Source organism: Streptomyces sp. NPDC050988, from assembly GCF_044456225.1.
GTDB lineage: Bacteria > Actinomycetota > Actinomycetes > Streptomycetales > Streptomycetaceae > Streptomyces.
Genome location: NZ_JBITFQ010000004.1, coordinates 455,082 through 567,900 on the forward strand (window position 1 = coordinate 455,082; position 112,819 = coordinate 567,900).

The 112,819-nt window shown below is 70.4% G+C and carries 101 protein-coding genes, 2 tRNA genes and 1 riboswitch (1 of these 104 running past the window's edge); of the genes, 57 read left to right on the forward strand and 46 right to left on the reverse strand.

The window, feature by feature from the left end:
• Positions 1-241: 241 nt before the first annotated feature.
• From ACIBEI_RS13295 to ACIBEI_RS13305, 3 genes are all read left to right on the forward strand, one after another.
• Positions 242-703, forward strand: coding sequence for a molybdenum cofactor biosynthesis protein MoaE (locus tag ACIBEI_RS13295; RefSeq protein WP_398888332.1), 462 nt, complete (start codon positions 242-244; stop codon positions 701-703).
• Between the two features lie 146 nt (positions 704-849).
• On the forward strand, positions 850-1,041 hold the full coding sequence (locus tag ACIBEI_RS13300) for a hypothetical protein (RefSeq protein ID WP_055618591.1): 192 nt from the start codon (positions 850-852) through the stop codon (positions 1,039-1,041).
• Between the two features lie 68 nt (positions 1,042-1,109).
• Entirely contained in the window at positions 1,110-2,204 is a 1,095-nt protein-coding gene (locus tag ACIBEI_RS13305) for a PDZ domain-containing protein (protein WP_398888131.1), read from the forward strand.
• 30 nt (positions 2,205-2,234) lie between these two features.
• Here the strand turns inward: ACIBEI_RS13305 and ACIBEI_RS13310 are convergent, their stop codons facing one another.
• On the reverse strand, positions 2,235-2,792 hold the full coding sequence (locus ACIBEI_RS13310) for a PPA1309 family protein (protein WP_398888133.1): 558 nt from the start codon (positions 2,790-2,792) through the stop codon (positions 2,235-2,237).
• A 137-nt stretch (positions 2,793-2,929) separates the two neighbouring features.
• Between ACIBEI_RS13310 and ACIBEI_RS13315 the strand changes: the two genes are divergently transcribed.
• The 4 genes from ACIBEI_RS13315 to ACIBEI_RS13330 all read left to right on the forward strand — a co-directional run bounded on the left by ACIBEI_RS13315 (position 2,930) and on the right by ACIBEI_RS13330 (position 8,535).
• Positions 2,930-5,857: a UPF0182 family protein gene (locus ACIBEI_RS13315; protein WP_398888334.1), complete on the forward strand. Its 2,928-nt coding sequence runs from the start codon at positions 2,930-2,932 to the stop codon at positions 5,855-5,857.
• Positions 5,858-5,898: 41 nt separating this feature from the next.
• Positions 5,899-5,972: transfer RNA gene (locus ACIBEI_RS13320), tRNA-Met, on the forward strand.
• 262 nt (positions 5,973-6,234) lie between these two features.
• Complete coding sequence (locus ACIBEI_RS13325; protein ID WP_398888135.1) at positions 6,235-8,040, forward strand: sel1 repeat family protein; 1,806 nt, start codon at positions 6,235-6,237, stop codon at positions 8,038-8,040.
• Positions 8,041-8,461: 421 nt separating this feature from the next.
• Positions 8,462-8,535: transfer RNA gene (locus ACIBEI_RS13330), tRNA-Met, on the forward strand.
• A 139-nt stretch (positions 8,536-8,674) separates the two neighbouring features.
• On the opposite strand, the gene ACIBEI_RS13335 is transcribed toward ACIBEI_RS13330, so the two are convergent.
• Positions 8,675-9,091 carry a Fur family transcriptional regulator gene (locus tag ACIBEI_RS13335; protein ID WP_143636461.1) on the reverse strand — a complete coding sequence of 139 codons (417 nt, stop codon included), beginning with the start codon at positions 9,089-9,091 and terminating at the stop codon, positions 8,675-8,677.
• 157 nt (positions 9,092-9,248) lie between these two features.
• Between ACIBEI_RS13335 and ACIBEI_RS13340 the strand changes: the two genes are divergently transcribed.
• Positions 9,249-10,721: a catalase gene (locus ACIBEI_RS13340; protein WP_398888336.1), complete on the forward strand. Its 1,473-nt coding sequence runs from the start codon at positions 9,249-9,251 to the stop codon at positions 10,719-10,721.
• A gap of 114 nt (positions 10,722-10,835) precedes the next feature.
• Here the strand turns inward: ACIBEI_RS13340 and ACIBEI_RS13345 are convergent, their stop codons facing one another.
• Together ACIBEI_RS13345 and hisN are read right to left on the reverse strand one after the other, a co-directional pair.
• Positions 10,836-11,228: a cyclic nucleotide-binding/CBS domain-containing protein gene (locus ACIBEI_RS13345; protein WP_055617015.1), complete on the reverse strand. Its 393-nt coding sequence runs from the start codon at positions 11,226-11,228 to the stop codon at positions 10,836-10,838.
• A gap of 164 nt (positions 11,229-11,392) precedes the next feature.
• Positions 11,393-12,193 carry a histidinol-phosphatase gene (hisN, locus tag ACIBEI_RS13350; protein WP_398888138.1) on the reverse strand — a complete coding sequence of 267 codons (801 nt, stop codon included), beginning with the start codon at positions 12,191-12,193 and terminating at the stop codon, positions 11,393-11,395.
• Positions 12,194-12,444: 251 nt separating this feature from the next.
• On the opposite strand from hisN, the gene ACIBEI_RS13355 reads away from it, so the two are divergent.
• Complete coding sequence (locus tag ACIBEI_RS13355; protein WP_398888140.1) at positions 12,445-13,056, forward strand: TetR/AcrR family transcriptional regulator; 612 nt, start codon at positions 12,445-12,447, stop codon at positions 13,054-13,056.
• Between the two features lie 83 nt (positions 13,057-13,139).
• Here ACIBEI_RS13355 and ACIBEI_RS13360 read toward each other — a convergent pair whose 3' ends face one another.
• The 4 genes from ACIBEI_RS13360 to ACIBEI_RS13375 all read right to left on the reverse strand — a co-directional run bounded on the left by ACIBEI_RS13360 (position 13,140) and on the right by ACIBEI_RS13375 (position 16,844).
• Positions 13,140-13,463, reverse strand: a complete 324-nt coding sequence (locus ACIBEI_RS13360; protein ID WP_143636422.1) for a multidrug efflux SMR transporter — start codon at positions 13,461-13,463, stop codon at positions 13,140-13,142.
• 145 nt (positions 13,464-13,608) lie between these two features.
• Complete coding sequence (rsgA, locus tag ACIBEI_RS13365) at positions 13,609-14,619, reverse strand: ribosome small subunit-dependent GTPase A (protein ID WP_398888143.1); 1,011 nt, start codon at positions 14,617-14,619, stop codon at positions 13,609-13,611.
• A 16-nt stretch (positions 14,620-14,635) separates the two neighbouring features.
• Positions 14,636-15,952, reverse strand: a complete 1,317-nt coding sequence (gene aroA / locus ACIBEI_RS13370) for a 3-phosphoshikimate 1-carboxyvinyltransferase (protein ID WP_398888145.1) — start codon at positions 15,950-15,952, stop codon at positions 14,636-14,638.
• A 169-nt stretch (positions 15,953-16,121) separates the two neighbouring features.
• Positions 16,122-16,844 carry a M50 family metallopeptidase gene (locus ACIBEI_RS13375; protein WP_189837531.1) on the reverse strand — a complete coding sequence of 241 codons (723 nt, stop codon included), beginning with the start codon at positions 16,842-16,844 and terminating at the stop codon, positions 16,122-16,124.
• 50 nt (positions 16,845-16,894) lie between these two features.
• On the opposite strand from ACIBEI_RS13375, the gene ACIBEI_RS13380 reads away from it, so the two are divergent.
• The 4 genes from ACIBEI_RS13380 to rsrA all read left to right on the forward strand — a co-directional run bounded on the left by ACIBEI_RS13380 (position 16,895) and on the right by rsrA (position 19,637).
• Positions 16,895-17,710 carry an SOS response-associated peptidase gene (locus ACIBEI_RS13380; protein ID WP_398888147.1) on the forward strand — a complete coding sequence of 272 codons (816 nt, stop codon included), beginning with the start codon at positions 16,895-16,897 and terminating at the stop codon, positions 17,708-17,710.
• 31 nt (positions 17,711-17,741) lie between these two features.
• Entirely contained in the window at positions 17,742-18,386 is a 645-nt protein-coding gene (locus tag ACIBEI_RS13385) for an alpha/beta family hydrolase (protein WP_398888338.1), read from the forward strand.
• 256 nt (positions 18,387-18,642) lie between these two features.
• Positions 18,643-19,323, forward strand: a complete 681-nt coding sequence (gene sigR, locus ACIBEI_RS13390; protein ID WP_055617007.1) for an RNA polymerase sigma factor SigR — start codon at positions 18,643-18,645, stop codon at positions 19,321-19,323.
• Positions 19,320-19,637 (forward strand): mycothiol system anti-sigma-R factor, encoded by a 318-nt coding sequence (rsrA, locus tag ACIBEI_RS13395; RefSeq protein WP_269650356.1) that lies wholly within the window; start codon positions 19,320-19,322, stop codon positions 19,635-19,637. Before sigR ends, rsrA begins: the two co-directional genes overlap by 4 nt.
• Positions 19,638-19,784: 147 nt before the next feature.
• On the opposite strand, the gene ACIBEI_RS13400 is transcribed toward rsrA, so the two are convergent.
• Positions 19,785-20,150, reverse strand: a complete 366-nt coding sequence (locus ACIBEI_RS13400; protein ID WP_398888150.1) for a hypothetical protein — start codon at positions 20,148-20,150, stop codon at positions 19,785-19,787.
• 159 nt (positions 20,151-20,309) lie between these two features.
• Here ACIBEI_RS13400 and ACIBEI_RS13405 point away from each other — a divergent pair, with 159 nt between their 5' ends.
• The 7 genes from ACIBEI_RS13405 (at position 20,310) to def (ending at position 27,498) form a co-directional block, all read left to right on the forward strand.
• Entirely contained in the window at positions 20,310-20,675 is a 366-nt protein-coding gene (locus ACIBEI_RS13405) for a hypothetical protein (RefSeq protein ID WP_398888152.1), read from the forward strand.
• Positions 20,672-21,646 (forward strand): hypothetical protein, encoded by a 975-nt coding sequence (locus tag ACIBEI_RS13410; RefSeq protein WP_398888154.1) that lies wholly within the window; start codon positions 20,672-20,674, stop codon positions 21,644-21,646. The genes ACIBEI_RS13405 and ACIBEI_RS13410 overlap by 4 nt, the downstream gene beginning before the upstream one ends.
• 511 nt (positions 21,647-22,157) lie before the next feature.
• Positions 22,158-22,550, forward strand: a complete 393-nt coding sequence (locus tag ACIBEI_RS13415) for a roadblock/LC7 domain-containing protein (RefSeq protein ID WP_398888156.1) — start codon at positions 22,158-22,160, stop codon at positions 22,548-22,550.
• A gap of 250 nt (positions 22,551-22,800) precedes the next feature.
• Complete coding sequence (locus ACIBEI_RS13420; protein ID WP_398888158.1) at positions 22,801-24,195, forward strand: HD-GYP domain-containing protein; 1,395 nt, start codon at positions 22,801-22,803, stop codon at positions 24,193-24,195.
• Between the two features lie 148 nt (positions 24,196-24,343).
• Positions 24,344-25,597, forward strand: a complete 1,254-nt coding sequence (locus tag ACIBEI_RS13425; protein ID WP_398888160.1) for an HD-GYP domain-containing protein — start codon at positions 24,344-24,346, stop codon at positions 25,595-25,597.
• 117 nt (positions 25,598-25,714) lie between these two features.
• Positions 25,715-26,695 (forward strand): hypothetical protein, encoded by a 981-nt coding sequence (locus ACIBEI_RS13430; protein WP_055617768.1) that lies wholly within the window; start codon positions 25,715-25,717, stop codon positions 26,693-26,695.
• A 149-nt stretch (positions 26,696-26,844) separates the two neighbouring features.
• Entirely contained in the window at positions 26,845-27,498 is a 654-nt protein-coding gene (gene def, locus ACIBEI_RS13435; protein ID WP_055617767.1) for a peptide deformylase, read from the forward strand.
• Between the two features lie 32 nt (positions 27,499-27,530).
• Here the strand turns inward: def and ACIBEI_RS13440 are convergent, their stop codons facing one another.
• Complete coding sequence (locus ACIBEI_RS13440) at positions 27,531-28,502, reverse strand: helix-turn-helix domain-containing protein (RefSeq protein ID WP_398888162.1); 972 nt, start codon at positions 28,500-28,502, stop codon at positions 27,531-27,533.
• Positions 28,503-28,596: 94 nt separating this feature from the next.
• Here ACIBEI_RS13440 and ACIBEI_RS13445 point away from each other — a divergent pair, with 94 nt between their 5' ends.
• The gene (locus ACIBEI_RS13445) at positions 28,597-28,833 is read left to right on the forward strand and encodes a hypothetical protein (protein ID WP_398888164.1); all 237 of its coding nucleotides are present in this window, start codon (positions 28,597-28,599) and stop codon (positions 28,831-28,833) included.
• Here the strand turns inward: ACIBEI_RS13445 and ACIBEI_RS13450 are convergent.
• From ACIBEI_RS13450 to ACIBEI_RS13490, 9 genes are all read right to left on the reverse strand, one after another.
• Positions 28,746-29,789 carry a ribonucleotide-diphosphate reductase subunit beta gene (locus tag ACIBEI_RS13450; protein ID WP_398888166.1) on the reverse strand — a complete coding sequence of 348 codons (1,044 nt, stop codon included), beginning with the start codon at positions 29,787-29,789 and terminating at the stop codon, positions 28,746-28,748. The two genes, ACIBEI_RS13445 and ACIBEI_RS13450, sit on opposite strands and share 88 nt — an antisense overlap.
• The gene (locus ACIBEI_RS13455) at positions 29,789-32,224 is read right to left on the reverse strand and encodes a ribonucleoside-diphosphate reductase subunit alpha (protein WP_398888168.1); all 2,436 of its coding nucleotides are present in this window, start codon (positions 32,222-32,224) and stop codon (positions 29,789-29,791) included. Before ACIBEI_RS13455 ends, ACIBEI_RS13450 begins: the two co-directional genes overlap by 1 nt.
• Before the next feature lie 138 nt (positions 32,225-32,362).
• A riboswitch (cobalamin riboswitch) is annotated at positions 32,363-32,534 on the reverse strand.
• A 32-nt stretch (positions 32,535-32,566) separates the two neighbouring features.
• Positions 32,567-33,085 (reverse strand): GNAT family N-acetyltransferase, encoded by a 519-nt coding sequence (locus tag ACIBEI_RS13460; RefSeq protein ID WP_398888170.1) that lies wholly within the window; start codon positions 33,083-33,085, stop codon positions 32,567-32,569.
• A 79-nt stretch (positions 33,086-33,164) separates the two neighbouring features.
• Positions 33,165-34,154: a nucleoside hydrolase gene (locus tag ACIBEI_RS13465; RefSeq protein WP_398888172.1), complete on the reverse strand. Its 990-nt coding sequence runs from the start codon at positions 34,152-34,154 to the stop codon at positions 33,165-33,167.
• 300 nt (positions 34,155-34,454) lie between these two features.
• Positions 34,455-36,080: a monocarboxylate uptake permease MctP gene (gene mctP / locus ACIBEI_RS13470; protein ID WP_398888174.1), complete on the reverse strand. Its 1,626-nt coding sequence runs from the start codon at positions 36,078-36,080 to the stop codon at positions 34,455-34,457.
• Positions 36,077-36,388, reverse strand: coding sequence for a DUF3311 domain-containing protein (locus tag ACIBEI_RS13475; protein WP_373466181.1), 312 nt, complete (start codon positions 36,386-36,388; stop codon positions 36,077-36,079). The genes mctP and ACIBEI_RS13475 overlap by 4 nt, the downstream gene beginning before the upstream one ends.
• 125 nt (positions 36,389-36,513) lie before the next feature.
• Positions 36,514-36,726 carry a YbdD/YjiX family protein gene (locus tag ACIBEI_RS13480; RefSeq protein WP_398888176.1) on the reverse strand — a complete coding sequence of 71 codons (213 nt, stop codon included), beginning with the start codon at positions 36,724-36,726 and terminating at the stop codon, positions 36,514-36,516.
• Positions 36,698-38,875: a carbon starvation CstA family protein gene (locus ACIBEI_RS13485; protein WP_398888178.1), complete on the reverse strand. Its 2,178-nt coding sequence runs from the start codon at positions 38,873-38,875 to the stop codon at positions 36,698-36,700. Before ACIBEI_RS13485 ends, ACIBEI_RS13480 begins: the two co-directional genes overlap by 29 nt.
• 275 nt (positions 38,876-39,150) lie before the next feature.
• Entirely contained in the window at positions 39,151-39,915 is a 765-nt protein-coding gene (locus tag ACIBEI_RS13490) for a GntR family transcriptional regulator (RefSeq protein ID WP_189837546.1), read from the reverse strand.
• A gap of 430 nt (positions 39,916-40,345) precedes the next feature.
• Between ACIBEI_RS13490 and ACIBEI_RS13495 the strand changes: the two genes are divergently transcribed.
• From ACIBEI_RS13495 to ACIBEI_RS13510, 4 genes are all read left to right on the forward strand, one after another.
• Complete coding sequence (locus ACIBEI_RS13495) at positions 40,346-41,623, forward strand: extracellular solute-binding protein (protein WP_398888181.1); 1,278 nt, start codon at positions 40,346-40,348, stop codon at positions 41,621-41,623.
• 91 nt (positions 41,624-41,714) lie between these two features.
• Positions 41,715-42,707 carry a carbohydrate ABC transporter permease gene (locus tag ACIBEI_RS13500; RefSeq protein WP_398888183.1) on the forward strand — a complete coding sequence of 331 codons (993 nt, stop codon included), beginning with the start codon at positions 41,715-41,717 and terminating at the stop codon, positions 42,705-42,707.
• Positions 42,704-43,534, forward strand: a complete 831-nt coding sequence (locus ACIBEI_RS13505; RefSeq protein ID WP_189837549.1) for a carbohydrate ABC transporter permease — start codon at positions 42,704-42,706, stop codon at positions 43,532-43,534. Before ACIBEI_RS13500 ends, ACIBEI_RS13505 begins: the two co-directional genes overlap by 4 nt.
• Positions 43,535-43,541: 7 nt before the next feature.
• The gene (locus tag ACIBEI_RS13510) at positions 43,542-45,140 is read left to right on the forward strand and encodes a glycoside hydrolase family 3 protein (protein WP_398888185.1); all 1,599 of its coding nucleotides are present in this window, start codon (positions 43,542-43,544) and stop codon (positions 45,138-45,140) included.
• A 151-nt stretch (positions 45,141-45,291) separates the two neighbouring features.
• On the opposite strand, the gene nagB is transcribed toward ACIBEI_RS13510, so the two are convergent.
• Complete coding sequence (gene nagB / locus ACIBEI_RS13515; RefSeq protein WP_398888187.1) at positions 45,292-46,077, reverse strand: glucosamine-6-phosphate deaminase; 786 nt, start codon at positions 46,075-46,077, stop codon at positions 45,292-45,294.
• A 439-nt stretch (positions 46,078-46,516) separates the two neighbouring features.
• Here nagB and ACIBEI_RS13520 point away from each other — a divergent pair, with 439 nt between their 5' ends.
• Positions 46,517-47,614: an SIS domain-containing protein gene (locus ACIBEI_RS13520; protein WP_398888189.1), complete on the forward strand. Its 1,098-nt coding sequence runs from the start codon at positions 46,517-46,519 to the stop codon at positions 47,612-47,614.
• 262 nt (positions 47,615-47,876) lie between these two features.
• Here ACIBEI_RS13520 and ACIBEI_RS13525 read toward each other — a convergent pair whose 3' ends face one another.
• Positions 47,877-48,629 carry an SDR family oxidoreductase gene (locus ACIBEI_RS13525; protein ID WP_398888191.1) on the reverse strand — a complete coding sequence of 251 codons (753 nt, stop codon included), beginning with the start codon at positions 48,627-48,629 and terminating at the stop codon, positions 47,877-47,879.
• 96 nt (positions 48,630-48,725) lie between these two features.
• Here ACIBEI_RS13525 and ACIBEI_RS13530 point away from each other — a divergent pair, with 96 nt between their 5' ends.
• Together ACIBEI_RS13530 and ACIBEI_RS13535 are read left to right on the forward strand one after the other, a co-directional pair.
• The gene (locus tag ACIBEI_RS13530; RefSeq protein WP_398888193.1) at positions 48,726-49,358 is read left to right on the forward strand and encodes a TetR/AcrR family transcriptional regulator; all 633 of its coding nucleotides are present in this window, start codon (positions 48,726-48,728) and stop codon (positions 49,356-49,358) included.
• 409 nt (positions 49,359-49,767) lie between these two features.
• Positions 49,768-51,234: a sensor histidine kinase gene (locus tag ACIBEI_RS13535; protein ID WP_398888340.1), complete on the forward strand. Its 1,467-nt coding sequence runs from the start codon at positions 49,768-49,770 to the stop codon at positions 51,232-51,234.
• 256 nt (positions 51,235-51,490) lie between these two features.
• Here the strand turns inward: ACIBEI_RS13535 and ACIBEI_RS13540 are convergent, their stop codons facing one another.
• Positions 51,491-51,748, reverse strand: coding sequence for a WhiB family transcriptional regulator (locus ACIBEI_RS13540; protein WP_016639615.1), 258 nt, complete (start codon positions 51,746-51,748; stop codon positions 51,491-51,493).
• 318 nt (positions 51,749-52,066) lie between these two features.
• On the reverse strand, positions 52,067-53,035 hold the full coding sequence (locus ACIBEI_RS13545; protein WP_189837554.1) for a diacylglycerol kinase family protein: 969 nt from the start codon (positions 53,033-53,035) through the stop codon (positions 52,067-52,069).
• Positions 53,036-53,170: 135 nt separating this feature from the next.
• Between ACIBEI_RS13545 and ACIBEI_RS13550 the strand changes: the two genes are divergently transcribed.
• Positions 53,171-53,620 carry a hypothetical protein gene (locus tag ACIBEI_RS13550; protein ID WP_398888196.1) on the forward strand — a complete coding sequence of 150 codons (450 nt, stop codon included), beginning with the start codon at positions 53,171-53,173 and terminating at the stop codon, positions 53,618-53,620.
• 251 nt (positions 53,621-53,871) lie between these two features.
• Here ACIBEI_RS13550 and ACIBEI_RS13555 read toward each other — a convergent pair whose 3' ends face one another.
• From ACIBEI_RS13555 to ACIBEI_RS13565, 3 genes are all read right to left on the reverse strand, one after another.
• Positions 53,872-55,023 (reverse strand): RNA polymerase sigma factor SigF, encoded by a 1,152-nt coding sequence (locus tag ACIBEI_RS13555; RefSeq protein WP_398888198.1) that lies wholly within the window; start codon positions 55,021-55,023, stop codon positions 53,872-53,874.
• Positions 55,020-55,433, reverse strand: coding sequence for an anti-sigma regulatory factor (locus ACIBEI_RS13560; protein ID WP_055512819.1), 414 nt, complete (start codon positions 55,431-55,433; stop codon positions 55,020-55,022). The genes ACIBEI_RS13555 and ACIBEI_RS13560 overlap by 4 nt, the downstream gene beginning before the upstream one ends.
• Before the next feature lie 251 nt (positions 55,434-55,684).
• Positions 55,685-55,945 carry a UBP-type zinc finger domain-containing protein gene (locus ACIBEI_RS13565; RefSeq protein WP_200395925.1) on the reverse strand — a complete coding sequence of 87 codons (261 nt, stop codon included), beginning with the start codon at positions 55,943-55,945 and terminating at the stop codon, positions 55,685-55,687.
• Between the two features lie 61 nt (positions 55,946-56,006).
• On the opposite strand from ACIBEI_RS13565, the gene ACIBEI_RS13570 reads away from it, so the two are divergent.
• Positions 56,007-57,602: a Na+/H+ antiporter gene (locus ACIBEI_RS13570; protein WP_398888201.1), complete on the forward strand. Its 1,596-nt coding sequence runs from the start codon at positions 56,007-56,009 to the stop codon at positions 57,600-57,602.
• 37 nt (positions 57,603-57,639) lie between these two features.
• On the opposite strand, the gene ACIBEI_RS13575 is transcribed toward ACIBEI_RS13570, so the two are convergent.
• The 3 genes from ACIBEI_RS13575 to ACIBEI_RS13585 all read right to left on the reverse strand — a co-directional run bounded on the left by ACIBEI_RS13575 (position 57,640) and on the right by ACIBEI_RS13585 (position 59,620).
• The gene (locus ACIBEI_RS13575) at positions 57,640-58,599 is read right to left on the reverse strand and encodes a 1-aminocyclopropane-1-carboxylate deaminase/D-cysteine desulfhydrase (RefSeq protein WP_398888203.1); all 960 of its coding nucleotides are present in this window, start codon (positions 58,597-58,599) and stop codon (positions 57,640-57,642) included.
• 49 nt (positions 58,600-58,648) lie between these two features.
• Complete coding sequence (locus tag ACIBEI_RS13580; protein WP_398888205.1) at positions 58,649-59,239, reverse strand: N-acetylmuramoyl-L-alanine amidase; 591 nt, start codon at positions 59,237-59,239, stop codon at positions 58,649-58,651.
• Between the two features lie 147 nt (positions 59,240-59,386).
• Positions 59,387-59,620, reverse strand: a complete 234-nt coding sequence (locus tag ACIBEI_RS13585; protein WP_189837561.1) for a hypothetical protein — start codon at positions 59,618-59,620, stop codon at positions 59,387-59,389.
• Positions 59,621-59,906: 286 nt separating this feature from the next.
• On the opposite strand from ACIBEI_RS13585, the gene ACIBEI_RS13590 reads away from it, so the two are divergent.
• The 3 genes from ACIBEI_RS13590 (at position 59,907) to ACIBEI_RS13600 (ending at position 64,129) form a co-directional block, all read left to right on the forward strand.
• The gene (locus tag ACIBEI_RS13590) at positions 59,907-61,313 is read left to right on the forward strand and encodes a family 2B encapsulin nanocompartment shell protein (RefSeq protein WP_398888208.1); all 1,407 of its coding nucleotides are present in this window, start codon (positions 59,907-59,909) and stop codon (positions 61,311-61,313) included.
• A 142-nt stretch (positions 61,314-61,455) separates the two neighbouring features.
• The gene (locus ACIBEI_RS13595) at positions 61,456-62,586 is read left to right on the forward strand and encodes a family 2 encapsulin nanocompartment cargo protein polyprenyl transferase (protein ID WP_398888209.1); all 1,131 of its coding nucleotides are present in this window, start codon (positions 61,456-61,458) and stop codon (positions 62,584-62,586) included.
• 904 nt (positions 62,587-63,490) lie between these two features.
• Positions 63,491-64,129, forward strand: coding sequence for a GNAT family N-acetyltransferase (locus tag ACIBEI_RS13600; RefSeq protein ID WP_398888211.1), 639 nt, complete (start codon positions 63,491-63,493; stop codon positions 64,127-64,129).
• Positions 64,130-64,205: 76 nt separating this feature from the next.
• Here the strand turns inward: ACIBEI_RS13600 and ACIBEI_RS13605 are convergent, their stop codons facing one another.
• Positions 64,206-64,802 carry a TetR/AcrR family transcriptional regulator gene (locus tag ACIBEI_RS13605; protein WP_398888213.1) on the reverse strand — a complete coding sequence of 199 codons (597 nt, stop codon included), beginning with the start codon at positions 64,800-64,802 and terminating at the stop codon, positions 64,206-64,208.
• A gap of 119 nt (positions 64,803-64,921) precedes the next feature.
• Between ACIBEI_RS13605 and ACIBEI_RS13610 the strand changes: the two genes are divergently transcribed.
• The 4 genes from ACIBEI_RS13610 (at position 64,922) to ACIBEI_RS13625 (ending at position 67,614) form a co-directional block, all read left to right on the forward strand.
• Entirely contained in the window at positions 64,922-65,506 is a 585-nt protein-coding gene (locus ACIBEI_RS13610; protein ID WP_398888215.1) for a dihydrofolate reductase family protein, read from the forward strand.
• 60 nt (positions 65,507-65,566) lie between these two features.
• Positions 65,567-65,827, forward strand: a complete 261-nt coding sequence (locus ACIBEI_RS13615; RefSeq protein ID WP_398888217.1) for a hypothetical protein — start codon at positions 65,567-65,569, stop codon at positions 65,825-65,827.
• Between the two features lie 126 nt (positions 65,828-65,953).
• Positions 65,954-66,367, forward strand: a complete 414-nt coding sequence (locus ACIBEI_RS13620) for a YciI family protein (protein WP_398888219.1) — start codon at positions 65,954-65,956, stop codon at positions 66,365-66,367.
• Positions 66,364-67,614, forward strand: coding sequence for an RNA polymerase sigma factor (locus tag ACIBEI_RS13625; protein ID WP_398888221.1), 1,251 nt, complete (start codon positions 66,364-66,366; stop codon positions 67,612-67,614). Before ACIBEI_RS13620 ends, ACIBEI_RS13625 begins: the two co-directional genes overlap by 4 nt.
• A gap of 16 nt (positions 67,615-67,630) precedes the next feature.
• Here ACIBEI_RS13625 and ACIBEI_RS13630 read toward each other — a convergent pair whose 3' ends face one another.
• Both ACIBEI_RS13630 and sodN read right to left on the reverse strand, forming a co-directional pair.
• Positions 67,631-68,044, reverse strand: coding sequence for a helix-turn-helix transcriptional regulator (locus ACIBEI_RS13630; RefSeq protein ID WP_266755074.1), 414 nt, complete (start codon positions 68,042-68,044; stop codon positions 67,631-67,633).
• A 153-nt stretch (positions 68,045-68,197) separates the two neighbouring features.
• Positions 68,198-68,593 (reverse strand): superoxide dismutase, Ni, encoded by a 396-nt coding sequence (gene sodN, locus ACIBEI_RS13635; protein WP_007491258.1) that lies wholly within the window; start codon positions 68,591-68,593, stop codon positions 68,198-68,200.
• Positions 68,594-68,738: 145 nt separating this feature from the next.
• Here sodN and sodX point away from each other — a divergent pair, with 145 nt between their 5' ends.
• A complete protein-coding gene (gene sodX / locus ACIBEI_RS13640) occupies positions 68,739-69,173 on the forward strand; it encodes a nickel-type superoxide dismutase maturation protease (protein WP_398888342.1) in 435 nt (144 codons plus the stop codon).
• Here the strand turns inward: sodX and ACIBEI_RS13645 are convergent.
• Positions 69,077-69,706, reverse strand: a complete 630-nt coding sequence (locus tag ACIBEI_RS13645; protein WP_398888224.1) for a CGNR zinc finger domain-containing protein — start codon at positions 69,704-69,706, stop codon at positions 69,077-69,079. The two genes, sodX and ACIBEI_RS13645, sit on opposite strands and share 97 nt — an antisense overlap.
• A 98-nt stretch (positions 69,707-69,804) precedes the next feature.
• Between ACIBEI_RS13645 and ACIBEI_RS13650 the strand changes: the two genes are divergently transcribed.
• The gene (locus tag ACIBEI_RS13650; protein ID WP_398888226.1) at positions 69,805-70,563 is read left to right on the forward strand and encodes a class I SAM-dependent methyltransferase; all 759 of its coding nucleotides are present in this window, start codon (positions 69,805-69,807) and stop codon (positions 70,561-70,563) included.
• A 370-nt stretch (positions 70,564-70,933) separates the two neighbouring features.
• Here the strand turns inward: ACIBEI_RS13650 and ACIBEI_RS13655 are convergent, their stop codons facing one another.
• The 3 genes from ACIBEI_RS13655 to ACIBEI_RS13665 are packed head-to-tail and all read right to left on the reverse strand — an operon-like array spanning position 70,934 to position 73,674.
• Positions 70,934-71,737 (reverse strand): amino acid ABC transporter ATP-binding protein, encoded by an 804-nt coding sequence (locus ACIBEI_RS13655; RefSeq protein WP_398888228.1) that lies wholly within the window; start codon positions 71,735-71,737, stop codon positions 70,934-70,936.
• Entirely contained in the window at positions 71,734-72,678 is a 945-nt protein-coding gene (locus ACIBEI_RS13660) for an amino acid ABC transporter permease (protein ID WP_398888230.1), read from the reverse strand. Before ACIBEI_RS13660 ends, ACIBEI_RS13655 begins: the two co-directional genes overlap by 4 nt.
• Before the next feature lie 33 nt (positions 72,679-72,711).
• Complete coding sequence (locus tag ACIBEI_RS13665; protein WP_398888232.1) at positions 72,712-73,674, reverse strand: ABC transporter substrate-binding protein; 963 nt, start codon at positions 73,672-73,674, stop codon at positions 72,712-72,714.
• 670 nt (positions 73,675-74,344) lie between these two features.
• On the opposite strand from ACIBEI_RS13665, the gene ACIBEI_RS13670 reads away from it, so the two are divergent.
• The 4 genes from ACIBEI_RS13670 (at position 74,345) to ACIBEI_RS13685 (ending at position 77,804) form a co-directional block, all read left to right on the forward strand.
• Entirely contained in the window at positions 74,345-75,568 is a 1,224-nt protein-coding gene (locus tag ACIBEI_RS13670; RefSeq protein ID WP_398888234.1) for an NADP-dependent malic enzyme, read from the forward strand.
• A gap of 368 nt (positions 75,569-75,936) precedes the next feature.
• Complete coding sequence (locus ACIBEI_RS13675; RefSeq protein WP_398888236.1) at positions 75,937-76,902, forward strand: zinc-binding dehydrogenase; 966 nt, start codon at positions 75,937-75,939, stop codon at positions 76,900-76,902.
• A 105-nt stretch (positions 76,903-77,007) separates the two neighbouring features.
• On the forward strand, positions 77,008-77,217 hold the full coding sequence (locus ACIBEI_RS13680) for a helix-turn-helix domain-containing protein (RefSeq protein WP_010984411.1): 210 nt from the start codon (positions 77,008-77,010) through the stop codon (positions 77,215-77,217).
• Entirely contained in the window at positions 77,217-77,804 is a 588-nt protein-coding gene (locus tag ACIBEI_RS13685) for a Clp protease N-terminal domain-containing protein (protein WP_398888238.1), read from the forward strand. Before ACIBEI_RS13680 ends, ACIBEI_RS13685 begins: the two co-directional genes overlap by 1 nt.
• Positions 77,805-78,154: 350 nt before the next feature.
• Here ACIBEI_RS13685 and ACIBEI_RS13690 read toward each other — a convergent pair whose 3' ends face one another.
• Both ACIBEI_RS13690 and ACIBEI_RS13695 read right to left on the reverse strand, forming a co-directional pair.
• Positions 78,155-79,279, reverse strand: a complete 1,125-nt coding sequence (locus ACIBEI_RS13690; RefSeq protein WP_398888240.1) for a helix-turn-helix transcriptional regulator — start codon at positions 79,277-79,279, stop codon at positions 78,155-78,157.
• A 1-nt stretch (position 79,280) separates the two neighbouring features.
• Complete coding sequence (locus ACIBEI_RS13695) at positions 79,281-80,399, reverse strand: hypothetical protein (protein ID WP_398888242.1); 1,119 nt, start codon at positions 80,397-80,399, stop codon at positions 79,281-79,283.
• Positions 80,400-80,551: 152 nt separating this feature from the next.
• On the opposite strand from ACIBEI_RS13695, the gene ACIBEI_RS13700 reads away from it, so the two are divergent.
• Positions 80,552-81,406 (forward strand): hypothetical protein, encoded by an 855-nt coding sequence (locus ACIBEI_RS13700; RefSeq protein WP_398888244.1) that lies wholly within the window; start codon positions 80,552-80,554, stop codon positions 81,404-81,406.
• A gap of 760 nt (positions 81,407-82,166) precedes the next feature.
• Here the strand turns inward: ACIBEI_RS13700 and ACIBEI_RS13705 are convergent.
• Complete coding sequence (locus ACIBEI_RS13705) at positions 82,167-82,349, reverse strand: DUF6104 family protein (protein WP_398888246.1); 183 nt, start codon at positions 82,347-82,349, stop codon at positions 82,167-82,169.
• 214 nt (positions 82,350-82,563) lie between these two features.
• Here ACIBEI_RS13705 and ACIBEI_RS13710 point away from each other — a divergent pair, with 214 nt between their 5' ends.
• From ACIBEI_RS13710 to fxsT, 7 genes are all read left to right on the forward strand, one after another.
• A complete protein-coding gene (locus ACIBEI_RS13710) occupies positions 82,564-82,974 on the forward strand; it encodes a CU044_2847 family protein (protein ID WP_307521506.1) in 411 nt (136 codons plus the stop codon).
• Entirely contained in the window at positions 82,971-85,067 is a 2,097-nt protein-coding gene (locus ACIBEI_RS13715; protein WP_398888248.1) for a trypsin-like peptidase domain-containing protein, read from the forward strand. The genes ACIBEI_RS13710 and ACIBEI_RS13715 overlap by 4 nt, the downstream gene beginning before the upstream one ends.
• Before the next feature lie 157 nt (positions 85,068-85,224).
• Positions 85,225-86,244: an AAA family ATPase gene (locus ACIBEI_RS13720; protein ID WP_398888344.1), complete on the forward strand. Its 1,020-nt coding sequence runs from the start codon at positions 85,225-85,227 to the stop codon at positions 86,242-86,244.
• Between the two features lie 5 nt (positions 86,245-86,249).
• Positions 86,250-89,375 carry an SAV_2336 N-terminal domain-related protein gene (locus tag ACIBEI_RS13725; RefSeq protein WP_398888250.1) on the forward strand — a complete coding sequence of 1,042 codons (3,126 nt, stop codon included), beginning with the start codon at positions 86,250-86,252 and terminating at the stop codon, positions 89,373-89,375.
• A 90-nt stretch (positions 89,376-89,465) separates the two neighbouring features.
• Positions 89,466-89,714 (forward strand): hypothetical protein, encoded by a 249-nt coding sequence (locus ACIBEI_RS13730; protein WP_398888252.1) that lies wholly within the window; start codon positions 89,466-89,468, stop codon positions 89,712-89,714.
• Entirely contained in the window at positions 89,711-91,003 is a 1,293-nt protein-coding gene (locus ACIBEI_RS13735) for an aKG-HExxH-type peptide beta-hydroxylase (RefSeq protein ID WP_398888254.1), read from the forward strand. Before ACIBEI_RS13730 ends, ACIBEI_RS13735 begins: the two co-directional genes overlap by 4 nt.
• A gap of 93 nt (positions 91,004-91,096) precedes the next feature.
• The gene (fxsT, locus tag ACIBEI_RS13740; RefSeq protein WP_398888256.1) at positions 91,097-94,099 is read left to right on the forward strand and encodes an FxSxx-COOH system tetratricopeptide repeat protein; all 3,003 of its coding nucleotides are present in this window, start codon (positions 91,097-91,099) and stop codon (positions 94,097-94,099) included.
• A gap of 120 nt (positions 94,100-94,219) precedes the next feature.
• On the opposite strand, the gene ACIBEI_RS13745 is transcribed toward fxsT, so the two are convergent.
• The 4 genes from ACIBEI_RS13745 to ACIBEI_RS13760 all read right to left on the reverse strand — a co-directional run bounded on the left by ACIBEI_RS13745 (position 94,220) and on the right by ACIBEI_RS13760 (position 101,361).
• Positions 94,220-98,020, reverse strand: coding sequence for a multifunctional oxoglutarate decarboxylase/oxoglutarate dehydrogenase thiamine pyrophosphate-binding subunit/dihydrolipoyllysine-residue succinyltransferase subunit (locus ACIBEI_RS13745; RefSeq protein WP_398888258.1), 3,801 nt, complete (start codon positions 98,018-98,020; stop codon positions 94,220-94,222).
• 296 nt (positions 98,021-98,316) lie between these two features.
• Entirely contained in the window at positions 98,317-99,381 is a 1,065-nt protein-coding gene (locus tag ACIBEI_RS13750; protein ID WP_398888346.1) for an ATP-binding protein, read from the reverse strand.
• A 404-nt stretch (positions 99,382-99,785) separates the two neighbouring features.
• A complete protein-coding gene (locus tag ACIBEI_RS13755) occupies positions 99,786-100,523 on the reverse strand; it encodes a response regulator transcription factor (protein WP_055617694.1) in 738 nt (245 codons plus the stop codon).
• 112 nt (positions 100,524-100,635) lie between these two features.
• Positions 100,636-101,361, reverse strand: coding sequence for a spermidine synthase (locus ACIBEI_RS13760; protein WP_398888261.1), 726 nt, complete (start codon positions 101,359-101,361; stop codon positions 100,636-100,638).
• A gap of 178 nt (positions 101,362-101,539) precedes the next feature.
• Between ACIBEI_RS13760 and ACIBEI_RS13765 the strand changes: the two genes are divergently transcribed.
• A complete protein-coding gene (locus ACIBEI_RS13765; RefSeq protein ID WP_398888263.1) occupies positions 101,540-102,478 on the forward strand; it encodes a rhomboid-like protein in 939 nt (312 codons plus the stop codon).
• Here the strand turns inward: ACIBEI_RS13765 and ACIBEI_RS13770 are convergent.
• The gene (locus ACIBEI_RS13770; RefSeq protein ID WP_398888265.1) at positions 102,436-103,380 is read right to left on the reverse strand and encodes a hypothetical protein; all 945 of its coding nucleotides are present in this window, start codon (positions 103,378-103,380) and stop codon (positions 102,436-102,438) included. The two genes, ACIBEI_RS13765 and ACIBEI_RS13770, sit on opposite strands and share 43 nt — an antisense overlap.
• A 155-nt stretch (positions 103,381-103,535) precedes the next feature.
• Here ACIBEI_RS13770 and lon point away from each other — a divergent pair, with 155 nt between their 5' ends.
• Positions 103,536-105,953 (forward strand): endopeptidase La, encoded by a 2,418-nt coding sequence (gene lon / locus ACIBEI_RS13775; RefSeq protein WP_398888267.1) that lies wholly within the window; start codon positions 103,536-103,538, stop codon positions 105,951-105,953.
• Positions 105,954-106,043: 90 nt separating this feature from the next.
• Here lon and ACIBEI_RS13780 read toward each other — a convergent pair whose 3' ends face one another.
• Positions 106,044-106,853, reverse strand: coding sequence for a lysozyme (locus ACIBEI_RS13780; RefSeq protein WP_398888269.1), 810 nt, complete (start codon positions 106,851-106,853; stop codon positions 106,044-106,046).
• Between the two features lie 299 nt (positions 106,854-107,152).
• Between ACIBEI_RS13780 and ACIBEI_RS13785 the strand changes: the two genes are divergently transcribed.
• Complete coding sequence (locus ACIBEI_RS13785) at positions 107,153-107,659, forward strand: MarR family winged helix-turn-helix transcriptional regulator (protein WP_383949366.1); 507 nt, start codon at positions 107,153-107,155, stop codon at positions 107,657-107,659.
• Positions 107,660-107,999: 340 nt separating this feature from the next.
• Here the strand turns inward: ACIBEI_RS13785 and ACIBEI_RS13790 are convergent, their stop codons facing one another.
• The gene (locus ACIBEI_RS13790; protein ID WP_398888272.1) at positions 108,000-108,785 is read right to left on the reverse strand and encodes a protein phosphatase 2C domain-containing protein; all 786 of its coding nucleotides are present in this window, start codon (positions 108,783-108,785) and stop codon (positions 108,000-108,002) included.
• Positions 108,786-109,141: 356 nt separating this feature from the next.
• Here ACIBEI_RS13790 and ACIBEI_RS13795 point away from each other — a divergent pair, with 356 nt between their 5' ends.
• The 3 genes in view from ACIBEI_RS13795 to ACIBEI_RS13805 are tightly spaced (at most 5 nt apart) and all read left to right on the forward strand, a layout consistent with a single transcriptional unit that may run on beyond the window.
• A complete protein-coding gene (locus tag ACIBEI_RS13795) occupies positions 109,142-112,111 on the forward strand; it encodes a nitrate- and nitrite sensing domain-containing protein (RefSeq protein WP_398888274.1) in 2,970 nt (989 codons plus the stop codon).
• Complete coding sequence (locus tag ACIBEI_RS13800; protein WP_398888276.1) at positions 112,108-112,608, forward strand: roadblock/LC7 domain-containing protein; 501 nt, start codon at positions 112,108-112,110, stop codon at positions 112,606-112,608. Before ACIBEI_RS13795 ends, ACIBEI_RS13800 begins: the two co-directional genes overlap by 4 nt.
• 5 nt (positions 112,609-112,613) lie before the next feature.
• Positions 112,614-112,819: the 5' portion of a DUF742 domain-containing protein gene (locus ACIBEI_RS13805; RefSeq protein ID WP_189838446.1), read on the forward strand. It continues 196 nt past the right edge of the window; 206 of the gene's 402 nt are visible here — the first part of the coding sequence; the start codon lies at positions 112,614-112,616; the stop codon falls past the right edge of the window.

Below are 112,819 nucleotides of genomic sequence, written 5' to 3' on the forward strand. Positions count from 1 at the left end.
CCCGCTTTCGGCGTGCACCCGGCTGTCCCCAACCCGCGGGCGGGGGGGGGGGGGGGGGGGGGGCGCCCGGGGGGGGGGGGGGCATCGGCCTGGACGGCCTCGTCCTCAAGCGCCGGACGGGCTGGTTGTGCCTGGACCGGGCCGAGAGGTGTGCGTCTGTAGGAGGCTCCAATGGGGCACGCGCGTGTGCGGGAGGAAAGCTGTATTCCTTGGGAGTGGCGGGGTGGGGCACGATGGGGGTATGGCACCCATGAATGATCATCCCGGTGAGCAGGCCGCTCAGGAGCCCGTCAAGTTGCTGGCGATTCGGGAGAACGCCCTCTCCTTGGACGAGGTTTTCCGGGCTGTCGGGGACGATGCGTCCGGGGGGACCGCGCTGTTCGTGGGGACTGTGCGGAATCATGACGGGGGAGCCGATGTCGACGCGCTCGGGTACTCGTGCCATCCGAGTGCCGAGGCGGAGATGCGGCGGGTCGCCGAGAAGGTCGTCGCCGAGTATCCGGTGCGGGCGCTCGCCGCGGTGCACCGAATCGGTGACCTTCGGGTGGGTGATCTCGCGGTGGTCGTCGCCGTTTCCTGTCCGCACAGGGGCGAGGCGTTCGAGGCCTGCCGGAAGCTGATCGACGATCTCAAGCACGAGGTTCCGATTTGGAAACACCAGACGTTTTCCGACGGTACGGAGGAATGGGTCGGGGCCTGTTGAGGTCACACTGGTCACCTGAGACGCAGGTGCCACTCCTGTCCGCCGTTCCGGTTGCGTAACCCGACCCCTGCCGTGAGCGTTGAACATGCGGATGGTTAATCTGCTGATCAGTCAGTTGCGGTCGCTCATGGGGTTGGGAGGTCGGCATGGCGGCGCTCGCCTGGTTGCTGATTCCGCTTTTGGCCGCGATCGGCGCCGGACTGTGGGGCAGTTGGGCCGGACGGAACCGAAAGACCCTCGGGGACGGCACCGAGCTCGCGGGCTACACACGCTTCCGCGAGGCCATGGAGAAGTCGGAGAACCCGGAGAAGTCGGAGCAATTGCACACGGACGCCTGACCGGCCCGGATTCCCCGGACGGACGGCCCTGACGGTGCGCTGACAGACCGGTCCCGTACTGTCGTTCCATGCCACGCCGCACCGCGACGATGCTCGCCTCCACCCTGATGCTGATCGCGCTCCTGTGCGCGGGAGTCTTCATCAATGTGCCGTATTCGGAGATGTCACCGGGTCCGACGGTGAACACACTCGGTGAGCACGACGGCGAGCCGGTGCTCCAGATCTCGGGTCGCAAGACCTACGCGACGACCGGGCATCTGAACATGACCACCGTCCGGGTCACCAGCGCCGACTACAAGATGAACCTCGTCGAGGCCGTGTACGGTTGGCTGGCCCACGACAACAAGGTCGTTCCGCACGACACGCTCTATCCGGACGGCAAGACGGAGGAGCAGTCGACGCAGGAGAACGCCGAGGAGTTCAGCCAGTCCCAGGAGAGCGCCAAGGTCGCGGCGCTCAAGGAACTGAAGATCCCGGTGAAGTCCTGGGTGATCGTCTCCACCGTCGTCAAGGACACCCCCGCCGAGGGCAGGCTGCACGCCGGTGACGTCATCAAGGCCGTCGACGGTACGACGGTGAAGGCGCCCGACGACGTCGCGAAGCTGGTCACCAAGCACAAGCCCGGTGAGAAGGTCGTCTTCACGATCGTGCCCGCCAAGGAACAGGCCGCCGCCGAGAAGGAGAACCGGACGGCGACCAAGACCGAGGAGATCACGATCACCACCGCCAAGTCCGACGACACCGGCGAGCAGCGCGCGATCGTCGGCATCTCGGCCGGGACCGACCACACACTGCCGTTCACCATCGACATCAAGCTCGCCGACGTGGGCGGCCCGAGCGCAGGCCTGATGTTCGCCCTCGGCATCGTCGACAAGCTGACGCCGGGCAACCTCACCGGCGGCAAGTTCGTCGCCGGCACCGGCACGATCACCGACGACGGCAAGGTCGGACCGATCGGCGGCATCGAGATGAAGACGGTCGGCGCCCGCGACAAGGGCGCCCAGTACTTCCTGACGCCCAAGGACAACTGCGCGGCCGCCTCCCGTGACGTCCCCGAGGGGCTCACCCTCGTCAAGGTCGACACCATCGACGACGCGATGAGCGCCCTCAACGACATCCGCGGCGGCAAGACGGCCGACCTGCCGAAGTGCACCAAGAGCTAGGGCACTCGCGGCGGGTCGGCCCGCTCTGCGCTACTCCGCGAACGTCGCCGTCAGGGCCTCGGCCAGGCCCGGTACGAGGTCGGATCCGGTGAGCACGTCCGTCGCCGCGTCCTTCTCGCGCAGCCGCAGCGCCGACTCGCGCTTCCCGCCGCGCAGCACCGCGACGGTCATCCGGACCTCCTGGCGCTCCGGATGCTCGGCGACCCACTTCGCCAGCCGCTGCTCGTCGAGGCCGTCCGGTACGGACGCCTCCGCGGACGGCGGGAGCATCAGGCGCTCCACGGACAGGGCGCAGCCGACCACGGCGTCCGGCCAGGCGATGGTGCCGAGGAACTCGTCCAGCGGGCTGCCGGCGGGGAGTTCGTCCTGCTCAATCGGGGTAAGGGTGCCCTCTGGGGCGTCTTCGGTCAGGCCGAGGCGCTCGGCGAGTCCCGGTTCCTGGGAGCGCAGTCGGCCGGTGTCGACCAGGGCGAAGAGACGGGCGGGCTGGTCCCAGCCGAGCCCCGCCACGTACTCGTCGATCTCGAGGACGGCACGGGTGAGGGGCCCGGCCGCCATGGGTGTGCCTGAGGAGGCGGTGTTGGACATGGTCACAATCCTGCCTCGTTCGGCCCCCGAAGCGGGAACCGAGTAAAGCATCAGTAAGTTGCATAGATGTGGCCCGGCGTTTGCGGGGCCCCCAGATACCAACAGCGAACTTCGAGGTGCGCACCTTGGCTTTCCAGATGCCGGACCGCGGCGGAGGCCCGACGGGGCCACGGATCAGAGTGGGCCGACCGTCCCGGCGCGTCCGGACCCTGCTCATGACACTGGGCGTACTGGCCGTGCTGGCCATGGCCTTCGTCATGTTCGCGGGGTTCTGGACGGACTGGCTCTGGTATCGATCGGTCAAGTATTCGTCCGTCTTCACGACCACCCTGTGGACCAAGATCGGCCTGTTCTTCGTCTTCGGACTGCTGATGGCCACGGCTGTCGGCGTGAACATCTGGCTGGCCCACAGGCTGCGGCCGCCACTGAGCGCCATGTCGATGGAGCAACAGAGCCTCGATCGCTACCGCATGGGCGTGGCCCCGTACAAGAAGTGGATTCTTCTCGGGATCACCGCCCTGGTCGGGCTGATCGCGGGCGCCTCCGCGGCGGGCCAGTGGCGTACGTGGCTGCTCTGGGTGAACGGGGTGCCCTTCAACCAGAAGGATCCCCAGTTCCACCTGGACATCGCCTTCTACGCGTTCGACCTGCCCTGGTACCGCTTCCTGCTGGGCTTCGGATTCGCTGCCGCGATCCTTTCGGTGATCGCCGCCGCGCTGACCCACTACCTGTACGGCGGGCTGCGCATCACCAGCCCCGGAGCGCGCGCCACGGCCGCGGCCACCGGGCATCTCTCGGTGCTGCTCGGCCTCTTCGTCGCGCTGAAGGCGGTGGCGTACTGGCTCGACCGGTACGGTCTCGCGGTGAAGTCCAGTGACTTCAAGGCGACGGACAACTGGACGGGCCTCAGGTACGTCGACGCGAACGCGTATCTGCCCGCCAAGACGATCCTGTTCTGCATCGCCGTCATCTGCGCGCTGCTGTTCTTCGCCACCCTGTGGCGGCGCACCTGGCAGCTGCCCGTCATCGGCTTCGGCCTGATGGTGCTCTCGGCGATCCTGATCGGCGGTCTGTACCCGGCGATCGTCCAGAAGTTCCAGGTTCAGCCGAACGAGCAGGCCAAGGAAGCGCCGTACGTCGAGAAGAACATCAAGGCGACGCGCGAGGCCTACGGCATCGACGACGCCAAGGTGACGGACTACTCCGGCAAGGGCGGCACCGAGAACGCCCAGCAGATCCGCAAGGACGCCGACTCGGCGGCCAGCTATCGGCTGATCGACCCGAACGTCGTCTCGCCGGCCTTCCAGCAGCTCCAGCAGGAGCGCAAGTACTACCAGTTCCCCTCCACGCTCGATGTCGACCGGTACACGGACGCCGACGGTAAGGAGCAGGACACCGTCATCGGTCTGCGCGAGCTGAACCTGAACGGCATCCCGAAGAGCAACTGGATCAACGACCACTTCACCTACACCCACGGCTACGGCGCGGTCGCGGCCAGGGGCACGGCGACCGGTTCCGATCCGCCGGGCTCCCCGGACTTCTCCGAGTCGGGGCTGCCGACCACCGGCGACCTCGGCAAGTACGAGCAGCGGATCTACTACGGGGAGAAGACCGAGCAGTACTCCATCGTGGGCGGCCCGCAGAAGGAGCTCGACTACGAGGAGAACGGCGAGAAGACCACCAGTTACAAGGGCAAGAGCGGCGTCAACCTCGCCAACCCGATCAACCGCGCCGCGTACGCGGTCGCGTTCGGCGAGCCGCAGATGTTCTACTCGGGCGCGATCGGCGAGGGTTCCCGGATCCTCTACAACCGCACGCCCAAGGAGCGCGTCGAGGCCGTGGCCCCGTGGCTGACCATCGACGGTGACGCCTATCCGGCGATCGTGGACGGCAAGATCCAGTGGATCGTCGACGCCTACACGACGACCAACGGGTACCCCTACGCCTCCCGTACGACGCTGGGGGACACCACGGCGGACTCGCTGACCGACAATCAGCGGGCGGTGGTGGCGCAGCAGAACCGCGTCAACTACATCCGCAACTCGGTGAAGGCGACCGTCGACGCGTACGACGGCTCGGTCAAGCTCTACCAGTGGGACACCAAGGACCCGGTCCTCAAGACCTGGATGAAGGCGTTCCCCGACACGGTGAAGCCGAAGACCGACATCAGCGATTCGCTGATGGAGCACCTGCGCTACCCGCAGGACCTGTTCAAGGTCCAGCGCGAGCTGCTCACCCGCTACCACGTCACCGACGCCGCCCAGTTCTACAGCGGCAGTGACGCCTGGCAGGTGCCGGACGACCCGACCAACAAGGACAGCAGTGCGGTCCCGCCGTACTACCTGAGCCTGAAGATGCCGGGGCAGAACGCGCAGCAGTTCTCGCTGACCACGACCTTCACGCCCAACGGGCGCCCGAACCTCGGGGCGTTCATGGCGGTGGACGCCGACGCGGCCAGTAAGGACTACGGCACGATAAGGCTGTTGAGAGTGACCTCCACGGTGAGAGGTCCGCAACAGGTGCAGAGTGAGCTCAACAGCAACGCCGACGTCGCCGAGTTCGTCCGCAACCTCAGAGGCACGGACTCCGACATCGAGTACGGAAACCTGCTGACCGTGCCACTCAACGGCGGGTTCCTGTACATCGAGCCGGTGTACGCGCGCGGCGGCACGTCCAACTACCCGCTGCTGAGGAAGGTGGGCGTCGCCTACGGAGACCAGACCGTCTTCAAGGACACCCTCGCCGAAGGGCTGAACACGGTCTTCGGAGTGGACGGCGAGGAGACCACCGAGCCACCACCCAAGGACGGTGAGACCCCGACGCCACCGACGACGGGCGACACCGACCTGGCGAAGGCCATCGCCGACGCCGAGGAGGCCTACAAGGCCGGCGAGGAAGCGCTCAAGAAGGGCGACTGGGACGCGTACGGCAAGGCCCAGGAGGACCTTCAGGACGCGATCCAGCGGGCCTCCGAGGCCGAGCAGAAGGCCAGCTCGGCCAGTGGTGCCAACAGTGACGCCGACAAGGAAACAAGTGGTCAACAGGACGGTGACCAGGGCAGTTGAGCAGTCCCACCCCGCGCCGTGGTACGGTTGCAACACAACGGCGCGGGGTGGAGCAGCTCGGTAGCTCGCTGGGCTCATAACCCAGAGGTCGCAGGTTCAAATCCTGTCCCCGCTACTGAAGTAGAAGGACCCGGATCCTCAAAGGATCCGGGTCCTTCTGCGTGCGCGGACCGAGTGCTGACCGAGTGCTGACCGTGCGGGGATCGCGTGCGTGTGCCCATCGCTCATCAGTGCTGCTGCGGCGAAGGCTGCGCCATCCGCCTGGAGTTGGGGAATCTGTGTTTCACTTGTCTCTCTGTGGGCATGTCGACAAAACGCTGAAGTGACCTCACTGGCTGCGGTATACCAGGTGTACCCAGGTTGCAGGTGGTGCGACGATGGACGTTATGGGGGACAAGGCAACTCTGTTGGAGACAGGGCGGTTTGTGCAGCCTTCCGACCGGGACGAGACCGGCGAGGCTGCGGAGGAGGCGCGCCGACGACTCGCCGCGGAGGCTGGCGACGTCGAGGCGATGAGCGTTCTCGGAGCGATGCTGCTCCGCCGCGGTGATCTCGACGGGGCCGAGCCTCAGCTGCGCGCTGCCACGGCGGCCGGTGACCGGGCCGCCGCCAACAACCTGGGTGTCCTCCTGCACCAGCGCGGATACGCCGAGGAGGCGGCCGGCTGGTGGCGGATCGCCGCCGTCGCCGGATCCGCGGCCGCCGCGCACGCGTTGGGCCGCCACCACCGCGAGCGCGGGGACGAGCCCGCCGCCGAGTACTGGCTGCGCCAGTCCGCCGAGCAGGGCCACGCCCTCGGCGCGTACGCGCTCGCCGACCTGCTGGAGCACCGCGGCGACGCCGGTGCCGGGGACTGGATGCGGGCTGCCGCCGAGCGGGGGCACCGCGAGGCGGCTTACCGGCTCGCGCGGACACTGGACCGCAAATCCGTGCAGGCGGGCGAGGACGAGGGCGACAACGGCGTCGCGGCGACCGTCGCCGCGCAGGCCGAGCAGTGGTACCGGCAGGCGTCCGCGCGCGGTCACCGACGGGCCGCGCTGCACCTCGGAGCGATCCTGGAGAGGCGGGGGGAGCTCAAGGAGGCCGGACGCTGGTATCTGACCTCCGCCAAGGACGGTGAGGCGCGGGCCGCCTGTGCGCTCGGGTTCCTGCTGCGGGACGCGGGGGACACCGAGAGCGCCGCCGTGTGGTGGCTGCGGGCCGCCCAGGACGGCGACGGGAACGCCGCCAACGCGCTGGGCGCGCTGCACGCCGAGCGGGGCGAGACCCAGACCGCCGAGCGGTGGTACCGGGCCGCGATGGACGCGGGCGACGTGAACGGCGCGTACAACCTCGGGCTGCTCTGCGCCGAGCAGGCGCGGACCGCGCAGGCCGAGCAGTGGTACCGGCGCGCGGCGTACGCGGGGCACCGGGAGGCCGCGAACGCGCTGGCCATTCTGCTGCTGCAGGTCGGTGACGCGTCCGGGGCCGAGCCGTGGTTCTCCAAGGCCGCGGAGGCCGGGAGCGTGGACGCCGCCTTCAACCTCGGGATCCTGCACGCCGGGCGGGGGGCGGACAAGACAGCCCTTCGGTGGTACGAGCGGGCCGCTGCCGCCGGGCACTCCGAGGCCGCGCTGCAGGTGGGGATCGCGCGTCTTCGGGACGGGGACGAGGGGGCTGCCGAGCGGCACCTTCGGTGTGCCGCGGGTGGGGGGAGCGCGGAGGCGGCCTATCGGCTGGCCACCGTGCTCGACGCGCGGCGGCCGCCTGCGCCCGCGCACGAGTTGGGGGAGCCGGCTACCGAGAAGAGCGAGTGCGAGGAGTGGTACGAGCGGGCCGCTTCCCAGGGGCATCGGCGGGCCCAGGTGCGGGTGGGGATGCTCGCCTCCGCGCGCGGGGACGTCGTGGATGCGGCTCGGTGGTACCGGGAGGCCGCGGAGGCGGGGTCTCGGAACGGGGCGTTCAATCTTGGGCTGTTGCTTGCCCGGGAGGGGAGTGAGCCGGAGGCTGCGCTGTGGTGGACCCGGGCCGCTGACGCGGGGCATGGGCGGGCGGCGTTGCGGCTTGCTCTCGTCTACGCGCGTCGTGGTGAGTTGGCGGAGGGGCAGCGGTGGGCTGATCGGGCCGTGTCGCTCGGGCCCGAGGAGGTTTCTGAGCGGGCGGCTCGGTTGCGGGATGCGTTGCGGCAGGAGTTGTCGGCGTGACGGGGTGGCGGGGTGAGTTTTTCGCCCCCGCCGCCCCTACCCATTCCCGTCCCTGACTCAGGGGCTCCGCCCCCGAACCCCCGTATCGCGCTGCCGCGCTCGTCCTCAAACGCCGGACGGGCTGAGTGGGTGGGTGGGGGCTGACGGGGGTGGGTGGGTTGATCGTGGGTGGGTGGGAAAATCGGCCTGAACGGCCTCGTCCTCAAACGCCGGACGGGCTGAAGGTGTGTTGGCCCGGGCTGTGAAGGCGGCCCATTCAGGGGCGCGGGGAACTGCGCGCTCAGCCGCACACCACCCGCACCCAGCACCAGGGAAGCGACCCTGCACATCAGCTCCTCCGGCGTTCGAGGAGCGGGGGTCTGAGGGCGCGGGGAACTGATTTGCACTGGTCGGCGGTGGTGACGTACTGTTCAGACATCGCCGCGGGGTGGAGCAGCTCGGTAGCTCGCTGGGCTCATAACCCAGAGGTCGCAGGTTCAAATCCTGTCCCCGCTACTGAAGGCCGAAGGCCCGGAACCAATGGTTCCGGGCCTTCGGTGTGTTCGGCGGTAGGAGGAGCAAGGATAGGGGCGCGGGATGTCGAAAGCCCCGGCCTTCTTGTGGCCGGGGCTTCGAGAGCGTGTGGGGTGGGCCGTCAGGCCGCAGCGCAGTTCGGGCATACGCCTCGGTACGTCACCTCGACGCCCGAGACCGCGAAGCCGAAGCGCTCGGAGTCGGGGAGGTCCGCCAGCGGGTTGCCGCCCGGGTGGACGTCCTTGATCGCGCCGCACTGGGCGCAGACCAGGTGGTGGTGCGGACTGTGCGCGTTCGGGTCGTACCGCTTCGCGCGCTTGTCCGTGGCGACTTCCAGCACCTCGCCGAGCGAGACCAGCTCACCCAGCGTGTTGTAGACGGTCGCCCTGGAGATCTCGGGCAGCTTGGCCACGGCCCTCGCGTGGACCTCGTCGGCCGTCAGATGGACGTGATCGCCGTCGAGGACCTCGGCCACGACGCGCCGCTGCGCGGTCATGCGCCAGCCGCGTCCGCGCAGTCGTTCCAACAGGTCGCTCATACCACCAAGCCTAGCAGCAAGGAGGCCCAGTTTCCGAATAGGTGTGACTTTGGAGCATTGCTTGACTTGGACATTGTCTATTGTAGGATCGAGTTTGGCTTTGACTGAGGGGCGCCGTAGGGGCGGGATCAGCGGAGTCGGCAGGGATCGGCAAGGAATTACGCAGGAGGCGCACGTGACCCAGGGACCGCTCACGACGGAGGCCGGCGCGCCGGTGGCCGACAACCAGAACAGCGAGACCGCGGGCATCGGCGGCCCTGTTCTCGTCCAGGACCAGCTCCTCCTGGAGAAGCTCGCGCACTTCAACCGTGAGCGCATCCCGGAGCGCGTGGTGCACGCCCGTGGCGCCGGCGCCTACGGCACCTTCACGGTCACCGCGGACGTCAGCCGCTACACGCGCGCCCACTTCCTCTCCGAGGTCGGCAAGCAGACCGAGACGTTCCTGCGCTTCTCCACCGTGGCCGGCAACCTCGGTTCGGCCGACGCCGTCCGTGACCCGCGCGGCTGGGCGCTGAAGTTCTACACCGAAGAGGGCAACTACGACCTCGTCGGCAACAACACCCCGGTGTTCTTCATCAAGGACGCCATCAAGTTCCCCGACTTCATCCACACGCAGAAGCGCGACCCGTACACGGGCTCCCAGGAGGCCGACAACGTCTGGGACTTCTGGGGGCTCAGCCCGGAGAGCACCCACCAGGTGACCTGGCTCTTCGGCGACCGCGGCATCCCCGCCTCGTACCGCCACATGAACGGGTACGGCTCGCACACCTACCAGTGGAACAACGAGGCCGGTGAGGTCTTCTGGGTCAAGTACCACTTCAAGACCGACCAGGGGATCAAGAACCTGACGACCGAGGAGGCCGTGAACGTCTCCGGTCTCGACCCCGACTCGCACCAGCGTGATCTGCGTGAGTCGATCGAGCGCGGCGACTTCCCGACCTGGACCGTGCAGGTGCAGATCATGCCGGCGGCCGACGCGGCGACGTACCGCTTCAATCCGTTCGACCTCACCAAGGTGTGGCCGCACGAGGACTACCCGCCGATCGAGATCGGCAGGCTTGAGCTCAACCGCAATCCGGAGAACGTCTTCGCGGAGGTCGAGCAGAGCGTCTTCTCGCCCGCGCACTTCGTGCCGGGCATCGGACCCTCGCCCGACAAGATGCTCCAGGGCCGCCTGTTCGCGTACGGCGACGCCCACCGCTACCGCGTCGGCGTCAACGCCGACCACCTGCCGGTGAACCGTCCGCACGCCACCGAGGCGCGTACGCACTCCCGTGACGGTTTCCTGTACGACGGCCGTCACAAGGGCGCCAAGAACTACGAGCCGAACAGCTTCGGCGGCCCGTTCCAGACCGAGCGGCCGCTGTGGCAGTCGAGCGCGAACTTCACGGCCGGCACCGGCAACCACGAGGCCCCGGTCCACTCCGAGGACGACGACTTCGTGCAGGCGGGCAACCTCTACCGCCTGATGTCCGAGGACGAGAAGGGCCGTCTGGTCGACAACCTCGCGGGCTTCATCGCCAAGGTCTCGCGCGACGACATCGCCGAGCGCGCGATCGACAACTTCCGTCAGGCCGACGGAGACTTCGGCAAGCGGCTGGAAGCCGCGGTCCAGGCCCTGCGCGGCTGACGCCAGCACTGGAACGCTTGTCGTAGAAGAGCGGGCCGGATCTCCCGTACCGGAGATCCGGCCCGTTCGCTTTCAGGATCGGTTACGTGGAGAGCCGTGCTCAGCCGGAGCTGCTCAGGCCGGGGCGTGCTGTCGCAGCGGTGCCCAGCAGCGGATGATGTCGCGGACCGAGACGATGCCGACCGGCTCGCCGCGGTCGAGGACGACGAGGTGGCGGAAACCGCCGTGGGTCATGGCGAGCGACGCCTCCTCCAGCGTCCAGGTCGGGGCGGCGAAGACCACGTCGGTGGTCGTGTGGGCGTGGGCCCGCTCGGCGTCCGGGCTCTGGCCCAGGCCTACGGAGTTGAGGATGTCGCGCTCGGTGAGAATGCCGAGCCCGCCTTCGTCGGGGTCGAGAACCACGGCCGCGCCGACGCGGCGTGCGGACATCAGCGCGGCGGCCTGCCGGAGGGTGTGAGCGGGTCCGATGGTGAGGACCACCGTGCTCATGGCGTCGCGGACGAGCATGGACGGAGCCACCTCCTACGAATCCGTTAGTTAACGGATTCACAAGTTCACAAGTGGGGGGACTCTCAGAGTCGCAGTTAAAGAGACGGTCAACAAGAGGGCGCGTGCAGGCGATATTGGGGGCGCTTTCCGGCCTGTCGGTGCCTCAACTGCCCCCGGGCGCCTCAGTAGCGCTGGTTCAGATAACCCAGCAGCTCGTCGTGGAGGATGCCGTTCGACGCGGCCGCGTTGCCGCTGTGCGGGCCCGGGCGGCCGTCGAGGCCCGTGAAGGAGCCGCCCGCCTCGGTCACGATGATCGCGGTCGCCGCCATGTCCCACAGCGACAGTTCCGGCTCCGCGCAGATGTCGACCGCGCCCTCGGCGACCATCATGTACGGCCAGAAGTCGCCGTACGCGCGCGTGCGCCACACCTCACGGGTCAGGTCGAGGAAGCCGTCGAGCAGGCTGCGCTCCTCCCAGCCCGCCAGGGAGGAGTACGCGAAGGACGCGTCCTTCATGCGCGAGACCTGGGAGACCTTGAGCCGGGACGCGGACGACAGGCTGCGGCCGGTGAACGCGCCGTGGCCCTTCGCCGCCCACCAGCGGCGGTTCAGCGCGGGCGCGGAGACCACGCCGACGACCGGCTGGTAGCCGCCCTCGCTCGCCTCCATGAGCGCGATGAGCGTGGCCCAGACGGGTACGCCGCGTACGTAGTTCTTGGTGCCGTCGATCGGGTCGATCACCCACCGGCGGGGGCCCGTGCCCTCGACGCCGTACTCCTCGCCGAGGATCGCGTCCCGCGGCCGTGCCCGTTGGAGGTGGCCGCGGATCAGCTCCTCGGCGGCCTTGTCGGCCTCGCTCACCGGGGTCATGTCCGGCTTGGTCTCGACCTTGAGGTCGAGCGCCTTGAACCGGTCCATCGTCGCGGCGTCGGCGGCGTCCGCCAGGACATGGGCGAGGCGCAGGTCATCGCGATAGTCGGGCATGAGCGAACCGTATCTTCCGGGTCGCTCCGCGGGGAACCGGGGGAGGCCGGGGGTTGTGTTACAGGTGCGGGTCGGATGCCGCCGGTCGCGCCCCGCTGTGGCCGGTCGCACCCCGCGACGAGCCGCGGTTCGGCACAGCCGCGCGCCCCTTGGCGGCGCTTGGCGCCCCCTGGTCGTGCCGCGAACCCTTGACAGTGCCTCCGTGCGCGTCAACTCTGAAGCGCAGAGCCGATCGCCCCAGGGAGGCGACGATGCCTGCAGCGCGGGAATCCCTACTGGACGCCGCCCACACGGCACTCGGACGCCGTCCGTGGTCCGCCGTGCGGATGGTCGACGTGGCCGCCGCGGCCGGGGTTTCCCGGCAGACCCTCTACAACGAGTTCGGGAGCAAGGAGGGGCTCGCGCGTGCGCTCGTACGGCGGGAGGCCGATGCGTATCTCGCGGGCGTCGAGCGGGCTCTGGCGAGCCATGCGGAGCCTCGGGAGCGGCTGGCCGCGGCCGCGGAGTGGACGGTGTCGGCGGCCCGGGGGAACGCGCTGGTGCGGGCGATGCTCACCGGCTGCTGGGCGGAGAGGCTGCCCTCGCCCACCCTGTCCGCGGTGCCGTCCTCGTCGGCCGTACCCGCTCAGCGGAGGGCCGATGGGCCGTTACCGTCGCCGGGGGACTTCGTGGGGCTGGTACGGGACCGGGCCGTCGCGTCGCTGACCGTGCCCGGAACGTCGAAGTCCGAGGCTTCGGAGTTGGCCCGGGCCTGTGAGCTCGTGGTGCGGCTGGGGGTGTCGTGCGTGCTCGCCCCTGCCGGGGAGGGCGGTACGGCGGGGATGGTCCGGGACGCTCTGACGACTGTGCGGTCCGTGAGTTGACGCGGCTGCGGGTGGGTGGCCACCAACCAGTGGCCGGTGGCCGGTGGCCGGGTGGCCGCGGCCCGCGGCCGGGACCGGTGGTCCTAGTGGGACGAGCCCGACAGTTGCAGGCCGATGACTCCTATGATCACCAGGGAGATCGAGATGATCTTCAGGGCCGAGACCAGGTCGTCCAGGAAGATCATGCCGTAGATGGCGGTACCGGCCGCGCCGATGCCTGTCCAGACCGCGTACGCGGGACCCACGTCGAGTTTCTTGAGGGACAGGGTGAGCAGGCCGAAGCTGCCCAGGGCGAAGATACAGAAGGCCACCGTGGGCCAGAGTCTCGTGAAGCCGTGGGAGAGCTTGAGGCAGACGGCGAAACCCGTCTCCAGGAGCCCCGCAACGACAACCAGCAGCCACGCCATGTGATGCCCTCCCACGCTCCGTGACCGCTTCGTCTCGCTTGCATCCCGCTTGGTGCGATTATGCCTTTACCGTCGCAGCGGGGATGCAAACAACACTGAGGTCAAACGGAGATCAGCCGGGGATCGATCGGAGACCGGGCGGAGATCAGTCCCCCTCACGCCGTTCGCGCGTGGAGAGCAGCCGGCGCAACGAGTAGAGGCGGGCCGGGTCCGCGTGGCCCTCGGCCACCCACGCGTCCAGTGCGCAGTCCGGCTCGTCGTGGCTGCACGCGCGCGGACAGCCCTCGGTGCCGGGCTCCAGGTCGGGGAATGCCTTGATGACCCGGGACGGGTCCACGTGGTGCAGGCCGAACGACCGAACGCCCGGCGTGTCGACGACCCAGCCGTCGTTGTCGGGAAGAGGGATCGCGCGAGCCGACGTCGTGGTGTGCCTGCCTCGGCCGGTCACCGCGTTGACCACGCCCGTCGAGCGCCGCCGCTCCCGTGACACGAGCGCGTTGACCAGCGTCGTCTTGCCGACGCCCGAGTGACCCACGAACGCCGTGATCTTGCCGTCCAGTTGCTTGTGCACGCGGTCCAGCGCCTCACCGCTCTCCAGCTCCTCACGGCTCGTCACGACGTACGGGACGCCCAACGCCCCGTACAGCTCCAGGAGTTCGTCGGGCGGGGCCAGGTCCGACTTCGTCAGGACCAGCAGGGGGTCCAGACCGCCGTCGTACGCCGCCACCAGGCAGCGGTCGATGAGGCGCGGGCGGGGCTCGGGGTCGGCCAGGGCCGTGACGATGGCCAGCTGGTCGGCGTTGGCGACGACCACACGCTCGTACGGATCGTCGTCGTCGGCCGTGCGGCGCAGCACGGAGGTGCGCGGCTCGATGCGGACGATGCGGGCCAGGGTGTCCTTCTCGCCGGACAGGTCGCCGACGATGGCCACCCGGTCGCCGACGACCGCGGCCTTGCGGCCCAGTTCGCGGGCCTTCATCGCCATCACGACCCGGTCGTCCACCAGGCAGGTCAGGCGGCCCCGGTCGACGGTGAGGACCATGCCCTCGACCGCCTCCTCGTGCTTGGGGCGGATGTTCGTACGAGGCCGGTTGCCCTTGCGGTTCGGGCGCTGGCGGATGTCGTCCTCGTCGGTGTGCTTGCCGTAACGGCGCATGATCCCGGTCCGCCCGTCAGTTCCCGAGCATTCCGGTCCACAGATCGGGGAAGTCCGGCAGGGTCTTCGCCGTCGTCGCCACGTTCTCGATCTGTACGCCGTCGACCGCGAGGCCGATGATCGCGCCCGCGGTGGCCATGCGGTGGTCGTCGTACGTGTGGAAGACCCCGCCGTGCAGTGCGCGCGGGCGGATGTGGAGGCCGTCGGCGGTCTCGGTGACGTCGCCGCCCAGTTCGTTGATCTCCTTGGTGAGCGCGGCCAGCCGGTCCGTCTCGTGCAGGCGCAGATGGGCCACGCCGCGCAGGGTGGAGGGGGAGTCCGCGAGGGCCGCGACCGCCGCGATGCCCGGGGTCAGCTCGCCGACCTCGCCCAGGTCCACGTCGATGCCGTGGATCGAGCCCGAGCCGGTGAACTCCAGGCCCCGGTCGGTCAGTTCGCAGGAACCGCCCATCTCGGTGAAGATCTCACGCAGCTTGTCACCGGGCTGGGTGGTGCGCAGCGGCCAGTCCGGGATGACGACCCTGCCGCCGGTGACCAGGGCGGACGCCAGGAACGGCTGGGCGTTCGACAGGTCCGGCTCGACGGTGAGGTCGCGGCCGAGGAGCGCGCCCGGCGTGACCCGCCAGACGTTCGGCTCGCCGCCCGACTCAGGCGTGTCCACCTGGGCACCGATCGAGCGCAGCATGTCGACGGTCATCCGGATGTGCGGCATGGAGGGGAGCCTCGAACCGGTGTGCCGGACCTCCACGCCCTGGTTGAAGCGCGGGCCGGACAGCAGCAGCGCCGAGACGAACTGGGACGACGAGGACGCGTCGATCTCCACCGGGCCGCCCTCCAGCGCCCCGGAGCCGTGCACGGTCAGCGGCAGCGCGCCGCGGCCGTCGTCGTCGATCCGGGCGCCGAGGGCACGCAGCGCGTCGATCACACCGTGCAGGGGGCGCTCGTACGAACGCGGGTCGCCGTCGAATCGGATGGGGCCGTCCGCGAGGGCGGCGACCGGGGGCAGGAAGCGCATCACCGTGCCGGCGTTGCCGACGTCGACCGTCGCCGGGCCGTGCAGGCCCGAGGGGATGACACGCCAGGCCTCGCCGGAGCCGTCCGGGCCGACGCCCTCCTCGATGCCCACGCCCATCGCGCGCAGGGCGCCGGCCATCAGGAGGGTGTCGCGGGAGCGGAGGGGGCGGCGCAGCCAACCGGGCTCCGCCGCGAGGGCGGCGAGGACGAGGGCGCGGTTGGTGACCGACTTGGACCCGGGCACGTGGACCGTCGCGTCGACGGCTCCGCTCGCGTGCGGGGCGGGCCAGAGGGCGGTGTGTGCGGCGTTAACGGGCATGCCCTCACTTTAGTGGCTTGCCACTAACGGAGATCTTGATCGAAAGGGGTGGAACCACTCCGTGGGTGGGGGCGCCTGAGAGCTCGGGGGGCTCGTGTGGCTGGGCGGCTGCGGCATGTGTGTGGCTGGTCACGCAGTTCCCCGCGCCCCTACGGGCACGGGGCGCCGCTCACAACCCCAGCAGCCACCTGCCCCCGCCCATCAGCGAGCACAGGGATACCGCGTGGAACAGGAATAGCCACAGGCCCGCCGGGACGTGGGTCAGGCGGGAGAGCTGGTCGGCGTCGGAGTCGCCGGCTCCGCCGCGGCTGCGCTTCATCTGGAGTTCGAAGGCAGGGCGGACGCCGCCGAGGAGGAGGAACCAGACGACGGCGTAGGCGAAGGCGGCCTGGACCTGGGGGCCGGCCAGCCAGGAGACCACCACGAACGTGCCGCCGGTCAGGAGCACCGTGAGTGCGCCGTACGCGTTGCGGATCATCACCAGCATCGCCACGAGGAGCAGGGTGGCCAGCCACAGCAGGGCGGTGATGTGGCCCGCGGCCAGGAGCGCGGCGCCGCCGAGGCCGAGCAGCGGGGGAGCGGTGTAGCCGGAGGCCGCCGTGAGGATCATGCCGAGGCCGGTCGGCTTGCCGCGGCTGACGGTGAGGCCGCTGGTGTCGGAGTGCAGCCGGATACCGCTGAGGCTGCGACCGGTGAGCAGTGCCACCAGACCGTGGCCGCCCTCGTGCGCGATGGTGATGGCGTTGCGCGAGAGCCGCCAGACGTTGTGCGGGACGATCACGGCCAGTGCCGCGACCATCGTGGCTATGACCACCCAGGTGTCCGGGTCGGGCTGGCTCCCGAAGACCTCGTCCCAGAGGGAGGCCAGCGAGGTGGCGGCGATGCTGTCCATTGTGGGGTTGGGCTCCCTCGGGTCGTATGGAATCTGGCAGTCTGGCACGTATGTGCGGACGGTATGCAGCGAGTCGTGGACCCGAGGATCTCGCAGGAATCTTTGAGATCGAGAAGTGGGAGCCGGAGGAGGCTCTGGCCCCCGACTTCAACGTGGCTCCCACCAAAGAGGTCTACGCGGTCCTGGACCGTCCTCTTAAGGACGCGGAAGACCCGAAGCCGGTTCGACAGCTGCGCACGCTGAAGTGGGGCCTCGTCCCGTCCTGGTCGAAGACCCCCGAGGGCGGTGCCCGGATGATCAACGCCCGGGCCGAGACCGTCCACGAGAAGCCCTCGTACCGGCGGGCCTTCGCCACCCGGCGCTGCATCATCCCCGCCGACGGCTACTACGAGTGGGTGACCGGGACCGGTGAGCGCGAGCTGGAGGTCGAGGGCAAGAAGAAGCGGCCGCGCAAGCAGCCGTACTTCGTGCTCCCCGCCGACGGGTCCGTCTTCGCGATGGCCGGGCTGTACGAGTTCTGGCGGGACAAGACGCTGCCCGACGACCATCCGCGGGCCTGGTGGGTGACGTGCTCCGTCATCACCACGGAGGCCGAGACCTCGCCGCTCGCCGTCGGACCGGAGGAGGGGCCGCGCGCGCTGGCCGACATCCACCCGCGCATGCCGCTCATGCTCACCCCGGACCGCTGGGACTCCTGGCTCGACCCGTCCCGTACGGACGTCGAGGACCTGCGCTCCCTGCTCGCGCCGCCCCCGGAGGGGCTGATGCGGGCCTATCCCGTCTCCACGGCCGTGAGCAACGTCCGCAACAACGGGCCGGAGCTGCTGAAGGAGCTGGAGGGGCCCGAAGAGGGCACACTCTTCTGACGTGACGGATCAGATGGAACAGATGGGTCATATGGGTCACCTGGCGGAGATCGTCGAGACCATCGACACCGACGCGGGTACGGCCCGCGTCACCTGGCACCGGGCGAGGAAGGCGCGGCTGGTGCTGGCCGTCAGCCATGGCGCGGGCGGCGGGATCGAGGCGCGCGATCTGCGGGCGCTCGCCGCCGAGCTGCCCGCGCACGGAGTGAGCGTGGCGCTCGTCGAGCAGCCCTGGCGGGTGGCGGGCAAGAAGCTCGCGCCCGCGCCGAAGACGCTCGATGTGGGATGGCGGGGCATCTGGCCCGTCCTGGTGAAGCCCGGGCTGCCCGTGATCGCGGGCGGACGCAGCGCCGGAGCCCGCGTCGCCTGCCGCACGGCCACCGAACTCGGCGCCCACGCCGTCCTCGCGCTCAGCTTCCCGCTTCACCCGCCGGGCAAGCCTGAGAAGTCCCGGGCCGGTGAACTGCTCGGCTCCGGGGTGCCCACGCTCGTCGTCCAGGGCGGCAACGACCCGTTCGGCAGGCCGGAGGAGTTCCCGGAGGGCTCGTACGAGATGGTCGAGGTGCCGTACGGCGATCATGGTTTCGCCGTGCCGAAGCGTGCGCCGATCGACCAGGACCAGGCCCTGAAGATCGTCACCGACGGCGTACTGAAGTGGACCTCATCACTCGGGTGACCCCCGGGAATGCTGAGCCCCGGGCCACTGTTGTGCGGATCAGACGGCACGACACGTGCTGTGAGAAGTCGCATGAGAGGAAGTCCGCCGCATGGGTTCGACCATCTGCCCGAGCCGTAGCAGCAGCGCTGACCTGGAGTGGTCGGTTCTGCATGCGGCAAAGACCACCCCTATTCGGGCGGCGGCCGGGCCGGATCGTCGTCTATCCTCCGATTCTGGTGGGACCGGTTTCGGTCCTGCCCAGACTCTGGAGGAGGTGGGTCCGGTCACAGGGACCGACGCAGGGACCGAAAACGGCCAGGCGGAGCAGCCCGAGGGCCCGGGCAGCGGCGAGTCGACCGCCGAGCGCAGTGCGCGCTTCGAGCGGGACGCGCTGGAGTTCCTCGACCAGATGTACTCGGCCGCGCTGCGCATGACGCGGAACCCGGCCGACGCCGAGGACCTGGTGCAGGAGACGTACGCGAAGGCGTACGCGTCCTTCCACCAGTTCCGTGAGGGCACCAACCTCAAGGCGTGGCTGTACAGGATCCTCACCAACACCTTCATCAACTCGTACCGCAAGAAGCAGCGCGAGCCCCAGCGGTCCGCCGCCGAGGAGATCGAGGACTGGCAGCTGGCGCGCGCCGAGTCGCACATGTCGACCGGTCTGCGCTCCGCAGAGTCGCAGGCGCTCGACCACCTGCCCGACTCGGACGTCAAGTCCGCGCTGCAGGCGATCCCCGAGGAATTCCGCATCGCCGTCTATCTCGCTGACGTAGAGGGCTTTGCGTACAAGGAGATCGCGGACATCATGGGGACACCCATCGGTACGGTGATGTCCCGGCTGCACCGGGGCCGCCGCCAGCTGCGCGGCATGCTCGAGGACTACGCGAAGGACCGCGGCCTGGTCCCGGCGGGCGCCGGGGAGTCGGACGGAACGAAAGGCTCGGGCTCATGAGCTGCGGAGAGCCGCACGAGACGGACTGCAGTGAAGTACTCGATCATCTCTACGAGTTCCTCGACCGGGAGATGCCGGATGCCGACTGCACCAAGTTCGAGGTGCACTTCGAGGAGTGCTCCCCGTGCCTGGAGAAGTACGGCCTCGAGCAGGCCGTGAAGAAGCTGGTCAAGCGGTGCTGCGGCCATGACGACGTGCCGACCGACCTGCGGGCCAAGGTCATGGGCCGTATCGAGCTGATCCGCTCCGGCGAGACCGTGCCCGAGCACGACGTCACCGTCGCCGACGTCCGCGGCGCGGCCACCGAAGGCTGACAACCGCCCCGGTCCCTGCCTCCGCGTCTCCGCGCTGCCGGTCCTGAGGCCGGCCCGGTCGCCAAGCTGCCCGCGGCCGGACCGGGTTGACCGGTCCGGCCGCGGGCAGTGGTGTCGGACGTCCCAGTCCGGACGTCCCAGTCCGTCTCAGACTTCCAGGCCGTTCTCGATCCGCTTCAGGCTGTGCCGGGCCAGCGCGAGGTTGCTGCGCGACCGGTCGAGCGCGAGGTAGAGGAAGAGCGTGCCGCTGCTGCTGCCGAGCGGGCGGATCAGGTGGTACTGCTTGCCCAGCGTGATCAGGATGTCCTCGATGGTGTCGTCCATGGCCAGCGACGCCAGCGTGCGCATCTTCGAGCGCACCACCTCGGTGTTGCCCGCCGCGGCGAGTTCCAGGTCGAGCGACGGCCCCCCGCCGAGCGTGCCGAGCGACATTCCGCTTTCGTAGTCGACGAGGGCGATGCCGATGGCTCCGTCCACGGACATGGCTTCCTTGAGCGCGGTCTCGATGTTCACGTTGCCCCAATTCCTCAGTGACGCTGACGGTCGTTGCTCGTACAACTACGATCGAACACAAGTTGTTTGTGCGTCACAAACCATCAAATTTGTTACTTGTTGCGTTAGTTGATGTTCAAAGTACTGTGCGACGTTCGGACGTGAAGGGGGAACGGGGAAATGACGACGGCCGTTGAAGCCTCCCTGGCCCGGCTCCTCGACTCCCCCGGGGTCATGGGTGTCGCCCTGGTCGACGCGGTCACGGGCCTCACCTACGGGGTGGCCGGGGACGCCGACGAGGCCGCGGGCGGCGCGGAGTGTGCCGAACTCGCCGCGCTCATCGTCGAACGGCTCGGACAGGCGGGCGCCGAGGGGGAGTTGGAGAGCGTGATCACGACCAGTGCGCGGCGCCACCAGGTGCTGCTCGCGGTGACACGGCCGGCCGGCGACCCCCTGCTGCTGGCGGCCGGTATGGACCGGGAGCGGGCCAACCTGGCGCTCGCCACACGGAGTCTGGGCGACCGCGTCGCAGAGGTGCTCGCATGACGGGAGCCCCGGCGCGCAATCTGCCCGCGCTTCTGCAGGGGCTGTTCGAGGAAGGTTTCACCGGCACCGTGAGGGTCTCCGGTGCCCCGGGCGGAACGATTCATCTGAGGGGCGGTCTGGTCGGCGCGGTCGAGACACCGGGCGCGCCGACCGCCACGTCGGTCCTGCTCACACCGGGCCGCATCGACGACGAGGCCTGGCTGGCCGCGTGTGCGGCGGAGCGTGACATGGACCGGCTGGGCGGGCAGTTGGTGGCCGCGGGCCTGATCGGCGCCGCCGAACTGGAGGTCGTGTGCACCGCGGCCGTGTTCGACGCGGCCTTCGCCATGGCGCTCGGCCCGCCCGGCAGTTGGACGCTGGGCGACCCGGAGCCCACCCTGCTCGCGGTGCCCGGTGTGGAACCGCGGCGGCTGACCGAGGAGACCACGCGGCGGATGGCGCGGTTGTCCGGTCCGTGGGGCGCGCCGGGAGAACTCGCGCGCGTGCGGCCCACACCGGTTCCGGGCCCCGGGCCGGGCCGCCGGCTGCCGCACCGCCATCAGTCCGTGCTGAACACCGTCAACGGGCGCCGTACGGCCCGGGACATCGCCTTCACGCTTGGCCGCGGGCTGTACGCGGTCATGCTCGACCTGACCCGCCTGGAAGCTCTGGAACTCGTCCGGTGGGAGGCGGGCAGGGAACCCGGTGGCAGGCCGAGCACCGCGCCGCGTGTACTGCCCGAACGGCGTTCCGCGACACCGCAGCCGTCGAGGTCGGGCGCCGGGTCAGGGGCAGGGTCGGGGTCGAGGTCCGGATCGGGGTCGGGGTCCGGGTTCGGGTCACAGTCCAAGGCCGAACCACTGCCGAGGCGCAGGCCCGGCGGTGCGTCGAGGGTGGGCGAAGGCCCGGCACGGGAGGGTCCGGCGGGCCAACGGCCCGCGGGGGGAAGCAACGCTTTAGCCGCAGGGAACGACGGGGGGACGGGGGGGTAGTGAGTTCACGCAGGCGTCGGGCAGCGATGCGCCGACGGAGCACGGAGGCCGAAGCGAGGCGGGCCGCGAAGCGGCGGACCCGAGGACCGGACGTGGACGCCCCACGGACGCGGCCCGGCAGCTCTGCCGAATCCGGCACTCCGCCGCAGGTTCCACAGGTTCCACAGGCGCCGCGGGTCCCGGAAGGGGCGCAGGCGCAAGAGGTCCCGCAGGCCCAACAGGCGCCGCCGTCGCGACCGTTACCACCGGTCGGCAGACCGCCGCTGCCCGTGCGGGGCGCGGCCTTGTCGTCCGGGGCCGACGGGGACACCGCCGGTGAATCTCCGGGGGCGCGGCCCTTCGTCCTCCCGATGCTCTCGCCCGAGGACCTGGCCGCCGACCAACCCTCCATCGACATGCTGCGCCGTGTCCGCCGGGGCCTGTCGGGACTGCCGGAATCCGACTGACCCCGTTGGCACGTGCCACTTGGACCGCACCAGGACTGCATATGCCCCTCAGCAAGGAGCTCGTCATGAGTGAACAGCCGCCGCCCAGCAACTCTCTGGCCGAGATCCTGATCTCGCTGCGCGACCGGGTGATGGGGATATCCCAGAGCGTTCTGTCCACGGCGGACGGCCTCCTCGTCGTCCACGACTCGGACTCCGTCCACCCCGAGTCCGTCGCCGCGCTGGCCGCCGCGACGCTCGGCGTGGGGCGGCGGATGGCGGACCAGGCGGGCGTGGGCGCGCTCCGCGAGGTGGTGGCGAGGTGCGGCTCCGGACACGTCATCGTGATGGCGGTCGGCGACCGGGCACTGCTGACCGTCATGGGGGACGACGGCCTCGACATCCCCGCCCTCCAGCGCGAGTCACCGGCGACGGTGGAGCAGCTGAGCCGGGCGCTCGCGGCCGATGTGGCGCACTGATGCGCACTGATGGCTCCGACGAGGCTCTGACGGCGTTCTGAGGGCACCTCTGGCAGGCGCAGCGCCCCGCGCCTTCCCGGCTCACTCGAACGGGCGAATCTGCCTCCTGGGCCGGTCGAATCGTTCCATGCCTTCCCCGAGCCCTGCCCGGCCGCTCTATCGTCCATGTCCCAAGGCCTGTACGGGGCTTGTGCCGGAGCCGCCGCGCCCGGTCGGCCGACAGGGGCCGGGCCACAGGGAAGGGGACGCCATGCGGCCGGTTTCGCCGTGGGCGCGTGTCTACGTCGTCTGCACCGCGCTCGCAGCGGCGTGCTGCGCCCTCCCGCTGCCGGCCACGCACGCCCCATGGGGTGCGGTGCTGCTCTTCGCGGCGCTCTGCGCGGGGTGCGAAGGGCTCGCCGGAAGCCGGTTCGCGGCGGGCCGCACACCCGAGGGCGCGGGGGCGGCCGGGGAACCGGGCGGTTCGCCCAGGTGGCACACGCCCGTGCTCCTCGCCGCGGCCTTTCTGCTGCCGCCTCCGGCCGCGGCGCTCGTGGCCCTGCCGGGGGCGCTGCTGACCCGGGTCGAGCAGCGGCCGCGATGGCTGCGCCGGGTGTGGCGGGCCGGACAGCTCGCACTCGCGGCCTGGGCCGCCTCGTGGGCGCACTGGGCGCTGGACGGGCGGGACGCGGTCCTCTCGTCCCACTTCCCCTACGTCCTCGTCACCGCCGGCGCGGCCGTCGTGGCGTTCTGCCTGGTGCTGACCGTGCTCGACGGCGGGATCCTGGTGCTCGCCGAGCGGGTGCCCCTACGGAGCGCCTGGCGCGGCCTCTTCCTCCGCTCGCTCGCGCCCGTCGCCGTGCACGGGCTCGCCGGGCTGATGATGGCGGTGCTCTGGCACAGTCCGTACGGGCCGGTCTCCGCGCTGCTCGTGCTGCTGCCGATGTACGTGTCGTGGTGGGTGTTCGCCCAGTACCACCGGGAACGCGCCGCCCACCAGGCGACCATCCGGGCGCTCGTGCAGGCCGTCGACATCAAGGACGGGTACACACGCGGGCACAGCGAGCGGGTGGGGCAGGCCTCGATGGTGATCGCGCGCGAACTGGGCATGGACGACGAGCGGGCCGAGGTGCTCAGGTTCGCCGGGATCCTCCACGACGTCGGCAAACTCGGGGTCCCCACACGGCTGTTGCGCAAGGACGGGCCGCTGACGCCCGACGAGCGGAGGGTGATCGAACTGCATCCCGAGTACGGGCACGAGATGGTGCGCGGGATCGGGTTCCTGGGGGAGGCCAGGTCGGCGATCCTGCACCACCACGAGCGGCTGGACGGGAGCGGGTACCCGTACGGGCTCAAGGGGGGCCAGATTCCGGAGTTCGCGCGGGTGGTGGCGGTCGCGGACGCCTTCGACGCGATGACGTCCACCCGGTCGTACCGGCGGGCGCGGCCTGTCGCGGCCGCGCTGGAGGAGTTGGAGCGGTGTGCGGGGGCGCAGTTCGATCCGCGGATGGTGGAGGCGCTGGTGCGGGGGCTTGCCCGGCGGGGGTGGCGTCCCGTGGTCACCGCTGACGAGACGCCGCCGCCCGGCGATTCCTACCCGCCCGCTCCGCCCGTTTCCAGCACGCCACCAGGTCAACGCAAAAGCCTCGACGGAACCAGACCATGAGGGCCCCCGGCCACACCTCGCCCTCACAAGCCACCGACTCCCACGCCCGCCTGCCCGGCAGAGTTCCCTCCGGGGGCTCCGCCCGCCGAGCACCCGCGCCCCACTCCGCCCGCCGAGTCACCGTCCGCACGGCCCGTCGGAGGTCCCCGTGAACCCGTCGCGCCCCCTGTCCGTGCTCCCCCTCGCCCGTGCCACCGCCGCGCTCCTCGCGGTCGTCGCCCTCGTCGCCACCCTCTGGCACGGACTCGACGAACGCGGTGTGGCGCTTGCCTTCGGGGTGCTGATCGCCATTGGGGAGCTGGCCCGGTGGGGCGGGGCGGAGCAACGGGAGTCGGCGCCGCTCGGGGCGGCCGGGGCGCTCGCGTACGCGCTGCTCGGGGAGAACGGGGGGCAGAGCACCCACCACGGGGTGCTGCAGACCGTCGCCGTGGTCGTGGCGGCCTCGCTGGTGGGGTGCGTGCCCCATGTGGCCAAGGGGAACGGGTCCACCGCCGACCACCTCACGCGGCGCGTCCTGACCGTCGCCTTCGCCGCCGTGTGCTTCCAACCCCTCTACAACCAGGGCAGGTTGAGGGAGTGGGCCGAGGACGGACCCACGTACGCGGCCCTCGTCGTCGCGCTGCTCGTCCTGTCCGCGCTGTGGGACGCCGTCCTGGCCGCCGCCATGGCGCACGCACGGACGCGCTGGCCGTTCGGGCCGCTGCTGCGGGACGAGCTGCGGGGCACGCTCGGCATCGGGTCGGCGGTCTGCGCGACCGGTGCCGTGATGGCGCTCGCGGTCGCCGTCGCCGGCCTGTGGGCGCTGCCCGTGTTCTCCCTGCCGCTGCTGCTCACCCAGCTCTCCTTCCGGCGGTACGCGGCCGTACGGACCACCTACCGCCAGACCATCGCCTCCCTCGCCCGGGCCACCGAGATCGCCGGCTGCACCCCGGCGGGGCATGCCAGACGCGTGGCCGCGCTCAGCCGGGCCGTCGGCCGTGAGCTGGGGCTTTCCGAGCCCGACCTGACCGTTCTGGAGTACGCGGCCCTGATGCACGACATCGGTCAGCTGTCCCTCGTCGACCCCGTTCCCGCGGGGGCCACGGCCTGCCTCGACCCCGACGACCAGCGGCGCATCGCCCTGCTCGGCGGCGCCGTGGTGCGCCAGACCGGGGTGGACGCGGAGGTCGCCGTGGTGGTGGAGTGCCAGGCGGATCCGTACCGCGAACAGCCGGTCAGCGCCAGAATCGTGCGGGCGGTCAACGCGTACGAGGAGAAAGCCCGGGAAGCAGGTCCCGGCGGGCCCCTCAACGCGTTGGAGGAGCTGAGGCTCGGCACCGCCCGGGACTATCAGCCCGAGGTGGTGGAGTCGCTGGCCAGGGTGCTGGCGAGGGGCAGTCTTATGCTGCCCCTGGCTGGGTAACCCATGGGTAATGAGCGCCCGTCCGACCGTCCGTGGTTGGATGCGAGGAAGAGGACATCAGGGGGCACAGTCCAGCCCGAGGCTGCACGCTCTTCAACGAACTGGCAGGCGGGAATCGTGAGGATCTTCGGCAAGGGACGGCACCGGCCCTCCGCCTCATGGCGGCAGGCCACCGACCGTGCGTTCACGCTGATCGGCGACGGCCGGTACGAGGACGCGGGGGCGCTGCTGACGCGCGCCGCGGACCTCGAGCCCTGGCTGTCCGAGTCGTGGTTCAACCTCGCGCTGCTGCACAAGTTCCGGCACGACTGGGAGCAGGCGCGGGCGGCCGGTCTGCGGGCCGTGGCACTGCTCGACCGGGAGACCGGGGCCCCTGATTGGTGGAACGTCGGCATCGCGGCCACCGCCCTTCAGGACTGGCCGCTCGCGCGGCGGGCCTGGCAGGCCTACGGACTGCGGGTGCCCGGCGGCGCCACCGCCTCGGGCGAACCGGTGGGCATGGACCTCGGCAGCGCGGCCGTACGGCTGTCGCCCGAGGGCGAGGCCGAGGTCGTGTGGGGGCGGCGGCTGGACCCCGCCCGCATCGAGGTCCTCTCCATTCCACTGCCGTCCTCCGGGCGGCGCTGGGGCGAGGTCGTGCTGCACGACGGCGTTCCGCACGGTGAGCGGACGACCGCCGCGGGCCACTCCTATCCCGTGTTCGACGAGATCGAGCTGTGGGCGCCCTCTCCCGTGCCGACCTGGGTGGTGCTCCTGGAGGCGGAGACCGAGGACGACCGCAACGCCCTGGAGCGGCTGGCGGCCGACGCCGGGTTCGCCGCGGAGGACTGGTCGTCGTCGGTTCGGCTGCTCTGCCGGATGTGTTCCGAGTCCCGGATGCCGTCCGACGAGGGGGACGGGGAGCATCTCGATCCGCACGATCACAGTGAGCCGGGGCATCCGGGGCCCCTCGGGCACCGGACGGACGGGCAGCTGTGGGTGCCTGAGCGGGAGTGTGGGCTTGCCGCCCCCGCCTCGTTGGTGCGGGGGTTGCTGGACGGGTGGGTTGCCGACAGTCCGGATTCCAGGGACTGGCGGGATCTTGAAGAGGTTTGTTAGGGGTCGCGTGGGTTGTTCGTAGGCTGCGGGTCGTTCGTGGCTGGTCGCGCAGTTCCCCGCGCCCCTGAAGGGGCGCCCCTTGCCCGGGGCGTGCCCCCGTACCCTGTTCAGCATCACAACCCTGTTTCCGAGGAAGGCTTACGTCGGTCATGGCGCAGCAGGACACCGATCAGCAGCACGTGGGCGTGCTCCCCGTGGACGACGAGGGCTTCGTCATCGACAGCGAGGACGACGCGGGGGAGCGTGAGGCGGCCTATCGCGGGCGCGGCAGCTCGCGGCCCATCACGGTCGTCGGGAACCCCGTACTGCACAAGGAGTGCAAGGACGTCACGGAGTTCGGCGACGACCTCGCCAAGCTGGTCGACGACATGTTCGCCAGCCAGCACACCGCCGAGGGTGTGGGCCTGGCCGCCAACCAGGTCGGCGTCGACCTGAAGGTCTTCGTCTACGACTGCCCGGACGACGAGGGCAAGCGGCACGTGGGCGTGGTCTGCAACCCCGTGCTCGTCGAACTGCCCGCCGAGCGGCGCCAGCTGGACGAGAGCAACGAGGGGTGCCTGTCCGTGCCGACCGCGTACGCGCCGCTCGCCCGGCCCGACTACGCCGAGGTGACCGGGCAGGACGAGAAGGGCAACCCGATCAAGGTGCGCGGCACCGGCTACTTCGCGCGCTGCCTCCAGCACGAGACGGACCACCTGTACGGGTACCTCTACATCGACCGGCTCTCCAAGCGCGAGCGCAAGGACGCGCTGCGGCAGATGGCCGAGAACGAGCCGCGGTACCCCGTCGTCGCGAACGACTGAACCACCGCCGCATCACGCGTACCGGCGCACGTTCAGGCGGCCTGTGTGCCCCTGAACGTGCGCCGGTACGCGTTCGGGGTCGTCCCGAGCGAGCGGACGAACTGGTGGCGCAGCGCGGCCGCGGTCCCGAACCCCGTGCGGTCCGCGATGAAGTCCATTGTCTCGTCCGTGGCCTCCAGCAACTCCTGGGCCAGCAGCACCCGTTGACGCAGCAGCCAGCGGTACGGGGTCGTGCCCGTCTCCTGCTGGAAGCGGCGGGCGAAGGTGCGCGGGGACATGTGCGCGCGAGCGGCGAGCTGTTCGACGGTCACCTCCTCGTCGAGGTGGCGCTCCATCCAGGCGAGCACCTCGCCGACCGTGTCGCACTGCGAGCGCGGCAGTGGCCGCTCGATGTACTGGGCCTGGCCGCCGTCCCGGTGCGGCGGCACCACCATGCGGCGGGCGATGGCGTTGGCGACCTCGGGGCCCTGCTCCTTGCGGACGATGTGCAGACAGGCGTCGATGCCGGCCGCGGTGCCCGCGGAGGTGATCACCGGGTCCTCGTCCACGTACAGCACGTCCGGTTCGACCCTCGCCCGCGGGTACTGCCGGGCCAGCGTGTCCACGTGCTGCCAGTGCACGGCGCAGCGCCGCTCGTCCAGGAGACCGGCGGCGCCGAGCACGAAGACCCCGGAGCAGACACTCAGGACCCGGGCCCCGCGGTCCACGGCCCGGCGCAGCGCGTCGAGCATCTCGGGCGGGTACTCGCGTACGGCATAGGTGCTTCCGGCGGGTACGACGACCAGGTCGGCCTCTTCCAGCCGGTCGAGGCCGTACGGAGTGGCGACCGTGAACCCGGGGACATGGGTGCTGAGGTTCGCGCCCGGAGCCTCGGCGGAGACCACCGCGAAGTCGTACACCGGCAGCCCCTCGTCGCTGCGGTCGAGGCCGAACACCTCGCAGACCACACCGAGTTCGAAAGGATGCACACCGTCGAGCAGGACGACGGCCACGTTGTTCAGCATGCTGCCAAGTGTGCACCCGATCTGGCAGGAAATCGAGGGTGTGCGGCAGTACTGCCACTCACGGTAAGGAGTATTCGACGCGACAGTGGTGTCCATGGAAACGACACAGCTGGAAGGCCTGATCTCAATGCTCTTCGTCCTCGGAATCCTGGTCCTGCTCGTCCTCCCCTCGGTGATCGGCATCGTGCGCGACCGGCGCGTCGACCGTCAGCTCAGGGAGGCCGAGCAGGGACACCGCAAGGATCAGAAGTCCTCGTCGAAGCCGACCGAGCCCTCCACGGCCACCTGGTACGCCGAAGGCCGGCGCTCGAAGAAGTTGGTCAGCTCCTGAACACCCTGCAGCTCCATGAAGGAGAAGGGGTTCTCGGAGCCGTACACCGGAGCGAAGCCGAGGCGCGCCAGGCGCTGGTCGGCGACACACTCCAGGTACTGCCTCATCGAGTCGGTGTTCATGCCCGGAAGGCCGTCACCGCACAGGTCGCGCGCGAACTGCAGCTCGGCCTCGACGGCCTCCCGGAGCATGTCGGTGACCTGCTCCTGGAGCAGGTCGTCGAAGAGCTCCGGCTCCTCCTTGCGGACGGTGTCCACGACCTCGAAGGCGAAGCTCATGTGCATCGACTCGTCGCGGAACACCCAGTTGGTGCCCGTCGCCAGACCGTGCAGCAGACCCCGGCTGCGGAACCAGTAGACGTACGCGAAGGCACCGTAGAAGAACAGGCCCTCGATGCACGCGGCGAAGCAGATGAGGTTGAGCAGGAAGCGGCGGCGGTCGGCCTGGGTCCGCAGGCTGTCCAGCTTCTCGACCTCGTTGATCCACTTGAAGCAGAACTCGGCCTTCTCACGGATGGAGGGGATGTTCTCCACCGCGTCGAAGGCGGCCGCCCTGTCCTGCGGGTCGGGGAGATAGGTGTCCAGCAGGGTCAGATAGAACTGGACGTGCACGGCCTCCTCGAAGAGCTGGCGGCTCAAGTACAGCCGCGCCTCGGGGGAGTTGATGTGCTTGTAGAGCGTCAGCACCAGGTTGTTCGCCACGATGGAGTCGCCCGTCGCGAAGAACGCGACCAGCCGGCCGATCATGTGCTGCTCGCCCGGTGACAGCTTCGCCAGATCGGTGACGTCCGAGTGGAGGTCGACCTCCTCGACGGTCCAGGTGTTCTTGATCGCGTCCCGGTAGCGCTCGTAGAAGTCCGGGTAGCGCATGGGACGCAGGGTCAGCTCGAAGCCCGGGTCGAGCAGGTTCTTCTGGGTCTTTTCGGTGTTCGCGGTGTTCTCGGGCGCGGTGGTCATTACTGGCAGGCCTCGCAGGACTCGGGGTTCTCAAGGGAGCAGGCGACGGCGTCCTCGTCGGGAGTCGCGGGAGTCGCCTGTACGGGGATGGGGGCGGCCGCGGAGGAACCCGCGGCACGGGCGATGCGCGTCGCCGGGCGCGAGCGCAGGTAGTACGTCGTCTTCAGCCCCGACTTCCAGGCGTACGCGTACATCGAGGAGAGCTTGCCGATGGTCGGCGTCTCCAGGAACAGGTTCAGCGACTGGGACTGGTCCAGGAACGGGGTCCGGGCGGCGGCCATGTCGATCAGGTCGCGCTGCGGGATCTCCCACGCCGTGCGGTACAGATCGCGCACGTCCTGCGGCACCCAGGTGAAGCCCTGCACCGAGCCGTTCGACTCGCGCAGCGCCTCCCGGGTCTGCGCGTCCCACACGCCGAGCTTCTTCAGCTCCGCCACCAGGTAGGAGTTGACCTGGAGGAACTCGCCGGAGAGGGTCTCGCGCTTGAAGAGGTTGGAGACCTGCGGCTCGATGCACTCGTAGACGCCCGCGATGGACGCGATCGTCGCGGTGGGCGCGATCGCGAGCAGCAGCGAGTTGCGCATGCCGACCGAGGCGATCCGCTCTCGCAGCGCCGCCCAGCGCTCCGGCCAGTTCAGCTCCACGTCGTAGTGGTCCGGGTGCAGCACACCCTGTGCCGTACGGGTCTTCTCCCAGGCGGGCAGCGGGCCGTTGCGCTCGGCGAGATCGGCGGACGCCTCGTACGCGGCGAGCATGACGCGCTCGGCGATCCGGGTGGAGAGCGCCTTGGCCTCCGGGGAGTCGAAGGGCAGCCGCAGCTTGAAGAAGACGTCCTGCAGACCCATCGCGCCCAGGCCCACCGGTCGCCACCTGGCGTTGGAGCGGCCCGCCTGCTCGGTCGGGTAGAAGTTGATGTCCACGACCCGGTCGAGGAAGGTGACGGCGGTACGGACGGTCGAGTCCAGCCGCTCCCAGTCGATGACCTCGGTGGCCCCGGGGGCAGTGTTCACGAACGCGCCGAGGTTGACCGAACCGAGGTTGCAGACCGCCGTCTCGCCGTCGTCCGTGACCTCCAGGATCTCCGTGCAGAGGTTGGAGGAGTGGACCGTGTGGCCGGGCAGCGCGGTCTGGTTGGCCGTGCGGTTGGCGGCGTCCTTGAAGGTCATCCAGCCGTTGCCGGTCTGCGCGAGGGTGCGCATCATGCGGCCGTACAGATCGCGGGCCGGAATCGTCTTCTTGGCGAGGCCCTGCTCCTCCGCCTTGCGGTAGGCGGCGTCGAACTCCTCGCCCCACAGGTCGACCAGCTCGGGCACGTCGGACGGCGAGAACAGCGACCACACGCGGTCCTCGTTCACCCGGCGCATGAACTCGTCCGGGATCCAGTGCGCGAGGTTCAGGTTGTGCGTACGCCGGGCGTCCTCACCGGTGTTGTCCCGCAGCTCCAGGAACTCCTCGATGTCGGAGTGCCAGGTCTCCAGGTACACCGCGGCCGCGCCCTTGCGCCGGCCGCCCTGGTTCACGGCGGCGACCGAGGCGTCGAGCGTCTTCAGGAACGGGACGATGCCGTTGGAGTGCCCGTTCGTGCCGCGGATCAGCGAACCCCTGGAACGGACACGGGAGTACGCGATGCCGATGCCGCCCGCGTGCTTCGATAGCCGGGCCACCTGGTGGTAGCGGTCGTAGATGGAGTCCAGCTCGTCCAGCGGGGAGTCGAGGAGGTAGCAGGACGACATCTGGGGGTGCCGCGTACCGGAGTTGAAGAGCGTGGGGGAGGACGGCAGGTAGTCGAGGCGGCTCATCAGCCGGTACAGCGCGGCCACTTCGTCGACCGACCGGGTGCCCGCTTCTGAATCCAGCGCAGTGTCCTCGGCGAGACCGCTCGCCACGCGCAGCATGAAGTGCTGGGGCGTCTCGATGACGGACCGCGTGATCGGGTGCCGCAGCAGATACCTGCTGTGCAGCGTGCGCAGGCCGAAGTAGCCGAAGCGGTCGTCGCCCTCAAGGTCGATCAGCGCGTCCAGACGGGCCGCGTGGGTCCGTACGAACTCGGCGGTGCGGTCGGCGATCAGGCCCTCGCGGTGGCCGACCGCGACGGACTCGGAGAAGGACCGGACCCCCTGCGAGGCGGCCTCCTCGGCGATGCCGATCGTCAGCAGGCGGGCGGCCAGCTTCGAGTACACGGGGTCCTCGGAGATGAGGCCCGCGGCCGCCTCCGTGGCCAGCTCGCGCAGCTCCGCGGTGATCCCGTCGGCTCCCACGGAGGACCGGCCGCGCAGCGCGGCGGCGGCGACCCTGCCGGGATCGGCGTCGGGAAGGTCGGCGGTGAGGTCGGTCAGGGTCCGCAGCAACGCGGTTCCCGGTCCGTCGGCCTCGGCCCTGTCCTGCTGGTACTGGGGCGCTTTCGCTGAGACCGGATCGGCTGGCGCGATGGTCACGTGGGGCTCTCCCTCGCTCGGCACGGGGCCTGCGGGGAGAGGGGTTCGGGGCACACGGGGGTACACGCTCTGCGCAGCGGTACGCCGCGTCCACCGGCCCACTCCGCGAGGCCCGGACGTCATGGCACCCGGGCCGGGTGGCCTGGGCACGCTGTCGGCAGGTCCTCGGACTGACCAGGCGCACGGCTCTCCTCTGGGGACAGACATGCACAAGTACACCGTTGCGGGACAGTTCCGGATTCGCACCGGATTCCCCTGCGGCGACAGCGAGCATGAGCATACATCTTGTGCCGGGCTCGGGAAGCACCCCCACATGTTGTGTCGTGTCGGCTTCGGAGGGTGTCAGAGCGTCAACTCGTAGGTGAGCAGCATGATGTCGTCGAGGTCCGGGATCGGGTTCCAGTCGCGGTCGGGGGCGCGGGTGAAGCCGAGGCGTCCGTAGATGCGATGGGCGCTGTGCATGGTGCGCTGGGTGGACAGCACGACGCGTACGCAGCCGTCCGTGGCCCGGGCGCCGTCGACGCAGGCGCGTACGAGGGCCTCGCCCGCCCCGTGCCCGCGGGCCTCCCCGGCGACCGCCAGCATCCGTATCTCCGCCTCGCCCTCGCGCGCGATCTCGGCCATCGGCCCGCCGGACGGGACGAAGGTCACGCCGCCGACGACCCGCTCGCCCGCCCCTGCCCCCACCACGGCCACCAGTACGTCGGCGGCCGCGGCCCGCTTCGCCACGTTCCGCAGCTCGCCCAGATACTCGTCGCTCTCGCCGAAGTCGAGGAGCCCGTCCCCGAGATAGGCCTGCGCGGTGATCTCACCCACAGCCTCGTACTCCTCGGGCCTCGCCCGCCTGATCACGATGTCCATGCCTGGCAGTGTGCCCGAGGGGTACGGCGTGGGGCCGCCGAGTTTTTCCCGCACCAGGGCCGAGGTCATCCGTGGGGGCTCAGCCCACGGCCGGCCACTGCGGGAGGGTCGTGACGAAGTCCTTCGTGAAGTCGCGTGGGCCCGGGCCGAGGGCCACACGGCCCATGTGGCGGGTGCGGGCGGTCAGGGCGGGCGACTCGGTGTAGTAGTTCCGCTGGGCGGCCGAGGGGACGAACACGGTCTGGCCGCGGGTGAGTTCGCTGGCGCACTCGACGACGACGGCTCCCTCCGCGAGCGTCACGAACGACTCGTCCGCGCACACGCCCACGGCGAGCGGGTCGTGCAGCGGGCAGGAGTCGCCTCCGCCGTGGCGGCGGTAGGAGTCGGTGTAGACCCGCAGCAGCCGGGCCGCGAGCGCCGCGCCCGCCCCCGCCGCCTCCAGCGCGGCGAGGTCGGCGGGGCCGAAGAGCCACCGGTGCGAGGCGTCCAGGTCGACCATGGTGAACGGGATGCCGGAGGAGAGCACCACCTCGGCGGCGTCCGGGTCCGCCCACATGTTGAACTCCGCGACCGGGGTGATGTTGCCCGGCACCTGCGCGTTGCCGCCCATGAACACGAACCTCTTCACGCGGTGGGCGAAGGCCGGGTCCTCCAGGAGCGCGATGGCCACGTTGGTGAGCGGGCCGGTGGCGCACACGGTCAGCTCGCCCTCGTGCTCCCGGGAGAGGCGCAGCAACGCCTGTGCGGAGGACTCCGGCAGGTGCGCGGCGGTCGAGTCGGGGAGCGTCTCGTGGCCGAGGCCCGCGGGGCCGTGGAAGTGCGCGGCGGCCGTGTACGGGAGGCGGGTGAGAGGGCGGGCCGCTCCGCGGTGGACCGGGACGTCGGTGTCGATGCGGAGGGCTCTCGCCAGGGCGCGGGCGTTGCGGTAGGTCTGCTCGGCGGGGAGGTTGCCGCCCACGGAGGTGTAGGCCCTGAGGTCCCATCTGCCTGTGCCGAGCAGGTACTGGAGAGCCACGGCGTCGTCTATGCCGGGATCACTGTCGAGGACGATCGGAGCGCGAACGGTCACGCCGACCAGCGTAACCGCGGACTCCCGTGCGGCCAGGGGCAGTTGTCGCCCCCGCCGCCCTTACCCATTCCCGTCCCTTACTCAGGGGCTCCGCCCCCGAACCCCCAAAAGATTGCGCAGTTCCCCGCGCCCCTGAACAGGGGCGCGGGGAACTGCGCACCCAGCCACGACTTACCCGCACGCATCCCACTCCGCGAGCCCCCGTCCACCCAGCCCCTCCGGCGTTTGAGGAGCGGGGGTTCGGGGGCGGAGCCCCTGAAAAGGGACGGGAATGGGCAGGGGCGGCGGGGGCGAAAAGAGCTAGTGGCCGGCCCCCGCCGTCGCAGGCGGCAGCTCGACCTGGACACCCTTGTCGCCCGCGTCCGCCGTGTAGTCCTCGGGGGACGTCTCGTCGATACCGTCGGGCGCCTTGAGGGCCCGCAGGGCGAAGGTCAGTACCACCGTCACGACCACGTTCAGGACGAACGCCGTCAGACCGATGTAACCGATCTCCCCGATCCCGGGAATCTCCTTCGAGGAGCCACCGAAGTGCTTCTGAGTCGGCGAGGCAACTCCGTACGCCGCCACCGTCCCGTACAGCATGCCGACCGCCCACCCGGCGAGCAGCGCCCAGCGGTGGAACCAGCGGGTGAAGAGGCCGCCGACCAGGGCCGGGAACGTCTGGAGGATCCAGATCCCGCCCAGCAGCTGGAAGTTGATGGCCACCGTCTTGTCCATGGTGAGGACGAAGACCAGCGCACCCACCTTCACGAGCAGCGAGACCAGCTTGGAGACCTTGGTCTCCTGGGCCGGCGTCGCGTCGGGCCGGATGAAGTCCTTGTAGATGTTGCGGGTGAAGAGGTTCGCCGCGGCGATGGACATGATCGCCGCAGGCACCAGCGCACCGATACCGATCGCCGCGAAGGCAACCCCCGCGAACCACGCCGGGAACATGTCCTCGAAGAGCTGCGGGATCGCCAACTGCCCGTTGCTGACCTTGACTCCGGCCGCGATCGCCATGAACCCGAGCAGCGCGAGCAGGCCCAGCATCAGCGAGTACAGCGGCAGGATCGTGGTGTTGCGCCGGATCACCTCACGGCTGCGCGAGGACAGCGTGGCCGTGATCGAGTGCGGGTACATGAACAGGGCCAGGGCGGAGCCCAACGCCAGCGTGGCGTACGTCCATTGGCCCGCCTCGCCCGGCGCCAGCGCACCACGCGGAGCGCCCGTCGCCGGGTTGGTCTGGCTGTACGCCTCGCCCGCCTTGGCGAAGATCTCGTCGAAGCCGCCCAGCTTGATCGGGATGTAGATGATCGCCACCGCGATGACGATGTAGATCAGCGTGTCCTTGACGAACGCGATCAGGGCGGGGGCCCGGAGGCCGGAGGAGTACGTGTACGCGGCCAGCACGCCGAAGGCGATGAGCAGCGGCAGGTCCTTGACGAACCAGTTGGTGTCCTCGCCGCCACCGACGCCCATCACGTCCAGGACGGCCTGGATGCCGACCAGTTGGAGCGCGATGTACGGCATCGTCGCGAGGATGCCCGTCACCGCGACGGCCAGCGACAGGCCCTTCGAGCCGAAGCGTCCGCGCACGAAGTCCGACGTCGTCACGTACCCGTGCTTGTGCGAGACCGACCACAGGCGCGGCAGGAACGTGAAGATCAGCGGGTAGACGAGGATCGTGTACGGCACGGCGAAGAAGCCGGCCGCGCCCGCCGCGTAGATCGCCGCCGGGACCGCCACGAACGTATACGCCGTGTAGAGGTCGCCGCCGAGCAGGAACCAGGTGACCCAGGTGCCGAACGACCGTCCGCCCAGGCCCCATTCGTCGAGGCTGTCGGTCTCGGCCCGGCGCCAGCGCGCGGCCAGGAAGCCCATGACCGTGACGGCCACGAAGAAGAAGATGAAGACGGCGAGTGCCACGCCGTTCACGCCGTCGTTCATGCGGACGCGCCCTCCTTCTGGGACTTGCGGGCGCGCTGGTCACGGTTCCACAGCTTGTACGCGACCATCGTGAGCGCGGTCGAGATGAACACCCACAGCATCTGGTACCAGTAGAAGAACGGGATGCCGATGAAGGCCGGGTCGACCTTCGCGTACGAGCCCACCCAGAGCATCGCCACGAACGGCGCGATCAGGCAGACGGCGATCACCACACGGACCGGTGTGACGACAGGTGGTGTCACGACCGGCGGGGTCTCCACCGGCGGTTTCCCTTCGGGCGCTCTTGGCGCATCCGGCGCTTCAGACATACGGCGGCTCCGTCCCCTCACTGATCACCTGTGCAACGCGCAGGAAATCTAAGGGACGGTTCCGCTTTATGGAACCCCTGTCCGTATAACGGATACGGTGTTCCGCTCAGTGCTGCCAACTGGCCTCAGCAGCAGCGGAAGCCCTGCCGGGGATCCTCCTCCTGACGGTCCGTACGCATCCGCTCGAACTCCCGCCGCGACGGCACGGCCGCGTTGGGATGGCCCTCGCGCACATGCGCGACATACCGGTCGTACGCCGACTCGTCGGTGAGCTCCCGTACGTACCAGCGCACGCCCCTGACCGCCCGGCTAGCCGCCCGGTGCAGCGCCGACCGCATCGCGCGCCTCCTCCTTCTCCTCCTTGGTCGGGATCAGCCCGGCCGGAGCTACGATCTTCGACTCGACGTACGGCGACTCGCTGAGCGTGGAGAGCGCGGGACGGCGTACGTGCCGGATGCACACCCTCGTGGCGTCCGCGATGACGATCACGATGAGCAGGGCGAGGACCGCGGACAGGACGCCGTCGACTGTGGAGTTCGTGACGATCGTGTGCATGTCGTCCATGCTCTTGGCCGGCGCGATGAGCTCGCCCCGGTCGATGCCGTCCTGGTAGACCGAGCGCTGCTTGAAGAAGCCGACGCGCGGGTCGCTGGAGAAGACCTTCTGCCAGCTCGCGGTCAGCGTCACCGTGGCGTCCCAGGCGAGCGGAATCCCCGTGATCCAGGCCCACTTGAGGCGTCCGGACTTCACCAGCAGGGTCGTGCAGACGGCCAGGGCGACCGCCGCGAGGAGCTGGTTGGAGATGCCGAAGATCGGGAACAGCTGGTTGATCCCGCCGAGCGGTTCATGGACGCCGACCCACAGGAAGTAGCCCCAGAGGCCGCAGACGATGGCGCTCGTGATGACCAGTCCGGGCTTCCAGCTCACATTCTTGAAGGGTTTGTAGAGATTGCCGAGCGTGTCCTGGAGCATGAAGCGGCCCACGCGGGTGCCCGCGTCGAGCGCGGTCAGGATGAACAGCGCCTCGAACATGATGGCGAAGTGATACCAGAACGCGCGGAGACTGCCCCCGGTGACCTCGGAGAAGATCTCCGAGACGCCGATCGCGAGGGTGGGCGCGCCACCGGTCCGCGACAGCAGGGACGCCTCCTCGACGTTCTTCGCCGCGGCGGCCAGGTCCTCGGGGGATATCTGGTACCCCCAACTCCCCACCACCTGCGAGGCGTTCTGGACCGTGTCCCCGATGACACCGGCCGGCGCGTTCATCGCGAAGTACAGGCCCGGGTCGATGATGGACGCCGCGATCAGCGCCATCACGGCGACGGACGACTCCATGAGCATGGAGCCGTACCCGATCATCCGGACCTGCGTCTCCTTCTGGATCATCTTCGGCGTCGTACCGGAAGAGATGAGGGAGTGGAAGCCGGACAGGGCCCCGCACGCGATGGTGATGAAGACGAACGGGAAGAGCGAACCCGCGAACACCGGCCCGTCGCCGCGCGTGGCGAAGTCCGTGACCGGGTCCATCTTCAGCGTCGGCATCGCGACGACCACACCGATCGCGAGCAGCGCGATGGTGCCGATCTTCATGAAGGTGGAGAGGTAGTCGCGGGGCGCCAGCAGCATCCACACGGGCAGGATCGACGCGATGAACCCGTACGCCACCAGCCAGATCACCAGTGTCGAGGGCGCGAGCGTGAACGTGTCGGCCCACGACGACTCGGCGACCCAGCGGCCCGCGACCAGCGCGAGCAGCAGCAGGGCGACACCGATCAGCGAGACCTCGCTGACCCGGCCGGGCCGCAGGACCCGCAGGTAGAAGCCCATCAGCAGGGCGATCGGGATCGTCATCGCGATGGAGAAGGTGCCCCAGGGCGACTGGGCGAGCGCGTTCACGATGACCAGCGCGAGCACCCCGAGCAGGATGATCATGATGGCGAAGGCGGCGAGCAGTGCGGCCGCGCCGCCGAACGGGCCGATCTCCTCGCGTGCCATCTGCCCGAGGGACCGGCCGTCCCGGCGGGTGGAGAAGAACAGGACGACCATGTCCTGGACCGCCCCCGCGAAGATCACGCCGACGATGATCCAGATGGTGCCCGGTAGATATCCCATCTGCGCGGCCAGTACGGGTCCGACCAGGGGGCCCGCCCCCGCGATCGCCGCGAAGTGGTGGCCGAGCAGGACGCGCCGGTCGGTGGGGTGGAAGTCGATGCCGTTGTTGAGCCGCTCGGCAGGCGTGGCCCGGGTCTTGTCGACCTTCAGGACCTTGTAGGCGATGAACTTCGAGTAGAAGCGATACGCGATGGCGTACGAGCCGAGGGCGGCGGCCACCATCCAGACGGCCGACACCTCCTCGCCCCGGGACAGCGCGAGGACCGACCAGCCGGCCGCGCACACCAGCGCGACGACGGTCCAGATGACGATGGTTTGCGGACTTGCCTTGCGAGGGCCTTGAGGGGATGCCGTCTGTGGGCTGTCGGTGCGCACGGGTCGTCCTCCCGTCCATGGGTGACGGGAGGACGGTAGAACAGGAAGGGGACCAGCGCTACACCATGCGCACCAGTCGGTGTGCGCAGGCGCAACTCGCTTGTCCTGGCGGGGGCTTGGGCCGGTGGACATTGTGCGGGCCCGGTGGGGGCTGGTCGCGCAGTTCCCCGCGCCCCTAAAAGCAGGGGGTTGCGCCCGGCCTTTTGTCTTTAGGGGCGCGGGGAACTGCGCGACCAGCCACGACGCACCCGCAGCCGCGCACCCACCCCAGCCCCCTACTCCACAGGCCTCTTCAACCGCGCAACGAACTTGTACCGGTCCCCCCGGTACACCGACCGCACCCACTCCACCGGCAACCCACCACGGTCCAACGAGTGCCGGGACAGCATCAGCATCGGCAGCCCCACATCCGTACCGAGAAGGCCGGCCTCCCGAGGAGTCGCCAGCGACGTCTCGATCGTCTCCTCGGCCTCGGCGAGATGAACGTCGTACACCTCGGCCAACGCCGTGTACAGCGAGGTGTACTTGACGAGTGACCGCCGCAACGCGGGAAACCGCTTCGCGGACAGATGCGTCGTCTCGATCGCCATCGGCTCCCCGCTCGCGAGCCGCAGCCGCTCGATCCGCAGCACCCGCCCGCCGGCGGTGATGTCGAGCAGCTCGGCGAGCGTGTCGTCCGCCGTGATGTAGCCGATGTCCAGGAGCTGCGAGGTGGGTTCGAGGCCCTGGGCCCTCATGTCCTCGGTGTACGAGGTGAGTTGCAGCGCCTGCGAGACCTTCGGCTTGGCGACGAACGTGCCCTTGCCCTGGATGCGCTCCAGCCGGCCCTCAACGACCAGTTCCTGAAGGGCCTGCCGCACGGTCGTGCGCGAGGTGTCGAACTCGGCGGCGAGGGTGCGCTCGGGCGGTACGGGTGTGCCGGGCGGCAGCGTCTCCGTCATGTCGAGCAGATGCTTCTTGAGGCGGTAGTACTTGGGCACGCGCGCGGTACGGATGGGTGCCCCACCCTCGTTCTCCGCACTGCTGACGTCGGTGCTCATACTCTGCCTTCCCGGCTCCAGGTGCCGATGGGCCGACGTGCGCGTCGGCCGCGGCTCACATCGTGGCACGGCTTCCCGTGCGAGTGTCCCCCCGCACGCTGCGTGATCCTCTCTATATACAGTCGGGGTCTCTTTTGGTCTAGTCCAAAGGGTCGGAGAGCGGTTGCTGCGGGTGCCCTGTCGGGGCTGGTGGGGCGCCCGTCGGAGCATGCCCGTTCTGTTCCCCGTGTAGTGAAAGGTCCCTGCATATGTAGGTCGCGTAACGGACGGTCGGGGGCGGCTTTTCAGCCCTTGACACCCCTCTAGGTCTAGGCCAAGCTCCCCCCTACTGGTCTAAACCATTGAGGACCAGGTCCCAGCCCCACAGGCAGTACTCGTCGTAAGTCACGCGGTGGGCAGGGGGGTTGCTGGCATCCCTGAGGAGGGTGACGTGAAGCGCAAGCTCATTGCGGCTGTCGGTGTCGCGGGCATGTTGATGTCTGTCGCGGCGTGCGGCGGCGACGACGGTGACAGTGGCGACAAGACGGGGGCCGACGGTTTCAAGGGGCAGACCCTGACCGTCTGGGCCATGGACGGCTCCACGCCGCCCGGCTGGACCAAGGACCTCACGGCCGCCTTCGAGAAGCAGACGAAGGCCAAGCTGAAGTTCGAGACCCAGCAGTGGAACGGCATCCAGCAGAAGATCACCACCTCGCTCTCCGAGGACAACCCGCCGGACGTCCTGGAGGTCGGCAACACCCAGACCCCGGCGTACGCGGCCACCGGCGGCCTCGCCGACCTGTCGGACCTCAAGTCCGAGATAGGCGCCGACTGGACCGAGGCCCTCAACAAGTCCTCCGTCTTCGACGGCAAGCAGTACGCGGCCCCGTGGTACTTCGCCAACCGTGTCGTGGTCTACAACAAGAAGGTCTGGGCCGACGCGGGCATCAAGGACACCCCCAAGACCCGGGCCGAGTTCTTCGACGCCCTGGAGACCATCGACAAGAAGACCGACGCCGAGCCGCTCTACCTGCCCGGCCAGAACTGGTACTTCTTCGACGGTCTGACCATCGGCCAGGGCGCCGACCTGGTGAAGAAGGACGGCGACAAGTACGTCTCCAACCTCGCGGACCCGAAGGTCGGCAAGGCCATGGAGATCTACAAGGAGTACCAGGCCTTCTCCAAGGCCCCCAAGGACAAGGACGAGGCGACCCCGCAGCAGGCCGAGGTCTTCGCCAAGGGCAACGTCGGTGCCTTCATCGGCATGGGCTGGGAGGCCGGCACGGCCATCGCCGCCAACAAGAAGATCGAGAAGGACATCGGCTACTTCACCATCCCCGGTGAGACGGCCGACAAGCCCGAGGGCGTGTTCCTCGGCGGCTCCAACTTCGCGGTCGCCGCGGGCAGCAAGAAGCAGGAGCTCGCCAAGGAGTTCCTGAAGCTCGCGCTGTCCGACAAGTTCGAGGGCGCGCTCGCCAAGGAGAACGGCGTCATCCCGAACAAGGAGTCGCTGCAGACCAACCTGTCGGCCAACCCCGCCGCGGTGGCCGCCGCCCCGGCCGCGGCCGGCGGTGGCACCACGCCGCTGATCCCCGAGTGGGCCGCCGTGGAGAACGACCCGAACCCGATCAAGAGCTACATGACCGCGGTTCTGAAGGGCAAGTCGCCCGCCGAGGCCGCCAAGCAGGTCGAGGCCGAGATCAACAAGCGGCTCGCACAGAGCAGCTGATCACCAGCGCGCCGGGGGCGGCCCCTTCCGTCCCCGGCGCGCCGGCGTATCGAACGATCTGCGACTCCCGAACCTGGAAGAGATGGCGAGCATGTCAGTGCAGACCGAACGCACGGACACAGGCACGGCCGCGGCGCCCGGTGTCCGTAGAACCGACGTAACCCCGCCCGGCGACACGGGCCCGGCGAGAAGGCGCGGCGGCGCGTCCGCCCCGTATCTGCTCCTGCTGCCCGCCCTGCTCGCCACGGTGATCCTGCTCGGCTGGCCGCTGGTCAAGAACGGCGTGCTGTCGTTCCAGAACCTCAACCCGCGCCAGCTGATCCTCCACCTCACCGAGTGGCGGGGGTTCGACAACTACACGGACGTACTGAGCGGTTCGGACTTCTGGAAGGTCGTCCAGCGGACGGTCGTCTTCACCACCGTGAACGTCGCCCTCATCATGCTGCTCGGCACGCTCGTCGGCCTGCTCCTCGCCCGCCTCGGCAAGCGCATGCGGCTGCTGCTGATGCTCGGCCTGGTGCTGGCCTGGGCGATGCCGGTGATCGCCGCGACCACGGTCTACCAGTGGCTGTTCGCCCAGCGCTTCGGCGTCGTCAACTGGCTGCTCGCCAAGGCGGGCTGGACGTCGATGGCCGACTACAACTGGTTCGGCACCCAGCTCTCCACCTTCTCCGTGATCACCCTGCTGATCGTCTGGCAGTCGATCCCGTTCGTGGCGATCAACCTGTACGCCGCCACCACCACCATCCCGAAAGAGCTGTACGAGGCCGCCTCGATCGACGGGGCCGGGGTGTGGAAGAGCTTCACCCACGTGACCTTCCCCTTCATGCGGCCGTTCCTGTGGGCGACGACCTTCCTGGAGGTCATCTGGGTGTTCAAGGCGTTCCCGCAGATCTTCGCCATGAACAGGGGCGGTCCCGACCGGCTCACCGAGACCCTGCCGATCTACGCGTTCGTCGAGGGCCCCGGCAACCAGCACTACGGGATGGGAGCGGCGATCTCGTTCCTGACGATCCTCATCCTGCTCGGCCTGACGGCCTACTACCTGCGTACCGTTCTCAAGCAAGAGGAGGACGAGCTGTGAAGCGCTCGCTGATGGCCCGGCTGTGGCCCAATGCGACGGCCCTCGTGCTCTTCGTGGTCTTCGCGTTCCCCGTCTACTGGATGTTCGCGACCTCGCTGAAGCCGACCAACGACATCATCGCGGACGACCCGGTTTTCGTGCCGACGAACATCACCTTCGACCACTTCCAGAAGGCGCTCGACGCCGACCACTTCTGGACGCTCGTCGGCAACTCCCTGACGGTGACCGTCCTCGCGGTGGTCTTCTCCCTCGTCATCGCGCTGCTCGCGTCCTTCGCGCTGGCCCGGATGCGGTTCAAGGGGCGTCGCGGATTCATCCTGACCTTCATGATCGCGCAGATGGCGCCCTGGGAGGTCATGGTCATCGCGATCTACATCATCGTGCGCGACGCCGACCTGCTGAACAGCCTCGTCCCGCTCACCGTCTTCTACATGATCATGGTGCTGCCCTTCACCGTCCTCACGCTGCGCGGTTACGTCGCCGCCGTGCCGAAGGAGCTGGAGGAGTCGGCGATGGTGGACGGCTGCACCCGCAGGCAGGCCTTCGTGAAGGTCATCTTCCCGCTGCTCGCCCCGGGACTGATGGCGACCTCGCTCTTCGGCTTCATCACGGCGTGGAACGAGTTTCCGCTGGTCCTGATCCTCAACAAGGACGCCGAGAAGCAGACGCTCCCGCTGTGGCTCTCCAGCTTCCAGACGACGTTCGGCGACGACTGGGGGGCCACCATGGCCGCGGCCTCGCTCTTCGCCGTCCCGATCCTGGTCCTCTTCGTCTTCCTCCAGCGCAAGGCCGTCAGCGGACTCACCTCCGGCGCGGTGAAGGGATAACCCCCCGATGACCACCATCGCCTCCGGCACGGACACCCTGACCCGTGACGCCCTCGCCGTCCTGCAGCCCGGTTTCACCGGGACCTCGGCCCCTTCCTGGCTGCTGCGGCGGCTGGGCGAAGGCCTCGCCTCCGTCGGCCTGTTCGGCCGCAACATCGCCACCCCCGCCCAAGTGGCCGCCCTGACGGCCCAGCTGCGCGCGGAACGCGACGACGTCCTGGTCGCCATCGACGAGGAGGGCGGTGACGTCACCCGCCTCGAAGTCCGTACGGGATCCTCCTTCCCCGGCAACCACGCGCTGGGCGCGGTCGACGACACCGCACTGACGGAAGCGGTCGCCCACGAACTGGGCCGCCGCCTGGCCGCCTGCGGAGTGAATCTCAACTGGGCGCCGTCCGCCGACATCAACTCCAACGTCGACAACCCCGTGATCGGCGTACGCTCCTTCGGCGCCGACACCTCACTGGTGGCCCGGCACACGGCCGCGTACGTCTCCGGGCTGCAGTCCGCCGGGGTCGCCGCCTGCACCAAGCACTTCCCGGGCCACGGCGACACGGCGGTCGACTCGCACCACGCGATGCCGCGCATCGACGCGGAGCTTCCGGTCCTGGAGTCCCGCGAACTGGTGCCGTTCCGCGCGGCCATCGAGGCGGGCACGCGTGCCGTGATGAGCGCGCACATCCTGGTCCCGGCCCTGGACCCCGTCCACCCCGCGACCCTCTCGCGCCGCATCCTCACCGGTCTGCTCCGCGAGGAACTGGGCTACGACGGCCTGATCGTCACCGACGGCATGGAGATGCAGGCCATCTCCGCGACCTACGGCATCGAGCGGGGCAGCGTCCTCGCGATCGCCGCCGGCGCCGACGCCATCTGCGTGGGCGGAGGCCTCTCCGACGAGCCGACGGTCCTGCGCCTGCGCGACGCCCTGGTCGCGGCGGTCCGCTCGGGCGACCTCCCCGAGGAACGCCTGGCGGACGCGGCGGCCCGCGTCAGGGCACTGGCGGCCTGGACGGCTTCGACGCAGACGACACCTCCCTCGGCATCGGTGAACGGGGGCGCACCGGGCGGGACTTCAGGGCGTGGCTCGTCCTCCGCAGCAGGTTCCGCAGCGGGGTCCGAAGCAGGTTCCGCAGCGGGGCCAGCTGCGGGGTCCGCAGCGAGCGCCGACGTCGGGCTGGTCGCGGCCCGGCGCGCGCTGACGGTCACACGCGGAGCGCACTTCACGCCGGTCACCGAGGCTCCGTACGTCGCCGCCCTCACCCCCGTCGCCAACATCGCCGTCGGTGACGAGACCCCCTGGGGCGTCGCTGCCGAACTGCGGCGCCTGCTGCCGGGCACGGAGACCGGGAGCTTCACGGGGGAGCGGGCCGGGGCCGAGGCCGTCGCGGCGGCCGGCTCCCGTCGCGTGGTCGCGGTGGTCCGTGACGCCCACCGCCACACCTGGATGGCCGAGGCCCTCGACATCCTGCTCGCCGCCCGCCCCGACACGGTCGTGGTCGAGATGGGCGTGCCCCAGTCACCGCCCCGGGGCGCCCTCCACATCGCCACACACGGCGCGGCCCGCGTCTGCGGCCTCGCGGCGGCGGAGGCCATCGCGGGGGCCTAGGCCATCGCAGGGTCGTGAGCCGACGGGACGCGAACGCGGGTCACCGCACCGGGGCGCAGGCCGCCGCACCAGGGCGCGTATCACCGCAAGGATGAAGATGCCGGGTTCACCACGAGGGGACCCGGCATCTTCGCGTAGTGGAGCGGATCGCCTAAATGCCCTGCCAGTCCGGCTTGTTGGCGTACGTGTGCCGGAAGTAGTCCGCGAGCTTCAGCTTGGACGCGGCCGCCTCGTCCACGACGACCGTGGCATGCGGATGCAACTGGAGCGCCGACGCGGGGCACACCGCGGCGATGGGCCCCTCGACCGTCGCCGCCACGGCATCGGCCTTGCCCTCACCCGTGGCGAGCAGCACCAGATGCCGTGCCTCCAGAATCGTCCCGATCCCCTGGGTGATCACGTGATGCGGCACCTGCTCGATGTCGCCCTCGAAGAACCGCGCGTTGTCCACCCGCGTCTGCTCGGTGAGCGTCTTGATCCGCGTGCGCGAGGCGAGCGACGAGCACGGCTCGTTGAACCCTATGTGCCCGTCGGTCCCGATCCCGAGAAGCTGGAGATCGACCCCGCCCGCCTCTGCGAGCACCTTGTCGTACGCCTCGCACGCGGCCCGCACGTCCGCGGCGGTCCCGTCCGGCCCCATGAACGAGTCGACGTTCAGCCCCAGCGGCTCCAGCACCTCGCGCCGCAACACCGACCGGTACGACTCGGGGTGCTCGGCCGGCAGTCCCACGTACTCGTCGAGCTGCGCGACCCGCGCCCGCGAGGCGTCCACGGCACCGGAATCCACCTTCGCCGCCAGCGCCTGGTAGATGGGCAGCGGCGTCGAGCCGGTGGCCACCCCGAGCAGCGCGTCGGGCTTGTGCCGGAGCAGCTCCGCCATGGCCTCGGCAATGAGCTCGCCACCCGCCTTGGCGTCCGAAACGATGACAACTTCCACGCTGGGCCTGCCGTTCTGAAAGGTGAAGGGGACACAACCGAACATGTGGTATAGACCAATCTAGCAGAACGGCTCTTCCGGGTCGCCCCTCAGCCGCCTCCGGTCGCCGCGACCCAGGGCGCCCGGTCGACGGCACACGAGCGACACCTCGATCGACCGCACCCGAGAGGCGCGTCGACGAGCCGCGTCGGGAAGCACGTCAAGGAGCCACACCCGAGTGGCCCCCCGACCGACGGCTCCGACCGACGCCCCTGACCGGCACCCCACCCCGAGCGGGCGCCGCGCGCCCCGGGGGAGTGGAATGGAACCTGCGCCCGCGCAATCAAGCTTCGCCACCGCCACCGCCACCGCCACCGCCACCGCCACCGCCACCGCCACCGCCACCCCCTCCCGCGGACGCAGCTCCGCCCGCCACGCAACAGCCCCAGGAGGAAACGCCATGACCGCCACCCCGCCGGACCCCCAGCCCGACGCGCAGCCGGTACCCGTCGAGTCCGACCGCCCGGGCCGGATCATGGCCCGCGAGATGGCAGAGCAGCCCGCCGTCCTGAGGCGGATCCTGGCGGAGGGAGCCCCACGCATCCAGGACGTGGCCCAGCGGGTGGCCGCCCGCAAGCCCCGCTTCGTACTGCTCACCGCCCGGGGGACCTCCGACAACGCCGCCCTCTACGCCAAGTACCTTCTGGAGATCCGCCTCGGCCTGCCGTGCGGCCTCGCCTCCATGTCGACCACGACCGCCTACGGTGCCCGCCCCGACCTCACCGACGTCCTGGTGATCACGGTCAGCCAGTCCGGCGGCTCCCCGGACCTGGTGGCCTCGACCCGGGCCGCCCGCGAGGCCGGCGCCATCACGCTCGCGGTGACCAACAACCCGGACTCACCCCTGGCCGCCGTCTCCGAATACCACATCGACATCATGGCCGGGCCGGAGAAGGCACTCCCCGCGACCAAGACCTACACCGCCTCCCTCCTTGCCCTCTATCTCTTCGTCGAAGGACTGCGCGGCGGCGACGGCGCCCAGGCCAAGGTGCTCCCCGGCCTCGCCGAGCACCTGCTCGCCCGCCAGGACGAGGTCCGCACCCTCGCCTCGCGCTACCGCTTCGCCGAGCGCATGGTGATCACCTCCCGCGGCTACGGCTACCCCACCGCCAAGGAAGCCGCCCTCAAGCTGATGGAGACCAGCTACATCCCCGCTCTCTCCTACTCCGGCGCGGACCTGCTGCACGGCCCGCTCGCCATGGTCGACAACATCTCCCCGGTCATCGCGGTCGTGACCGACGGCAAGGGAGGCGCGGCACTCCAGCCCGTGCTCGACCGGCTGCGCGGACGCGGCGCCGACCTCGTCGTCATCGGCCCCCGCCCCCAGGTCGAACAGGCCTCCGCCGGCTTCGTCCTGCCCACCGAGGGCGTGGCCGAGGAGGTCCAGCCGATCCTGGAGATCCTCCCGCTCCAACTCCTCGCCTACGAGGTCACCATCGCCCGCGGCCAGGACCCGGACGCGCCCCGCGCCCTCGCGAAGGTCACGGAAACCCGCTGATCCCGAGCCTCCCGCTGGTACGGAGCCGCCCCGCCGATCCGAAGCCGCCCCGCTGATCCGAAGCCGCCCCACCGATCCGGACGCATCCCGCCGATCCGAAGCCGCCCCACCGATCCGGACGCATCCCGCCGATCCGAAGCCGCCTCACCGATCCAGTGGCATCCCACCGATCCGAAGGCACCCCCGGCCGTCCCGCTCGCCCTGCTCGCCCCGCCCGCCTCCTCGCCCCGCCCGCCCGGGGCGTGCGCGGGCGGCCGACGGCTCAGGTCAGCGAACCCCCCGTCGCGTCCATCCAGTGCCCGGTCACCCACCGGCCCTGGTCCGAGGCGAGGAAGGCCACCGCGTCGGCGATGTCGGCGGTCTCGCCCACCCGGCCGAGCGCCGACACCGCCGCGGCCTTCGCCCACCCGTCGTCAGTGCCGTGCAGCAACTCGGCCGTGTTGTCGGTGTCGACGATGCCCGGCGCCAGCGAGTTCACGGTGATGCCGCGGGCGCCCAGCACCTTGGACAGGTCCCGGGAGAAGACATCCAGGGCGCCCTTCGTCATCGCGTAGGCGACCAGGTCGGGGAAGACCGCGGTCCGTGCCAGCCCCGAGGAGATGTTGACGACCCGGCCACCGTCGCGCAGGCGCCGCAGACCGTGCCTCACGATGAAGAACGGCGCCTTCACATTCACCGCGAAGACCTTGTCGTACGTCTCCTCGTCTATCTCATCTATCGCCGGCGTCGAACCGATCCCGGCGTTGTTCACCAGGATGTCCACCCCCTCCGCGTACCGGTCGAACTCCTCCCACAGGGCCGCCGCGTCCCCGGGCGCCCCGAGTTCCGCGCGGATTGCGAACGCCGAGCCGCCGGCCGCCTCGATCGTCGCCACCGTCTCCTTCGCGGCCGCCTCGCTCCTGCCGTAGTGCACCCCGACCCGCGCCCCGTCGCGTCCGAGCCGCTCGGCGATCCCGCGTCCGATACCCCTGCTCGCCCCCGTGACGAGTGCCGTCCTGCCCGTGAGCACGCCCATACCGGCGCCCCCTTCTCATTTGCCTAGTGGTCGCTACAAAAAGACCGTACAACGAGGTGCGGACATTTCTCTAGCACCCGCTATACAATTCACTCCATGGTGAGCAGCCACGACATCAAGGACGCCGCCGGTCCGGCCTCGAAGCCCCGCGGCCGCCCCCGCTCGTTCGACCGCGAGACCGCGCTGGAGAAGGCGATCCTCGCCTTCTGGGAGCACGGCTACGAGGCGACCTCCGTCTCGGACCTCACCCAGGTCATGGGCATCGGCGCCCCCAGCCTCTACGCGGCCTTCGGCGACAAGCGCTCGCTCTTCGAGGAGGTCGTGCGCGAGTACGGCGCGAGGTACGGCTCGTTCGGCGACCGCGCCCTGGCCGAGGAGCCGACGGCCCGGGCCGCGGTCGAGCGGATGCTGCGCGAGGCCGCGGCCGAGTACACCGAGCCGGGCCGCCCGCACGGCTGCCTGGTCGTCCACGCGGCCACCAACTGCACCACCCCGGAGGTGGAGGAGTCCCTCCGTGATCGGCGCAACGCGAACATCGCCGCCTTCGAGAGCCGCATAAGGGCCGACGTCGCCGCAGGTGAGCTGCCCGCGGACACCGACGCGGCGGCCCTGGCCCGGCATACCGGAGCCATGATCCAGGGCATGTCCCAGCAGGCCCGTGACGGCGCCGCCAAGGAGGAGCTGGAGGCGCTGGCCGAACTCGCCATGCGAATCTGGCCCCGCTCGTGAACCGCTCGGGGATAGGCTGCGTGGTGGATGTAGGGCGCGAGTTGTTGGATAAAGAGACAACAACAAACATCCGCCAACGCATGGACAGTCGAGAGTGGTCTAGTCCACAATCGTACAAAGCTTGAGAATGCAACTTGATGATCAAGCTGTCCGTATGACCAAGCCTCCGTCTTCCCCGCACAGGAAGACGGACCGAGGAGCCGGCGCTCTCTGCCCTGACTGCACCGGATCCTCGTCTTCGGCCGAACGGGACCGCACACCCCGCGGCCGATGTTGCTCCGGGCTGCGGTGCCGGGAGGGTTGAGGGTCCCTCTCAGGCGCCGCGGCCCGCGGGTGTTTCCGGGCCCGTGCGGGTGGCCGATTTCGGAGCATGTCGTACCCGGCGGGTACGCTCGCACACGTGCCCTCCATGAACGACCTCGTCCGCCAGCACACCGCCCTCGGTGACTCCGACCTCGAGTGGCTGCACCTGCTGGTCTCGGAGTGGCAGCTGCTCTCCGACCTCTCCTTCGCGGACCTCGTCCTGTGGGTTCCCACCCGCGACGGCACCCGCTATGTCTCGGTCGCCCAGATGAGGCCCAACACCGGCCCCACCTCGTACCAGGACGACATGGTCGGCCACCTCGTCCCGCGCGGCCGCCGCCCCATGCTGGACGCGGCCCTGGACGAGGGCCGGATCGTCCGCGAGGGCGACCCGGAGTGGCGTGAGGAGGTTCCCGTACGGGTCGAGTCGATCCCCGTGCGCAGGGAGGGCCGCGTCCTGGGCGTCATCGCCCGCAACACCAACCTCCTCACCGTGCGCACGCCCTCGCGGCTCGAACTCACCTATCTGCAGAGCGCGTCCGACCTCGCACAGATGATCGCGGCGGGCTCCTTCCCGTTCCCCGACCAGCAGGTCGACATGGACGCCTCGCCACGGGTGGGCGACGGCCTGATCCGGCTGGACGCGGAGGGCATCGTCCAGTACGCGTCACCGAACGCGCTGTCGGCGTACCACCGTCTCGGCCTCGCCGCCGACCTGGTCGGCCACCACCTCGGCAAGACCACGGCCGAACTGGCCCCGTCCCGCGGCCCGGTGGACGAGGCGCTGGCCAAGGTCGCCAGCGGCTGGGCGCCCCGCGAGTTCGAGATCGAGAGCGCCGACGGCGTGATCCAGTTGCGCGCCATCCCGCTCAAACCCAAGGGCACCCGGGTGGGTTCGCTCGTACTCCTGCGTGATGTGACCGAACTGCGGCGCCGCGAGCGCGAGTTGATCACCAAGGACGCGACCATCCGGGAGATCCACCACCGGGTGAAGAACAACCTCCAGACGGTCGCGGCCCTGCTCCGCCTCCAGGCCCGCCGCATCGAGTCCGACCGGGGCCGGGAGGCGCTCGAAGAGGCCGTTCGGCGAGTCGGGTCGATCGCCATCGTGCACGAGACGCTCTCCCAGAACCTGGACGAGCGCGTGGAGTTCGACGAGATCGCCGACCGGGTGCTCGCCATGGTCGCCGAGATCTCCCCGGGCAAGGTCGTCGGCCGGCGCACCGGACGCTTCGGCATACTCGACGCCGAGGTCGCGACCCCGCTCTCCATGGTCCTCACGGAGATCCTGCAGAACGCGCTGGAGCACGGCTTCCGGGAGGGCGACCGCGGCACGGTCGAGGTGTCCGCGGTCCGCGGCGGCAGCACCAAGGAGGCCCGTCTCCTGGTCACCGTCCAGGACGACGGCATCGGTCTGCCCGAGGGCTTCGACCCGCACCGCTCGGGCAATCTGGGCCTGCAGATCGTACGGACGCTGGTGGAGGGGGAGTTGGGCGGCACCTTCGACATGGTCCGCGCCCCCGAGCGCGGAACGCAGGTCGTCCTGGACATTCCCGTGGTGCCCCACAAGTGACGCACGGGCAATCCGCACCATTACTTCACGCGCACGCTGCGTAATCATCACGCGTTGCCGGGAGCGGCCGACGGTCGCCGTGCGCCCCACGAAGACGCAGCCGCAAACAGCAATGAGCCCCGGACCGTTTTCCGGTCCGGGGCTCATCGTGCTCGTTGCTATCTGCGCATCGGGGGTACTGCGCGCTGCGGCTCGGGGGCGGGATATGCGTACTCGCTGTACGCGCCGCCAAGCTCAGGCCGTGTGGGGCGGGTTGTCAGGCGGATGCCTGGCGAGCCCGGTTGCGGGCGGCGCGGCGCTTCATGGCGCGGCGCTCGTCCTCGCTGAGACCACCCCAGACGCCGGAGTCCTGGCCGGACTCGAGCGCCCACTGCAGGCACTGCTCCATGACGGGGCAGCGACGGCAGACGGCCTTGGCTTCCTCGATCTGCAGCAGCGCAGGACCGGTGTTGCCGATGGGGAAGAAGAGCTCGGGGTCTTCCTCGCGGCAAACGGCGTTGTGACGCCAGTCCATGGCTGCTACCTCTCCTTGGTATTACATGCACGTTGCTTGTGAATGTGAACGCTTTCACGAATCCCTCAACAAGTGAAGGGCCGACTACCAGACGGACTGGTGTGGTCCTGTGAATTGAGGAGGGGTTCCGGCGCTCTGTGGGGGCGATGTTGCGGCCCGTCCCGAGCGCCACAAAGAGACTCGCAAACCTCAGCGGCGGATACAACCCCTACCGGAAAGTTTTTTTTGATTCCTCGGTGTCGACTAGGTCACAGCCGTACTTCCATGGGGTGGATCCTGGCCTAAACGTTCGAGTGGAAGGACTTTAGCCCGTTCCGCTCACACAATCACACGCAGTGCACGACGAACGCCTGTGAACGTCACGCTCGTACGCAGTCCGAGGTGGTCGCCGTCCATCTGGAGGGGGAGTGGGACCTTCGAATGCAAGGTGAAGTCGGTCAGGTCGTGCAGGGACACCGCATGCTTCCCATGGGGTCCGCGCTCGGGGGACGAAGTGAGCAACTGGGTGCCATACCGGGCAACCGCGGTCGTCGACATGCGGCTGAGACCGAGTACGTCGAGCCCGGTATCGAACGAGGCCTTAGGTGACGCGTACACCGGGCGATTGCCCAGATACGTCCACGGGGAGGTGTTGCAGACTATCGACAGCACCAAATCGGCCACCGGGTCGGCATCCGGCCGTTCCAGGGTGATGGTGCCGTGCCGGCGGTGGGTCTCCCCGAAGAACTGGCGCATCGCCTGCCGCAGATAGAGGGAGTGTGTCGAACGCTTGCCGCGCTCGCGGTGCTGTTCGACGCGGCCGACCACGCCGGCGTCGAAGCCGAGGCCCGCGTTGAAGGTGAACCAGCGGGCGGGGACGCCTTCGTCCTCACTGCCCGGGGTGCCCGCGGCGAGGCCGAGTCCCACCGTGCGCTGCCGGCCCTCGCGCAACGCGTCGAGGAGGGCGCCGGTGGCCTCCACGGGCTCGTTCGGCAGGCCGAGGGCGCGCGCGAAGACGTTGGTGGAGCCGCCGGGGACGACGGCGAGGCCGGGCAGCCGGTCGGGGTCGGGGCCGCCGTGCAGCAGGCCGTTCACGACCTCGTTGACCGTGCCGTCGCCGCCGAGGGCCACGACCAGTTCTATGTCCTTGCTCTCCGCGGCCTGCCGGCCGAGGTCCCTGGCGTGCCCGCGGTACTCGGTGGTGACCGCTTCGAGCTTCATCTCGCTCGCCAAAGCGTGGATCAAGACGTCACGCGTGCGCGCGCTTGTGGTGGTTGCTGCCGGATTGACCACGAGAAGTGCACGCATGCGATGCAGCGTACCTACCGCGTGGTACTCGGCCCATACCGAGGTAAGGATCAGGTGTGAGGGGCGGCACGCGGCGAGTCCCCGGGGGTGCCCCGGGGCCGTTGGCGGGTACGGGGTGAGGGCTACTCTTCAGGGGTGAGTTCTGAGCAGAAACCGACCCCGGACACCTCCGACGCCGAACCCCGTCCCACGCGGCTGACCGTCGCGGCGGCGCTCGCCGCGCTGGAGGGGCTCGCGCTTGTCGCCGGTGGCGCCTACATGCTGGTGATGGGTCTCACGGGGCACCCGGACGACCGGAGCCAGGCCGTCACCGGGGGTGTGACGCTGATCGTGCTCGCACTGCTTCCGCTGCTGGCCGCGCGCGGGCTGCTGCTGCGGCGCGGGTGGAGCCGGGGGCCGGCGATCATCACGCAGATCATGGCGCTGCCCGTCGCGTACAACCTGCTTCAGGCCGACAGTCTCGCCATTCCCGGGGGGATCGCTCTGGCGGTGGTGGCTGTCGCGGCGCTGGTGCTGATCGTGAATCCGGAGACGACCAGGGCCCTGGGGATCACCGGGCCGGGTGGCGTGCGGGAGTCGAAGTAGGCCGGGGTGCGCTGACGGCGCACTGCTGGGGTGGGTCTGAGGGCGTACTGAGTCTGCGGGTCCGCCGTGGCTGATCGCGCAGTTCCCCGCGCCCCTTAAAAGCGAGGCGTCGGACGTGCCCCCCGGGGGGAAGCGCAATTGCTCGTGCCGCCGAAAACCGCTTGGGCGCCCGTGCCGACGAAAACTGTGCAGGCGCCCGTGCCGCTGAAACCGTGCAGATTCCCGCGCCCCTGCCTCAGGGGCGCGGTCTGTTACTCCTCCACCAGGAGCTTCTCCCGCAGCTGGGCCAGGGTGCGGGCCAGCAGGCGGGAGACGTGCATCTGGGAGATGCCCACCTCCTGGGCGATCTGGGACTGGGTCATGTTGGCGAAGAAGCGAAGGAGGAGGATCCGCTTCTCGCGCGGTGGGAGGTCTTCCAGAAGAGGCTTGAGCGACTCGCGGTACTCGACGCCCTCCAGGGCCTCGTCGTACGCGCCCAGGGTGTCCGCGACCGCCGGGGACTCGTCGTCCGTGTCGGGGACGTCCAGGGACAGCGTGGAGTACGCGTTGGCCGACTCCAGGCCCTCCAGGACCTCCTCCTCCGAGATGCCCAGCTTCTCGGCCAGCTCGTGGACGGTGGGGGAGCGGCCGTGCCGCTGCGAGAGCTCCGCCGTCGCCGTGGTGAGCGCGAGGCGCAGCTCCTGGAGCCTGCGCGGCACGCGCACCGCCCAGCCCTTGTCGCGGAAGTGCCGCTTGATCTCGCCGACCACCGTCGGAGTCGCGTACGTCGAGAACTCGACGCCGCGCTCCGGGTCGAAGCGGTCGACCGACTTGATCAGGCCGATGGTCGCGACCTGCGTGAGGTCGTCCAGCGGCTCACCGCGGTTGCGGAAACGGCGCGCGAGGTGCTCCACGAGCGGCAGATGCATCCGGACGAGCCGGTTGCGCAGCTCCGCGTACTCCGGGCTGCTGGGGTCCAGCTTGCGCAGCTCGATGAACCTGGCCCGCGCCCCGCTGCGGTCGTGGGGGTCGTGGTGCGTACCCGACGCGCCGCTGTCGGCATTTCGTTCGTGCTCGTGCTGCTCGCTCATGATCCCGCCCGTCACCCGCCGCCGCCCTTCCGAGGACGTCCCCCCAGACTCCGTCCGGGGGGACCCCCTCTGCGCGGCAACGTCTGGATCCTGTCGCCCGTCACTGTCGGAGAGCGCCGCGCGCCCGTCCTTGCCGATCGGCTCTTCCCGCTGAGGCGCTTCTTCGGCCGCCGCGGAGGCGTCGTCCTCCGGATGCGGCCGGGCCTGCTGCTCGGGGATGCCGTCGACACCTTCCGCCAGACGCCGAGGCCCGGTCGGGCCGTCCTCGCCCTTGCCGGGAAGTTCCCGTGTGCCGCGCTCTTCGTCCCGCACCGGCCCGTCCCCGTTCCTCACGCCGGCCCGGGTCCCGCGCCGCGCTGTTTGTAGAGGCTGATCGAAACGGTTTTGTCGTCGGCCACCGAGGAGGACACCTTGCCGGCGAGGGCCGACAGCACGGTCCAGGCGAAGGTGTCCCGCGCGGGGGCATGGCCGTCGGTGGTCGGGGCCGAGACGGTCACCTCGAGCGAGTCGTCGATCAGGCGGAAGACACAGCTGAGCACGGAGCCCGGCACCGCCTGTTGCAACAGGATCGCGCATGCCTCGTCCACGGCGATGCGCAAGTCCTCGATCTCGTCGAGGGTGAAGTCCAAACGCGCCGCGAGGCCGGCCGTGGCCGTGCGCAGCACCGACAGGTAGGCACCCGCAGCCGGCAGCCGGACTTCCACGAAGTCCTGGGTCGCGGGCTCGCCTGCGATCTGGGACACCCTCACCTCCAAGGTGGTACAAGCTCTTTCGGGGGCCGAGGGTCGCCCCCCGGGGTAACGCGCAACGTGGTTCAGCGGTGACGCTATCGCGCTCTCAGGTTTCCTGTCCCCGGGACCCCAACCCCTTGCTGTCACTCATAGTAAACCTATGGATACGCACAGTGGCTAGGGGTCTGCGGGCCCAATTGGGAAGAGCGCGCGCCGGGTTGACGTACCCAACGGTCAGAGGGTCGAACCGTCCGGATCCCTCGTCACACGAGTACGTGGTCGACGAAGCACCAGCGCCAGTTCTCTCCGGGCTCGAACGTGCGCATGATCGGGTGTCCCGTCTTCTTGAAATGCTCCGTCGCGTGCCGCAGCGGCGACGAGTCGCAGCAACCCACGTCTCCGCAGATGAGACACAGTCGCAACTGCACGGGGTGCGAGCCCGCCGCCAGACACTCCAGGCAGGTCTCGCTCAGTGGCTCGGGTTCTGGATGCGGCAGCGCGTCGGCGTGCGTGCACTGTTTCATGATTGCCAGATTACGTCGGGCGTGCGGGAATCCGCGCGGAAACGAAGGTGGGCCGAAGCCGATGCATGTGATGCCCCTCCTCCTGCTGGTCGCGGGCAGCGCCGTCGTCGCCGGCGCGGCCCGCCGTACCCCGGTGCCCGCGCCGCTGCTGCTGGTCGCCGCGGGTCTGATCGTCTCGTACCTGCCCGGGGTCCCCGAGTACACCCTCGACCCCGACGTGGTGCTCCCGCTCGTGCTGCCCCCGCTGCTCTACACGGCGGCCACGGACAGCTCGTACCTCGATCTGCGGGCACAACTCAGGCCGGTCGCACTGTTGTCGGTCGGGTACGTGCTCTTCGCGACGCTCGTCGTCGGCTGGGCCGCCTACATGATCGTGCCGGACCTGTCGCTGACCGCGGCACTGGTGCTCGGCGCGGTCGTGGCGCCGCCGGACGCGGTGGCGGCAACGGCGGTGGCGCGCCGGGTCGGACTGCCCTCCAGGGTCACCACGATCCTCCAGGGCGAGTCCCTGGTGAACGACGCGACCGCGATCACCGCCTACAGAGTGGCGCTCGCCGCAGCCGTCGGCGAGGGCGCGACCTGGGCGGGCGGCATCGGCGAGTTCCTGCTCGCGGCGATCGGCGGCATCGGGATCGGAGTCGTCCTGATGGTGCCGCTCCACTGGCTGCGCACGCACCTGAAGGAGGCGCTGCTCCAGAACTCCCTGTCCCTGCTGATCCCGTTCTTCGCGTACGCGGTCGCCGAGCAGGTGCACGCCTCCGGAGTGCTCGCCGTGGTCGTCGTCGCGCTCTACCTCGGACACCGCAACTGGGAGGTCGACTTCGCGACCCGGCTCCAGGAGGAGGCGGTGTGGAAGATGGTCGCGTTCATCCTGGAGTCGGCGGTCTTCGCACTGATCGGCCTGCAGCTCCCGATCGTCCTCAAGGGCCTCGACGAGTACGAGGGAGTGAGCGCCGCCTGGTACGCGGTGGCCCTCTTCCTGGTCGTCGTCGTGTCCCGCTTCGTGTGGGTGTATCCCGCGACCTTCCTGCCGCGCATCCTGTCCAAACGGATCCGGGAACGGGAGGACGACCCCACCTGGAAGGGGCCCTTCATCATCAGCTGGGCCGGGATGAGAGGCGTGGTCTCGCTCGCCATCGCCTTCTCGATCCCGCTCACCGCGGAGGGCGGTGAGGAGTTCCAGGGCCGCAATCTGATCCTCTTCCTGACCTTCACGACGGTGATCGGCACGCTGGTCGTGCAGGGGCTGACGCTGCCGCCGCTGGTCCGGCTGCTGAAGCTGCCCGAGCGGGACCGGCAGGCCGAGACGCTCGCTGAGGCGAACGCCCAGGCGCAGGCGTCCCGGACCGCGGAGCGGCGCCTGGACGAACTCCTCGACGACGAGCGCAATACCCTGCCGCCGCCGCTCGCCGACCGGCTCCGCTCGGTCCTGGAGCGCCGCCGCAACGCCGTGTGGGAGCGGCTCGGGACGGTGAACCCCGTGACAGGCGAGACCGCCGACGACACGTACCGGCGGCTGTCGCGCGAGATGATCGGCGCCGAGCGGGAGATGTTCGTGAGACTCCGGGACGGCCGTTACATCGACGACGAGATGCTCCGGACGCTGCTGCGACGCCTGGACCTGGAGGAGGCGGCGGCGTTCCGCGAGTCGACGTAGGGCATGGGGCAGCCCCGGCGTAGAGCCTGGGGCAGGCCTAGAACCGGTCGGCGGGCCGGAGGTGGGGGCTGCCGGTGACGACCGCCGCGATCGTCGTCCCGCGCGCGAACGCGCCCTCCTCGGCGAGAGCGACAAGTCCGTACAGCAACTTGGCGACATAGAGACGCTCCACGGGCAGGCCGTGACGCTGCTCGAAGTCGGCGGCGAACGCGTCGAGTTCGGGTGGCGTACGGGCGTAACCGCCGAAGTGGAAGCGGTCGTCGAGCGACCAGTCGCCGCGCGGGCCGCCGAAGGCCTCGTCCTGGAGCGTACGTATCTCCGCGCCGAGGAAGCCGCCCTTGAGGACGGGTATGCCGAGGGCGCGCCGGCCCGGGCCGAGACCGGCGGCCAGGCCCGCGAAGGTGCCGCCCGTGCCGCAGGCGACCGCGGCCACGTCGACACCGCCGTGGTCGCGCAGCTCCTCGCCGAGGGCCCGGCAGCCCAGCACGGCAAGGGAGTTGCTGCCGCCCTCCGGGATCACGTACGCGTCCTCGGCGGCGCTCGCGCGAAGGAGGGCGGCCAGCGTCTTGGGCTCGCTCTTGCGGCGGTACGTCGATCTGTCGACGAAGTGGAACCGCATGCCGTCGGCCGCGCACTGGGCGAGGGACGGGTTGAGCGGGCGGTCGGCGAGTTCCTGGCCGCGGACCACGCCGACGGTGGACAGGCCCAGGAGGCGGCCCGCGGCGGCGGTGGCCCGCAGATGGTTCGAGTACGCGCCGCCGAAGGTGAGGACCGTGCGGCCCTCCGCCGCCCGTAGGTTCGGGGCCAGCTTGCGCCACTTGTTGCCGACCAGCTCCGGGTGGATCAGATCGTCCCGCTTGAGCAGCAGCCGGACACCGCGCCGCGCGAACCTCTCGTCCACGGCCTCCCGCACCGGGGACGGCAGCCGTGGCCGCAGGGCACCCGGGCCGAGCGCTTCGGGGGTCTCGGGGCTGATCACCACCCCATTGTCGGACACGCGTCCGAGCGGGGCAGGACCACGGCGGCACGGGCCCGCCACCAGAGCGCTACTTCAGTCGTTCGTGGATGCGATCCCGCATGGCCGCCATCGTGAAACCGCGTGGGTCGATCTTGCCCGGCTGCCATTCGAGGTGGCCGATGACCGAGCGCGCCGTCCAGCCGTGGTGGCGGCAGACCGCTGTCGCGGCGCGCTCGATGGCGTCGAGCTGGGCTTCGGGCCAGGGGTCCTCGCCGTCGCCGAGGTTCTCGCACTCGAAGCCGTAGAAGTGGCGGTTGCCGTCGGTGTTCGCCTCGTTGTCCGGCGGGAGGGCCTTCTCGGCGATGACCGCGCGCAGGACGTCGTCGTCGCCCAGGCCCGCGTGGTTGGAACGGCCGTAGCCGACGAGGTGGACTCTGCCGTCCTTGGTGATGACGCCGTGGCACAGCGGGCCGGGCAGGCCGCTGTAGCCGTCACGGCAGATCTCGACCGTGCGCAGGCTTCCCGACGTCACCGTGTGGTGGATCATCACGCCGTGGACCGGGCCCCACGGGCCCTTGTGATTGCGGTTGTGATGCTCCCAGTCGCCGACCTCGACGACGGTGAGCCCTTCGGCCTTGAGCAGGCTCAGAAAGCTGCCCGCGGACATGGGTGGGGCCATGACCGCCTCCTTACAGCGGTCGCGACGGCCACCCTTCGCGGCTGTCTCGTACCGCTGCTTGTACCGGATCTCCGTGGTCGGGACCACATTCTTCGCACGGCGTGCGAGCCGATCCGGTCAGTGGGTCAGCGGTACGCGCGGACCGCCTCAGGCGCGCAGAAAGCCGTCCCCGTGCGTCGCGATGTGGCTCTCCACGGCCTGGAGGGCCTGCTGCGTGGCCTGCGGGGAGCCGCTGCCGCGCCGCTCCGCGAGGTAGGCCGCGCCCAGGCTCTTCAGCAGATCGCCGCCCGCCCGCTGTGCCTGGACGTCGTCGAGCTTCTGCTTGCCCTGCGTGAGGCCGCGCTGTGCTTGTTCCTTGGCGCGGTCCAGGAAGCCTGCCATTGCCGTCTCCTCATAGTTCGTCCGTGTTGCCCAATGAACGGGCGGCCCGATCTTGAAGTTCCCGATCGGGAAGTGATCGGGAAGTGATCGGGAGTGCTTGGGAAGCGATCGGGAGGATCCACGTCGCCGGGCCGGCGGAGCGCCAGGATCCGTCGGCCCGGGCGGGGCCCTCCGTTATGCCCTGCTTTCGAAGATCCATTCCCCCTCTTTCGTGTAATAGCACCGGCACGGTCCGTGATGGAAGTGTTCTCGGCGCAGCTCATTGCACGATGGGGAGGGCAATTTCATGTCGGTAGGCGAAGAGATCCGCGCGGACCAGGATCAGCCGCAGAAGAGTCTCGGCACATCCGCGGCGCGGAACCTGGCCACGACCACCAAGTCCGCGCCACAGATGCAGGAGATCAGCTCACGATGGCTGCTGCGCATGCTGCCGTGGGTGAACGTGCAGGGCGGCACATACCGCGTGAACCGCAGGCTCAGCTATTCGGTGGGCGACGGCCGCGTGACGTTCGTGAAGACCGGTGACCGAGTCCAGGTCATCCCCGCGGAGCTCGGCGAACTGCCGGCACTGCGCACGTACGAGGACCCGGAGGTGCTCGCCGAGCTCGCACAGCGCTGCCAGCAGCGGGAGTTCGACCCCGGCGACGTGCTCGCCTCCTTCGGCAGCCAGGCCGACGAGGTGTTCCTGCTCGCACACGGCAAGGTCGAGAAGATCGGCACGGGTCCGTACGGGGACGACGCCGTCCTCGGCGTCCTCGCCGACGGCTCCTACTTCGGCGAGCAGGCGATCACCGACCCGGAGGCGATCTGGGAGTACACGGCCCGCGCGGTCACGGCCTGTACGGTCCTCGCGCTGCCCCGCCAGGACCTCGACCAGATCGCGGAGCGCTCCGAATCCCTGCGCGAGCATCTGCGACAGCTGCGCGCGATTCCCACGCAGCGTGCCAACAACTACGGCGAGAAGGAGATCGACCTCGCCGCCGGCCACACCGGCGAGCAGGCCATCCCGGGGACGTACGTCGACTACGACGCGGCGCCGCGCGAGTACGAACTCAGCGTCGCCCAGACCGTGCTGCGCATCCACACGCGCGTGGCCGACCTCTACAACCAGCCGATGAACCAGACCGAGCAGCAGTTGCGGCTCACGGTCGAGGCGCTGAAGGAGCGCCAGGAGCACGAGCTCATCAACAACCGGGAGTTCGGGCTGCTCAACAACTGCGAGTACGACCAGCGGCTGCAGCCGCACGACGGCGTACCCAGCCCGGACGACCTGGACGAACTGCTCACCAGGCGGCGCGGCACCAAACTGCTCCTCGCCCACCCGCGCGCGATCTCCGCGTTCGGCCGCGAGCTCAACAAGCGGGGGCTCGTCCCGGAGACCCTCGATGTGGGCGGCAACCGCATTCCCACCTGGCGGGGCGTGCCGATCTTCCCGTGCAACAAGATCCCGGTCACCGAGGCCCGCACGACCTCGATCATCGCCATGCGTACGGGCGAGGCCGACCAGGGAGTCATCGGGCTCCAGCAGGCCGGCATCCCGGACGAGATCGAGCCGAGCCTGTCCGTGCGGTTCATGGGCATCAGCGAGCAGGCGATCATGTCGTACCTGGTGACGACGTACTACTCGGCCGCGGTCCTGGTCCCCGACGCGCTCGGGGTCCTGGAGAACGTCGAGATCGGCCGCTGGAGGTGACGTCCCGTACGGCGCGCGCCGTGTCCTCGTCCGCCGGTGCGGGCGGACCGAGGGGGTACGCGCCCGTCGCCGACGGACCGAAGGAGCACGTGCCCGTCGCCGGCGGAACAGCCACCGTCCGCGCACTCCGCGAGGCGGATCCATGGGTGAGCTCATGACGGAGACGCAACAGAGCCCGCTGCCGGGCGTGGAAGGACCGGAAGCGCGGGGAGGGGCGGTGCCAGGTGGCGTGCCCGGCGGGCGGCGGGGTTCGCCCGACGGGCAGGAGGCCGCCGCGATCCTGGAGCGGTCCCGGGCGTCGGTCGACCCCGAACTGCGCCGCGTCATCGAGTCGTTGCCCGGCCCGTTGCGCCGGATCGCGCTCTACCACTTCGGGTGGGAGCACGCGGACGGCAGTCCGGCGGCGGGGAACTCGGGCAAGGCGATCCGGCCGGCGCTCGTGCTGACAGCGGTCCGGGCGCTCGGCGGCCGGCAGGAGACGGCCGTACGGGCGGCCGCCGCGGTGGAGCTGGTCCACAACTTCACCCTGCTGCACGACGACGTGATGGACCGGGACACCACCCGCAGGCACCGGCCCACCGCGTGGGCGGTGTTCGGCGACGCCGACGCGGTCCTCGCCGGGGACTCGCTGCAGGCGCTGGCCCACCAGCTGCTCGCCGAGGATCCGCATCCGGCGTCCTCGGCGGCGGCCGCGCGGCTCGCGAGCTGTGTCGTCGAACTGTGCGCGGGCCAGCACACGGACACCGCGATGGAGCGCCGCGGTCCCGACGACGTCACGCTCGACGAGGTGCTCGCCATGGCCGAGGCCAAGACGGGGGCGCTGCTCGGCTGCGCGTGCGCACTGGGGGCGCTGTACGCGGGGGCCGGAGAGGAGGACGTCGACGCCCTCGACGCGTTCGGGCGGGAGGCCGGGCTCGCCTTTCAGCTCATCGACGACGTGATCGGCATCTGGGGGGACCCGAGCCGCACCGGCAAGCCGGCCGGGGCGGACCTCATGGCCCGCAAGAAGTCCCTCCCCGTGGCCGCCGCGCTCGCCTCCGGCACACCGGCCGCGGCCGAACTGGCCGAGCTGTACCGGGTTCCGTACCGCGACGGCGATCTGGAGCGCACGGTCCTCGCCGTCGAGCGGGCGGGCGGGCGTGACTGGGCCCAGGTCCAGGCGGCCGACCGGATGGCCAGGGCCCTGCAGCACCTGTCCAGGGCCGTCCCGGATCCGGAGGCGGCGGGAGGGCTTCTGTCGCTGGCGGAGTTCGTGACGCGGCGGAGCATGTGAGTCCGGGTCGCGGACGGGAGCGGCGAGTGAGCCGGGTGAGCCGGATGAGCTGGGTGCGACGGGTGAGTCGGGTGCGACGGGTGAAGGGTGATCGAAGGGCGGCGCGTATGTAGAGATCAGGTGGCCGATGCCGTGCGGTGCCCGCGGGGACGCGGCAGCCGAAGCCGCACGGCATCGGAAGCGGGGGCAGAGGAGGGGCGGGGCGGAGGGAGCTGGGGACGGTGGAGGAGGGCTGAGGAAGGCTGACGGGATGTGCGGGCGGGGCGGTGGGAAGGCGCTGCCGGGGGCGATGGCTTGCTGGGCATGGTGGATGAGGCCGTGCGGCGGGTGGGCTGTCGGTGCCTGGGGGGTGGGGTCCTGACCCCGCACGACCGGACCCGACCCGGCTCGGCTCGGTGGAAGTGGTGCTGCCTGGTTCATGTGGCTGGGCCAGATCGGGTTCGGTGCGGCAGGGCGTGGCGTTGCCTGGTCGGTCTGGCCCGACCCGACCCGCTCGCACCGACCGATCCGACCCGCTCGGTTCGGGTCGGGGCGAAGCAGAGCCGAGCGGAGCGGAGCCGAACGCCGAGCCCGGCTGTTTGCGCCCCGCTTCAACCCCCTCTGTTTCCGGTCTGTTTGCGGTGCCAGGCCCCCTCCACACCGCCCGACTCCGCCCCGCCTCCACCCTCATTTCACTTCTGCCACTCCTCCCTGAGCGGTGCGGCGTTCGTCGGCCGTAATGGGTACGAGACTCCGGGGCCCTCTTCGCCGCGCGGTGCCTGACAACGCGGTGAGGCGGAGGGGTTCCGGTTCCGGCGGGCCCCGCGCATCCCCACGGTGTGCGGGGCCCGTCGCCTTCTGTCGAAGTGATCGCTAGGCTGCAACGGCCGAGTGGGCATGGGCAGTTGAGCCAAAGGGGCGGGCTATGGGCGTGGCGATCCGCAGAGCGGGCGAGGACGACCGGGAGGCCGTGATACGGCTCCTCGACGAGGCCTTCCAGAACGACCCGGTGAGCAGTTGGGTCTTTCCCGACGCGGAACACCGGCGGCTCAGGCATCCGTTGCTGATGGGCGCCTTCGTCGACGCCGTGCTCGCCGAAGGGTACGTGGACGTCATGGAGGACGGTTCGGCCTGTGCGCTGTGGCTTTCGGTGCCCGCGGAGGCCGCCGCCGGGCACGACGACGAGAACGGGCCCGCCCAACTGCGCGAGGCCGTCGACCCGGAGAACGAACGGGTCGAGCTGATAGGCCGGCTGACCGCCGGGATCCACCCGGAGGGGCGGGCCCACGAGTACCTCTGGATGATCGGCGTCGCACCGGGCCGGCAGGGCGAGGGGCTCGGCGCGGCGCTGATCCAGCATGTGCTGGAGCGGTGCGACGGTGACGGTGTGGCCGCGTATCTGGAGGCGAGCAGTGCGCGCAGCCGGGGGCTCTATGAGCGGCTCGGGTTCGAGTTCACGGGGAGCGCGCTGGAGCTTCCGGCCGGGCCGTTGATGTGGCCCATGTGGCGTGAGCCGCTCGCCGAACCGTTCCGCGCACCGTTCCGCGGGGAGGCCGGTTCGTAGTCTGCGGGTCGGTGGGGGCTGGGCGCGCAGTCTCCCGCGCCCCTGACGGGGCGCCCCCGGCGAGGGCCCCAGCCGCTCAGTCAGCCGGTTCCGGCACGATCGTCGCGACGATCCGTTCCACCAGTCCGTCCGGGACGGTCACCCCGGGCAGTACCCCCTCCAGGACGCCCGGCAGGGTCAGGTGTTCCAGGATCAGGCCGAGCATGGCGAGGTACAGGACGGTGACCGTCTCGTCGCCGCCGGGGAGGCCCGCCCCGCGGTGGAACTCCATGCCGTATTCGAGGTCGGCGCGGATCGTCTTCGTGTAGGAGGCGCGGAGTTCGGGGCGGCGGGTTGCCTCCAGGCGCATCTCCAGCAGGGCCAGATATCCCGTGCGGTCGCGCTGGGCGCGGCCCATGAGGTCGTGCATGAACGCCGTGACCAGGGTGCGGTCCTTGGGGGCCTTCATGAGTTCGGCCAGGACCTCGGGGTCCGGGGCGAGGCGTTCGTGGAGGTGGGCGTCGATCTGGCGGAGCAGGTCGTCGCGGCCGCCGAAGTAGTTCGAGGCCGTGCCCACCGGCACCCCGGCCTCACCGTCCACCGCGCGGAACGTCAGCCCGCGTGCCCCCTCGCGCGCCAGCACCTCCACACCGGCGTCGACCAGGGCGGCCCGGCGCTCCGGATTGCTCGCCATGCGGAATCTCCTCTCCTACTTGAGTCCCGTTCGGGAGATCCTCGGAAATCCTCTTGCAACCACTACAGGTGAAGCACTATGAATGGAGTGGTTCAAGCATCCTACGGAAAGAGACCGGCTTGCGAAAGCTCACGTATTTCATCGCCTGCTCGATCGACGGCTTCATCGGCGACCCGAGCGGCGACGGACGGATGATGATGGAGATGGTCGACGAAGAGTTCTTCGACTTCCTCAGGACCGAATACCCGGAGACGTTGCCGACCCACGGCCGCCAGGCGACGGGCACGGACCACCTGGCGAACCAGAAGTTCGACACGATCATCCAGGGCCGTGCCAGCTACGACATCGCGCTGGAGATCGGCGTGACCAGCCCGTACGCCCACATGCGCGAGTACGTCGCCTCGCGCAGCCTGAAGGAGTCCCCCGACCCGCACGTCGAGATCATCTCCGACGACCTGGTCGGCAAGGTCCGCGAACTCAAGGCGGAGGACGGCGAACTCGGTATCTACCTGTGCGGCGGTTCGCGGCTCGCGGGCGAGCTGGTCGACGAGATCGACGAGATCATCGTCAAGACGTACCCGATCGTGTTCGGCTCCGGCATGCCGATGTTCGGCTCCGGGTTCGCCATCGGCGAGTTCACGCTCGGCGAGGTGCGTACGTTCAAGAACGGGGCGATCGTGCGGACGTACAGCAGGAAGCGCTGATTCCGGGGTGGCGCCGTCGTCCGCCTGTCGGCGCGCCGCCTCCCGCAATACCCTGAGGACATGACCAGCGATGAGTATGTCTGTCCGGTCTGCAAGCAGGCCGTGGACACGGTCGTGCGTCGGCACAAGACCCTCGGGGTCTTCGTGCCCCTGTGGGGCGCGGGCCCCTGCCGGAACCCCCAGTGCGCGGAGTACGAGGAGGGGGAGGCCGAGAAGGCCGAGGCGGAGTCGGAGCGCGTCCTGGCGAGTGAGCCCGAGGTGCCCGAGGCGGCTGCAGCGCAGGCGCCTGCGGACCAGGCGTCCGTGGAGCGGGATTCCTGAGTGCGGCGGCCCGCGAGAGAACGCGGGAAAGTTTTTTCCGCGCCTTTGTAGAGAACCGCGGCCCGGCTCCGACGTCCCCTGTGAGAGCCGCCCGGAGCGGGTGGCCCGAACCGAAGGAGCGGACTCATGAAGTACCTGTTGATGATCCAGGGCACGCAGGCGGACTACGAGGCGCAGAGCGGCAAGGGCTCCGGCGACGCGCCCGTCTGGACCGAGCAGGACATCCAGACCATGTACGCGCACATGGGCGCGATCAACAACGATCTCGCCGAGACCGGGGAGATCGTCGACGCCAACGGTCTGTCCGAGCCCGCGAAGGCCCGGTTCGTCGAGCGGGGCCCGGACGGGAAGCCCGTGATCACCGACGGGCCGTACAGCGAGACCAAGGAGGTGCTTGCCGGGTACTGGGTCCTGGACTGCGCCAGCCTGGAGCGGGTCACGGAGATCGCCGCGCGGGTCCTCGAATGCCCCGTCCCCGAGGGCACGAAGCAGTACCCGCTCGTCATCCGCCCGATCCCCGACGGCGGCGGGGACGTGTGAGCCGTCCCCCAAGACGCCCCTCGGGACGTACGGCCGAGGTCGAGGACCTGCTGCGCCGCCACGCGCCGCAGGTCCTCGGCGCGCTCGTGCGCCGGTACGGGCATTTCGACGCCGCCGAGGACGCCGTACAGGAGGCGCTCCTCGCGGCGGCCGGGCAGTGGCCGGAGGCCGGGGTGCCCGACAATCCGCGCGGCTGGCTGATCAAGGTCGCCTCGCGGCGGCTCACGGACGTGCTGCGCAGCGAGGAGGCGCGCCGGCTGCGCGAGGAGCGGGCGGCGGCGCTCACACCGCGCGACGCGTTCACGGCGCCGCCGCCCGGCACCGACCGTGCGCCGTCCGAGGACGACACCCTCACCCTGCTCTTCCTCTGCTGCCACCCCGAACTGACCCGGCCCGCGCGGATCGCGCTCACGCTGCGGGCGGTCGGCGGTCTGACGACGGCCGAGATCGCCCGTGCGCATCTGATGCCCGAGGCGAGCATGGCGCAGCGGATCAGCCGGGCCAAGCAGAAGGTGAAGGGTACGAGCTTCGGCCGCCCCGAGAACTGGGAGGAGCGGCTGCCTGCGGTTCTGCACGTCCTGTACCTGATCTTCAACGAGGGGTACACGGCCACGTCCGGCGCCGCTCTCCAGCGGGCCGAACTCGCGGGCGAGGCCATCCGCTTGACCCGTACGGTGCACGCGTTGCTGCCCGGCCACTGCGAGGTGACGGGCCTGCTGGCGCTCATGCTCCTCACCGACGCCCGGCGTGCCGCGCGCACCGGGCCGCACGGCGAACTGGTGCGGCTCGACGAGCAGGACCGCGCGCTCTGGGACAAGGCCGCGATCGACGAGGGTGTGGCTCTCGTGACGCAGGCGCTGGCCCAGCCGCGGCTGGGCCCCTACCAGTTGAGGGCCGCGATCGCCGCCGTCCACGACGAGGCGGCCTCGCCCGACGACACCGACTGGCGGGAGATCCTCGGCCTCTACGACATCCTCGTCGGCATGGTCCCCGGTCCCATGGAACGCCTCAACCGCACGGTGGCCGTCGCGATGGTCCACGGCCCCGAGGCCGGTCTCACCGAACTCGACTCCCTGGAGGGCGAGCTGTCGACGGGCCACCGCCTCGACGCGGTCCGCGCCCACCTCCTGGAACGGGCCGGCGACACCGAGGCCGCCCGCACCGCGTACGAGTCGGCCGCCGCCAAGACCCTCAGCCGCCCGGAACAGCGCTACCTACGGGCGCGCGCGTCCCGCCTGGCGACCTGAAGCCGGTCGCCGCCACTCAGGACGGGGGCTCGGACGCCCGTACGCGCGTGGGCCGGGTGTACATCTTCGCCACGCAGGCGGGGATAGCCGCCCCCTCGTCGTGCGGCCGGGCCCGGTACGCGCTCGGCGACTCGCCCACCAGCTCGGTGAAACGGGAGCTGAACGACCCCAGTGACGTACACCCGACGGCTATGCAGACCTCCGTCACCGTCAGATCCCCGCGCCGCAGCAGCGCCTTCGCGCGCTCGATGCGGCGCGTCATGAGATAGCTGTACGGGGTCTCGCCGAAGGCCGCCCGGAAGCTGCGCTGGAAGTGGCCCGCCGACATCAGCGCCGTACGCGCGAGCGCGGGCACGTCCAGCGGCTCGGCATACTCGCGGTCCATCCGGTCGCGCGCCTTGCGCAGCCGGACCAGATCTTCCGGATTCATGCCCTTCAGCATGCCACGGCCCACCGACAGCGGGCCCACCGACAGCGGGCCCACCGACAGCGGGCACCGGGGGCCCACCGACAGGGAAACGAGGGAGGGGCCCGGCCGAGGTATCGGCCGGGCCCCTCCACCGCGAGAACGGCAGGCGTTGGGTCACGCCTTCTTGGTCTCCCAGAAGATCTTGTCGATCTGGGCGATGTAGTCCAGCGCCTTCTGGCCCGTGGCCGGGTCGGTCGAACCCTTGGCGGCCGAGAGGGCCTTGAGGGCGTCGTTGACCAGCTGGTGCAGCTCCGGGTACTTCTCGAAGTGCGGGGGCTTGAAGTAGTCGCTCCAGAGCACCGAGACGTGGTGCTTGGCGAGCTCGGCGCGCTGCTCCTTGATGACGGTGGCGCGGGCCTGGAAGTGCGGGTCGTCGTTGGCGGCCATCTTTTCCTGCACGGCCTTCACCGACTCCGCCTCGATGCGGGCCTGGGCCGGGTCGTACACACCGCAGGGCAGGTCGCAGTGTGCGCTGACCTTGACCTTGGGGGCAAACAGGCGGGAGAGCATTGAGCTGTCCTTCCTCGTGATCGTCTTCTCAGGTGGGACATTACTCCGTGAGGGACGGGTTTTCGCGAGTGCCCCCATGGGCTTAGGACAAAAGTCCAGGGTGAGACTGGGACTCGTGGAGGATAGGACCGGGGAGGTGCCGGTGATGCCGGAGCTGTCGCAGGAGACCGAGCGTGGAAGGGCCGCCCTGCCCTTCGGTACGGCCGAGGTGACGGGGCCGTCCATGGTGCCCACGCTGCAGCACGGGGACTTCCTCGTCGTGCAGTACGGGGCCCGGGTCAGGCCCGGTGACGTGGTCGTACTGCGTCATCCGTTCCAGCAGGACCTGCTGGTCGTCAAGCGCGCGGCCGAGCGGCGCGAGGGCGGCTGGTGGGTGCTCGGCGACAACACGTACGCGGGCGGGGACAGTACCGACTACGGGACCGTGCCCGAGGAACTCGTCCTCGGGAAGGTGCGGTTCCGGTACCGGCCGCTCAAAAAGGATCAGCGCTCGCCGTTCGCGGTCGCGCGCTGGCTGCTGTCGGCCGCGAGGCCGGTGCTCTCCGACCGGTCCGCCTCCAGGCGTTTGCGGGCCCGGTAGGCGGCGACGTTCGCCCGGGTCGCGCAGCGGTCCGAGCAGTAGCGCCGGGAGCGGTTCGTCGAGGTGTCGAGGTAGGCGTTGCGGCACGGCGCTGCCTCGCACAGGCCCAGGCGGTCCACGCCGTACTCGGTGAGGTGGAAGGCCAGGCCCATCGCGGCGGTCGCGGCGTACCCCGCGGTCGCGTTCGACGGGTGGTCCGCCAGGTGCATGTGCCACAGCGGGCGGCCGTCGTCGTCCCGGAAGTCGTGGCCGGAGATCTGCGGGCTCACCGGGAACTCCAGGAGCAGTGAGTTCAACAGGTCCACGGCGAGGGTTTCGTCGCCGCCGTCTGCCGCCTCGAAGACCGCGCGCAGCCGGGCCCGTACGCCGCGGAAGCGGGTCACGTCCGCGTCCGTGGCGCGGCGGGCCGCCGACGAGTTGCCGCCGAAGAGATCGCGGACGGCCTCGACCGAGGTGAGCGTGTCCTTGCCCCGCGCCGGTTCCTCGCTGTTGACGAGGCGTACGGCCAAATCCGAGTAATAGGCCAGTTCCACTTGTAGTCCTTACGAGGGCGCTCTATCGTCGTGATGCGGACAGGTAATGGCTAATTGCGCTTCCAGGGTATTACATGCTGGAGGGGAGAGGGGTATCCATGACGACCGACATCGGAGCCGACTGGGCGGCCTGGCAGGAGAGCTGGGACCGGCAGCAGGAGTGGTACATGCCGGACCGTGAGGAGCGCTTCCGGGTCATGCTCGACATGGTCGAGGCCCTCGTGGGTCCCGAGCCGCGCGTCCTGGACCTCGCGTGCGGTACGGGAAGTATCACGGCCCGCCTCTTCGAAAGGTTCCCGCAGGCCGTCAGCACCGGCGTCGATCTCGACCCCGCGCTCCTTGCCATCGCCGAGGGCACCTTCCGGGGCGACGACCGGGTCACCTTCGTCACGGCCGACCTCAAGGACCCCGACTGGCCGGCGAAACTGCCGTACGACTCGTACGACGCCGTTCTCACTGCCACGGCCCTCCACTGGCTGCACAGGGAACCCCTCGCGGTCCTCTACGGTCAGGTCGCGGAACTCGTCCGCGATGGTGGGGTGTTCATGAACGCGGACCACATGATCGACGAGACGACTCCGCGGATCAACGCGGCGGACCGGGCGCAGCGGCACGCCCGTATGGACGCGGCCAAGGCCGCCGGTGTCGTCGACTGGGCCGAGTGGTGGCAGCTCGCCGCCCAGGACCCCGTCCTCGCCGAGCCCACGGCCCGCCGTTTCGAGATCTACGGGGAGCACGCGGAGGGCGACACCCCGTCCGCGGAGTGGCACGCGCGCGTGCTCCGCGAAAAGGGCTTCGCGGAGGCCCGCGAGGTCTGGCGCTCCCCGTCGGACGCGCTGGTACTGGCCCTCAAGTAGCGGGTTTTTCTCGCCCCCGCCGCCCTTACCCGTCCCATCCCTGGGGGCTGCCGCCCCCAGACCCCCGCTATCGGCCTGAACGGCCTCGTCCTCAAGCGCCGGACGGGCTGGGGGTGGGCGGGGGTTGATGGGGGTGGGTGGGTTGACCCTGGGTGGGTGGGGAGATCGACCTGAACCGTCTTGTCCTCAAGCGTCGGCGGGCTGAAGTGCGCGGACCGGGCTGAGACGCGCGCCCCTTCAGGGGCGCGGGGAACTGCGCGCTCAGCCCCGCCGATCCGCAGACGAGACACCTCCCGGCGTCGGCCGAACACGAAGGGGCGGTACGGAGAATCCGTACCGCCCCTTCGAGCACCTGCCGAACCGCCGGAGGCTAAAGCACCTTCGACAGGAACGACTGCGTCCGCTCATGCTGCGGATTCGTCAGCACGTCCCGCGGGTTGCCGGACTCGACGACCACGCCCTCGTCCATGAAGACCAGCGAGTCGCCGACCTCCCGGGCGAAGCCCATCTCGTGGGTGACGACGATCATCGTCATACCGGACTCGGCGAGGTCGCGCATCACGTCGAGGACGTCGCCGACGAGCTCCGGGTCGAGGGCCGAGGTCGGCTCGTCGAACAGCATCAGCTTCGGGTCCATGGCGAGGGCCCGGGCGATGGCGACCCGCTGCTGCTGGCCACCGGAGAGCTGCGAGGGGTAGTTGCCCGCCTTGTCGGCGAGACCGACCCGCTCCAGGAGCTGCGCCGCGCGCTCCCGCGCCTTTGCCTTGCTGACGCCCTTGACCTGGATCGGCGCCTCCATGACGTTCTCCAGCGCCGTCATGTGCGGGAACAGGTTGAAGCGCTGGAACACCATGCCGATGTCCCGCCGCTTCAGCGCGACCTCGCTGTCCTTGAGCTCGTACAGCTTGTCGCCCCGCTGGCGGTAGCCGACCAGCTCCCCGTCCACGTACAGGCGCCCGGCGTTGACCTTCTCCAGGTGGTTGATGCACCGCAGGAACGTCGACTTACCGGAGCCGGAGGGGCCGATGAGGCAGAAGACCTCACTGGGCTTCACTTCGAGGTCGATGCCCTTGAGGACCTCGACCGGGCCGAACGACTTGTGGACGCCTTCGGCCTTCACCATGGGCGTACCGGAGCCCGCCGCGGTCGCGTTCTTGGTCATGTCGGTGCTCATGCGTTGGCCCCTCCCCCCGAGCGGTTGGACAGTGACAGCATGTTCGCCTTGATCTTCTGGAACGGTGTGGCCGGCAGCGAACGGCTCGAACCGCGGGCGTAGTACCGCTCGATGTAGTACTGCCCGACGCTGAGCACCGAGGTCAGGACCAGGTACCAGGCGGCGGCCAGGAAGTACATCTCCACCGGTGCGCCCGAGGACTGGCCGATGTCCTGGGCGTACCGGAACAGTTCGGCGAACTGGACCACCGACACCAGCGAGGTCGTCTTCAGCATGTTGATGACCTCGTTGCCCGTGGGGGGCACGATCACGCGCATCGCCTGCGGGATCACGATCCGCCGCAGGGTCTTGCTGTGGCTCATCCCCAGGGCGTGCGAGGCCTCGGTCTGGCCCTCGTCGACCGACAGGAGACCCGCGCGGCAGATCTCCGCCATGTACGCGGCCTCGTTCAGACCGAGTCCCAGGAGCGCCGTCAGCAGCGGCGTCATGAAGCTCGACCAGTAGTCCTTGTAGATCGGACCGAGGTTGATGTACTCGAAGACCAGGCCCAGGTTGAACCAGACGACGAGCTGCACCAGGACCGGGGTGCCGCGGAAGAACCAGATGTAGAACCACGCGATCGACGAGGTCACCGGGTTCCTCGACAGGCGCATCACCGCGAGGAGGATGCCGCCGACGATGCCGATCACCATCGAGAGGACGGTGAGGAGCATCGTCTGGCCGACGCCCTTGAGGATCCGGTCGTCGAAGAAGTAGTCCGGTACGGCGCCCCAGTTGATCTTGCCCTGGGCGAACGCGTAGATGATCGAGACGAAGATCGCGATCGCGACGACGGCCGAGACGTACCGCCCGTAGTGACGGACCGGAATGGCCTTGATGGCCTCCGGTCCGCCCGGGGGAGTGTCCGCGGGGCCGGCCGACTTGTCGATGTCAACAGTCACGGATGTTGCCTTTCAGTGCCGCTGGGAACGCGGTCACTTGCCGCCGTTGAGGGTGGCTTCCTTGACGGCGCCGGCCTCGACGCCCCACTTCGCGATGATCTTGTCGTACTCGCCGTTCTTGATGATCGCGTCGAGCGCGGCCTTCAGGGCGTCCCGCAGCTCGGTGTTCGACTTGGCGATCGCGATGCCGTACGGAGCGGCCTCGACCTGCTCGCCGACGACCTCGAAGTCCTTGCCGCCACCGGAGGTCTTCGCCGCGTACGCCGCGACGGGGAAGTCCGAGGAACCGGCGTCGGCGCCGCCGGCGCGCAGCCGGGTCTGGGCCTGCTGGTCGTTGTCGAAGGCCTCGATGGAGAGCTTCTTGCCGGCCGGGCACTTCTTGGCCTGGGCCTTGGCCAGGTCGTTCGAGACGGTGTTGCGCTGCACCACGATCTTCTTGCCGCAGAGGTCGTCCCAGGTCTTGATGCCCTGGTCGTCGCCCTGCTTGGTGTAGATCGAGACGCCCGCGGTGAAGTAGTCGAGGAAGTCGACGCCCTCGCCGACCTTCTTGCCGGTGTCGGCGTCGATGCCCTCCTGGCGGTCCTTGGTGTCCGTCATCGCCGACATCGCGATGTCGTACCGCTTGGAGCGCAGGCCGGTGAGCAGGGTGTCGAACGTGCCGTTCTCGAACTCGAACTTCACGCCGAGCTGCTTGCCCATGGCGTCGGCGAGGTCGGGGTCGATGCCCACGGTCTTGCCGGAGTCGTCCTTGAACTCGACGGGTGCGTACGCGATGTCCGAGCCGACCTTGATGACGCCCTTGTCGCGGATGGCCGCGGGCAGCTGGTCGGCGAGCGGGGCCGCGCTGGAGTCAGCGGTCTCCGAGCTGCCGCTGTCCTTGTCCTTGGTCTGGTCACCGCAGCCGGTCAGCAGCAGGGCGCCTGCGACCGCGATCGCACCGACCGCGGCTATCCGGGACTGCGCGGCGGTCGTACGACGGGTGGAGCTTGCGGTCATGGTGGGTTCCTCCGGCGGGTGGGTGGAGTTGCCGATGGGTCGGCAGTAGCCGATGGGTCGACGAGAACACACACCTTCGGGTGTCGCGACCTCGTGTGATTACGGCATCTTGCCATTCGGACTCGCGCCTTCAGGGTGCCCGCCATGTCAAAATCGGATAACGGGTGACCCCCGAACCGGACCGAGCCGGTCCGTCGAAGCCGGATCTTGTGCGGAAAACCCCCCGTCACGGCCGGAAGATCTTCGGTGTACTGGGCGAAACGGGCGACCGCTTCTCCGCACATATGGCGATTCGGGGCGTATTGGTGGATGGTTCGCGAAATGGGCGCGTTCGCCATATTCGACCATGAGTCATGTCACCGTTATGTGACCTCCGCTCTCCGGTATCCGGTCCGCTTTCGGTCTGTTTCCGGCTCGCGGTCCTCCGGTATGCGGCCTTCCGCCGTCGACGTGTGACCTTCGCGCCATGGACTCGTCTGCGGTGCGGTCCGTCCGGTAAGAAGGTTCCTTACACCCCTCATCCGGGGCTCAGGGCGCGTGTGCGGCGCGCCCGTCGCGTATGACCCGTACGTATACGTACGTAACCGTCATCTGGGACCTACGCGGTGCCCGCCTGCTCCTCACCCGGAGCGGAGACCCTCAACCATTAAGACTTAAGGGGTAAAACAAAGTGGCAGCGGAGATCGTCAATCCTCGCAGCGACAGCAGTACGGATCAGGAAGGCGGGGCGGAGCCCCTCGATTCCTTCGACCCGGCATTCGCGCTGCACCGCGGCGGCAAGATGGCCGTGCAGGCCACGGTGCCCGTCCGTGACAAGGACGACCTGTCCCTGGCGTACACGCCCGGCGTCGCGAAGGTCTGCACGGCCATCGCGGAGCAGCCGGAACTCGTCCACGACTACACGTGGAAGTCGTCCGTGGTCGCCGTCGTGACCGACGGCACCGCCGTGCTCGGGCTCGGTGACATCGGGCCCGAGGCCTCCCTCCCCGTGATGGAGGGCAAGGCGATCCTGTTCAAGCAGTTCGGCGGGGTCGACGCCGTGCCGATCGCGCTCGCCTGCACCGGCGTCGACGAGATCGTCGAGACCGTGGTGCGGCTCGCACCGTCCTTCGGCGGCGTGAACCTGGAGGACATCTCGGCGCCCCGGTGCTTCGAGATCGAGCGGCAGCTGCAGGAGCGGCTCGACATTCCCGTCTTCCACGACGACCAGCACGGCACGGCCGTCGTCACGCTGGCGGCCTTGCGGAACGCCGCGCGGCTGACCGGGCGGAGCCTCGGGCAACTGCGGGCCGTCATCTCGGGCGCGGGTGCGGCCGGGGTCGCCATCGCCAAGTTCCTGCTTGAGGCGGGGCTCGGGGATGTCGCGGTCGCCGACCGCAAGGGCATCGTGTCGACGGACCGGGACGACCTGACGCCGGTCAAGCGGGAACTGGCCGCCATGACCAACAAGGCGGGGCTGTCCGGCTCGCTGGAAGCCGCGCTCGCCGGGGCCGACGTCTTCATCGGCGTTTCCGGCGGTACGGTGCCGGAGCCGGCCGTGGCCTCCATGGCCGAGGGCGCGTTCGTCTTCGCCATGGCGAACCCGACTCCCGAGGTGCATCCCGATGTCGCCCACAAGTACGCGGCGGTCGTCGCCACCGGGCGGTCGGACTACCCGAACCAGATCAACAACGTGCTGGCGTTCCCCGGGATCTTCGCGGGGGCGCTTCAGGTGCGGGCCTCTCGGATCACCGAGGGGATGAAGATCGCCGCGGCGGAGGCGTTGGCTTCCGTCGTCGGGGACGATCTTGCCGCGGACTATGTGATTCCGTCGCCGTTCGACGAGCGGGTCGCTCCCGCGGTCACGGCCGCGGTTGCCGCGGCTGCTCGGGCTGAGGGTGTGGCTCGGCGGTAGGCAGGTCGTCTGTCGTCTGTCGTCTGGCGCTTGTCGTTCTGCTTGAGGTTCGGGTCCCGTCCTGGTGGGCGGGGCCCGGATTTTTTTGTGCGGGGAGATTTTTTGCTTCAGGGTTCGGCCGGGTGGGTGAGTGCGGGTTGTTCGTGGCTGGTCGCGCAGTTCCCCGCGCCCCTTAAAAGCAGGGGCTACCGCCCCCAAGGCAAAAGACCGGGGCGCAGCCCTGTCTGTCAGGGGCGCGGGGAACTGCGCGCTCAGCACCCGCCGAACCCGCACCCGCACATTCGGCCGAAACCCACCCAACCGGCGGGACACGCGTCACAGGGGGACGTGGTTCCGTCGGGAGGCCGGTGGAGCCTAGGGTCGAGGACATGTTCGCTGCCTACGCTGCTCGTATTGACCGGGACCAGCCCTTGAACGGCCTTGAGTTGGGGGAGCGGCCCGCTCCCGCGGCACGGGACGGCTGGACGACCGTGAACGTCAAGGCCGCCTCCCTGAACCACCACGACCTCTGGTCGCTGCGCGGCGTGGGGCTCGCCGAGGACAAGCTGCCGATGATCCTCGGATGCGATGCCGCCGGCGTCGACGAGGACGGCAACGAGGTCGTACTGCACTCCGTCATCGGGCAGACGGGACACGGCGTCGGCCCCAAGGAACCGCGCTCCATCCTCACCGAGCGGTACCAGGGCACCTTCGCCGAGCAGGTCTCCGTGCCCGCGTGGAACGTCCTGCCCAAGCCCAAGGAGCTCTCCTTCGAAGAGGCGGCCTGTCTGCCCACCGCGTGGCTGACGGCGTACCGCATGCTCTTCACCAACGCCGGTGTACGCCCCGGTGACTCGGTTCTCGTACAGGGCGCCGGAGGCGGTGTCGCCACCGCCGCGATCGCGCTCGGGAAGGCGGCCGGGCTACGGGTGTTCGCGACCAGCCGAGACGAGGCCAAGCGCAAGCGGGCCCTCGAACTGGGCGCGGTGGAGGCCGTGGAGTCCGGCGCGCGGCTGCCGCAGCGCGTGGACGCCGTCATCGAGACGGTCGGCGCCGCCACTTGGTCCCACTCGGTCAAGTCCCTGAAGCCCGGCGGCACCCTGGTCATCTCGGGTGCCACGAGCGGCGACCGCCCCTCGCACGCCGAACTGACCCGGATCTTCTTCCTCGAACTCAAGATCGTCGGCTCCACGATGGGCACGAAGGACGAGCTGGAGGACCTGCTGTCCTTCTGCGCCGCCACCGGTGTCCGTCCCGTCATCGATGAGGTCCTTCCGCTGGACCGGGCCCGCGAGGGCTTCGAGCGGATGGAGTCCGGTGAACTCTTCGGCAAGGTCGTTCTGACCACCCCCTGACGCCGTTCCGGGCCTGGGTGCGGGTTTCGCGCGCCCAGGGTCTCGCACACCCTTGAGTGTCAACTTCAGTTGACATTCGAGGGTCTGTCAATCTAAGTTGACATCATGACCGAAGCAACGGATCTCGCCGAGCGCGCGGGCGACCGTGATCCGCGGATCGGGCTGCGGGCCGTCTCCGCGTTGCGGCGGCTGCTTGAGCAGCTCGAAGCGGTTCAGGTGCGCAGTGCGCGCAATCAGGGTTGGTCGTGGCAGGAGATCGCCGCGGAACTGGGTGTCAGCAGGCAGGCCGTGCACAAGAAGTACGGGAGGCAGTGATGTTCGAACGGTTCACCAGGGACGCCCGGGCGGTGGTGCTCGGCGCGGTCGACCACGCCGAGCGGCTGCACGCGGAGACGGTCGAGGAACAGCACGTACTGCTGGCGCTGCTCGACCGTGAGGCCAGCCGCGCGTCCTTCGCCCTCATGTCGCTGGGGCTCGCGGAGCGCAAGGAGTCCGTCGAGCAGGCGCTGGCCGAGGCACGGCGTCGCGGCGGGCTCTCCCGCGCCGACACGGACGCGCTCTCCGGGCTGGGCATCGACGTCTCGGAGATCGTCTCCCGGGTCGAAGAAGCCCACGGCGAGGGCGCACTACGGTCCGGTAGGGCTGGTGCCGGGCGGGGCAGGGGTTGGTGGTCCGGATTCGTCGGTGGGCATCGGCCTTTCGCTCAGGGGGCCAAGGACCTTCTCACGGAGTCCCTGCGGATGGCTCTCGCCCAGCGGGACCGGTACATCGGCGACGAGCACCTCCTCCTCGCCCTTGCCGCCCGCCCCGGCGTCCCCGCGGAGGTCCTGGCCGACCACGGGGTGACATACGCGTCGCTGCGCCGGGTGCTGTACGGCGGGGGAGAGGCGAAGGCGGGCTGAGGGGGAGGGCTGGCCTTCGCTGTCGGCCTGGCGGGCCGCCACCGGATGGGTTCAGCGCCGGGCCACCACGGTTGGCCCGGGTAGGCCCGGTCGACCGTGGTGGCCCGGGCTGGGGCGACCCGGTCGGCCCAGCCCGTCGTAGGGGTCGGCGGCGGTGGGGCCGCCGCCGAGCTGACCATGCTGGGGCCGGTGCCGAACCGGCCATAGCGGGCCCGGTGCAGGACGACCATGGTGGGCCCCGCCCGTCGTAGGAGCCGGTAGTCGTGGCAGTGGGCCCACCGCCGGAGCCTGCCGGGGCCGGGGCGCCCTGGAGTCGATAGGCGCCCCCGCTGCGGCCGGCCTCCGCTCGCTCAGCCCTTGGGCGTCCGCAGCGCCGCCCCTATGTGCGCCGCCGCCGTCGACAAGTGGCGTCGGGCGTCACGCAGTTGCTCCTCCGTCACCCCGTGGTCGCGGGCCGCGTCGCGGATGTCGTCGCGGAAGCGGTCCAGGAGGCGGTCGAGGTCGCGGGCGGGGTCGCCCGTGGAGTCCTCGTGGGCCCAGGAGGGTTCGTAATCGGCGGGGAAGTCCTCAGGGGTGACCGTGTAGTCGGGCTCCCTTGTCCCAGCGTCGGCCCCAGCCCCAGCGCCGGCCCCGGTGCCTGCTCCCGTCCCCGCCCCCTTTCCCGTTCCCGGTCGGCCGAAGCCGAAGTCCTTACCGAACTCCTTGCCGAAGTCCTTTCCGAACTCGCCGAACTCCTTGGCCAGTTCGGTGATGCCCTCGCGCACGCCCGTCGGCCAGTCGCCCCGGGTGAAGTGGTCCTGCACTTGGTCCTGGACGCGCTTGGCGATGCGCTGGAGCTCCTCCTGGGCCTGTGCCCGCGCCCGCTCCTGCGCCTCCTTGGCCTGGTGGCGTGCCCGCTGGGCGTCCTCGCGGGCTCGCCGGCTCTCGTCCTTGGCGCGCCGGGCCTGCTCCTTCCACTCCTGCTTGACGCGGCGCATCTCCTCCTTCGCGATACGCCACGCCTCCTTGTCGCCATGGTCCGTGAAGTCCCCGTGGGCGCCCTCGTGTTCGGCGCGCTCGCCCCTGGCGCCCGCACCCGTGGAACTCCGCCGCGCCTCGCTCGCCGCCGCCCGCATCTCCCGGCGCAGATCACCCGCCGCGCCGCGCACATCGGCACGGATCTCCGCGGCCAGCTCGGCGACCGACTCGCGGATCTCCAGCTCCAGATCGGCCAGTTCGCCGCTGCGGTCGGCCAGCTCGGCCCGGCCCGCGTCCGTGATCGCGTACACCTTCCGGCCGCCCTCGCTGGTGTGGGTGACCAGGCCCTCGGCCTCCAGCTTGGACAGCCGGGGGTACACGGTGCCCGCCGACGGCGCGTACAGCCCCTGGAAGCGCTCCTCCAGGAGGCGGATCACCTCGTAACCGTGGCGCGGTGCCTCGTCCAGGAGCTTCAGCAGGTAGAGCCGCAGGCGGCCATGGGCAAAGACGGGAGCCATGTCAGAGCCCCTTCTCGTGGGTCGGGTCGTCGGTGACGCCGGCGTCGGAATGCTCGGTTGGGCCGGAGCCGGGGCCGGAATCAGGGCCTGCGTCGGGTGCCGCGCCGGGTGTGGGGGACTCGGCGGGACCGTCCGTCGGTGGGGCGCCCGGTCCGGCACCGACATGACCGCCGGGCACCGTGTCCTCGGGCACCGCGCTGTGCCCCTTGCCGTGCTCGGACCCGGCTCCAACAGGAACCGCGTCCTCCGGCTCATCCTCCCCGAAGTCCGTCCCCTTCTTGAAATCCACTCCCTCGTCCCATGGTTCGTCCTCCGAAGGGGGCCGCCGCAGCAGGGCGATGGAGCCCGAGACGGTGGTCGCCTTCAGCCGGCCATTCCCCGCGCCCAGCCGGCCCGTGATCTTCTTGGCGCCCCACTGGCCGCCGACCCTGAGGTCCTCGAAGGCGCTGGAGACCGTGCCGCTCGCCGAGTCCACCTGGACCTCCGCGTCGGCCGGATGCGGCAGGCGGATCGCGATCTCGCCCGAGATGCTGGTCAGGCTGATGTCGCTGGGCCGCCCCGCCGGGTCGAGGTCGACGATCACGGAACCGCTGACCGACTCGACCCGCACGGAGGGGCTGGAGCCCTCGATGACGGTCAGGTCGCCCGAGACGGAGTTGAGCCGGAGGTCGCCGGTGAGGGCCTGTGCCTCCACATTCCCCGACACCGTGTCCGCGCGCACCGGGCCGGAGAGACCCACGAGTGTCGTGTCGCCGGAGATGCCCTTCACCACCGCGCGCCCGTCGACCCCGGAGATCACGGCGGTGGCGCCGACCACGCCGACCTCGACGCGCGTACGCGCCGGAACGGCCAGGGAGACCACCGCGCTGCGGCGCCAGCCCTTGCGGTCGAGCCATTTGAGGAAGCCCTTCCAGGGCAGGTCCTCATAGGCGACCGTGAGTGTGCCGCTCTCCTGGGTCACCATCAGAGGTGGTCCCTCTATCGAGGACACTTCGAGCCTGGTGGAACCCTCGTCGACCCCCACGACGTTCACCGTTCCATTGGCGATGCGCACATGGAGGGCCGTCACCGGTTCGTCGAACGTGAGCTTGCCGGGCTCTGTGACGGACCACTCGGACATGGTGCTGACCTCCTCGGCCGGGGCGGGATGCGACGCGACACGCCATATCGCGTCTTCACTAGACACGATATATCGCGGGTCCGCGAAGTCAAGGCACTCGTTCTGGTGATCCTGGGGGTATTAATCCGTGCAAAACCCAATAATCTGGGCGCATGTCGCCCCATGAGCCGGAGACTCCGCAGGCGCCCGCGCCTCCCGACCGGGCGGCCGGCGCCCTGCTGCTCTGCCGCGCGGAACCCGAGGCGGTCGGTCCTGTGGCCCGGCTGCTGCGCGAGCGCATGCTGCTCGCCCGGGCAGGCCCGCGGTGGAGTGTGCTGGTTCCCGAGGGAAAGCCCTGGCTGCACGGCGGCGAACCGGTCGGCCGCGTCCTGACCGGCTGGGCCACCGCCCTGGCCGTCGGCGCCCCCTGGCCCGTACTCGCCCTGTGGTGGGACGCCGACCACGGCGGCTGCATCCTTGCCGCCGGCTTCCGCCGCCCGGTCGGCTACGAGTGGCTCGCCAACGGCACACCCGTGGGGGAGACCGAGGCCATGCGCGCTCTCGCCGCGCGCCTCGGCCTCAACCCGGTCCTGGACCTGCAGTCCCTCGACGACCTCACGGAACCAGACCCCGATGCCGACGCCCGGGCCCGCCTGCGCGGCCTGCTCGCCGTCCTCACGCGCGCGGGTGTCGCCCTCCCCGCCGGGCTCACCCCGGGCGAACCCGCAGACCGCCTCCGCGAGGCGGCCCGCGCCCAGGCCGACGCGCAGCCCCTCGAATGGTCCGGTTGGCGCCACGCGGTCCGCGCGGAACTCGACGTCGTGGAGCGGGGGTCACTCGGCCCCTGGCTGCCCTGGGCCAGCACCCCCAGGGCCCGCGCCCTGGCACTCGCCCAGGTGGTGGCGGGCCTGCCGCTCACCGCCTGGGGCGTGCGCCGACACAACGGCGGCTGGATCGCGGCGGGGGCGCTCCTGGTGGCGCACGGGGCGCTCGGACTGGCGTACGACCTCATGCGCCCGCGCGACTGATCCGGCGGCGAGCGCCGGAAACCCGAGCCCTCCGGGCAGCCGGGCAAGCCCGAGCGGAGAGGCCGAGGTAGCTCTCCGGAGAGGGTGAGTGGTTTCGCCGGGGCGGGTTTGGCGAGTTTGCCGAGGAGGTTGAGCGGGTCTGCCGGGAGCGTCGAACCGGCCTGCCGGATGCCGGAGTCCGCTGGACAGTCGAGCAGACTCGGAGGGGAGGGCTCAGGCGGGAGGTTGAGGGAGCTTTTCGGAGAGGGTGAGTGGTTTCGCCGGGGCGGTTCGGCGAGCCTGCCGAGGAGGTCGAGCGGGTCCGCAGGGCGACGTCGAACTGGCCCGCTGGAAGCCCGAGCCCGCTGGACAGCCGGGCAAGCTCGGGCGGGAGGGCGACAGGCCCGGGCGGGGCCTCTGGGGAGCCTTTCGGAGAGTGCGAGTGGCTTCGCCGGAGAGGCCGGGCGAGCCCGTCGGCGTGCCTCTCAAGAGCACCCGATCCACCCCCAACGACCTGGCCCCCATCCTGCTCCTCGCCGGGACGGGCGGGCGGATCCGACGCAGACCCCGAACCGGCCCGCCAGGTCCCCACGGTGAGCGGTCACGTCCGGCGTGAAGTCAGGCACGGTCCGCGACTGCCCCCGCCCCCGCCCCCGCACCCGCCAGGCACGGCCCGTGACCGCCCCCGCACCCGCCAGGCGCCCGCAGCCGCGGACCGGAGCCCCGGGGCCTGCCCGGGCCAGGCGCCCGCAGCCGCGGGCCGGAGCCCCGGGCCCGCCCCCTACTCCTCGTCCTCCTCGTCGTCCAGCCGTGCCAGCCAGGTCGCCAGGCGCTCGACCGGGACCTCGAAGTCCGGGTTGAGGTCGACGAACGTACGCAGCTGTTCGGCGAGCCACTCGAAGGTGACCTCTTCCTGGCCGCGCCGCTTCTCCAGTTCCTCGATGCCGCGGTCGGTGAAGTACATGGGGTGTTCTCCTGCGTGCGTCCGTGTTCCGTTTCCGGTCACAGCCTATGTACTGCCCGCCGGATCCGGTCGCCGGGAGCCGTCACCGACAGGTGCCCCTCGCACAGGTGCCCCTCGCACAGGTCCCAGGTCGGGAGTTAGCCTTCTCCTCCCCTGCGGTAGGGGAGCTTCACAGTTGGCAAAGGGAAACCGGCAGCGAACGGACGGGGGCGCCGTGGGTGGAGGGATCGAACGGATACGGCTCGACGACGGGACCGTCGTATGGGCGAGGGTCAGTGCGGCGGACGAGGCCGCGCTGGACGGGGACGGATATCAGGACACCGGGGTCGGGGACCGGATCGTCGACATGGCGGGCGGACTGGCGGACGCCGTCGGTGGCGTCGTGCGCTCCCTGCGCGCCGGTCTGGACACCCCGGCACCCGTCGAGGTGGCCGTGAGCTTCGGCATCGAACTGTCGGCGCAGGCAGGCAGGATCGTGGGAGCCATCGCGGGAGGCGGTGGCCAGGCTTCCCTTTCCGTGTCGCTGACCTGGACCGAGCCCGCGGGGCAGGCGGGCGCGGCGGGTGCGGGCCAGGGAGACGGCGGGGACGGGCAGCCCGGACCTTCGGCCTCCGGCACCGGATGAGCGCCCTTGAGGAGATGGTGCGCCCCTCGCTCGCGCGCATCGTGGCACCGGGCGACGGGTATGCACCGGACCGTGAGGAGTACTGGGGCAGCGGTTTCTTCATAGCACCCGGCTGGCTGCTGACCTGCGCCCATGTCGTGGGAAAGGGGGGAGCGGCCGTGTGGCGAAGTGGCAGCGCCGTCGGCGTGACCTGGCAGGGCGGCAGGACCACCGGCGAGGTGGTGCTCGCCAAACCGCGGCCCGAGGAGCCCGACGGGGCGCGCGGCAGCTGGCGGTTCCCGGACATCGCGCTTGTCAGGGTGCGGGGCGCGGACAACGCGCCGTGCGTCTGGCTGAGCGACCGGGCGCCGACCATCCCCGCTCCGGTCAGCCTGCACGGCTGGTCACGGCAGACCGGCGACCTCGGTATGCGGCACGGCATCGGGGAGGCCTCGGCCCTGGACGGCAAGGCGCTGCTCCTCACCGGCCAGACGCCGGTCGAGGGGGTCTCGGGCGGGCCCGTGGTCGATCTGCGGCACGGCGCCGTCATCGGCATGAACAAGGGGCGCGGCCGGCACGAGGGAGCCGCGGTCCCCATCACCGCGCTGCGCGAGCTGTACGACGTGCGGGGCGGCGAGATCCTGCACACCGTCATGGGGGAGCACGACCTCCACCACCTCGACCGCTTCAACGACCCCGCGGCGGGCGCGGACTGGACCAGGACCCAGACCCGGCTGCGCGGTCCCGGTGCCCCCGGGCTCGCTCCCGTACTGCGCGTGCGTCTCTACGGCCACTTCGCCCATCTCCCGCCGCCCGGCGGCCCGGGCGAGGTCATGCACCTCGTCCACGAGGTCAAGTCCCGTGTGGTGCAGGAGGACTACCGCTCGCCCATCGAGCACGACCCGCGCACCTGGCGGGAGGGCGCCGGACTCCTGCACGGCCTGCGGGACCCGGGCGACCACGGCGGCAGACCCGAACTCGCCCTCGACGCCGTCCTGTTGTACGCGGCCAAGGTGGCCAGGCACACCGCCTTCGACCACCCCGCCGGCGTGGACCGCGACCGGCTGCGCGACTTCACCGCCTGGATCACCGAGCAGGCGACCCTCTACGCGCGCCAGGCCATCCGAGAGGACATCGACGCCCTCCTGGACCGGCTGTCGGAGGAGACTCTCCGGACACCGGCGACCGTCGCCTCGGTGGCCGGGCCGACGTCGACGAGGGCGTCAGCCGGAGCACCGTCCCGCGCCCGGGCCGACGTCCTCGTCGACGTCGGGGAGCCCGTCTACGGAGAGCGGTACCCCCTGAGCGTCAAGCTCCTCTACGACGGCCAGGACGTCACCCCGCTCTACAGCAACGACCACGGCGTGCGCCGCGACGAACTGCACCAGTACCTGAGGGAACCGCTGGCGGAGGCCCTGCGCCTGGGTGACCGCGGCGAACACCTGGCCGCGGTCGAGGCCTTCCTGCCGCGCCGGCTGTTCGACGTACCGCTCGACGACTGGCGGATCGGCGCCGATGACGCCTGGGACGACGCCGACCTCTTCGACGAACAGTCCATGCCGCTCGGACTGCGCAGGGTCGTCGTCATCCGCGACCGTCGGCGCAACGCCCGGCCGGCCAGCCCCGAATGGCGTCGCAGATGGGCGGGGGTGGCGAACCGGCCGCTGTCCGCCGGGCCGCTGAGGGGTGAGGCGACGGCTCAGGGGCACCCGGAGGCGGGACGCCCGGAGGGCAGGATGGCGGCGTACGGCCGGCTCTCGGGCATGGGCGACGCGTGCGTTCCCGTCCACTGCGGGCCGGTCGGCAGCGGTCCCGGCCTCGACGCGATGGCGGCAGCGCTCGCCGCCGGGCACCCCCTGGTGCTGTGGCGCAGGGACGGCCACGACCACGAGGAGTGCCGCGGGTTCCACTCGCAGGCCGGGCAGTTGCTGGGTCTGGCGGGCGGGGCCGAGGGTCTGCACCGGCAGGTGCGCGAACTCAGGATCCGGGTGTCGGATCCCGACACGGCGGAGGGTCTCGTGGGCGACATCGCTGTACTGTTCGATCCGCCGGATCGTCCGCCGCACGGAACGGAACCCATGCAACCGCCCCTCATGGCAGCCCCCGACACGTGAATCGACTCCCAACTCCCTTGCCTCGCACGGATGTTCGCTGACCGGATTCGATACCGGACGAACAGGAAGCTCGGCAGGCCCGGCACACCGGCGGTAACGTCGTACATCGAACAGCCGGGACCCGCTGCATGATCACCAGAGCCGGGAGGAGCCCATGGTGAACGACTGGCGGATCTACCGCGGGGTGGGTCAGCCGCACGACGGTGTGCGGCAGTTACCCCCGCCGCCCCCTTGGCGGGACTTCGCGGCGGCACCCGACCGACCCGAGTCCGGACCGGACGACCCGAGCAGCGCCCGTCGACTCGGCGTACGGCGGCGCCTCGTGGAGAACTACGCGCCCCGGCCCGCCGAGGTCGACGCCGTCAACGCGGCCCTCTATCTGCGCCGCCCCCTCCTCGTCACCGGCAACCCGGGCACCGGCAAGTCCACCCTCGCCTACGCGGTGGCACACGAGCTGGGCCTCGGCCGCGTACTGCGCTGGCCCGTCGTCAGCCGCACCACACTCCAGGACGGCCTGTACCGCTACGACGCCATCGGCCGCCTCCAGGACGTCCAGCTGGAGCGCGCCCAGGGCGCCACCGCGGCGCCCGCGGCAGCCCCGTCCGGCATCGGATCGTACGTACGACTCGGTCCCCTCGGCACCGCGCTGCTGCCCGCCGAGGTGCCGCGCGTCCTGCTGATCGACGAACTCGACAAGAGCGACCTCGACCTGCCCAACGACCTGCTGAACACGCTGGAGGAGGGCGAGTTCGCCATCCCCGAGCTGGAGCGTGTCGCCGACCGCGAACCCGTCGTCGAGGTGCTCACCCATGACGGTCGCCGCGTGCCCGTGCACGGCGGACGCGTCGCCTGCACCGCCTTCCCGCTCATCATCCTGACGTCCAACGGAGAACGGGACTTCCCCGCTCCCCTCCTACGGCGCTGCATCCAGCTGGAGCTCGAACCGCCCGGCGAGGAACAGCTCACCGCCATGGTCGAGGCACACCTCGGCGGCGAGAGCGTCGACCAGGGCCGCGATCTCATCGACCGCTTCCTCGACCGGGAGCCCGGCGAGGTCGTCGCCGCGGACCAACTGCTCAACGCCCTCTTCCTCACCCAGCACACCCCCCACGCGGAGCGCCTCACCCGCGAGCGGATCGCGGACCTGCTCATGCACCCACTCGACCGCTCGCGGTGAGCCGGATGCACGGGATGCATCTGGAGGACCTGATCGGCAGGCTGCGCCGGGGCGGTCTCGACCCCACCGCCGAAGAGGTGGCCGACGCCGTCTGGCTGTCCCGGTGGCTCGACCCGGCGCCGCCCCGCGCCGAGCGGGACCGCAGGCAGGCGGACCCGTCCGCCCCGCCGGAGAACGGGACGGGGCCGACGATCCGCTCACCGGCGGACCACACCCCCGGGACCGGCCAGGAACCCGGCACGGACACCTCGCTCGGCGCCGTCCCCCTGCACACGGCGGGCGGCGGCGCCGGTCCGGGGACCGACGGCGCCCGGCAGGTCTTCCCGGTACGCGCCCCGGCGGCCACCGCGCTGCCGGGCCTGCTCGGCCTCGAACAGGCGCTGCGCGCCCTGGGACGCTACCGCGGACCCGCCGCCCCGCCCCGGGACGGAGCGATCGACGAGGAGGCGACCGCCGACCACGCCGCCGCCAGCGGAGTCCTGGTGCCCGTCCGCCGCCCGGGCCGCCGCCGGCGCTGCGACATCCAGCTCCTGATGGACACCGGCCCCGCGATGGCCGTCTGGGGGCAACTGGTCGAGGAACTGCGCCAGGCCTGCCAGCAGTCCGGCGCCTTCGGCAGCGTCCGGGTCCACCACCTGTACGCGGGTGACGGCGGCATCCCGCTCATCGGCACCACCGCGGGGCCCCGCCACCACACCCGGCTGCGCTCTGCCGACGAGTTCCACGACCCCACGGGCCGCTGGCTCACCCTCGTCATCAGCGACTGCGTGGGCCCCCTGTGGCAGAACGGCAGCGCACAGCGGCTCCTGCACGGCTGGCCCCGCACCTCGCCGCTCGCCGTCGTCCAGCCGCTGCCGCCCCGGCTCTGGGGCCGCACCGCACTGCCCGCCGAACCGGGGCTCCTGGTCAGGCAGGCGGAGACCGGCGGACGCACCACCTTCCTGCCCGACGAGGAACCCTGGGACGAACCGGCCGCCGACGCCCGCCCCGTGCCGGTGCTCCAGCCGACCCCCGAGGCCTTCGAGGCCTTCTCCCGCCTCCTGTCCGGCACCGGCCCCACCAGCGAACGGGCCTGGGCCGCCTGGACCACCCCCGCCCCCGCCCCGGCGGAGAACGTGCCCGCAGCGCCCCCCGCCCCACGCGGCGACGACGAACTCCTGCGCGCCTTCCGCGCCGGCGCCTCCCCCGGCGCGGTCCGCCTCGCCGTGTACCTCGCCGCGGCCCCGCTCACCCTGCCCGTCATGCAACTCGTCCAGCGGGCCATGCTCCCCGACACCGGACCCATGGAACTGGCCGAAGTCCTCCTGGGCGGCCTGCTCAGGCAACTGCCCGGCACCGAACGGCAGCCCTGCTTCGTCTACCCGGGCCGCGTCCAGGACCTGCTGCTCAGCTCGCTCGACCAGGACACCGCCGGACTGGTCCTCAAACACTGCTCCGCCTACGTGGAACGCCACTTCGGCAAGGGCACCCGCAACTTCGCCGCGTTCGCCGCCGCCCGCCTCGCCGACCACGGCACGACCGTCACCGCGACCGGCGTCACCGACGGCGAGCGACAGCAGGACGACCGGGGCGACGTCGAGGCCGAACTGTTCGCCCGCATCCCCGCCCGCGTCCTGCGCTTCTACCTGCCCGACCTGGAGACGCCCGTCCCCCTCGCCGAGGCCGAGCGGCTCCTCGGCCAGTGGCAGGCCCTGGCCGACCCGACCGTCCTGCGCCGCGCGAAGGAACAGGCCGAAGCAGCCGTACGCCAGGGCGGCACCGCCCTCCCCGACGCCGTACGCGCCCATGTGCTCCTCGGCCGCGTCCTGCGGGCGGAGGCCGGCACCGCGGCCGCGCGCACCGGCGACCGCCGTGCGGAGCTCCTCAACGCCGCCGTCGCCGAGTTCGCCCGCGCCCACCGCACGGCACCGGCCGGCAGCACCCACCGCGGCGAGGCCGCACTGGAACTCGCCGCGTCCCGGCACGAGTTGTGGCGCCTCACCGCGGACACCGCACACCTCACCGCCGCACTCGGCGTCCTCGGCGACCCGTCCGACCCGGACGCCCACTGGCCCGCACCCCTGCGCCGGGCGCGGCTGCTGCGCCGCGGACGCCTGCTGCTGGACCTGGACCGCCCGGAGGAAGCGGTACTCGAACTCCGTGAAGGATGCGCCCTGTTGGACAGCGAGGGCGCCCCCGACGCCGTACGCGGACCGGCCCTGCTGGATCTCGCCCGCGCCCTGCACGCCGCCGGGGCCGACGGAGCCGAGGCCCACGACGCCCTCGTACGCGCCGAACGCGCCGCGGCCGACGACCCGGCCCTCCGCCTGTCCTGCCTGGCCGCCCGGGCCGCCTTCCACGACGCCGCGGGCGACCACCCGGCGGCCGACGAGGCCTACGAGACGGCAGCCATGCTCGCCCCACCGGACAGCGTCCGGCGCTGCGAACTCCTCACCGCCTGGGGCGAGTCACTGCTCCGGCGCGCCTCCCGGCCGGACGGCGCCGGCATCGTCGACCGGGCCGAGAACGTCCTGCGCGAGGCCCTCAAGGCCCTGCCCGCCCGGTCCGCCCAGCGCGGCAGACTCCAGGGCCTCATCGGGAGCGCGCTGGCACAACGGTTCCGGCATCTGGGCTTCCTGCCCGACCTGTACGAGAGCCGGCATCTGCTGGGGCAGGCGGTCCGGTCCGCCGCCGGCGACGGCGTACAGGCCCAGTCCTGGCTCCAGTTGGGGCGGGTGCGCCTGGAACTGTGGCACCGGGCCGGGGCGCCCGTCCTGGCCGACGCGCTGCAGGCGTACGAGGGCGCGGAGCGCGAGTCCCGGCGGGCCTACGGCGACGACCCCGGCTCGGTGACGGCGGCCCGCGCGCTGCACGGCCGCGCCGCCGTCCTCGCACTCATGGGACGCCCCGCCGCGGCCGGCGAGGCCTACCGGGCGGCCCGCGACCAGTGGCAGCGGCTCGTCGGTGCGCTCGCCGAAGTCGACTGGGACGACGTCGAGTCGACCCGCGGAGCGGCGGAGGAACTCGCCGCGCAGACGGCTCCGCCGAGCGGGCGCAGGCCGCTGCCGGACGACGAGTGGAGCCGCGCCTCGCCGCCCTGGTACGCCTGGTCCGAGGAGCGGCTCAACCACGCGGAGCATGACCGGAGTTGATCGGTAAGGGTTTCTGATTCCCAAGCGTCGGGAAGAACTGGGCAGCCGTTGCGGCCGTGCGGGGCGGGCGTCGGCAGGGAGGAGCCGAGGGTGGGGGAGCAGAGGAATCGGGCGGCCGACCCTGGCCGGGACACCGGACGGACGGTGGCCCTGCCCGACCTCACCGACGTCGACCTGCGGACATTGCGTGCCATGGATGATCCGGGGCTCATCGCGGCTGTCGATCAAGTACTGAAGAGTTCCCGCGAGTTCGGGCAGGTCTGGTATGTCGGTGGCGAGGGCGAGAAGCATACGTTTCCGGTCACGGGCGCCTTACCGAGCGAGGAAGGCCAGGGATGACCCTGGCAGCAGTCCCCTTCGAGGTCTTCACGGAACTCGCGCGGACCCGGCCCCACCCTGCGGCCACCGCGGCACTGAGTGCCGCACTCCACGCGCGTCGCATGCTGCTTCTCAAGTCCCTCCTCGTCCTGGTCGAACAGCGCCGGGCCCGGCTGGCGCCCGAGGTGCGCCGGGGCTTCGAGCGGGACTGGGTACTGCTGGAGCGGGCGGAGCGGACAGATCCCGCCGCCGTCCGTGACGTCGTCGACTACCCGATGACCGGCGCATGGCTCACCGAGACGCTCGCGGCGCCCGAAGGTCCTGCCTTCGAGAGCCACCTGGCGCACCTGGGCGGCGTGGCCGTCGCCGCCGCCGTCCGTGCGGGCTGCCAGGTCGACGGCACGCTCAACCAGCCGTCGGGCACCCTGGTGCTGCCCGGACTCGGCGCGCTGCGCTGTCCGTCGGGCAGTGTCCGGCTGAGCGGCGGGGCAGGACTGGTGCGCCTCACGGACGGCGCGGGCGCGAGCGATGTGGTGCTGACCCGCCCCATGGCGCGGGCCGAGCCCGGCACACGGCGTCCCTTCGGCAGTGGGATCGGCTGGTCCGCCCTGCGTACCCTGCCCGGCGGCACGGTCGTCCTCGACGACCTCGACCCCTACCGCGTGCCGCGGCGCGGGATCGGTCCCAAGTCCCTGCCGGCGGCCCGGCGCCCGCACTCCGCCCACCGGCTGTGGGCCCGATCGTGGGGCGAGGCGCAGGCGCTCCTGTCGGCGACCGACGCCGGACGCGCGGCAGAGGCGGGCGCGGTGCTGCGCGCCGTGGTGCCGCTCATGCCGTTGGTGGGCGACACGGGTACCACGATGAGCGCCACCCTCCGCTCCGCTCCGGGCGCCGTGCTGACCCAACTGCCCGCCGACGCGAGGGAGCTGGCGGAGTCCCTGGTGCACGAGTCCCACCACACGAAACTGGCCGCCCTCCACGAGTTCGAGCCCCTGTACCGACCGGGCGGCGGCACCCTGCACCGCGTGGCGTGGCGGCCCGACCCGCGCCCGCTGTCGGGCGTGCTGCAAGGGGCGTACGCGCATCTGGCGCTCACCGACCTCTGGTGGCGGGCACGAGCCGGGCCGACCACTCCCGAGGCCTGGCGGCAGAAGGCCACGCAGCAGTTCGAGACGTACCGGGAACAGGTCGGGGAAGCCTTGTCCATTCTCCTCGAATCCGATGAACTGACCTTTGCCGGAAGGGAGTTCGTCCAGGAGATGGGCCGGCACCACGAGAGTCTCGGCGTGGCGACCCGAAATCCTGGGTGACACTGGGTGCAAGATCAGTCGCGTCGTGTGCGGGCGGATGAGCGTTCGCATCCGGCGGGCAGACGTGACGGACGTGGGAGCAGGGAGCGTGTGATGGCGGAACAACGGGGGACGGGCCGTGACAGTGCGGCGGCACCCGAGCATTTCCTCGTGGTCTTCCCCGGGTACCACCGTTCGTGGGCGGCATGGATCGCCCAGTGTCTGGAGCGGCACGGTCACCGTGCCACCCAGCAGCGCTGGGACCCGCCCCGCGAGGTCCCGCTCGAGGACTCGCTCGGCGACCTCCTGCTGTCCAGTGGGCGGGTCCTGCTCGTCCTGAACGACTGGTTCTTCGAACTGGGTCCGCGTCCCGCGGGTGAGTGGAACGACGCCCTGCGCGGTTTCGTCGCCGCGCACGCCGACCGCTTCGCCGCCGTCAACCTCACCAACCGGCCGCTGCTGCCGGCCACCGCGGTCCTCGAACCGGCCAGCCTGTGGGGCCTCAGCGAGGAGGGGGCGGAGGAACGCCTGCTGAGCAGGCTCGGCCTGGAGCGCCGCCGTACCCCAAGGACACTCCCAACTCAACTCCGCTACCCCGAGACACGCGCCGAGATCTGGGGCGAGATCCCACGCCGCAACCCCAGGTTCACCGGCCGGGACGACCTGCTCACCGACCTCCACCAGCGTCTGTCCGACGCCGAGCGAGGCGCCGCCGCCTGCACCCTGCTCGGCATGTCCGGCATCGGCAAGACCCAGCTCGCCGCCGAGTACGCACACCGCTTCAGCCCCGACTACGACATGGTGTGGTGGATCAACTCAGACGACCGCAACATCCAGCGTGACCGCTTCGGCGAACTCGCCGTGGAACTCGATCTGCCCAGCGGCAGCGAGCCGGGCGAGCGTATCCGAGCCGTACGGGACGCCCTGCGCCGTGGCGAGCCGCACTCCCGCTGGCTGCTGATCTTCGACGGCTGGGACGACACCGAAGGCATCGACGTACTGCTCCCGCAGGGCCCGGGACACGTCCTGGTCACCTCCCGCAACCGCGGCTGGAGCGAGCACACGGAGGTCCTGGAGATCCCCGCCTTCCTGCGTGCGGAGTCCACCGCCTATCTGATGCGCCGAGCCCCCCACATCACCGCGGACCAGGCCGACGAGGTCGCCGTCGAGTTCGGCGACGTACCCCTGCCGCTCGTCCAGGCCGCGTCCTGGCTCGGCGAGTCGGGCATGGAAGCCCCCGAATACCTGCGGATGGTGCGAGAGCGCAAGCTCACGACCGTCGACGAACCCACCACCGGCGAGGGCTTCCCCCAGTCGTCCATGACGTCCTGGTCGATACTGCTCAACCGGCTCCGCCGCTCGCAGCCGCAGGCCATCGACGTCCTCAGCCTGAGCACGTCCTTCGCACCCGGACGTATCCCGCTCGGCCTCATCCGCGCCTATCCGCAGGCCGAACTCCCCGAGGAGCTGCGGTGGATGTCCAGCGACCTGCCCGCCTGGACCCGGGCCCTGGACACGCTCGTCAACTACTCGGTGCTCACCCGCGAGACCCGAGGCCCCGCGGGCGCGGAGATGGGCCCGCACCAGGAGTCCGTGCACATGCACAGGCTCGTCCACGACATCGTCTCCAAGCTGACCAGCGAGGAGAGCCGCGCCACCCACCGCAAGGCCGTCCGCAGCCTCCTCGCGGAGGCCGACCCCGGTAACCCCGTGGACAGCAGGAACTGGCCGCGATACGCCGAACTGCTCCCGCACCTGGAACCCTCCGGCGCGCTGGACAGCACCCGGTCACGGGTCCAGGGGGCGGTCCTGAACTGCCTGCGCTACTGCTTCCGCAGCGGGGAGTACAAGGGTGGCATGGAGCTGGCGCAGCAGATCCGTGACCGCTGGTCCCGGAATCTGGAGCCCCTGGCCCGGCCCATGCTCGACCTGACCACCCAGGAGAGCAACATCCTGCGGGCCAGCGGCCGGTTCCGGGACGCGTACGAACTCGACAACGGCGTTCTGGAGAGGCTCCAGGCTGCCCCGCAGCGCCACGAGCTGGGAGAGCTGCGCACCAAGAGCGCCATGGCCAACAGCCTGCGTCACCTCGGGCGGTACGAGGAGGCGTACGCGTTCCAGAAGGAGGTTCTCGATGGCAACGGCCGCCTGCTCGGCCCGAACGAGGTCGCCACACTGATCGCCCGGCACAACCTCGGTGTCGGCCTGCGCCTCCTCGGCCGCTACGCGGAGGCGTACGAACTGGACCTGGAGACGCTCTCGCTGCGGGAGAGCGTGCTGCGGGCCCGGCACATCAGCACGCTCAACTCGGGCAGCGCCGTCGTTCACGACCTGCGTCTCCTCGGGCGCTACCGCGACGCGCTGTCCCGCCAGGAGCCGGTCGTCCGGCTCCATGTGCAGGTGCTCGGTCCACTGCATCCGCAGACCCTGGAGGCTCGCGTCCAGTTGGCCCTGTGCCGCCGTCGCGAGGGCGGTTACACACAGGACGTGGGGCCCTCCATGGCCAGTCTGCTGGAACAGCTGGTCCAGCTGCACGGCAGGGAGCACTACCGCACGCTGTCCTTCCTGACGAACTACGGCAACTTCCTGCGGGAGCACGGCGACCTGAGCCAGGCGCGCGATCTGATCGCGGAGGCGGAGGCCGGCTACCGGGCCCTCCTCGGCCCCGCACACCCCGTCGCGACCGGCATGCTCACGAACACCGGCCTCGTCATGCAGGCCGCAGGCGAACGCGCCGAAGCCATGTCGATGTTCGAGTCCGCGATGGCCGGTCTCACCGCCACGCTCGGCCCCGACCACCCCTGGGTGCTGGGCTGCGCACTGAACGCCGCGAGCGCGCGCAACTTCAACGGCCGTATCTCCGACGCCGTCGACCTGAGCCGCGACACCCTGCGCCGCGCCCGGCACTCGCTGGGGGAGGAGCACCCGCTCACGCTGTCCTGCCAGGTGGCGCTCTCCGCGGACCTGCGTGCGGCGCGGGAGCAGGAGGAGGCGGGGAAGCTGGAGGAGGACGGCTTGCTCTCCCTCACCCGAACCCTGGGCGCCCAGCACCCACACACCATCTCGGCCCGCCAGCGAACCCGGCCCTACTGGGACTTCGAGCCCTACCTGGGCTGACGAACACCCGGCCGGTGCCACTCCGGTCGCGCCCGACAGCGGAAAAGGCCCGGCCCCGAGTCCTGAGACTCGGGGCCGGGCCCTAGTTCGCGTACGTACTGAACGACGCGTTCGAAGCCGTCAGGCCTCGAACACCTCTCGAACCAACTGCTCCTGCTCAGCCTGGTGCCGCTTCGCCGAGCCGACCGCCGGGGAAGAGGACGCCGGACGCGAGATCCGCCGCAGCCGCTCCCCGTGAGGAACGTCCGCGCCGACCGCCAGGTCCAGGTGGTCGATCAGGTTGAGGGCGATGAACGGCCAGGCACCCTGGTTCGCCGGCTCCTCCTGGGCCCACAGGTACTTCTCGGCGTTCGGGTACTTGGCGATCTCCGCCTGGAGCTCCGCACCCGGGAGCGGGTACAGACGCTCGATGCGGATGATGGCCGTGTCCGTCGAGCCGCGCTTGGTGCGCTCCGCGTCGAGGTCGTAGTAGACCTTGCCCGCGGTGAAGACGACCTTGCGGACGGCGGACGGGTCCACGGACGCGTCGCCGATGACCGGACGGAAGCCGCCCGTCGTGAACTCCTCCGCCTTCGACGCGGCCGCCTTGAGGCGGAGCATCGACTTCGGGGTGAAGACCACCAGCGGCTTGTGGTGCGGGTTGTGCACCTGCCACCGCAGGAGGTGGAAGTAGTTCGACGGGAGGGTCGGCATCGCGACCGTCATGTTGTTCTGCGCGCAGATCTGGAGGAAGCGCTCCGGGCGCGCGGACGAGTGGTCCGGGCCCTGGCCCTCGTAGCCGTGGGGCAGCAACAACGTCACACCCGACGTCTGGCCCCACTTCTGCTCCGCCGATGAGATGAACTCGTCCACGACCGTCTGGGCGCCGTTGACGAAGTCGCCGAACTGCGCCTCCCACATGACCAGGGACTCGGGCCTCGCGAGCGAGTAGCCGTACTCGAAGCCCATCGCCGCGTACTCGCTCAGGAGCGAGTCGTAGATGTTGTAACGGGCCTGGTCCTCGGACATGTACTGGAGCGGGGTGAAGTCCTCGCCCGTCTCCCGGTCGATCAGCACCGCGTGGCGCTGGCCGAACGTGCCGCGGCGGGAGTCCTGGCCCGAGAGGCGCACCGGGGTGCCCTCGAGGAGCAGGGAACCGATGGCCAGCGTCTCGCCCATGCCCCAATCGATCGTGCCGTCCTCGACCATGGCCGCGCGGCGCTGCAGCTGGGGCAGCAGACGCGGGTGGACGGTGACGCGCTCGGGGATGTTGACCTGGGACTCGGCGATCCGCTTGACGACCTCCTGGGAGACCGCCGTGGTGACGGTCACCGGGAACTCGGGCTGCGCGTCCGGGACATGGGCCTCGGCCGGCGCGTTCGCCGCCTCACGGACCTCCGTGAAGACCTTCTCCAGCTGGCCCTGGTAGTCCTGGAGGGCCTGCTCGGCCTCTTCCAGCGTGATGTCGCCGCGACCGATCAGGGACTCGGTGTACAGCTTGCGCACCGAGCGCTTCTTGTCGATCAGGTCGTACATCAGCGGCTGGGTGAAGGCCGGGTTGTCGGACTCGTTGTGACCGCGGCGGCGGTAGCAGATGAGGTCGATCACCACGTCCTTGTTGAACGCCTGACGGAACTCGAAGGCCAGGCGCGCGACGCGGACCACGGCCTCCGGGTCGTCGCCGTTCACGTGGAAGATCGGGGCCTCGATCATGCGGGCCACGTCGGTCGAGTACATGGAGGAGCGCGAGGACTCGGGCGCCGCCGTGAAGCCGACCTGGTTGTTGATGACCACGTGGACCGTGCCGCCGGTGCGGTAGCCCCGCAGCTGCGACATGTTCAGGGTCTCCGCGACCACGCCCTGGCCCGCGAAGGCCGCGTCGCCGTGCAGGGCGACCGGCAGGACCGTGAAGTCCGTGCCGCCCTTGTTGATGACGTCCTGCTTGGCGCGGACGACACCCTCCAGGACCGGGTCGACCGCCTCCAGGTGCGAGGGGTTGGCGGCCAGCGAGACCTTGATCTGCTCGCCGTCCAGACCGGTGAACACGCCCTCGGCGCCCAGGTGGTACTTCACGTCGCCGGAGCCGTGCATCGACTTCGGGTCGAGGTTGCCCTCGAACTCACGGAAGATCTGCGCGTACGACTTGCCGACGATGTTCGCCAGGACGTTCAGCCGGCCGCGGTGGGCCATGCCGATGACGACCTCGTCCAGGCGGGACTCGGCGGCCGAGTCCAGCACCGCGTCGAGCAGCGGGATGACGGACTCGCCGCCCTCCAGGCTGAAGCGCTTCTGGCCGACGTACTTCGTCTGCAGGAAGGTCTCGAAGGCTTCGGCGGCGTTCAGCCGACGCAGGATGCGCAGCTGCTCCTCGCGCTCCGGCTTCGTGTTCGAGCGCTCGATGCGGTCCTGGATCCACTTGCGCTGCTTCGGGTCCTGGATGTGCATGAACTCGACGCCGGTGGTGCGGCAGTACGAGTCGCGCAGGACGCCGAGGATGTCGCGCAGCTTCATCATCGACTTGCCGGCGAAGCCGCCGACCGCGAACTCGCGCTCCAGATCCCACAGCGTGAGCCCGTGCTCGGTGATGTCCAGGTCGGGGTGCTTGCGCTGCTTGTACTCCAGCGGGTCGGTGTCGGCCATGACGTGGCCGCGGACCCGGTAGGAGTGGATCAGCTCGAAGACGCGGGCGGCCTTCGTGACGTCGTCGTCGTGCGAGGCGTCGATGTCCTTGAGCCAGCGGACCGGCTCGTACGGAATGCGCAGGGCCTCGAAGATCTCGTCGTAGAAGCCGTTCTCGCCGAGGAGGTAGTTCGCGACGACGCGGAGGAACTCGCCCGACGCGGCGCCCTGGATCACCCGGTGGTCGTAGGTCGACGTGAGCGTCATGACCTTCGAGATGCCGAGCTTGTTCAGGGTGTCCTGGGACGTGCCCTGGAACTCCGCCGGGTAGTCCATCGAGCCGACGCCCATGATGACCGACTGTCCGGGCATCAGACGCGGGACCGAGTGGACGGTGCCGAGGCCGCCGGGGTTGGTCAGCGAGACCGTGACACCGGAGAAGTCGTCCATCGTCAGCTTGCCGTCACGGGCGCGGCGGACGATGTCCTCGTAGGCCTGCCAGAACTCGAAGAAGTTCAGCGTCTCGGCCTTCTTGATGCCCGCGACGACCAGCTGGCGGTCGCCGTTGGGCTTCACCAGGTCGATGGCGAGGCCGAAGTTGATGTGCTCCGGCTTGACCAGCGTCGGCTTGCCGTCCTTCTCCACGAAGGAGTAGTTCATCGACGGCATGGCCTTGATGGCCTGCACCATCGCGTAGCCGATGAGGTGGGTGAAGGAGATCTTCCCGCCCCGGGCACGCTTCAGGTGGTTGTTGATGACGATGCGGTTGTCGAAGAGCAGCTTCACCGGGACGGCGCGCACGGACGTGGCCGTGGGCACCTCGATGGAGGCGTTCATGTTCTTCGCGACCGCGGCACTCGGGCCGCGCAGCGTCACGTACTCCGGACCCTCTGGGGACTCCGACGCGGGCGCGGCCTTCGCTGCGGCCGGCTTGGCCGCGGCGGGCTTCGCCGGGGCAGCGGCAGGAGCGGCGGCGGCAGGCTTCGCCGGCGCGGCTGCCGCGGGCTGCGGCGCCGCTGGGGCGGCCGGGGCCGGAGCGGCCTGGGCCGGAGCCGCGGGCGCCGCAGGGGCGGCCGGAGCGACCGTGGTGGTACCCGCGGCCCCCGCGGCCGCGGCACCCGACGGAGCCGAGGCGGCGACGCCGCCCGGCTTGTAGTCGGCGAAGAAGTCCCACCAGGCTCGGTCTACCGAATTCGGGTCCTGGAGGTACTGCTGATAGATCTCGTCGACGAGCCACTCATTGGGACCGAACGCAGCAGCGGGGTTCTTCCCGGCTTGGTCCTCGGTCGAGGTGCTCGAGTTACTGGGGGACTGTGGCGACACGGCGGCAACCGCCCTCTTCCGCTTCACAAGGTGATGGACAGCGGGAATAAAGGCTACGCCTCCCGGACCGCGTAGGTCAGGCCGGGCCTGGTCATCGTCGCGTAAGTCACATCGAAAAGCGTGTTTCGGTGGTGGAAATGGCGGGAAACAAGCGAGGTTCCGATGCGGAACCGACACGTCGGGTCAGGACTGCGACCCCGAAAGGCCGAGCCTCCGTACGAGGACCGCGCGATGACACGTGTCCTGCTGCCCGATCACACGATTCACTCATGGATCTTGGGCTCTGGTTTTGAACCCTACGTCAATCTGTCAAGGGAAGGCACTCCCGGAAGGGTGACCTGGATCCGGCAGCCACGCGGGGATTCGGCCACACCGATCCGGCCGCCGTGCAGATCCACCGCCCAGCGGGCGATCGCGAGCCCCAGGCCCGTACCGCCGTCGCTGCCGGGACCGTGCGGGGCGACCACGCCGCCGCGGTTGAACCGCTCGAAGACCCGGTGCCACTCCGAGCGCGGGATGCCCGGACCCTCGTCCAGGACTTCCAGGTCCAGCGACTCGTGTCCCTCGCCGCGCCGGGCCCGCACCGTGACGCGGCCGTGCGGCGGGCTGTGCTTGACCGCGTTGTCGATGAGGTTGGCGACGACCTGGTGTATCCGCTCCGGGTCCGCGTGCGCGGTCAGCTCGGGCGGCGAGACGTCCAGGTGCAGATGGACGTCCGTACGCGTGTGACTGCCGGAGCCGGAAGCGATGCCCGCGCGCGCCGAGGCCACCATGTTGGCCTCCTTCAGTACGCCGGACAGGTACGGCCACACCTCGAAGCGCCGCTTGCGCAGCGGTACGACGCCGTTGTCCAGGCGGGAGAGGTCGAGGAGCGTCTCCACGAGCCGCCCCAGCCGCTCCGTCTGCTTCAGGGCCGTACGCATCGTCTCGGGGTCGGCTGCCGACACGCCGTCCACCACGTTCTCCAGGACCGCGCGCAGACCGGCGATGGGGGTGCGCAGCTCGTGGGAGACGTTCGCCACGAGTTCCTTGCGCTGGCGCTCCTGGGCCTCCAGGTCGTCGGCCATACGGTTGATCGTCTGGGCCAGGTCGCCCAGCTCGTCGCGGCGGTCGGCGCCCCTGACCCGGCGGGTGTAGTCGCCGTGCGAGATACCCCGCGCCACGGTGTTCATCTCGTCCAGCGGGGATGTCAGCGAGTGCGCCACGAACTGGGTGATCAGCAGGGTCGCGATCACCGAGAAGACCGTGATGAAGCGCAGCTCCGTCTCGGTGCGCACCGCGATCATCAGCAGGCCGGTGGTGATGAAGACCGAGACGACGACCAGCGTGCCGAGCTTGGTCTTGATCGAGAAGGGACGCATCTCGCCCCAGGTGTTCGTCGCCGATCCCACCGCGGAGGCGGTACCGGCTGCCGTCGTCGCCGAGGAGGCGGGGGCCGCCCCGGGAGCCGACGCCGCTCCGGGCGCCGCACTCGAATCGGGCGCCGGACTCAGTCCGGACACCGAGCCCGAACCGGTACCGGCACTGATACCGCTACCAGGACCGGCATGGGGCGGTGAATCCGAACCGGGGCCGACGAACGCACCCGTACCCGGGTCGGCGAGCGGTCCCGCGTCCGAGCCGGTATGCGACCTCGCGTCCGAGCGCCTGCCCGGGCCCGGGCGCCTGCCGAAAAGCGAACGGGATCCCGCGCCCGCCAGCACGCTCCTGCGCCACGCACCGATACCGCTCATCACTTCCGCCCCCTCAACCAGGGTGCCCGACTCTAGGGCGTCGGGGTCTCCAGCGCGTAGCCCACGCCATGAACCGTACGGATGCGCTCGGCGCCGATCTTCCGGCGCAGCGCCTTGATGTGGCTGTCCACGGTGCGGGTGCCGGACGCGTCGGCCCAGTCCCACACCTCGGCCAGCAGCTGCTCGCGCGAGAGCACCGCGCGCGGCGTGTTCGCGAGGCAGACCAGCAGGTCGAACTCCGTGGGCGTGAGATGCACGTCCTCGGAGCGCACCCGGACCCTGCGCTGCGCGTGGTCGATCTCCAGCTCGCCGAGCCGCAGGATGCCCGAGCGCGGCGTCGACGCGGCCAGCGCGGCGCGCTCCACGCGTCGTAGCAGTACGTGCACGCGCGCGGCCAGCTCGCGCATCGAGAACGGCTTCGTCATGTAGTCGTCGGCGCCCACGCCGAGCCCGACCAGCATGTCCGTCTCGTCGTCGCGCGCGGTGAGCATCAGTACCGGCACCGGACGGGCCGCCTGTACCCGGCGGCAGACCTCCAGGCCGTCGAAGCCCGGCAGCATGATGTCGAGGATCAGCAGGTCGGGCTGCCATGCCTCCGCCGTGTCGACGGCGGCCGGCCCGTCACCCGCCGTTTGCACGAGGAACCCCTCGGCACGCAGGCGGGCGGCGATGGCGTCCACGATCGTCGGATCGTCCTCGATCACCAGCACCCGGCGCTGAGCGCCCGGCGTGGCCGCCGTGCCGTTCTGGGAGGTGTGTGTCTGCTCCATCGCCCGCCCCTGAGTGTGCTTTCCGGAACCAGTGGGGTGATTCCATGACTGCGCTTGACGCTTGAATGATCGGCGTCAGGTCAGCAGGGTACGGGCAGTGACCGCCGCTCGGCTATCCAGGCCCGATCGCGAGATGGACGACGTCCGGAACGCCCCGGGCAACCGGGATCTCTTCGGTACGCATCTGTCGGAACCCGGCATTCCCCAAGGTTCTTGCGAAATCAGACGAGGGCTGGGCCGACCACACGGCCAGTACCCCGCCGGGCCTCAACACCCTTGCGCACGCGGCGAGTCCGGCCGCCGAGTAGAGGTTTCCGTTGCCCTCCGTGACGGTCCACTCGGGTCCGTTGTCGATGTCGAGGCACAGCGCGTCGTACGTGTCGGACGTCTCATTGACGTATGCGACGAGATCCGCCTCGATGATCTCCGTGCGCGGATCCGCGAGCGCCCGCGACGACAGCCCGGCGAGCGGCCCGGACCGGTGCCAGTCGATGATGGCCCGTTCCCGTTCGACGACGGCGATCCGGCCCCAGCGGGGCTCGTCGGCCGCGTGTGCGAGCGAGAAGCCGACGCCCAGGCCGCCGATCAGGACGTCGGGCCCCGGCCGCCCGTCCAGCGCGCCGAGCGCGGCCTCGACCAGCCGTCTCTCCGAGCGTCCGTCGGAGGTGTCCATGAGGAAACAGCCGTTGGCGATGATCTGCAGCAGCCCGCCGTGGCGGCGGAGCACGACCTCTCCGTACGGCCCCTCGCGACGGTCGATGACTTCGGGAGCGCCGTAGGAAGCGTCATGGGAAGCGTCGCGGGAGGTGTCGTACGGGGTCTCGTGCGAGGTGGTCATGCGGCCATCCTGGCAAGTTCCCCCAGCACGAGCAGCTGAATTCCGCCGGGCCGCAGAATTCCGCCGGGGCCGCGCCCAACCGTGAGAGACGGCTGTGAATCGGCCCTTCCGTGGTCCCCGTCACAGACAGCCCGCTCGTGCGAAGCTGAGTGTGGGGGTGACGGAAGGAGCCTCCACGGTGAAAAGGCCTGTGACGAGCGGCGCGGAGACGACGAACCCCGCTGCGTCCTCCGCTCCCTCTGCACCCTCCGGCCCCGCTGCCTCCACCGACTCCACCGCCGATCGGGACGCCGTTCCCGCCGCCGGGCTCGACGGCATCCCGCGACAGCGGCCCCTGACCGTCTCTACCGTCTCTGCCGAGGGCGTGCACGTCGCCGTCGCCGAGAGAGTGCCCGCGGCTGTCGAGCGCGCGCCCGCCACTGCCGGGAGCGCCCGGCTCCGGCGTCTGCTCGCCCGCCTCCGCCGCGTCCGGCCCTGGCGGCTGTTCCCCACGCCCACCGGAACCCCCTTCACCTTCGGGTACGCGGTCGTCCTCGCGGTGACCTCTCTCATCGCCGAGTACGCGGACCCCGGCCTGGTGGACCGGGTGCTCCAGGCGTCCAGTACCGATGTGGCGCATCTGGCGCAGTCACCGGTGCGTGTGCTGGTCGCCAGCGCGCTGTGGATCGCGGGCGGCCTCACCTCGGCGTACGTGATCGCCTTTCTGCTGGTGCTCACCGCGTTGGAGCGGCGGATCGGCGGGTGGCGTACGGCGGGCGTCTTCCTGCTGGGACACGGTCTGGCGACGCTGGCCACCGAGATACCCGTCGGTCTCTCCGTCCTCGCCGGGCATCTCCCCGAGAGCTCGCTCCACCGCTACGACTACGGCATCAGCTTCGGCGTCGCCACGAGCGTCGGAGCGCTGGCCGGGCTGCTGAGGCCCTGGCTGCGCTGGACCGTGCTCGCGGTGTTCGGCTGGATGGTCCTCGGCGACCTGATCGCGTTCACGGATCCGATGACGAACTGGGGGCACACCATGGCGCTGGCCATCGGGGTGGCCACCTGGCCGCTGCTGCGCCGGGTCAGCTCGCCGGGTCAGCTCCAGGACGACGACCGGGACCACGGAGACCCTTCGTAAGGCACGGGCCTGCCCGTGAACGCGTCGAGGAGCATGCGGGCGCCGACCGGCCGGTCCAGCTTCACCGTCACCTTCCTCGCGCGCAGCGCCTTTGTGCAGAGACCGTCGGAGGGGTTGCGGATCCAGGCGGAGAACACCACGTTGTCCCCGCTCTCCAGCACGTCGACGCCGGGGCCGTCGTCGCAGGACCCGTGGTGGGCGCGCAGGACGACGGTCCGGCCGTCCCGCGACACCGTGTCCAGCCCGGCGAGCTCCCACAGGTCCTCCGTCAGGTCCGGCAGGGGCTTGACCGGGGGCCTGGGAAGCTTCGAGGCGACGACCGCGACGCGCTTGAGCGGAGTGTCGTAGCCCTTGATCGTGAAGTGCCAGGCGGGGACCGTCGCCGTGCCCCGGCTGGTGCGGATCGTCATCTCCCCGAGCCGCGCACCGGTCACGGTGAGCCGGGGCCCCGGTCCGGCCGCACCGGAACCCCCGCCGACCTTCTCGTACGCCGCCCGCGCGGAGACGACCGGAACGGCCAGCGAGCCGCCGTCGCGCCAGCGGACCTCCCCCTTCTTCGCCGGGGCGCCGGGGAGGGAGCCGCGGATCTCGAAGTTCTGACGTTGGTACGCCTGCTTGTCGGCGTCGCTGTGGAAGGCCCCCTCGGGCAGCTGGACCGGGTCCCCGAGCGGGAAGTAGCCCTCACGCCACACGCGTGCGGCCTCCGAGCCCTCCCAGGCGTCGGAGACCTGACGCGCGCGTTCCGCGGTACGGGCCGGGTCATGTGTACCGGCATCGCCGTACTTGTCTCCGCAGGAGGCGACCCCGACGGCCGCGGTGACGAACAGGCCTGTGACGACGAGAAACCTACGCAGCCGAGCGGTCCGCATGATGCCCCCGAGGCAGACGACTGGAACGGACAAGGAATCCGACGCTGCACCTGTGACGCACCGGCCGGGCGAGACGTTCACCGGCCTTCGGCGACGCGATCGCTCACAGCGAACAGCGTCCGGGGAACAATTGGAGGCTCACATGCATTGAGTCGGCATAGCTCAACTTGACTGCCGAAGGGGAGATCATGGCTTTGACGTCCGTTCCGCTCACCCTGCCCGTGCTGCCGCTCGACGACGAGGTCGTGCTGCCCGGAATGGTGGTGCCCCTGGACCTCAACGACACGGATGTACGGGCCGCGGTGGAGGCCGCACAGGCTGCCGCGCGGTCCAGTGGAGGAAGCAAGCCGAGGGTGCTGCTTGTTCCACGGATCGACGGGACGTACGCGAACACGGGGGTGCTCGGCACGGTCGAGCAGGTCGGACGCCTCGCCGACGGTGACCCCGGCGCCCTGATCCGCGGGCGCGGCCGGGTGCGCGTGGGCGCCGGCACGACCGGCCCCGGAGCCGCTCTGTGGGTGGAGGGCGTCCAGGTCGAGGAGACCGTGCCCGACCCGCTGCCCGGCGCCGTGACCGAGCTGGTCAAGGAGTACAAGGCGCTGGCCACCAACTGGCTGAAGAAGCGTGCCGCCTGGCAGGTCGTGGACCGCGTCCAGGCCATCGACGACGTGTCCACGCTCGCCGACAACTCCGGCTACTCGCCGTTCCTCACGACCGCCCAGAAGGTCGAGCTCCTTGAGACCGCCGACCCGGTGGCCCGGCTGAAGCTCGCCACCGAGCAGCTGCGCGAGCACCTCGCCGAGCAGGATGTCGCCGAGTCCATCGCCAAGGACGTACAGGAAGGCGTGGACAAGCAGCAGCGCGAGTTCCTGCTGCGGCGCCAGCTGGAGGCCGTCCGCAAGGAGCTGCGCGAGCTGAACGGCGAGGCGGAGGGCGAGGAGTCCGACGACTACCGGACCCGCGTCGAGGCCGCCGACCTCCCCGAGAAGGTCCGCGAGGCCGCGCTCAAGGAGGTCGAGAAGCTGGAGCGCTCCAGCGACCAGTCGCCCGAGGGCTCCTGGATCCGCACCTGGCTCGACACGGTGCTCGAACTGCCGTGGAACGAGCGGACGGAGGACGAGTACGACATCCAGGGCGCCAAGGCCGTCCTGGACGCCGAGCACTCCGGTCTGGAGGACGTGAAGGAGCGGATCACCGAGTACCTGGCCGTGCGCAAGCGGCGCAACGACCGGGGCCTGGGTGTCGTCGGCGGCCGCCGCGGCGGTGCCGTGCTCGCGCTCGTCGGGCCTCCCGGCGTCGGCAAGACCAGCCTCGGCGAGTCCGTCGCGCACGCCATGGGCCGCAAGTTCGTCCGGGTCGCCCTGGGCGGCGTACGGGACGAGGCGGAGATCCGCGGTCACCGGCGTACGTACGTCGGCGCGCTGCCCGGCCGTGTCGTACGGGCCATCAAGGAGGCCGGGTCCATGAACCCGGTGGTCCTGCTGGACGAGATCGACAAGGTGGGCTCCGACTTCCGCGGCGACCCGGCCGCGGCCCTGCTCGAAGTCCTCGACCCGGCACAGAACCACACCTTCCGCGACCACTACCTGGAGGTCGAACTCGACCTGAGCGACGTGGTGTTCCTCGCCACGGCCAACGTGCTCGAAGCCATTCCGGAGGCACTGCTCGACCGTATGGAGCTGGTGCGCCTCGACGGCTACACCGAGGACGAGAAGGTCGTCATCGCCCGGGACCACCTGCTGCCGCGCCAGCTGGAGCGGGCCGGTCTGGAGAAGGCCGAAGTCACCCTGGACGAGAGCGCGTTGCGCAAGCTGGCCGGCGAGTACACGCGGGAGGCGGGCGTACGCAACCTGGAGCGGTCCGTCGCACGGCTGCTCCGCAAGGTCGCGGCGCAGCACGAACTCGGTGAGCGGGAGCTGCCGTTCACGGTCGGCGCCGACGATCTGCGCGCGCTGATCGGACGGCCGCACCATGTGCCCGAGTCCGCCACGGACCCGGCCGAGCGCCGCACCGCGGTGCCCGGAGTGGCGACGGGCCTCGCGGTCACGGGCGCGGGCGGTGACGTCCTCTTCGTCGAGGCGTCGCTGGCCGACCCGGAGACGGGCGCGTCGGGTCTGACCCTCACCGGTCAGCTCGGTGACGTCATGAAGGAGTCGGCGCAGATCGCGCTCTCCTTCCTGCGGAGCCACGGAGCCGAACTCGAACTGCCCGTGGGCGACCTGAAGGACCGGGGTGCGCACATCCACTTCCCGGCCGGCGCGGTCCCCAAGGATGGCCCGAGCGCCGGCGTCACCATGACGACGGCCCTCGCCTCGCTCCTGTCGGGCCGGCTGGTCCGTACGGACGTGGCCATGACGGGTGAGGTCTCGCTCACCGGCCGGGTGCTCCCGATCGGCGGCGTGAAGCAGAAGCTGCTCGCCGCGCACCGGGCCGGGGTCACGACCGTGATCATCCCGAAGCGCAACGAGGCCGACCTGGACGACGTCCCGGCCGAGGTCCTGGAGAAGCTCGACGTCCACGCTGTCACGGACGTCCGCCAGGTCCTCGAACTGGCCCTCGCCCCGGCGACGAACGGCGCGGCGACGGAGGTTCCGGTGGCGGCGTGACGGACGTCCACCGGTAACGCAAGGCCCGGGTCCCTCTTTATGAGGGGCTCGGGCCTTCCGCGTACCTACGCGGTCATGGCTGTGCGCGGGTCAGCCGTTGGCCAGGGCCACGACCCTGTCCAGAGCCCCGTTGAACTTGTTGTGGTCGCCGACCGTCGGGCCGGACGACGTGTACTGCCACATCGTGTAGTAGCTCCAGCCCGCCGGGAGTGTGCCCACCGCCGAGGCGTAGCGCGCGATCCAGAGCGGGTTGGCGGAGGCGAAGCCGGCGTAGTTGCCGGTGCACTGGGTCCACCAGCTGGTGGCCGTGTAGATGACGGCGTCGCGGCCGGTGCGGGCCTTGTACTGGTTCAGGAAGTCGCGGATCCAGGTGACCATCGCGCTCTGCGTCTTGCCGAAGCAGGCCGCGCCGTACGGGTTCCACTCGATGTCGAGGGCGCCCGGCAGCGTCCTGCCGTCCTTGGACCAGCCGCCGCCGTGGTCGACGAAGTAGTTGGCCTGGGCGGCACCGCCCGTCGTGTCGGGGGTCGCGAAGTGGTACGCGCCACGGATCATGCCGACGTTGTACGAGCCGTTGTACTGCTGGGCGAAGTAGGGGTTCGTGTAGTACGTCCCCTCGGTGGCCTTGACGTAGGCCCACTTGACCCCGCTGGTCCACAGGGTCGACCAGGCGACGTTGCCCTGGTGGCTGCTGACGTCCACGCCCTCCGTCTGCGTGGCGTCACCGGGGGTCGGCAGACCGCCCTGGCCGTCGTGCGGGATGACGCCCATTCCCATGTGGGCGGAGCCCCGGGGCGGTACGTCGGCCGCCTGGGCCGGGAGCGGGAGCGGGAGGGTGAGGAGGAGGGAGGCGAGGGAGAAGAGGGCTGCGAGCAGTAATCGGGATCTGTGCACGGGCATTGCGTGCCTCCGAAGGCTCGGCGTGCTCGAAGGTGCGGGAACCTGCTTGAAGGTGCGGGAACGTGCGGGAAGTGCGGGAACGTGCTTCGAGGCGCGGGCTCGAAGAGTGCTCGATGTGGGTAGTGGCGTGGGCATGCCATCGAGTGCCTCTCAGCGACGCTACGCGCCGCGGCGACCGGGCGGAAAGAGGGGCCGGAGGCTGCCGTTGGTCTATTCCTGCGAAATACTGGCCCAGCTGCGGCAATGGCGGTCTTTGGCGGAAACTTTCACGATCGGGAAACCGGGTCATGGGTGCTGACGTGCACGAGGGCGGAAACGGCGAGGGGCACCGGACGGAATCCGGTGCCCCGGCGAGTGGTGTGGACCAGGGCGGGGTGGACCAGGAGTTCCTGGCGCTGGAACGCGAGCTGACCGTCCTGCTTCGGCGTGCCCGCGCCTCCTCCGGCGAGATGGTCCGGGAGGTCCATCCCGACCTGGAGTCCTCCGCGTACGGCCTGCTCGTACGGCTGGAGGAACTCGGGCGGCAGCGGGCCACGGAGCTGGCCGCGTACATCGGTGTCGGCAAGGCCACGATGTCGCGGCAGCTGCGGGCGCTGGAGGAGATGGGCGTCGTCGCCCGCGAGCCGGATCCTGCGGATGGGCGGGCCTGGCTCGTTCATCTCACGGAGGAGGGGCGGGTGCGGTTTCGGGCCGTGCGGGATGCTCGGCGGGCGCGGTATGTGCGGGAGCTTGCCAGCTGGGACCGGAAGGAAGTGGCTGAGCTGGCTCGGTTGTTGCATCGGCTGAACCGGGGGGTTGAGGGCTGAGCGGGTTCCCTCCCGGGTGTGTTCGTCGGCTGCCGGCCGGTTGTGGCTGGTCGCGCAGTTCCCCGCGCCCCTAAAGGGGCACGCCCTGGTCGCCGCGCCCCTAAAGGGGCATGCCCTGGGGGTCGCGAGCCTGAAGGGGCAGCCCCGATCGGCTCACAACCTCGCGCAGACCACTGCCGGTTGACCGGCCCCCCGCAGACCACTGCCGGTTGACCGGCCCCCCCCCGCAGACCACTGCCGATCGGCCGGCCCCCCGCGTAGACCAACGCCGATCGGCCGGCCCCCCGCGTAGACCAACGCCGATTGACCGGCACCCCGCGCGGCCCCACCGCCGGTCGGCCTACAACTCCACGTACGCCACCGTCGCGTCGTCGTGCCGTTTTGAGCGGCGCAGGAATGTGCGCTCCGTGTCCGCCAGTTCCAGTGCTCGTACGCGGTCGATCAGGGACTGGCCGCCCTCCTTGCGGACCAGGGCGAACAAGTCCGTCCAGTCGCCCTCGTGGAACCTGTCCGTCCAGCGGGTCGCGCCGTCCGTGAGGGCGGCCAGGGCTCGGACGCCGGAGCGGGGGAGGGTGCCCGTCACCGCTCGGGCCGCGACCGAGGGGTCCGCCGCTGCGGTGAAGAAGCCGCCCTCCTTGTTGCGGAGGGTGGCGTCCGTGGCGATGTGGGAGGTCAGGGTGGCGCGGGGGACTCGGGAGAGGCGGTCGTCGAGGAGCGGGGTGACCTCGCCGACGGGGGATTCCACGAGGAGGGCCGAGTCCGAGAGGACCAGGTACTCGACGGATTCGGGGGACCAGCGGGCGAGTACGACGGTTGCCTGTGGGGTGCGTGGGTGAGAAAGGTCACAGGTGGCTCGATGGGCGTCGGCGGTACGCAGGATGGCCTGCGCGAGCACCTCAGGCAGCGTCAGATCTCGCCGTGAAACGGACAGTTCGTGCAGGGATCCGCCGAGCCGGGCCGTGAACCAAGGGACGGAATGCAGACAGGCGTAATCGGTGCCCGGCGGCGTCACACCGTCCAGGACGACGAGCGAACCGCCCTGTCCGGAGGCGGGAAGTCCGAGTGATGCGTAGTCCTCGTCGGGGCGGGCAGGGTCACCGGGGACCGAGATCAGTTCCGAGCGCATTCAGCCAGTCTGCACGAGGCCTCCACAAGCTTCGCCAAAGGCTGGCAACCGTCCTCGAATCGCCTCCGACAGGCAGGTCAGGCGCCTGTTTTGAGGTGGAATCACCGACTCCGCTGGAGCGTGGCAGCGCATCTTGCCACCGGTCGCTGTGGACGTCCAACCGGCCCGCCGCGCAAGGGTGTCGCACGCGCCACGGGAACTTGCCGGTCCGCTCCTCGGGGATGTTCACTCCTTCGTGTGGCGGGTCAGGCGATGCACGACCACTGCCCACCGGCACTGGGAGGGTCGGGAGCCGTACCGGGACGACACGCGAGTTGACGGATCGTCACCCGGGCCCATGGGGACACGAGTCAAGAATGCGAGCACCGGTGCAGAAAATGCGGCCTCGGCGCAAAGGCAGGCAGTCGGCCTCGGGTGAAGCCTCCGGGCACACGCCGAACTCGCCGACCGCACAGAACATCCCGGACCCCGCGGGCCGCGGTCGCCCCGCGCACGTACGCAGTCGGCTGATCATCGCCGTCGCCGTCGTGGCCGCCGCGATCGCCGGAGCCGGCGCCCCGTCCGTGATCGCCGCGTCGAGCGAGCTGAACGACTCGCAGAACCTGGTGACGCTCGCCGGACGCACCCAGGACGCGCTGGCCCTCGCCCACTCGCTCTCCGACGAGCGCGACGAGGTCACCTCCTACATCGCGGCCGGCCGCCCCGACGGCAAGGGCCCCTCCGAGCGCCGCAGCGCCCGCGTCGACCGGCAGGTCGACGAACTCCGCGCGGAAGCCGTCGAGGCCGACGCCCCCGCGGCGTTCCGCGAGACCCTCGACAACATCGCCACCGTGCGCCGAGCGGCCCTCACCGGAAAGAACACCGCCCTCGAAGCGCATCAGGCGTACTCCGCCGCCCTCACCGAACTCCACGGCCTCGCCGAGGAACTGGCCGAGCAGCTCCCGCCCCGCGCGGGCGCCGGCGCGCACGCCCTCGCCGACCTCGACACCGGGGTCCAGCAGGCCGCCGCGACCCGAGGCCTCCTCCTCGCGGCCCTGAACGTCCCCACCTCCACGCGGACCGACACCGACCCGATCACGGGCCTGCCCACGACGAGCACCACGTCGACCGCCGCGGACACCAGGCAGCGCAACGCGCTCACGGCAGCCGCCATGCAGTCCAACGTCCGTGAGCAGGCGGCGATCACCGGCTTCCGCGAGACCGCGCCGAAGACCGACCGCACCTCGTACGACTCCACGGTGACCGGTGCCGAGGTCAACACCGCCGACAAGTACCTCGCGAGCCTGGCGTCCCGGCCCACCCTCTCCAGCTCCCAACTCGACACCGACACCAAGAAGCTGGACGCCGCGCTCTCCGCCCGCGTCGAGCAGATGCGCGGCGTCGAGGCCTCCCTCAACACCCAACGGGCCAAGGAACTCGCCCAGTTGAGGGACGACGACGTCACCGCGCTGGAGATCCGGATCGCGATCCTCGGCGCCCTGATGCTGCTCGCCGTCGGTGTCGCCACGGGCATGGCCCGCTCGCTCACCCGCCCGCTGGCCGTCCTGCGCCTCGGCTCGGCGCGACTCGCCGCCGAACCGGCCACCCAGGAACCGGTCAAGTTCACCGGCCGCAACGACGAGTTCGCCCAGGTCGTACGCTCCGTCAACACGCTCCACGCGCACGCCCTCGCGGCCCACGAGCGACTGGCGGCCCTGGAGGACGACCGCAAGCACCTCATCGACAAGCGCCAGAGGATGGCCGACGAGCGAGACCGGCTCCGCTCCGAACTCGCCGACGCCGTCGCCCACTTGGAGCAGGTCCGCGGCAGCATCCACGGCACCTTCGTCAACCTCGCCCTGCGCACCCTCGGCCTCGTCGAGCGCCAACTCGGCGTCATCGAGGGCCTGGAGGAGCGCGAGCAGGACCCCGACCGCCTCGCCACCCTCTTCAGGCTCGACCACTTCGCCACCGTCACGCGCCGCCACACGGAGAACCTGCTGGTCCTCGCGGGCGCCGACCACGGCCACCAGCACCCCGGACCGGTCCCGCTCGTCGACGTCGTACGCGCCGCCGTCAGCGAGATCGAGCGGTACGAGCGGGTACGGATCGCCGCGCTGCCGCCGCACGCGCACCTCGCCGGGTTCGCCGCCGACGACATCAGCCACCTGGTGGCCGAACTCCTGGAGAACGCCTCGTCGTTCTCGCCGCCCGACATGCCCGTCGAGGTCTCCGGCTGGCTCCTGGAGAGCGGCGAGGTCATGCTCTCCGTCCAGGACGAGGGCATCGGCATGACCGGCGACCGGCTCACCCAGCTCAACGCCCGCCTAGCGGACTTCGACCCCGAGGACGCGTACGACCAGGAGAGCGGTGAAGGACTCGGGCTCGGCCTGTACGTGGTGGCCCGGCTCGCCCACCGGCACGGCGTACGCGTGCAGTTGCGCGAGCAGAAGCAGGGCGGCATCACGGCGGTCGTCGTCCTGCCCAAGTCCCTGCTCGCCGCCGCGCCCGCCGTCGCCGTCCCCTCGGCGACGACCGCCCGCACGGCGGGCGGCGCCCCCGCGCTCTCCCTCCCGGGCGCGGACGCCGAGGTCAACTCCAATGTCCTGTACGCCCGTTCGGACCGCGACCCGCTGATCGCGGCGGCGGAGGAGTCGCTGCGGGACGCCGGTGAGGCGCCCCTCGCCGACAGTCCCGTACGCGAGGACGACGCAGACGACGCAGGCGGCACAGGCGACGAAGCCGACGCGGACGCGGACGCGAGCCCGCAGCGTGGCGCCGAGGAGGAGCAGCCCTCCGAGCCCGTCGCCACCGGCCCCGAGACGACCATGGTGCTCATGGCACCGGTACCCCCGGCCGAGGACCTCTCCGAGCCCGCCGAAGCCGAGGCCCGTGCACCCGAGGCCGCCACCCCGTCCATCGCGCTCCCCGCGCAGACGAGCACCGACCCGTACGCAATCGGCCCGGACGCCCACGAGCGCGTCCCGGACGCGCCGAACCAGCCGCAGCCGCAGTCGGCGTACGAACCGCAGACAGCACAGGCACCGCAGGAATCGCACACACCGCACACACCGCACGCACCGCAGGAACCGGACGAGCCGGTCACCGACAAGGGGCTGCCCAAGCGGACCCCGAAGATCTCCGCGCCCGCCCCGGCGGCGAGGCCGCGCAACGCGTCCGTGGACGCCGAGGCCCTGCGCCGCAGGCTCGGTGGCTTCCACCGGGGCGCGAACCACGGCCGCCGTGACGTCGAAGCGGAGATCGCCGAACAGACGTCGGGGCTGCAGCAGCCCGCCGCACATGCCGTAGAACCCAAGGGGGACACAGTCGAGGAGGCAAGCAGTTGATCGCGCCCAGTACCTTCGGACTGAGCAGTGAAGCCCGCAATCTGCACTGGCTGCTGACGAACCTCGTCGAGGAGGTGCCGGGGCTCCTGTCGGTCGCGGTGGTCTCCTCCGACGGCCTGTTGCTGCTCTCCTCCGACCCCGGGAGAAACGCCGAGGCGCGTCGCGGCACGGAGAAGCGCACGGGTCCCAAGGGCTCGGCGGCGGACCTGGCCACCATCGTGTCCGGCATCGGCAGCCTCGCCATCGGCGCCGCCAAGCTGATGGACGGCGGAGGCGTCAAGCAGACGATGGTCGCGATGGAGGACGGCGGCCTGTTCGTCATGTCGATCAGCGACGGCTCGCTGCTCGGTGTGCACGGTGCCCCGGACTGCGACATGAGCGTCGTCGCGTACCACATGGCGCTCTTCGTGGGCCGTGCCGGGCACGTCATGACCCCCGAACTCCGCAGCGAGCTGCGGCAGTCGATCGAGGCCACGGCGATGGAGGCGGCCAAGTGAACGACGTGAGCGGCACGCCCAGACTCCCGGTCCGCGGCGGCGACCGCAAACCCGCCCGCGTACGCCCGTACTCACTCACCGGCGGCCGTACGCGCTTCGGGCACGTCCTGCTCGTCGAGACGTTCGTGGCGGCGCTGGAAGCCTCGCCGGAGCGCCCGGAACTGGAGAATGGTTCCCTCTCCACCCGGGTGATGCCCGAGATGCGGGCCAT

Excerpts from the sequence above, each read along its gene's own strand:
- ACIBEI_RS13295 (WP_398888332.1), top strand. The coding sequence starts at position 242 with ATGGCACCCATGAATGATCATCCCGGTGAGCAGGCCGCTCAGGAGCCC.
- ACIBEI_RS13300 (WP_055618591.1), top strand. The coding sequence starts at position 850 with ATGGCGGCGCTCGCCTGGTTGCTGATTCCGCTTTTGGCCGCGATCGGC.
- ACIBEI_RS13305 (WP_398888131.1), top strand. The coding sequence starts at position 1,110 with ATGCCACGCCGCACCGCGACGATGCTCGCCTCCACCCTGATGCTGATC.
- ACIBEI_RS13310 (WP_398888133.1), bottom strand. The coding sequence starts at position 2,792 with ATGTCCAACACCGCCTCCTCAGGCACACCCATGGCGGCCGGGCCCCTC.
- ACIBEI_RS13315 (WP_398888334.1), top strand. The coding sequence starts at position 2,930 with ATGCCGGACCGCGGCGGAGGCCCGACGGGGCCACGGATCAGAGTGGGC.
- ACIBEI_RS13325 (WP_398888135.1), top strand. The coding sequence starts at position 6,235 with ATGGACGTTATGGGGGACAAGGCAACTCTGTTGGAGACAGGGCGGTTT.
- ACIBEI_RS13335 (WP_143636461.1), bottom strand. The coding sequence starts at position 9,091 with ATGAGCGACCTGTTGGAACGACTGCGCGGACGCGGCTGGCGCATGACC.
- ACIBEI_RS13345 (WP_055617015.1), bottom strand. The coding sequence starts at position 11,228 with ATGCTCGTCCGCGACGCCATGAGCACGGTGGTCCTCACCATCGGACCC.
- hisN (WP_398888138.1), bottom strand. The coding sequence starts at position 12,193 with ATGCCCGACTATCGCGATGACCTGCGCCTCGCCCATGTCCTGGCGGAC.
- ACIBEI_RS13355 (WP_398888140.1), top strand. The coding sequence starts at position 12,445 with ATGCCTGCAGCGCGGGAATCCCTACTGGACGCCGCCCACACGGCACTC.
- ACIBEI_RS13360 (WP_143636422.1), bottom strand. The coding sequence starts at position 13,463 with ATGGCGTGGCTGCTGGTTGTCGTTGCGGGGCTCCTGGAGACGGGTTTC.
- rsgA (WP_398888143.1), bottom strand. The coding sequence starts at position 14,619 with ATGCGCCGTTACGGCAAGCACACCGACGAGGACGACATCCGCCAGCGC.
- aroA (WP_398888145.1), bottom strand. The coding sequence starts at position 15,952 with ATGCCCGTTAACGCCGCACACACCGCCCTCTGGCCCGCCCCGCACGCG.
- ACIBEI_RS13375 (WP_189837531.1), bottom strand. The coding sequence starts at position 16,844 with ATGGACAGCATCGCCGCCACCTCGCTGGCCTCCCTCTGGGACGAGGTC.
- ACIBEI_RS13380 (WP_398888147.1), top strand. The coding sequence starts at position 16,895 with ATGTGCGGACGGTATGCAGCGAGTCGTGGACCCGAGGATCTCGCAGGA.
- ACIBEI_RS13385 (WP_398888338.1), top strand. The coding sequence starts at position 17,742 with ATGGGTCACCTGGCGGAGATCGTCGAGACCATCGACACCGACGCGGGT.
- rsrA (WP_269650356.1), top strand. The coding sequence starts at position 19,320 with ATGAGCTGCGGAGAGCCGCACGAGACGGACTGCAGTGAAGTACTCGAT.
- ACIBEI_RS13405 (WP_398888152.1), top strand. The coding sequence starts at position 20,310 with ATGACGACGGCCGTTGAAGCCTCCCTGGCCCGGCTCCTCGACTCCCCC.
- ACIBEI_RS13410 (WP_398888154.1), top strand. The coding sequence starts at position 20,672 with ATGACGGGAGCCCCGGCGCGCAATCTGCCCGCGCTTCTGCAGGGGCTG.
- ACIBEI_RS13415 (WP_398888156.1), top strand. The coding sequence starts at position 22,158 with ATGAGTGAACAGCCGCCGCCCAGCAACTCTCTGGCCGAGATCCTGATC.
- ACIBEI_RS13420 (WP_398888158.1), top strand. The coding sequence starts at position 22,801 with ATGCGGCCGGTTTCGCCGTGGGCGCGTGTCTACGTCGTCTGCACCGCG.
- def (WP_055617767.1), top strand. The coding sequence starts at position 26,845 with ATGGCGCAGCAGGACACCGATCAGCAGCACGTGGGCGTGCTCCCCGTG.
- ACIBEI_RS13440 (WP_398888162.1), bottom strand. The coding sequence starts at position 28,502 with ATGCTGAACAACGTGGCCGTCGTCCTGCTCGACGGTGTGCATCCTTTC.
- ACIBEI_RS13445 (WP_398888164.1), top strand. The coding sequence starts at position 28,597 with ATGGAAACGACACAGCTGGAAGGCCTGATCTCAATGCTCTTCGTCCTC.
- ACIBEI_RS13450 (WP_398888166.1), bottom strand. The coding sequence starts at position 29,789 with ATGACCACCGCGCCCGAGAACACCGCGAACACCGAAAAGACCCAGAAG.
- ACIBEI_RS13460 (WP_398888170.1), bottom strand. The coding sequence starts at position 33,085 with ATGGACATCGTGATCAGGCGGGCGAGGCCCGAGGAGTACGAGGCTGTG.
- mctP (WP_398888174.1), bottom strand. The coding sequence starts at position 36,080 with ATGAACGACGGCGTGAACGGCGTGGCACTCGCCGTCTTCATCTTCTTC.
- ACIBEI_RS13475 (WP_373466181.1), bottom strand. The coding sequence starts at position 36,388 with ATGTCTGAAGCGCCGGATGCGCCAAGAGCGCCCGAAGGGAAACCGCCG.
- ACIBEI_RS13480 (WP_398888176.1), bottom strand. The coding sequence starts at position 36,726 with ATGCGGTCGGCGCTGCACCGGGCGGCTAGCCGGGCGGTCAGGGGCGTG.
- ACIBEI_RS13490 (WP_189837546.1), bottom strand. The coding sequence starts at position 39,915 with ATGAGCACCGACGTCAGCAGTGCGGAGAACGAGGGTGGGGCACCCATC.
- ACIBEI_RS13500 (WP_398888183.1), top strand. The coding sequence starts at position 41,715 with ATGTCAGTGCAGACCGAACGCACGGACACAGGCACGGCCGCGGCGCCC.
- ACIBEI_RS13510 (WP_398888185.1), top strand. The coding sequence starts at position 43,542 with ATGACCACCATCGCCTCCGGCACGGACACCCTGACCCGTGACGCCCTC.
- ACIBEI_RS13520 (WP_398888189.1), top strand. The coding sequence starts at position 46,517 with ATGACCGCCACCCCGCCGGACCCCCAGCCCGACGCGCAGCCGGTACCC.
- ACIBEI_RS13525 (WP_398888191.1), bottom strand. The coding sequence starts at position 48,629 with ATGGGCGTGCTCACGGGCAGGACGGCACTCGTCACGGGGGCGAGCAGG.
- ACIBEI_RS13530 (WP_398888193.1), top strand. The coding sequence starts at position 48,726 with ATGGTGAGCAGCCACGACATCAAGGACGCCGCCGGTCCGGCCTCGAAG.
- ACIBEI_RS13535 (WP_398888340.1), top strand. The coding sequence starts at position 49,768 with ATGAACGACCTCGTCCGCCAGCACACCGCCCTCGGTGACTCCGACCTC.
- ACIBEI_RS13540 (WP_016639615.1), bottom strand. The coding sequence starts at position 51,748 with ATGGACTGGCGTCACAACGCCGTTTGCCGCGAGGAAGACCCCGAGCTC.
- ACIBEI_RS13545 (WP_189837554.1), bottom strand. The coding sequence starts at position 53,035 with ATGCGTGCACTTCTCGTGGTCAATCCGGCAGCAACCACCACAAGCGCG.
- ACIBEI_RS13565 (WP_200395925.1), bottom strand. The coding sequence starts at position 55,945 with ATGAAACAGTGCACGCACGCCGACGCGCTGCCGCATCCAGAACCCGAG.
- ACIBEI_RS13570 (WP_398888201.1), top strand. The coding sequence starts at position 56,007 with ATGCATGTGATGCCCCTCCTCCTGCTGGTCGCGGGCAGCGCCGTCGTC.
- ACIBEI_RS13580 (WP_398888205.1), bottom strand. The coding sequence starts at position 59,239 with ATGGCCCCACCCATGTCCGCGGGCAGCTTTCTGAGCCTGCTCAAGGCC.
- ACIBEI_RS13585 (WP_189837561.1), bottom strand. The coding sequence starts at position 59,620 with ATGGCAGGCTTCCTGGACCGCGCCAAGGAACAAGCACAGCGCGGCCTC.
- ACIBEI_RS13590 (WP_398888208.1), top strand. The coding sequence starts at position 59,907 with ATGTCGGTAGGCGAAGAGATCCGCGCGGACCAGGATCAGCCGCAGAAG.
- ACIBEI_RS13595 (WP_398888209.1), top strand. The coding sequence starts at position 61,456 with ATGGGTGAGCTCATGACGGAGACGCAACAGAGCCCGCTGCCGGGCGTG.
- ACIBEI_RS13600 (WP_398888211.1), top strand. The coding sequence starts at position 63,491 with ATGGGCGTGGCGATCCGCAGAGCGGGCGAGGACGACCGGGAGGCCGTG.
- ACIBEI_RS13605 (WP_398888213.1), bottom strand. The coding sequence starts at position 64,802 with ATGGCGAGCAATCCGGAGCGCCGGGCCGCCCTGGTCGACGCCGGTGTG.
- ACIBEI_RS13615 (WP_398888217.1), top strand. The coding sequence starts at position 65,567 with ATGACCAGCGATGAGTATGTCTGTCCGGTCTGCAAGCAGGCCGTGGAC.
- ACIBEI_RS13620 (WP_398888219.1), top strand. The coding sequence starts at position 65,954 with ATGAAGTACCTGTTGATGATCCAGGGCACGCAGGCGGACTACGAGGCG.
- ACIBEI_RS13630 (WP_266755074.1), bottom strand. The coding sequence starts at position 68,044 with ATGAATCCGGAAGATCTGGTCCGGCTGCGCAAGGCGCGCGACCGGATG.
- sodN (WP_007491258.1), bottom strand. The coding sequence starts at position 68,593 with ATGCTCTCCCGCCTGTTTGCCCCCAAGGTCAAGGTCAGCGCACACTGC.
- sodX (WP_398888342.1), top strand. The coding sequence starts at position 68,739 with ATGCCGGAGCTGTCGCAGGAGACCGAGCGTGGAAGGGCCGCCCTGCCC.
- ACIBEI_RS13650 (WP_398888226.1), top strand. The coding sequence starts at position 69,805 with ATGACGACCGACATCGGAGCCGACTGGGCGGCCTGGCAGGAGAGCTGG.
- ACIBEI_RS13655 (WP_398888228.1), bottom strand. The coding sequence starts at position 71,737 with ATGAGCACCGACATGACCAAGAACGCGACCGCGGCGGGCTCCGGTACG.
- ACIBEI_RS13665 (WP_398888232.1), bottom strand. The coding sequence starts at position 73,674 with ATGACCGCAAGCTCCACCCGTCGTACGACCGCCGCGCAGTCCCGGATA.
- ACIBEI_RS13675 (WP_398888236.1), top strand. The coding sequence starts at position 75,937 with ATGTTCGCTGCCTACGCTGCTCGTATTGACCGGGACCAGCCCTTGAAC.
- ACIBEI_RS13680 (WP_010984411.1), top strand. The coding sequence starts at position 77,008 with ATGACCGAAGCAACGGATCTCGCCGAGCGCGCGGGCGACCGTGATCCG.
- ACIBEI_RS13685 (WP_398888238.1), top strand. The coding sequence starts at position 77,217 with ATGTTCGAACGGTTCACCAGGGACGCCCGGGCGGTGGTGCTCGGCGCG.
- ACIBEI_RS13690 (WP_398888240.1), bottom strand. The coding sequence starts at position 79,279 with ATGGCTCCCGTCTTTGCCCATGGCCGCCTGCGGCTCTACCTGCTGAAG.
- ACIBEI_RS13695 (WP_398888242.1), bottom strand. The coding sequence starts at position 80,399 with ATGTCCGAGTGGTCCGTCACAGAGCCCGGCAAGCTCACGTTCGACGAA.
- ACIBEI_RS13700 (WP_398888244.1), top strand. The coding sequence starts at position 80,552 with ATGTCGCCCCATGAGCCGGAGACTCCGCAGGCGCCCGCGCCTCCCGAC.
- ACIBEI_RS13705 (WP_398888246.1), bottom strand. The coding sequence starts at position 82,349 with ATGTACTTCACCGACCGCGGCATCGAGGAACTGGAGAAGCGGCGCGGC.
- ACIBEI_RS13715 (WP_398888248.1), top strand. The coding sequence starts at position 82,971 with ATGAGCGCCCTTGAGGAGATGGTGCGCCCCTCGCTCGCGCGCATCGTG.
- ACIBEI_RS13725 (WP_398888250.1), top strand. The coding sequence starts at position 86,250 with ATGCACGGGATGCATCTGGAGGACCTGATCGGCAGGCTGCGCCGGGGC.
- ACIBEI_RS13735 (WP_398888254.1), top strand. The coding sequence starts at position 89,711 with ATGACCCTGGCAGCAGTCCCCTTCGAGGTCTTCACGGAACTCGCGCGG.
- fxsT (WP_398888256.1), top strand. The coding sequence starts at position 91,097 with ATGGCGGAACAACGGGGGACGGGCCGTGACAGTGCGGCGGCACCCGAG.
- ACIBEI_RS13750 (WP_398888346.1), bottom strand. The coding sequence starts at position 99,381 with ATGCGTCCCTTCTCGATCAAGACCAAGCTCGGCACGCTGGTCGTCGTC.
- ACIBEI_RS13755 (WP_055617694.1), bottom strand. The coding sequence starts at position 100,523 with ATGGAGCAGACACACACCTCCCAGAACGGCACGGCGGCCACGCCGGGC.
- ACIBEI_RS13760 (WP_398888261.1), bottom strand. The coding sequence starts at position 101,361 with ATGACCACCTCGCACGAGACCCCGTACGACACCTCCCGCGACGCTTCC.
- lon (WP_398888267.1), top strand. The coding sequence starts at position 103,536 with ATGGCTTTGACGTCCGTTCCGCTCACCCTGCCCGTGCTGCCGCTCGAC.
- ACIBEI_RS13780 (WP_398888269.1), bottom strand. The coding sequence starts at position 106,853 with ATGCCCGTGCACAGATCCCGATTACTGCTCGCAGCCCTCTTCTCCCTC.
- ACIBEI_RS13790 (WP_398888272.1), bottom strand. The coding sequence starts at position 108,785 with ATGCGCTCGGAACTGATCTCGGTCCCCGGTGACCCTGCCCGCCCCGAC.
- ACIBEI_RS13795 (WP_398888274.1), top strand. The coding sequence starts at position 109,142 with ATGCGAGCACCGGTGCAGAAAATGCGGCCTCGGCGCAAAGGCAGGCAG.